The sequence below is a fragment of the Thioalkalivibrio sp. ALE17 genome, from assembly GCF_000425605.1.
Taxonomy (GTDB): Bacteria; Pseudomonadota; Gammaproteobacteria; order Ectothiorhodospirales; family Ectothiorhodospiraceae; genus Thioalkalivibrio.
The window spans coordinates 1-113,976 of record NZ_AUDT01000009.1 but is presented as its reverse complement, the minus strand read 5'-3'; the positions used below and the strand labels follow the sequence as shown (position 1 = coordinate 113,976).

Genomic DNA, 113,976 nt, shown 5'->3' with positions numbered 1-113,976 from the left:
CGGGGTGAAGACCGACGCCCGCGGCTTCGTGAAGCGCCGCCCCACGCTGCAGACCGATGTCGACACTATCTACGCCATCGGCGATGTCGCGAGCGAGTGGCAGACCGCGAACCACGCCCTGGCGGACGCCACCATCGCGGTGGAGAACATTCAGAACGGCAACACTCGGGAGCAGGACGAGCGCTTCGTGCCGATCGCGATCTACTCCGCGGTGGAAATGGCGCGCCTTGGCATGGACGAGGACGACGCCGAGGACGAGGAACTGGAACCGGCGGTCGGCTTCGCCGCCTTCGAGACCTCGCCGCGCGCGCTGGGCCAGGACGAGCCGGAGGGCTTCGTCCGCCTGATTGGCGACATGGACACCGGCGCCCTGCTGGGCGGCGAGGTCATCGGCAGTGATGCCGGCGAGCTGATCCACATCCTGTCCCTGGCCCCCGACCGCGCCACCGCGCTCGCCTGGATCGCCCAGGGCCAGTGGAACCACCCGACCCGCGCCGAGGAGTTCCTCAACGCCACCGAGACCCTCGCCTCCAAGTGGAACCTCAAGTCCGAGATCTTCGGCCTCTGACCGGACCTATTCGTCCTCGCACGCAGTGGGTTGCGAGGGCGGTTCGCCTCGCATTCCCGCTTCGGAGAAGCTAGCTTCTTGGGTTCACATCAAGACAAGGACGCCACATGGTCGCGAAACCCGACTACGTCGAGGGCGGCGAAACTGCTCGCCTGATCCCGGTCGCCGCAGACTCCAATCGCGAGGTACGCGCTGCATCTGTCGTTCTTGCCGCAATGCGTGGCGTCTTCGAATTCAGACAGACAATGCTCCACTCGCTCAATGTGCGGGTGGGCAATCGCGCCGATCTGGGCGCCTGGACCGAAGTAACATTCAAGGAGGAACGCAAGGGAAAGCAACGGAGAAGCAAAAATGATCGGCCCGATGGGCTGATCGTGCTGGACACTGGGCGCAAGAAATGGACTGCCCTGATAGAGGCGAAGATCGGCAACGCCGAAATCGGCGAAGAGCAATTAACCGCCTATCTCGAACAGGCCAGGGCACATAAGATCGATGCGGTAATCACCATAACCAATCAGTTTGTGGCCGAGCCTTCCCATCACCCCGTCAAACTCCCGAAGACCCAGACACGCAACATCGAGCTCTACCACTGGTCGTGGATGTACCTGTTGACCCAAGCCACACTTCTACTGGAGGGCAACGAGGTCGGGTCGTCCGACCAGCACTTCCTGCTTGAGGAAGTGGTCCGCTACCTCGGGCATGAGTCCAGCGGCATCAGCCGCTTCGACAGCATGAACCGTGAGTGGAAGGAGGTCGTCTCCAAAGTCAAAAGTGGTGCCACACTCAATAAGAACAGCGAAGAGGTCGAGAACACCGTCTCCAGCTGGCATCAGGAACAGCGCGACCTGAGCCTGGTAATGAGTCGGAAACTTTCACAACCGGTTCGGCTGCGTCTTTCCCGCGCGCATCGCACCGACCCAAAGAAACGTCTCAAAGACGATTCAGAGATACTTGCCAGCAAGCACATCCTGGAGTGCGAACTCGAAATCCCGAACGCAGCGGCAGAACTGCGTGTCACGGCCGACTTGGCCAAACGTGTGATTGTCTGTTGCATGAAAGTCGGGGCCCCGCAAGACAAGAAACGCACCAGTGCGCGCGTCAACTGGCTCCGCCGTCAGCTCACTGGTATCGATACCACGGGACTATTCGTGAAGGCCATCCGGCCCGGCCGCGCCGAATCCACTCAAGCGCCTTTGGCCGACGTCCTGGAAGACGCCGATGCGCTGGAACCAGGCAACACGGATGTCGTACCGACTGCCTTTGAAATCTTCTACATGTCCGACCTGGCGTCACGATTCTCTGGCAGCAAAGTCTTCATCGAAGAATTGGAGCGAGCCGTCCCCCACTTCTACGAACAGGCTGGGCAACGTCTCCGCGCCTGGGTTCCTCCACCACCAAAAATCAAAAGAGGGGACCCAGCGTCTGCTCTGTCTTCTGAAGAAAGCGCACCAGAAAACGACGAAGGGCATGACAACGCAGCATCTTAAGAACCCAATCCCCGGGTCGTAACCAACCACAGTCGCGAGGTGAGTGGCTTTACTCCGCCTTGCGGGCGCGCTTGGCCGCGAGGACCTCGGCGTCGGCGCGTTGTACGAGCATCTCGAGCTGCGTATCGGCGGCCTCGAAACCGGCGCCCCCCAGGCTCAGGGCCACGCCCGCGTCCTCCTGCACCTGAGTACGCAGGCGCTCGCCCATCTGGCGCGCGGCCGCGAGGGGCGTATCGGGGAGGAGCAGCACGAACTCATCCCCGCCATAGCGGGCAAACAGGTCATTCGCGCGCAGGGTCGTCTGCACGCTCGCCGCTACCTTTCTCAACACGGCGTCGCCCGCCGCGTGACCGTCCTGGTCGTTGATGCTCTTGAAGCCGTCGAGGTCGAACATGAGCAGGGACAAGGCGCCACCATGCCGTCGCGCGCGTTCCATCTCGCGCTCGGCCCCCGCCTGGAAATGCCGGCGGTTGCCCACCCCCGTAAGGGTATCGCTCGAGGCGAGCGCCTCCAGTTGCCGGTTCGCCTCCTGGAGCTGCTGGTTCACCGCGTTCAGGGCCCGTGTGCGCTCGTCGACCACGGCCTCGAGGTCGCGGTTGTAGCGCTCCAGGCTTGCGCGCGCCAGCCGCAGCTCGGTGACATTCTGGGAGACCCCGAACAGGTGCGTGATGGTCCCGTTCGGGTCGTGTACGGGCACCAGCAGGGTCAGCCAGTGCCCCTCGCGTTCCTGGCCACGGGCATCGTGAAAGGTTGCGTGTTCCTCGTAGCGCAGAGGGGCATCCTGGCGCAGACACTCGCGGTAGTGCGCCACCACCTCCTCCGCGACCGACCAGGGCAGGAAGTCGTGCAGGCGCTTGCCGCTGCAGTCCTGCCCAAACAGTTCCGTCATCTTCGGGTTGGCCGCCTCGACCAGGAAGTCCGGCCCCTCGACCCGGATCAGGAACATGTTCTCCGGGAAGTGCTCCCAGATCTCCACCAGCAGGCCCGCCTGCTCGATGGCTTCCAGAAATCCCGGTTGCTGGCGGTCCGTCATGCGTTCGATCCCTCTGGGTCCGGGTTGCGTGCCCGGCAGCCCCGGGCTCAGCGCATGTAACCGTAGCCGTCCTGTTGCTGCAAGCGCACGATCTCGGCATCGGCCATCGGGACCACGCTGGCGAAGCCGTGGAAGTCCTCCGGTCCATAGCCACGGCGGGCGGCGCCGGCCTGGCAGATTCGGTACTCGATGACGCCATTCAGCGTGAGCCCGCGGGCGCGGGTCATCAGGGTTTCATGTTCGGCAAAGTGTTCACGCGCGAACAGGTCCAGTGCGTCCCCGTGGATGACCAGCACGATGTGACTGTCGAACGGATCGTCACCCGTCATGCGGCTCAGGTAGGCAGCGTGATCCAGCACGTCCTCCAGGGCCTCCGGGGTACCGGCCGTCACATCATAGACGGCCTTCAGGCCCGCATAGTCCTGCTCCACCGGCGCGGCGCTTCCCCAGGGTGCCGGGGTCTCCTCCGCGTACACCAGGGCGCCCGGAACGGTCAGGAGCCCAATCCACAATCCGGCGAGCACCAGTGCCCGCCACCTGCCCTGCCGTATCCGGATCATTCTCGCTCTCCCCTGGTGTCAGTCGGCCCGTGACCGGCGGCGTCGGTTGCGGCCGCAACCAGCGCCTCGAAATCGGCCACCGGCATCGCGTGGTGGTACAGATAGCCCTGGAAACGATGGCAGCCGTGGCGCACCAGGAAGTCCCGCTGGGCCTCGTTCTCGACCCCCTCCGCGATCAGGCTGAGCCCCATGTTGTGGGCAATGGCGGCGATGGTCGCGACGATATTGGCATCATCCGCATCGTGCTCGATGTCCTGCACGAACGAGCGGTCGATCTTCAGGACGTCCAGCGGCAGTCGCTTGAGGTAGCCGAGGGACGAATAGCCGGTCCCGAAGTCGTCCAGTGCCAGGGCGACGCCCCGGGCCCGCAAGGCCTCCAGGTTGGCAATCAGGGGCTGCGAGGCATCCGCCATCACGCTCTCGGTAACCTCGATATGCAGCCGCTGCGCGGCGGCCCCGGTCTCGTCCAGGATGGCGGTCACCTCCTCCATGAGGCGGGGCTGGCGCAAATGATGCGGGGACAGGTTCACCGAGATCGGCAGCCTGTCCAGGACCGGGCGCCCCTGCCAGGCCCGCAGGGTGTGGCAGGCCTGCTGCAGCGCCAGGCGCCCGACCTCGAGGATCTGGCCGGTGTGTTCGGCCACGGGGATGAATTCACCGGGCGAGATCCAGCTGCCATCGGGCTGCGGCCAGCGCATCAGGGCCTCCGCCCCGAGGATCCGCCCCTCCGGGTCGACCTGGGGCTGCAGGTGGATCACCAGTTCCTCGCCCTGCAGGGCCCGGCGCAGCTTGCGCTCGAGTTCCGCCTCGCGCAGCAGCGTGCGCTGCATGGCGGGATCATAGAAGCGCACCCCGTTGCGCCCATGCTGCTTGGCCTGGTACATCGCGAAATCGGCCTGCTTGAGCAGCTCCTCCGGGGTGTCAAAGCCACGCGGGAACAGCGTGATACCGATGCTCCCGGACATCACGTGCTCGATATCGTCGATGCGCACCGGCTCGCGCATGGCCTTCAGCAACTCGCCCGCGATGCGCTGGGCGTCCGCGCCGGCCTGCGAGCGATCCGGGCTCAGCTCCTCCAGCAGAGCCACGAATTCGTCCCCGCCCAGGCGGGCCACGATATCCTGATCGCGCAGGCGCGCGGTAAACCGCTGCGCGAGGGCCTGCAGCAGGCGGTCGCCGGCGGAATGGCCGCAGGTGTCGTTGAGCGTCTTGAAGTTGTCCAGGTCGATCAGCAGCAGTGCCGCGTGGCGCCGGGTGCGATTGACCGTGTGGATGGCGTGCTCCAGGTGCTCCAGCAGCAGCCGCCGGTTCGGCAGGTCGGTGAGGGCATCACGAAAGGCCAGCCGGGCATTCTCTTCCTCGATCTCCACGATATGCCCCAGGCGGCCGGCCATGGTCCGGGTCACCTCCTGCAGGCGGGCGATCTCGGCCACGCGCGAGTCGGCTTGCAGATCGGTCTGGAAGTCCCCGTGCCCGATCCGGTCCAGCGTATCCATGGCCCGCCGCATCGGGCGCAGGGTGCGCCCCAGCCACAGGTACAGCCCGCCGGCAATCAGCACGAGCATCCCGAAGGCGGCGACGTAGGTCGTGGCATTGATCAGGTTCTGGGTCGCCACCGATTCGGTCAGATCCCGCGCCAGGACCACCGTGGCCGTCGCCTCTTCGCCACCAAACGGGACCAGCGGCAGGTAGACCAGCTGGGAATGCCGGCCATCTGCGTCAACGCGGCTGGCCGCCGCCTGCTGGTGCAGTCGCTCGCCCGGCGCGAGCGCCATCAGGAACGGCGCGGTCAGCGCCAGCGGCCCGCGCTCGTCCAGCAGCGCGGCGCGTCCCCCGCTGGCTTCGGCCATGGACTCGAGCGCGGAGGTCGACAGGTCGCGCAACTGCACGACTGCACCGATCGGATTGCCCCCCCGATACACCGGGATCGCCAGCCCGGCATAGACCCGCTCCCCGGGTACATGATGCAGCCCCTCGTGGAAGCGCCCGTCCTCCAGCGCCGCGCGCGCCAGCGGGACGCGTTCGCCGTGGTTGTCCGCGGAGTCGTAGCGCACGCCCCCCTGGGCATCGACGACCACGATCCGGTCCGCGATACCCCCGGCGCGCAGCCGGTTGTACAGGGGGTCGGCATAGGTCCGGATGCCGGCATCGTCGCGCAGCGCGCCGATCAGCGCCTCGTTGCGGGTCACGGCCGTCGCCTCGGCGCGCATCCACTGCCATTCGTTCGCCAGCGTCTGGCGCCAGGCGGCCGACTGGCCCTCCACGCCCAGCCGGTCCAGGCGCTGCTCGGCCTGACCCACGGCGAGATGAGTGCCGGTGGCCAGCGTCACGCCCAGCACCAGGAGCCCGGCGAACATGACCCCGGCCAGGATCGTCTGGAGCCGGATTCGCCGCCCGGTGGGTGCGCCTGCAGACACCACGCGATTATTCAAACGGATAGCCCGAACGGATCCACTCCGGGAAGCCGCCGGGGAAGTAGTAGAGGTTCGTAAAGCCCCATTCCAGGGCGCGGCGGGTGGCCGCCTCGGTACGCCAGCAGTCCCGCTCGTTGCAGTACATCACCACCGGTGCGTCGACATCGCCGATGAAGTCCAGCAGGTTCTCGCGGGTAAAGCGATTCCGCTCGTCGTCCCGGTCCCGCATGATGGTCAGATTGCGCGCCTCGGGCACCCGCCCCGCCTCGTAGTCCGCACGCAACCGGGTGTCGACAAACGGCACCCCCGCGCGGAACAGCGCCCAGGCCTCGGCGGCCTCGATGGTCTGACTGCCCGGGATCATCTCCGGCGCGCGGTAGGGCCCCTGGGCCGCCGCCTGCTGCGCGAATAACAGCAGGCACAGGACCACCAGCCCCACCCGGACGAGCGATCCGCGGCGGGGCCGGAAAAGGGCCTGGTGAAATACAGCATTCATGCGCGAACGGTAGCACGGTCCGCGTCCCGAACCACGCGAAAATGCGGCCGTTTCGGGGCAGATCCGTGCAGGCACGGCCCGCATCAGCCCTCCCCCGCGCACCCGGCCCCACACGAAAAAGCCCCGCACAAGGCGGGGCTCTTCAACAACCTGGCGCTTGCGCGCCGGGGTTGTCTTACTGCGCTTCGACGTTCGCGGCAGCCGGACCCTTCTGGCCCTGCTCGACGTCGAACGAGACGCTCTGGCCTTCGGCCAGGGACTTGAAGCCACTACCCTGGATGGCGCTGTGATGGACGAACACGTCCTTGGAGCCATCGGTCGGGGTAATAAAGCCAAAGCCTTTTTCGTCGGAGAACCACTTCACTGTACCTGTAGCCATTTCGGTTACCTCTGTTTTGTACGTACTGGATTGGGATTTCGAGGGGGGAGAGACTGGAGGGCAACCGAACGACGGTGAAGATTGATCGTGATTCTCTGCGGCCCCAACCGGGACCGGAACTGCGAATCTGAACGCCCCTTGCGGGGTGTCGCCTGGTGCTGCATGGAGCCTGTTACCGTTACCTCGCGGCCATTGTCCGCCCAAACCGCGGTGCATTGATAGTGTTTTTTCGGGTTTTCTCGGGCGCCGACCCGAAACCCCTTTGGGATCCGTGACTTGCCAGCGAATTTATTTTTCGGTTCGCACACGGGCCAGACCGTCCCCGCGGCAACCGAGCGCAAAACCCGCGATTCTGCCGGCATCGCGTTCAGACGCCGCCCTCGCCGGTCGGCTGGGATCCAGCCCAATCGTCCACGGCCAGCGGCAACGGGACATGCAGCGCGGCCGCCATCACCCGCATCAGTTCGACCTCGGCGGTCACCACCTGCCCGCCATGGCTCGCGGTGGTAACCATGGCCTGGATCAGCTGGTCCTTGTCGCGCATGCGCAGGCCATCCAGTTGCTCCAGCACACGGTCCAGCACACTGGCCCAGGCGCGGGCCCCGGAGGGACCGGTCAGGGCCTCTGGAAGCTCGACTGTCAGCGGCAGGGCGCCGGTCAGGACACCCACGCCGGCCGTCAGCGCCGCGCGCGCCGCGGCCGGATCCGCCGCGTGACCGTGATGGGCAAGCACCGCCAGCAGGAAATGCGCGCCCTCCTGGTGGTCCTCCAGGGCAGCGTGGCGCGGCCGGGACGCGGCGGCCGGGTCCTGAATGTCCCCGAGCTGCCGGTCAAGAAGACGCCCCAGCGCGTATTCGAAGACCGCCACTCGCCCGTCGGCATGGATCAGGCGATCGACCAGGGACCGCAGGCGTGCCCTGTCGTCCGCGTCCAGGCGCCGCAGGGCCGGGAATCCGAGCTCCAGCAAGGGCAGGCGCAGATCGTCCCGCAGCTCGGGTTCCGCTGTCTGCAGGCGACGCACGGCCTCCTGGAGGTCACCACCCAGCGCCTCGCCGATCACCGCCAGCTGCCGTTCGCGTACCTCCGGGTCCGGGTTCAGGAGCAGATACAGCACCACCTCGATCGCCCGCGCCTCCGAGCGCGCGGCCCAGGCCAGCGGCCCCGGGATGGCGGCCAGCAGCATCCCCGCCCCCAGGATGTGGGTCAGGGCCGGATGGCCACCCAGGGCGTCCTCCACGGCCTCCGCCCCGGGCAGACGCCCCTCGCGCTCGCGCTGCATGCCATCCACCGCGCGCTCGCGCGCCCGTTCGCGCACGCGGGCATTGAGCCGCTCGCGCAGGCCCTTGAGCTCCTCCGGATCGAATTGCGGCTGCAGGATGCGTACGCGCTCCAGCAGCGGCGGATGGGTCTCGAAGAGCTGCCCGATCGCGTCGCTGGCAAACAGCATATGGGTGATCTCCTCGGTATTGCCGTTGAGACCGGCATAGCGCGCCGCCACCTTCTTCAGGGCGCCGGCCAGGCCGTCCGGCTCGCGGGTAAACTGCACCGCGTGGGCATCCGCCAGGTATTCGCGCTGGCGCGAGATGCCCGCGCGGATCCAGCGCGCCAGCGCCAACCCCGCATAGCCGACCACGATCAGCGTGACACTGAGCACCCCGACCCCGGTATCCGCGACATCCCCCTTGTGGCGGCGGCGCCGGCGTGCCAGCCCGCCCTGGCCCAGCAGCGCCAGGACCTCGATGCCGTAGAGGATGCCGATCAGGCGCATGTTGAGGCGCATGTCGCCATTGAGGATATGTCCGAACTCGTGCGCGACCACCCCCTTCAGCTCGGCCCGCTCCAGGCTGTCCAGGGCGCCGCGGGTGACCGCGATCACCGCGTCATTCGGGGCAAACCCGGCCGCGAAGGCGTTGATGCCCAGGTCCTGTTCCAGCACGTAGACCTCGGGCACCGGCATCCCGGAGGCAATCGCCATCTCCTCGACCACGTTGCGCAGCCGCTGCCACTGGGGGTCGGCGGGGTTGCCCGCGATGCGCACGCCGCCCATCTCCTGCGCGATCAGGCCGCCACCCCCGGCCCGCAGCTGCCAGGCCCGGTACAGGCTCGCGAGCACGATCAGCCCCGCCGTGATCCCCATGGTCCAGGCGATCGCCGCACCGCTGCCGCCCAGGAGCCAGACCGCAATGCCCAGCACTCCGACAACCGCCAGCACCGCCAGGGCGAACAGAACCAGCAACCAGCGGGTCCTGCGCTGCACCTGGTCCTGCTGTTCGAAAAAGTTCATGGCTGTCCCTCGCCCGCGCAAGGCCGCCGCCTCGAGGGATCGGGCGGTCACGGCCATGCAGCCACACGACGAGCGTAGCAGCGTGGAGGGTACCGGGGAATGCGCCGCGCACGCCCACTGCCGGGCGCGCGCCGCGAGGGCGGCTCAGTCGCCGGCGACGGTCATCGACTCGATCAGGATGGAGCCGGTGTGGATGTTGCCGCGGCGGTCGACATCGGTGCCCACGGCCGCCATGCGCCGGAACATGTCCTTCAGGTTACCGGCGATGGTGATCTCCTCCACCGGGTACTGCAGCTCGCCGTTCTCGACCCAGAACCCGGCAGCCCCGCGGGAGTAGTCGCCGGTCACCATGTTCACGCCCTGCCCGATCAGCTCGGTCACCAGGAAGCCGGTACCCATCTCGGACAGCAGGGCGTCAAAGTCCTTGTCCCCCGGGGCCACGGTCACATTGCGCGCGCCACCGGCGTTGCCGGTGGTCTCCAGCCCCAGCCGACGCGCAGCGTAACTGTCCAGGGTATAGCTCTGCAGGACGCCATCGGCGATCAGCGGCCGGTTGCGGGTGCGCACCCCCTCGCCGTCGAAGGGTGCGCTGCCCAGCGCGCGCGGGGTCAGCGGGCGTTCCTCGATCTGCATCCAGGCGGGGAACACGGTCTCGCCCACGGCATTCAACAGGAACGAACTTTCGCGGTACTGGGCCGGCCCGGAGATCGCGCGGGTGAAGCTGCCGATCAGGGTGCGCGCCATCTCTGGCGCGAACAGCACCGGGCAGGTGCGGGTGGAGAGCTTGCGCCCGCCCAGCCGGCGCACGGTGCGCTCGGCCGCCTCGCGCCCGATCGCCTCGGCGGCGGTCAGGTCGCCCGCGTGGCGGGCCACGGTGTAGGCATAGTCGCGCTGCATGCCGGCCGCGTCGCGCGCCACCAGGGCGCAGGACAGCGAGTGCCGGGTGCTGCGATATCCCCCCATGAAGCCCTGGCTGTCGCCGAGAAAGGCCATGGCGCGCCGCGTACTGACGCTGGCGCCCTCGGAGTTCTCGATCCGGTCGTCGGCCGCGAAGCCCGCGGCCTCGATCGCGCGGGCCAGTTCGGTCGCCTCAGTGGCGCTGCAGCCCCAGGGGTGGTCAAGGTCGAGGTCCTCCCAGTCGCTCGCCTTGAACGCGGGGTCCGGCATCCCGGCATACGGATCCGGCTCGGTGTAGCGGGCGATGCGGCAGGCGGCCTCGACGGTGTCGATCAGGGCCTGGTCGCTGAAGTCCGTGGTGGAGGCCGCCCCCTTGGACTGGCCGAAGTAGACGATCAGCGACAGGCTCTGGTCGCGCTCGTGCTCCAGGCTCTCGATCTCCCCCTTGCGCACACCCAGCTCCAGCCCGACGCTGTGGCTGACCACCGCCTGGGCGTCCGAGGCCCCGCGCTCGCGCGCCGCCTCCAGCGTGCGCTGGACCCGTGCCTGGAGGGATTCCGGCGAATGGGACAGGGCCTGGACCTCGCCGTCCTGGGACAGGGATTCCGGGCTCACGCGTTCGGGAGATGTACTCATGCAGGGTTCCGCTATAAAGGGACGAGTCGGGGATATCCGTCAGGGATACAGAAACAGGGAAGCGGCCCCGGGCCATTCAGCCCGGAACCGCATGCGGTGCCGGGCGATCTAGTCGACCCGGGCGCCGTGCTTGTGGACCGCGCCGGCGTTGCCCCAGCGCTCAAGGTCGTCGACATGCACGCCGACCCAGTACAGCATGCCGACGCTGTCCCGGGTCCAGCCGCCGACCAGGTCCTGGCCCTCGCCCAGCTCGACGTGGTGGGCAAACTGCTCGGCCTTGTCGCGCGCGCGGAACACATGCCACTGCACGATCTGGTCGTGGCCATGCCCTTCCGGCAGGGAACGTTCCTGTTCGAGGAAATCGAGATTCATCTGTTGCCTCCTTGTCCTTGTCGCCGTTTCGACGCCGATTCTCCGGTCCCGCAGCGCTCACGCCGCCTGGGTACCGCCCACGGTCATGCCATCGATCCGCAGCGTGGGCTGACCCACGCCAACCGGCACGCCCTGGCCCTCCTTGCCGCAGGTCCCGATACCGGAATCGAGCTTCATGTCGTTGCCGATCATCGATACCCGCGTCAGCACATCCGGGCCATTCCCGATCAGGGTCGCACCCTTGACCGGGTACGTCACCTTGCCCTTCTCCACCCGATAGGCCTCGGAGGCGGAGAACACGAACTTGCCGGAGGTGATGTCCACCTGGCCGCCGCCGAAATTGACTGCGTACAGGCCGTCGTCCACCGAGGCCAGGATCTCCTCCGGGTCGGCGTCGCCGCCGAGCATGTAGGTATTGGTCATGCGCGGCATCGGCAGCCGGGCATAGGACTCGCGGCGGCCGTTGCCGGTGGAGCGCGTGCCCATCAGGCGGGCGTTCATCTCGTCCTGCATGTAGCCGCGCAGTACGCCGTCTTCGATGAGCACGGTCTGCTGGGTGGGGTTGCCCTCGTCGTCGACGTTCAGCGAGCCGCGCCGCCCCTCCAGGGTGCCGTCATCGACGATGGTGATGCCCTTCGCCGCGACCTGCTCGCCGACGCGTCCGGAGAACGCCGAGGTGCCCTTGCGGTTGAAGTCGCCCTCCAGCCCGTGGCCGATCGCCTCGTGCAGCAGCACGCCCGGCCAGCCGGGGCCGAGCACCACCTTCATGGTCCCGGCCGGGGCCTCGCGCGCCTCCAGGTTGACCAGCGCCTGGCGCACGGCCTCGCGGGCATAGCCGGCGGCCCGGTCCGACTCGCGGAAGTACTGGTAGCCGAAACGTCCGCCGCCGCCCGAGGTCCCGGATTCGCGACGCCCTCCCTGTTCGACGATGACCTGCACGTTCAGGCGCACCAGCGGGCGCACGTCGGTCGTCAGCTCGCCGCGGGCGTTGAGCACCAGCACGACCTCGTGCACCCCGGCCAGGGAACACATCACCTGGGTGACGCGCGAATCCTCGGCGCGGGCCACGGCATCCACCTCCTTCAGGAGGTCGATCTTGGTCTGTTCGTCCAGCGAATCCAGCGGGTTGTCGGGGGCGTACAGCGCCGGGCGCGACGGCGACCGCGAGGCCACAGCGATGCGCCCGCTCTGACCGGCGCTCGCGATGCTGCGCGCGGTCTTCGCGGCCTCCAGCATGGCCGGCATCGCGATGTCGTCAGAGTAGGCAAACCCGGTCTGCTCGCCACGCACCACGCGGATGCCGACCCCGCGCTCGATATTGAAGCTGGCGGACTTCACGATGCCATCCTCCAGCGACCACCCCTCCTGGCTGGCGAACTGGAAGTAGCAGTCGCCCCCATCGATGCCGTGACCGAAGGTGGTACCCAGAAGGGTGCTCAGCTCGCTGTCGCCGAGACCGGCGGGGTCGAGCAGGGTCTGTTGCGCAAGACGGTCGATCATGCAGTCCTCTCGGGTTCGGAGATCGGCTGCCCCGCCGCACTTGCAGGCGGGGCAGCACTTGTCGGTTCAGTATGGAGCTTGGGGCACCGCCCGCGCTTTCAAGCGCGCCGGCGTTGCGGGTTTATGTCGCCGGATCAGGTGGTCCCGGGGCACGGCAGGCGGCGATGCTCCACGGCCGGGAAGCTGTTGCGGATGCGCGCGGCCTGGGCCCGGTCCAGATCGGCCAGCAGCACGCCCGGGTTGCGCTGGAGCTGGCCGACGATCCGGCCCCACGGATCCACCAGGGCGCTGTGGCCATAGGTTTCGCGGCCGTTCACATGGAACCCGCCCTGGGCCGCCGACAGCATGTAGCACTGGTTCTCGATGGCGCGCGCCCGCAGCAGCACGTCCCAGTGCGCCTGCCCTGTCTGCGCCGTGAAGGCCGCCGGCAGGGCGACCCATTCCGCCCCCTGATCCAGCAGGGCCCGGAACAGCTCGGGGAAGCGCAGGTCGTAGCAGATCGCCAGGCCCATGCGGCCGGCCGGCGTATCCACGACCACCACCTGGTCGCCGCGCTCGAAGACCTTCGATTCGGTATAGGCCTCGCTGCTGTCCGGCAGGCGCACGTCGAACAGGTGGATCTTGTCGTAGCGCGCCACCTGCTGCCCCTGATCGTCGAACACCAGGCAGGCGGACCGCACCCGGTCGCCGCCCGCGGTCTGCAGCGGGATGGTCCCGCCGACGATCCAAAGCCCGAGGCGCCGAGCCTGCTCGGCGAGAAAGGCCTGCAGCGGACCGGCACCGTCGGCGACCTCGGCGATGCCGAGCACATCGGTCTCCTGCATGCCCATGAAGGCGAAGTTCTCCGGCAACACCGCCAGGCGCGCGCCCTTGTCGGCCGCCTCCTGCAGCAGTCGCTTGGCCTCCAGGAGGTTCGCCTGGGGCTGGGGTCCGGAGGCCATCTGGATGGCCGCTACCTGAGTCATGTTGCTCCGCTTGTCCGTTGCGAGACCGGTCGGGGCGCCACTGCCCGCGCCGGTATCAGTCGTTGTCGGCCCCGTCGGTCTCCGCTGCCGGCTCCACCAGCACGCGTACCTGCGGGTCGTCCCAGGGGCCCGTCACCGCGTACTCGACGCGGGCCGCCTCTTCTATCTGATCCCCGATCCCCAGCACGCGTTCCGCAAGAAGCACCACAACCCCGGTCACGGGGCCGCCCACCAGGGCCCCGACGATCGGAAGCGCGGTGCGCAGGCTCGGCACGACCACGATTTCGTGATCATAGTCACGTGCCACCAGCCCGGTGCGACCGCTCAGACGCACCCTGGCCGAGGGTCCCTCCAGGCGCAGGTCGGGCACATGCAGGTCCCCGTCGCGCAGCACGGCGTCCGCGGTCAGCTCGCTGAAGGTCAGACCCTCGGTGAACACGTCGCGGAAGTCCAGCCGCAACCGCCGCGGCAGTACGTCCAGGCTGACCAGCCCCAGCAGGCGACCCGCCCCCGGCTCGACATCCGCCAGGCGCCCGTCGGACAGCGACAGCTCCACGGACCCTGTCAGCTGCGCCAGGCTCGGGGCGTACAGCGGCCCCGGCCAGACGAGCGACAGCGACCCGTCGCCGGCGCCCCCGACCAGGGCCCGCGACAGCCCCGCCGACCGCAGGGCCGCGCCCCAGTCGTCACCGGACAGGGTCGCATCCAGGCGTGTCTCCGGCAGTCCCTCCGCGGACACCCGCCAGACGCCGACCGCATCGGCATGGAGATCGCCCTCCGGGGCACGGACCTCGAGGTCCCGGATCACCAGACCGCTGGCCTGCGGCTCCAGGCCCAGCTCGATATCCGCGAAACGGTAATCGCCCAGCGCCAGGCTGTCGAGCGTCAGGTCCACTGCCGGCCAGGCCCGCGGATCCTCGAAACTACCGGCTGTGACGGGCTGCACCTCCGCTTCGGCCTCTTCGCCAGCGCCGGTCCACTCGAGACCGTCCAGAATCAGGTGGCGCAGATGCGCCTCCCAGCGATCGCGCCCACCGGCGGCCATCGGGCGCCAGCGGGCCTCGCCAGCCAGCCAGTCGGACGCCACCTCCAGATCCCATCCCGCGTCCCCGCGCCGGCCGAGGAAGCGCAGCCCGGGCAGGTCCCGCTCGCCCCAGCGGATACGGTCGCGGATATCCAGTTCCAGGCGCGTCAGCGCCACGGCCTGCTCCGCCTCCTCGGCATCGTCGCCGGCCGCGCCCAGATCCACCGCACCGCCCCAGGGGGCCTCGCCCAGGGCCTCGAGCCACGGGTCCACCTCCAGCCGTGGCAGGCGGGCCCGCACCGAGACGCCCGCCCCCGGCAGGGTCAGGGCGCTGGCCCGGGGCGCGCCGATCTCCAGGGCCAGGGCCTGCAGGGCCACCCCGCGCGCTGCCGTTCGGGGCTCGGCGCCGCGCACGGCCGGGTCCTCGGGGGCGGCGGTCGGGGAAAGACGCAGGTGGGCCCGCAGGACCGATCCCAGTGTCAGGTGGCCAATGCCCGCGCCGTCATGGCCCAAGGGCAGCGTCAGTTCCAGCGCGCGGGCCTCCTCCGCCGGCTTGCCGATCGGCTCCGGCCAGTCGATCGCCACACCGACCAGATCCGAGTTCAGATCCAGACGCACGCCATCCACCGCCTGGCCAAGGCGCAGTCGCGCCTCCCACTGCGCCGAACCCTCCAGGTAGGGGGCCAGCTCCGGAAAATCCTCCAGCCAGGGCCCCAGGGGTTGTCTCCCGCGCGCCGTGAGCCGCGCGGTCTCGCCATCCAGGGTCCAGTCCGCCCCCAGGATGACGGTCTCGTCATGGACACGCGCGGTCACATCCTCCGCCGCGATGCGATCGGCGGTATCGAACCGGACCTGGCCCTCGACGGCCTCCAGCACCGCGGGCCAGCCCGGGACCTCGGCGCGCGTGCCCTGGAGATCCAGCGTGCCGGCGACCCGCGTCTGGTCCATGCGCCCCTCCTGCAACGGCAGGGTCAGGGAGAGCCCCAGCCGGGTCGGGCCCGTCAGGCGCGCCTGATCGCGCAGTTCCGCCGCCTCCTCCAGCAGGTCGGCCTGACGCAGATAAGTCAGCAGATCAGCGGCATCACCATCGGCCGTGCCCTCCAGTTCGAGGACCGCGTTCTCCATATCCTCGATCCCGATCCGGGTGGCATCCACCTCGGTGTCGAGGATGCGGCCCCGCGCGTCCTCGGTGCGGAAGCCCGCGTTGTGGAACAGCAGCCGCCCGCTGACGTCCTCGGCCCTGGGCCAGCCCTCCTGGTAGTCGAGGATGCCCGCCTCGACATCCGCCCACAGGTCGAACACCCCCTCGCCGTCGGCAAACGGGAAGTCCTCTCCGCGTCCGCGGTAGGCCATGCCGCCCCCCGTGGAGACCCCAGTCACGATGCTATCCACCAGCCACTGATAGGTGTTCTCCGGCAGGTGATACAGCGGCAGGTAGCGCGCGGTACGGTCGCCGTTGGCGCGCAGGATATCCATGGCGATATCGACCCGCGGTCCGGCCGCGTGCCCGTCCAGCCGCATCCGCATGCGCCCGCGTACCGCGGCGTCGGCATTCGCGGCATTCAGGCCCTCGCCCGCCAGGTGCCAGTGCCCGGAGTCGTCACGCTCGGCGCGCAGGCGGCCACGGGCGGTGTCCAGCACCACCGGCTCGGCCAGTACCCGCGGCAGATCGATCTCCAGGTCGCGGCTGTCCAGAAGCAGCTCCACGCCGCCGCGACGCCACTGCAGGTAGCCCGCCGCCCCCTGCACCCCGAGCCCATGCCCGGCGGCACGCCAGCCAAGATCCCGCACATCGGCCTCGGCCCAGACCGGCTGCAGCCGGTCCGACTCGCGGCGCGCCTCGAACCGGGCCAGGTCCAGTGTTCCGCGCGGATGGAGGTCGGCGATACGCTCGGCCAGCTCGGGCGCCGCCTGGCGCAGCAGGGTGAGCAGGGGCGCGTAGGGCTCGACGTCGACATCGCGGGCCGCCAGCTCCACCGCATCCACCACCAGCTCGCGGGGCTCGCCCTCCAGGCGGTAGGCCAGGCGCAGGTCCCCGGAACCCGGCCGCGTCCCGCTCCAGGACGACCGGTGCCGACCGTCCCGGACCCGCCAGTCGAATCGATGGCCGATGGCCGGACCGTCCGGTTCCCCGGCCAGGCCAAGAGTCGTCTCGTGATCCCCGCGCAGCCAGGCCATGCGGCCATCGTCGAGCGCACCCCACAGGCGCAGCGTCGCGGTGCCCTCGGGCGCGGGCCAGCCCAGGTAGGCCAGCCACGGCTGCCAGGCGGTCAGGTCCACCGCATCCGCTTCGAGGAAGAAACGCGCATCGCGCAGATCGGCCGCCGGCGCCTGCAACCCGAGCACGAAATGCCCGCCCGCATCCGGCGCATCCAGGGCCCCGTCGAGAAACAGCCGCAGCGAGCCATCGTGCGCCGTGCGCAGGGCCGCCCGGTCCAGCCGCGCGGCGGACTCCAGGCCCGCGCCGCGGTCCTCCCAGATCAGCCGGATCGCCTCCGCCTCGACATCGGGCCACTGCGCCACCGGGATGGTGAGCAAGCGCCCCTCACCCATGCCGATCTCGCGCCCGTGGAGGGAAAACCGGCCATCGGCATGGCGCACCAGGCGCAGGTCCACCCCCTCGACCCGCACCGCCAGCGCCGGATGCCGGCTGCGCAGGCTGGCCCCGGCACTCAGCGATATCCCGAGGCGCTCGATGGCAACCGGCTCGCCCTCGGGCATCGCCACCCGGACCTCCCGCGCCACCAGCGCCGGGGACCAGCCGGCCCAGCCCAGTTCGATGCCCGCGGCGGAGACCTCGTGCTCCAGCTGCTCGCTGGCGGTCGCCTCCACCCAGGCGTGCAGGCCGTCCCAGTGCGGCAACGCCAGGCGCAATGCCAGGATGGCGATCACCAGCGCCAGCACCAGGGCCAGCAGGATCCCCAGGGCCACCCGTACACTTTGTGAACGGATGCTCATTTTTCACCCACCCGATCAAAACGCGGCCTGCCCGGCCGACCGGGACCCCGATCCATGCTGGGTCCGCACGCGTGCTTCACCTTGGTGTCTCTCCCTCCCCGCTGGCGACAATCGCCCGAATCCGGGCCATGTCTGAATTAGGTATAGCTCAGACGAAGACCACGTCGAACTGTTCCTGGGTGTAGAGCGTCTCCACCTGGAAGCGGATGGGGATGCCGACAAAGCTCTGCAGCTCCGCCAGCGCGGCGGATTCCTCGTCCAGCAGCAGGTCGATCACGTTCTGCGACGCCAGGACCCGCAGCTCGCGCGCGTCGTACTGGCGCACCTCGCGCAGGATCTCGCGGAACAGTTCGTAGCAGACGGTCTCCGCCGATTTGAGGTAGCCGCGCCCGCCACAGACCTGGCAGGGCTCGCACATCTGGTGCTCCAGGCTCTCGCGGGTGCGCTTGCGGGTCATCTCCACCAGCCCCAGCGGCGAGACATCGCAGATCTGCGTCTTCACGTGATCCCGTTCCAGCGCCTTTTCCAGCGCGCGGATCACCTGGCGCTTGTGCTCGTCGTCCTGCATGTCGATGAAATCGATGATGATGATCCCGCCGAGATTGCGCAGGCGCAGCTGGCGCCCGATGGCCTGGGCCGCCTCCAGGTTGGTCTTGAAGATCGTCTCCTCGAGCTTGCGATGGCCGACAAAGCCGCCGGTGTTGATGTCGACCGTGGTCATCGCCTCGGTCTGGTCGAAGATCAGGTAGCCACCGGACTTCAGCTCCACCTTGCGCTCCAGGGCGCGGTGGATCTCCTCCTCGACGTTGAACAGGTCGAAGATCGGGCGCTCGCCGGGGTAATGCTCGATGTGCCCGATCAGTTCCGGAAGGTAGCGCTCGACGAAGCTGCAGACCTTCTGATAGGTCTCGCGCGAGTCGATACGGATGCGCTCGATGTCCACCCCCACCATGTCGCGCAGGATGCGCTCGACCAGCGGCAGGTCGGCGTAGACCTCGGTCCCCGGCGGCGCGCTGGCCGCCTGTTCCTGCAGGCTGTCCCAGACCTTCTTCAGGAAGGCGGTATCGTTGTACAGGGCCTCGTAATCCGCCAGCTCCGCGGCGGTGCGCACGATGAAGCCGTGCTGCGGGGCCAGCTCGTCACGCAGCTGCTCGATGGACTCGCGCAGCCGCGCGCGCACGCCCTCGTCCTCGATGCGCGTGCTCACCCCGACATTCGACTGGTTCGGCATCAGCACCAGGTTGCGCGACGGCAGCGTGATGTAGGTGGTCAGGCGCGCGCCCTTGGACCCCAGCGGATCCTTGACCGCCTGAACCAGGATGTCCTGCCCCTCGCGCAGCAGTTCGCGGATGCCCTCGCGCGCCGGCGCCGCGCCGCCATTGGCGGTCCCGTTGCCCGCGGCGGTTGCCGGGGCATCCCCGCCCGACAGCGCATTGCCATTGAGCTCCTCGCGCTCCACCGGCGCCACGTCGGAGGCGTGCAGGAAGGCCGTACGCTCCAGGCCGATGTCGACAAAGGCTGCGTCCATGCCCGGCAGCACGCGCACCACCCGGCCCTTGTAGATGTTGCCCACGATCCCGCGGCGACGGGTGCGTTCCAGGTGCAGCTCGGTCAGGACGCCGTTTTCCACCAGGGCCACACGGCTCTCCTGGGGCGTCACATTCATCAGGATCTCGGTTCCGGTCATGCGTTCTTCTTGTTATCGAATGGGGACCAACCAGCCGCCGGGCCCGCGGGCGGGCGCGGCGGAGGTCCGGGATTTCGGGCTACTTGGTGACGGCTTCGGCCGAACCGGCCTCGCCGTCCGTCGGGGTTTCGGGCGGCGGGTGCTGGGCTCGCGGCCAGGACTTGATCACCGCATGCACCAGGGTCGCCAGCGGGATGGCGAAGAACACCCCCCAGAGCCCCCAGATGCCGCCGAACACGAACACCGCGGCGATAATCGCCACCGGGTGCAGGTTGACCACCTCCGAGAACAGCAGCGGCACCAGCACGTTGCCGTCGAGGAACTGGATCACCCCGTAGGCGATCAGCACCCAGGCGAACTCGGAACTCAGGCCGAACTGGAAATAGGCGACCGCGGCCACCGGGATGGTCACCACCGCCGCCCCGATGTACGGGATGATCACCGAGATGCCCACCATGAACGACAGCAGCACCGCGTATTCCAGCCCGAACCAGTTGAAGGTCAGGAAGGTGACCGCCCAGACGATCACGATCTCGATGAACTTGCCGCGCACGTAGCTGGCGATCTTCAGGTTCACCTCGCGCCACACCTGGCTGGCCAGGTGGGTATCCCGGGGCATGAACCCGCGCACCCAGCCGAGGATCAGGTCACGGTCCTTCAGCATGAAGAACACCATCAGCGGGACCACGATCAGGTAGATCACCACGTCCACGATGTGCCGCGCCGAGGACAGCGAGAAGGACACCACGCGCTGCCCCAGCAGGGTCGCCTCGGCGCGGATCGCCCCCATCAGCTCGAGGACCTGTTCGTCGGTAATCAGCTGCGGGTAGCGCTCGGGGAGCTGCAGCAGCAGCTTCTGGCCCTCCGAGATCATGCCCGGCAGCTCGCGCACCAGCTGGGTGACCTGGGCCGACATCAGCGGCACCACACTGAACAGCGCCGCAACGGTGAGTGCCAGAAAGGCCAGCAGCACGCAGGTGACCGCGAGGATACGCGGGATGTGCCAGAGGACCAGCCTCCGCACCGCCCCCTCCAGCAGGTAGGCAATGATCAGCGAGGCCAGCAGCGGCGCCAGGATGCGCCCGGCAAAGATGATGACCAGGAATCCCGCGAGCAGCAGAAACGCCAGGATCACCACCTGCGGATCGGTGAAATGACGCTGGTACCACTGACGCAGGATGTCGATCATCGCGACGGCCCTCCCGCCTCCGGGTCATCCCCGTCCGCGGAACGAGTCGGGTCCTGGGCCACCGCCTTCTCGTAATGGGTACGGAAGACGACCTCCAGCTCGTCGATCACCTCCACCGCCGGACGCCCCTGCATCACGTGCTGCCCCATCAGGGCCGAGGTCTCGTTCAGCAGCTTGGAGCGATCCAGCATGTGGTAGGTGGCGGACAGGCGGCGCATGGCCTTGATCACCGACTCGTTCTCCGGCCGCGGAATGGGCTCCGGCTCGGGCACCGGCTCCGGTGCGGGGGCCGGCGATTCCTGCTCCAGAAAGCGGGCAAACTTCAGCAGGCTGGCCTGGTCCTCGGGCGACAGCCGCACGGCGATCTCGGCGATCGCCCGCGCCGGGTCCTCGCGGCCCTTCTTGCGCGCGCCCCCCAGCACCGAGCCGAGATCGCCTCCCGACAGACCGCCATCGCTGCCCATGCCCAGTGGAGGGATCATCCCTCGTCCTCGATCTTCAGGCTGAATACCGGCATCTTGCGGCGTTCCTGCATCAGGCCCAGCGCCTTCACCAGCGCCACGATCACGTCCTCGGTCACCTTCTGCATCTCGCCCCATTCCATGCGCGCCTCGCCCAGGAGTTCGCCCATGTTCGGCGGCGGGTTGTGACGCGCCTCCATGATGATGTCCTCGAGCATCCCGGGCTTCATCTCGGGTCGAAACAGCATGCCATAGGTCAGTTCATCCGGCCGGATCGCCAGCCAGTCGCCGTCGTCGTCCACCAGTACTGGCTGCACGCCGTCCGGCAGGTCGACCCGGCCATTGACCAGTTGCAGCACCCGCCGGCCATCCAGGGCCTCGGCGAGTTCGTCGCCCTCGCCCGCCGCGGTCTTGTGCGCGGTCACGAAGCGCGCGCGATACATCGGGTCCTCGTGGGCGGTGCCACCGGCCTGCTCGGCCACCAGCAAACCGCCCATGCCGATCCCGACCACAGGGCGCTTCGAACGGCGAAAGATGTCGATCAGCGACAGCTCGTCCGGGACCTGCGGGTTCTCCTCGTGATCCGCGGTCGGCCAGGCGCCGCCCAGCAGCCACAGCCCGTCGAACTGGGCCGCGGAACCGGGCAGATCCTGCCCCACGAACGGCCGATAGTAGGAAAAGCCGATATCGCGTTTTTCCAGCTGTGACTCGATCAGTCCGAGAAACTCGGAATAGGTATGCTGCACTACGCAGTAGTTCTTCATGTCGCGTCAATCCTGATTTTGTATTCGGGTCCGAGCGAGGGAAACACGGATCGGGGCCGGGTCGCGGCGGCGTCACGCCGACCGGCGAACCCCGGCGCATGACGGCGGTGCCGTTGCCCGGCACCGCGTACCTCAATCCCGGTTTTCCTCTGCCGTGCAGTATCCGCGCAGGAACTGCATCAACACCTCCAGCGTGGGCACGCGGAACTTCTGCCGCGCGTGCACCAGGGAGATCGGCCGTTCCAGCGGCGGTGACAGTGGCAGTGCCACCAGTTCGCCCAGTTCCAGCTCCTTGGCCACCACCGCCTCGGACAGCACCGAGAGCCCCATACGGGCCACTACCGCACCCTTGATCGCCTCCGAACTGCCCAGTTCCATGCAGCCCCGCAGGCTGCTGCGGTCGTACCCGGCGCGCCCAAGGTACTCCATGATGACCTCGCGGGTCCCGGAACCCTCCTCGCGGCATATGAATGGACGCTCGATGAAGTCCGCGACGCGGACGCTCTCGCGCGTGGCCAGTTCGTGATCCGGCGGCACGATCAGGCGCAACTGATCGACCAGGCAGGGCTGCACCTGCAGGCTGCGGTGGGTCACCGGGGCCTCGACAATGCCGAGATCCACGCTGCCCTCCTCGACCATGAGCACCACGCTCTCGGTATTGCCCACCCGCAGGCGGATGCCGATATCCGGATGCTCGCGGCGAAAGGCCCCCAGCAGGGCCGGCAGCATGTACTCCGCCACCGTGGTACTGGCCCCGATCACCAGCGCCCCGCCATTCGCGCCCTTCAGCTCGCGCAGGGCGGCCTCCAGCTCGCCGTAGGTGTCGAAGATGCGTTCGGCATAGCGCTGCACGAGCCGCCCGGCATCGGTCAGTGTGACCCGATTGTGATTGCGATCGAACAACCGGGTATCCAGCTGTTCCTCCAGCTGCCGCACCTGGAAGGTCACCGCCGGCTGCGTCATGTGCAGCACCTCGGCGGCGCGGGTGAAGGACAACAGGCGCGCCACCGTTAGAAAGACCTGCAACCGCCGATCAGCCATGCCGCCCCGTCCTGGAGAATAAAGTCCGTACCATCCCCGGATGCTACCAAGCCCCCGCGACGGGCAACAGCGACCCGCCTCCCGGACGCATCGGCCCGGATCCTTGCCCCGCCCGCGCGAGAAACGTCTATAAGGGGATCACGACATCATGGCGCAAGCCGAAGGAACCGGAATGGGGGCATCCCCGTACCACGCCTGGTCGCATGGGCGCTCGCAAGGCATCCACAAGCGCTGGAGGATCGCCGGGGCGGCCGCCGCCGCGCTCCTGATGGCACTGGTCACCCTGCTGGTCTATCAGACCGGCGGCACCTCCACGGCCTATCTCAACTTCATCCTGATCCCGGTGCTGCTGGGGGCGGCCCTGTTCGGCCTGTGGGGCGGGTTGGCCTTCGGGCTGCTGGCCGGCCTGCTCCTAGGGCCCTTCATGCCCCTGGACACCACCACCGGGGCGGCCCAGCCCGCCCTGAACTGGCTCACGCGCACGGGCATCTACGTGGTGCTGGGCGGCTTCTCCGGCTGGCTCTTCGACACCCTGCGGCGGCATTCCGGCCGTCTGCTGGAGCAGGCCTACACCAACCCGGTAACCAACCTGCCCAACCGCGAGTCGCTGGAACAGTACGTCCAGCAGCTGATGCGCCAGGCGGAGGCCCCGCAGGCCGCCGCCACACGGGTGTTCGTGATCAGCCTGCAAATGGACAACTACCAGGACAGCATCAGCGCCCTGGGCCTGGCCGCCGAGCGTCCCCTGCTGCGCGGCATCGCCGACCGCATGCAGGGCGTGGCCGGTCCTGCCGGGGCCGACGTGTTTCATATCCACGACGACCACTTCGCCCTGATCCTGCCGCACCGCGGGCGCAAGGAGGCCCTGGCGGTAACCCAGGCGGTGATCGACGCCCTGCAGGCCCCCTTCGAGGTCTACGACATCCCGGTTTATCTCGGGGCCCACGCGGGGATCTCGTCCTTCCCCTTCCACGAGCAGGACGAGCCGACCCGGCTGCTGACCAAGGCCTGGATGGCCATGCACCAGGCGAGCCACTCGGGCCGGCGCTACCGCAGCTATGACCGGCGCAGCGACGACCACAGCCTGCATACGGTCGAGCTCCTCGGCGAGCTCCAGGGCGCCCTGGACGACGGCCAGCTGCACCTGCACTACCAGCCCAAGGTGGACCTGGAGACCCGGCAACTGATCGGGCTGGAAGCCCTGCTGCGCTGGGAACACCCCACGCGCGGACGCATCTCCCCGGGCGAGTTCATCCCGCAGGCGGAGCGCACCGGGCTGATCCACGAGCTGACGCGCCGCGTCCTGCGCCTGGCCCTCGCGGACCTCGCCACCCTGCGCGAGCACGGCCTGACCATGCCGGTCAGCATCAACATCTCCGCACGCAATTTCCTCGACCCGGCATTCGCCGATCATCTGCTGGAACAGGTACACGCCTCCGGCCTGCCCCCCTGCGCCCTGGAGCTCGAGTTCACCGAGACCGCCCTGATGGCCGATCCGGACGAGGTGATCACCGCCCTCAACCGCCTGACCGCCGCCGGGCTGGCGCTCGCCATCGACGACTTCGGCACCGGCTACTCCTCGCTGGCCTATCTCAAGCGGATGCCGGTCACCACCCTCAAGATCGACCAGGCGTTCGTGCGCCAGATGCTGGAACACGCGGTGGATGCCCAGATTACCCGCGCCAGCATCAGTCTCGCCCGCGACCTCGGGCTGAAGGTGGTGGCCGAAGGGGCGGAGGACGCCGCCACCCTGGACACCCTGAAACAATGGGGCTGCGACGCGGCCCAGGGCTTCGGCATCGCCCGTCCGATGCCGCTGGACGCAACGCTTGCCTGGGCCCGCGAATGCGGCGTGACGCCCCGGGTACGAACCCACTGCGCCCCCGGGGCCAACTGAGCGCGGCGCGCCAGACCCGTTTCTCCCTTGCACCGGCCCCGGGGCTGCGCTATAGTCCGCCGTCTTTCTGGTAGACCCAAATTCCGGAGTCCCCCGATGGCCCGAGTATGTCAGGTGACCGGCAAGCGCCCGGCGACCGGTAACAACGTTTCGCACGCCCACCGCAAGACGCGGCGGCGCTTCCTGCCCAATCTGCACTCCCACCGTTTCTGGGTGGAGAGCGAGAACCGTTTCGTACGCCTGCGCGTCAGCAGCAAGGGCATGCGCATTATCGACAAGCGCGGCATCGACGCGGTCCTGGCGGACTGCCGTGCCCGCGGTGAAAAGGTCTAAGGAGGCTTCACGATGGCTGCCAAGTCCGCACGCGACAAGATCCGCCTGGTGTCCTCCGCCGGCACCGGCCACTTCTACACCACGTCGAAGAACAAGCGGAACATGCCCGAGAAGATGGAGATCAAGAAGTTCGATCCCGTCGTCCGCAAGCATGTGATGTACAAGGAAGCCAAGATCAAGTAATCGCGCCCCCCGGCACGATTGCCTGATCCCGGGCAAAAAAGGGCCCGGCCCGCTCACGCGGTGCCGGGCCCTTTTTGTGTCTGCGTGGCCGGAAGCAGCCCCGGATGCACCGCAACGCGCACCCCGGTGCTTATCCTCAAACCGGGTCCGGCTGACCACCCTTCCCGGATGACGCGCTGCCCTCCGCAGCGGTCTCCGCCCAGCGCGTCATCACGCGCCCCCAACGATGCGCGGTCGCCGGGTCCAGTTCGATCTTGGTATAACGTTCGCCATCGCGGATAATAACCCGCAGCAACGGAACCCCCGAGTCGTGCAGGATCTGGCGCAACTCCACGACTTCGCCAAATGGCGCATCAATCGAATCCATGGTGCGTGTGTTCCTCCCGAGCCGGCCTGCCGCACTTCGTCGTGGCCGCCCATCCGTGATTGATCGTGTTCACCTGACGCAAGCATGCAACCAATTTTTGTCGGCCGGCAACCCATCTTCGACGATCAGGAGAACCTGGTCGGCTTCGAGCTCCTCTTTCGCGCGGGGCATATGGATACCGCCTCGGTCACCGACGGCGACCTGGCCACCTCCGATCTCCTGCGCAGCGCCTTTATCGACATCGGGCTGGAGCATCTCGTCGGCGAGCACCTGGCGTTCGTCAATTTGACCCGCGGCTTCCTCGAGCACGACGTCATCACCAGCCTGCCACCGGAGCAGGTGGTGCTGGAGATCCTCGAGGATGTCGAGATCGACGCCGAAGTGGTCGCCGCCGTGCGCCGCCTGAAGGCCCGGGGCTTTCGCATTGCGCTCGACGACTACCAGTTCCAGGAGAGCCACGCGGAACTGGTCGAGCTGGCCGACCTCGTCAAGCTCGACGTGCTGACCCTGGGCCGCGAACGCCTGGCGCAGGAAGTCGACACCCTGCGGGGCTTCGGAGTGGAACTGCTGGCCGAGAAGGTCGAGACCGCCGAGGACTATGCGCGCTGCCGCCACCTCGGGTTCAGCCTGTTCCAGGGCTTTCACCTGTCCTTTCCCCACGTGATCGAGGGGCAGCGCCTGGAGAGCCTGGAGCTCGCCCTGCTGCGCCTGCTCAAGGCCCTGCAGGCCCCCGATCCCACGCCAGCCGAACTGGAGCGCCTGATCGCCGCCGAACCGGGGCTGGCGATCCAGTTGCTGCGCCTCGCCAACAGCCCGGCCTACCGGGGCCGGCGGCCCACGGACTCCCTGTACGATGCGATCCTGCGGCTGGGCCAGGGGCGGATCAAGCGCCTGGCGATGCTGATGGTCCTGCGCGGCGCCGACGGCCAGAGCCACGGTCTCGAACAGGTCATGATCCGCGCCCGCATGGGCATGCTGATGGCCCGCGCCCTGGGCCTGCCCCCGGAGGAATGCGAGCGCTATTTCACGCTCGGCATGCTGTCCGGCCTGGACCGGGTGCTGGGTGTGCCGCTGCGGCGCATCCTCGGCGAACTCCACCTGTCCACGGAGATGGAACAGGCATTGCTGGAGGGGAGCGGCCCGCTGGCGCCGCTGCTGGCGACCATTGCCGCCTTCGAGGGCCCCGCGCTGCCGCCCGACAGCGCGAATGCCCCCGTCCCCGCGCCGGTCTCCAGCCGCCTCTACCTGGAAGCCGTACGCTGGACCGAGGACCTTCTCGCATCCCTGGCGGAGCCCTAGACGATGCCCCTCACCCTGCGCAGCCAGCTGATGCCGGAAGCCGCGGCTGGCCCCGACACGGGGTTGCGGATCCGGCTGCGCGAGCCCGCAGGGATCGAGGCCGCGCGCGGCACCCTCGAGATCCATCCGGGCCTGAGCCCCCTGGCACCGGATGACTATGTCGAATACTGGACCGCCCCCGGCACACCGCGCTCATCCCGCGAGGGCCCCGTGCACCTGCTGGAACACGACGATGTGCTGTTTGCGAGCTGGACCGGCCCGGACCACGGACTGCGGGAGCAGACCGAACAGGCCTATCAGTCGCTGCTGGCCGCCTGCCGCACGCGCGGCTACGAACACCTGGCGCGCATCTGGAACTTCTTCGGCGATATCCACGGCGAAGAGGACGGACTGGAACGCTACCAGGCGTTCTGTGTCGGGCGCGCCGCCGCCCTGGAGGCCCTGCAAGTCCCGCTGGCCAGCATGCCGGCCGCCACCGCGATCGGTGGCGACCGGCGCCAGCTGGTGATCTACCTGATCGCCACCCGGACACCGGCGAAACCGCTGGAGAACCCGCGCCAGGTCAGCGCCTACCACTACCCGGCGCGCTACAGCCCGAAGAGCCCGACCTTTGCCCGCGCCACACAACTGGATACGGCCGACGGCCCGCTGATCCTGCTCTCCGGCACCGCCAGCATCGTCGGCCACGAGAGCCGGCACCCGGACGACGTGGTGGCCCAGGCGCGCGAGACCCTCGCCAACCTCCAGGCCCTGCACAATACCGCCGGGCGCAAGCTGCCCCGGCCGTCCTGGTTGCGTGTCTACCTGCGCCGCCCGGAGGACCGCCCCCGGGTCGCGGCCGTGCTGGCGGAACACTACAACGCGGCCCACCCGGGTCCGATCGTGCAGTGGGTGCGCGGCGACATCTGCCGCCGCGAGCTGCTGCTGGAGATCGAGGGCGTGCATGCCTGAACTGCCCGAGGTCGAGACCACCCGGCGCGGGCTGGAACCCCTGCTGGCCGGGCGCCGCATCACCGCCTTCGAGGTCCGCGAGCCACGCCTGCGCTGGCCCGTCCCCGAAGACCTGACCACGCGGCTGGCCGACGCGCAGGTCCACCGACTGGCCCGCCGGGCCAAGTATCTCCTGCTGGAGACGGATCGCGCCGGCGTGCTGCTGCACCTGGGGATGTCCGGCAGCCTGCGCCACTGCCCGCCGGAGACACCACTGCGGCGCCACGACCACCTGATCGTTCACCTCGACAACGGCTATCAGGTCCGACTGCATGACCCGCGCCGCTTCGGCTGCTGTCTGCCGCTACCAGACGACGGCACCCCGCATCCGCTCCTGGCTGAGCTCGGCCCGGAACCCCTGGACCCCGCATTCGATGGCGACACCCTCTTCCTGCGCAGCCGCGGCCGCCGTGGCCCGGTGAAGGCCTTCATCATGGACCAGGCCATCGTGGTCGGGGTCGGCAACATCTACGCCACCGAGGCCCTGTTCCTCGCCGGCATCCGGCCCGGTCGCGCGGCCGGCCGCGTCACCCGCGCGGAATACCAGCGCCTGGCCGCACACATCAAGGCCGTACTGGCCGAGGCCATCGAGCAGGGCGGGACCACCCTGCGCGACTTCCTCCGCGAGGACGGTACCCACGGCTACTTCCGCCAGTCCCTGCACGTCTACGGCCGCGCCGGGGAACCCTGCCACGTCTGCGCCGGTATGCTGCGCACCCGCCGCATCGGCCAGCGCGCCAGCAGCTACTGCCCCACCTGCCAGAGATAGACACCGCTCTGACCAAATGGCCGCGCACGGCGGTTCACCACGAAGGCCACGAAGAACACGAAGAAATAATCGCTCGCGGTCCTGGGTACGCCTCTGACTCAGCGAACCCTGCGGTGTGGTATCCCATCATCCCTCCCGGAGCATTCGACCTCGTCATCCCTGCCGAAGCGCAGGGAAAAGCCGGGACCTGTTGAGGCTCACGCCTACCGTTGCCCATCCCGAAAGATCCCGGATAACCGCTGCGCGGTTTCCCATATGGCGCCGGTCAGTCCTGTTTTCAGAATAATAAATGGGCCTTCAGATACTTACCGAGCAAGGCACACAGGAGCCGGAACCCGGGCCTTCTCCGTGCCCTCTGTGCCCTCAGTGGTGAAAACGCCCTTGACCTCGCCCTTCTTCGTGTCTTCGTGCGCTTCGTGGTGAATCAAAACGACCGCACCAAAGCACATTGCCGCCGGCTCGCCCGGTTCAGAGGTAGCGCGAGACGCGGGGCACGGCGTCCAGCAGGTGGCGGGTGTACTCGGCCTTCGGGCTGGCCAGCACCTCCGCGGTGGCGCCGATCTCTTCCATGCGCCCGTCGTGCATCACCAGCATGCGATCGGAGAAGTATTCGACCACGCCCATGTCGTGGGTGATGAAGATCATCGCCAGACGCCGCTCGGCCCGCAGCCGGGCAAGGATCTGCAGCACCTCTGCCTGCACCGACACGTCCAGCGCACTGGTGACCTCGTCGCAGATGATCACGTCCGGATCCAGCACCAGGGCGCGCGCGATTGCGATGCGCTGGCGCTGACCGCCGGAGAACTCGTGCGGATAGCGCCACAGGGTATCTTCCGGCAGCGCCACCTGCTGCAGGACCTGCCCGGCCAGGGCGATGCGTTCGTCCACGTCCGCCCCGATGCCGTGCACTGCCATCGGCTCGGTCAGCAGCGTCAGCACGTTCAGGCGCGGATTCAGGGACGAGGCCGGGTCCTGGAACACCACCTGCAGGTGGCGCCGCAGTCGGCGCAGGGGCTTGCGCGGCATGCGGGTCAGCGACTCGCCGCGGTAGCGGACCTCGCCACCGGTCGGTTCCACCAGGCGCAGGATGGCCCGGCCCAGGGTGGTCTTGCCACAGCCGGATTCGCCGACCACCGCCAGCACCTCGCCGTTCTCCAGCTCGAAACTGACATCGTCCACCGCGCGCACCACGTCGACCTGGCGGCGCATCAGCCCCTTGAGCACCGGGAAGTGCACCTGCAGCCCGGAGACCTGCAGCAGCGCATTGCGTCCGGCGCCCGGCACCGGCGGCAGCGGGGGCAGATTCTCCGGCAGGGCCTGGATCAGCTTGCGCGTATAAGCATCCTGCGGGTCGCGCAACAACGGCAGGCACTCGCCCTGCTCCACCAGCCGCCCCTCGCGCATCACCGCCACCCGGTCGGCCACCGAGGCCACCACCCCGAAGTCGTGGGTGATCAGCAGCACCGCCATGCCGTTCTTCTCGCGCAGGCGGTCGATCAGCTTCAGGATCTCGGCCTGGATGGTCACGTCCAGCGCGGTAGTCGGCTCGTCCGCGATCAGCAGGTCCGGCTCCGCCACCAGCGCCATCGCGATCATTACCCGCTGGCGCTGCCCGCCGGAGAGCTTGTGCGGATACTCGTCGCGGCGCTGTTCGGGGTTCGGCAGCTGCACCTCGCGCAGCACCTCCAGCGTGCGCGCGGCGCGCTGCTCCGGGCTCATCTGGGGGCGGTGCAGACGCAGCACCTCCTCGATCTGATCGCCCACGGTCAGCACCGGATTCAGCGAAGTCATCGGCTCCTGGAAGATCATCCCCACTCGGTCGCCGCGTACCTGCTGCATCGCCGGGGCTGGCAGCCCCAGCAGTTCCTGGCGTCCCTCGCGCCCGGCCAGCCAGACCTCGCCCGTGGGGCGCTCGAAGCCCTCGTCCAGCAGGCGCATGATCGCCAGCGCGGTGATCGACTTGCCGGAACCCGACTCCCCGACCAGCGCGAACAGTTCGCCACCGCGGATGGCGAAGCTCGCCTCCGCAACCAGCGGTGCCTCGCTGTCACGGTGACGGATCTGCAGGTTGCGCACCTCCAGCATGTTCAGCGCACCCCGCCGCTGGTCGCGCTGGTGGCACCGGCCGCCGGACGCGCGCCGGCATCGCGATTGGCACTGCGCGCGGCCGAGCGCGCGTGCGGGTCCACGGCGTCGCGCAGGGCCTCGCCGATCAGGTTGTAGGCGAACACCGTCAGGAAGATCGCCCCGCCGGGGAAGGCCGCCATCCACCAGTTGAAGGTGGAACTCTGTACCGCCTGGTTCAGCATCTGCCCCCAGGAGGGATCATCCACCAGACCCAGGCCGAGGAACGATAGCGTCGCCTCGGCGAGGATGGCCGAGGCGACCCCGAAACTGGCCGCCACCAGGATCGGCGCGATCCCGTTCGGCAGCATGTGCCGGAACAGGATCGACGGCAGCGACAGCCCCGACGCGATCGCCCCCTGCACGAAGTCCTGCTGGCGCAGGCGCAGGAACTCCGCGCGCACATAGCGCGCGTAGCCGGACCAGGAGGTCAGGCCGATGATCAGCATCATCAGGTACAGCGAGCGACCGAAGAAGGCGACGAAGGTCAGCAGCAGGAACAGCGTCGGGATCGCCTCGAAGATCTCCACCAGGCGCATGCCGATGATGTCCACGATCCCCGAGAAGTAGCCCATCAGCCCGCCCAGGATCACCCCGATCCCCAGCGCGATCCCGGTGGCGATGAAGCCGATGGACAGCGCGATGCGCGAGGCGTGGATCATGCGCGAGAGGACATCCGCACCGGTGTCGTCAGTGCCGAACCAGTGCACCCGATCCGGCGCCTCGCGCGGGGCCTCCAGGCCGGTATCGGCATAGTCGCGCAGGTAGTCGCGCGGCGAATACGGGATCGGGGCGCGAATCACCGTCTGGTATTCGCCCATGCGCTCGGCCTCGCGGTACTGATCGTGGATCACCAGCGACGGCGGCGAGACCGTCTGCCAGGCCACCGCGGCCAGCACCGCGCCCAGCGCGGCCCACAGCCCGAAGCGTCGCCAGGGCCGCCCGGGCAGGCGCCAGAAGACCAGCGCCAGCACCAGCAGACCGAACAGCGTCACGTCGGCTGCCGTCAGATAGCGCAGGAAGGGCATCGCCCACTCGCCGTCGGTGGTCTGCACCAGCAGCGGATGGGAGGTCGCCAGCACCGGCGCGAGGATCGCCACCAGAGTCAACAGCGCGATCCAGCCAATCCCGAGGCGCGCGCCCCAGCGCAGCAGGACCTCGCCCACCACGCGCCGCGCCCAGGAGCGGCTGCGGCGACCCCCGGTTTCCGGATGGCGGCTCGGCTCAGTCATAGTTCACCCGCGGATCGACGATGGCGTAGGCGAGGTCCGCCAGCAGGTAGCCGACCAGGGTCAGCACCCCGGAGATCAGGGTGATCGACAGCACCAGTTCGCGGTCGCGCGTCTGCACGGCCTCCACCGCCAGCTTGCCCATGCCGTCAATGGAGAAGATGGCCTCCACGATCACCGACCCGGCCAGCAGCGAGGGCAGCAGGGTGGCGGACACGGTGATCAGCGGCAGCAGGGAGTTGCGGAACACGTGGCGCCACAGCACGTCGTGCTCGGCGACCCCCTTGGCCCGCGCGGTGCGCGCATAGTCCGAGGTCAGGTTCTCCAGCACCGCCGAGCGCGACAGCTTGGCCAGGAACGCCAGCCCGCCGTAGGACAGACACAGCACCGGCAGCACCAGGTGCCAGGCCCGATCCAGCAGGAAGCCGGGCACCATGCTGCCCGGCGCCAGTCCGAGGGCCAGCGCAAGCCCCGCGCCCAGCCCCAGCGTCCCCAGATAGAAGCCGCGCAGCACCCCCCAGTCGCTGTGCGCCATCAGCCAGCCGACCGCGGCGCCGACCCCCATGGCGACCCCGGTACTGACCATCCCGGCAACGGCCAGGTCGCGGAACATCAGCCAGCCACACAGGGCCCCGAGTACGGCCCCGACCCCACCACGGATCCGCGCCGGCAGGGTTCGCGCCAGGTAGATCCCCAGGGCCGCGCCCAGAAACGGCAGGATCAGCAGCAGCGGCAGGGCCCACACCACCTCCACCGTCGGCAGGAAGGTCATATCCAGTGCCGCGCGCTGGCTGATGCCCCCGGTGGGAAACCACTGCCAGAACTGGTCGGAGGCGAAGAAGCCGATCAGCAGCACGCCCGCCAGCATGGTCGGCACCGACCACAGCGCCAGCAACACCACGCCGGATTGCGAATCGAAGGCCTGGCCGTGCTGGGTGGCCGCGCGCACCCCCACCGCCACCGCGACGATGTAGATCAGCGGGATCGACAGCACGTTCAGCAGCAGCGTGATCGGCAACCGCTCCGCGATCAGGTCGACCACCGGGCGGCCGTAGCGAAAACTGGTCCCCAGGTTGGGCGCCTTGAAGTGCGGCCATCCGGTCAGCGAACCGTCCGCGTCCTGGGCGAAACCGATCGGCGAGATGTTGTTGAGCCAGCGCCCGAACTGCACCGGCGCCGGTTGATCCAGGCCGTAGAGGCGGTTGTAGTACTCCTCCATCGCCTTCTGCGCCTGCGGCTCCAGGCCCTGCCCCTCCACCAGAGTCAGGGCGCTGATGCCCCCGGGCGCCGCCGCCATCACCGCGAACACGACCACGGTGATGCCGAACAGGGTCGGCACCATCAGGATCATGCGGCGCAGGATATAGGTCAGCATCCCGCGCGCCGCCTGCCGATCGATTCCACTGCGTGGCCCATGGGCGACTACTGTCCGTAGCGCTGGAGTTCGAAGGGCACGTAGATCTCCAGCGGCACCGCCCCGAGGTTAAGCCCCAGCGCGGTCTGTTCCAGGTTCTGGATGCGCCGGTCGATGAAGGCCAGCGTCTGGCGCCGCATCAGGAAGGTGTAGGGCTGGTCCTCGTGCAGGATGCGTTCGGCCTCGCGCCACAGCTCCATGCGCGCCGGCTCGTCCACCTCGCCGCGCGCCGCCTCGATGATCGCGTCCAGCTCGGGGTTCTGGTAGTGGATAAAGTTGTCGCCCCCGGAGACGGTCTGGCTGGAGTGGAACATCTGGTAGATATCGACCTCGACGCCACTGGTCCAGCCCAGCGTGATGGCGTCGAAGTCCTGACGACTGAGCTTTTCCAGCATCACCGACCACTCGGTCGGCTGGGGTCGCATCTCCACTCCGGCACGCGCATAGAGATCGCGCAGGAACAGAGCGATGCGGCGGGTGTCCTCATTGTCCTGGAAATACGCCAGCTCGAAGGAGAACGGCTCGCCGTCCTCGTTCACCAGCACGCCATCCCGGTTACGCTCGCGGTAGCCGGCCTCGGCGAGCAGCTCCAGGGCCCGCTCGACATCAAAGGGGATCGGTTCGAGATCCGGATTGTGCTGATCGCTGCGCGGCGAGAACGGCGAGATCGCCCGCTCGGCATACCCCAGCATGACCTCCTCGATCAGCCGGTCCACGTCGGTCAGGTAGCTCATCGCCTTGCGCACCCGCGGATCGGCGAAGCGCGTTGGCTCGCCGTTGCGCTGCTGATTCCAGGCGATATAGGAATAGCCCGCCGTCGGACTCATGTACTCGTGAGTGTCCGCGCGTTCGCGCAGCGCCTCATCGTCACGTAGCCGGGCGTATTCACGCGGCCGCGCGCCGTAGACATCGATATCCCGGTTGCGGAAGGTGGTCAGGCGCGCGCTGTCGTTCTGGATTACGCGCCAGACCAGGCGATCCAATGGCGGCTCGATCGGACCCCAGTAGCGCGGGTTGCGCTCCAGCTCGATGCGCCCGGCGTCCGGCGTCCAGCCGGTCGGGTCCTCCAGCCGGTAGGGGCCGGAACCGAGCAGGATGCCGCGCGACTCGTTGAAGGTCTCGGGGTCCTCCAGGTAGCGCTCGTAGAAATGCTTCGGCAGCACATCGAGCCCCCCGGCCACCCGCATCGCATCGAAGAACGGTTCCTCGAACACGAACCGTACCGTGCGTTCGTCCACGGCCTCCACGGCCTCGACCTTCTCCAGGAACGCGCGCGACCGCGGCACCGCGATGGCATCGGTCATCAGGAAATCGAAGGTGAACTCGACGTCCTCCGCGGTCAGTGGCTCGCCATCGGAAAACTGCGGCCCCGAACGCAGGCGGAAGGTCAGCTCCGTCCCGCTGTCGTCGAATTCCCAGGACTCGGCCAGCAGACCCTGCCATTCCAGGGTGTCCGGATCGCGAACCACCAGCGACTCAAGCACATAGTTCTGCACCTCGGAGGCATAGGCATCCGAGGACACATACGGCGTAATGGTCGCGAGCCCCGTGCCAAAGGCCTGCACCAGCCAGTCACCCTCGGCGTAGTCCTCCTGCTCCGCGGCCCGTGCCGCGCGGCGGAAGGCCGACGGGACCGCGTCCGCCCGCGGGACCTGCTCGGCCTCCATGCCGGCGAAACGTCCCGAGGCCAGGTCCGACTCCAGCCCCTGCAGGCTGCGCCGCAGCGCCCGCAGGTCCCGAGCCTGCTCGCTCATGGTGTTCTGCATGGAGGCCATGCGCTGCCACTGGCGGTCGATCTGGACCATCACCAGCAGCAACAGGATGCCCAGCACGATCAGGGTCACGATCCAACCGAAATGACGACTCACAAGACCTCCGGGTTGTTGCGCTGGCCGCCCGCCACACTGTTTTCGGCATGACGGGCGAGCGGTCGCGGGGACCGCGGGTGCTGGCACTATAGCAAGCCACCTGCTTCGGCTCATCGGGTGCTGGCCGCACTAGCACCACATCGGTATGATCCCGGAGACAGTCGCGCCCGTCCCCGGTTCCGCAGCCGGGCGGGCGCCGTCGAGACGGCCCGCCCGGGTACGTCCGCACGGATCCGAACCAAGGAGTGTCACATGGGTTTTCTGAAGGGCAAGCGCGCACTGATCGTCGGCGTTGCCAGCAACCGTTCCATCGCCTACGGCATTGCCGCGGCCATGCATCGCGAGGGCGCCGAGCTCGCCTTCACCTACCAGAACGAACGCCTGCGCGATCGCGTCGAGAAACTGGTCGCGGACTTCGACTCCGACATCCTGGTGCCCTGCAACGTCGAGGATGACCGCGAGATCGAACAGGTCTTCGAGCACCTGGACAATTACTGGGACGGCGTCGACATCCTGGTGCACTCGGTGGCCTTCGCACCCAAGGAGCAACTGGAAGGCGACTTCCTCGACAACATGACCCGCGACGGCTTCCGCATCGCGCACGACGTCAGCTCCTACAGCCTCGCGGCCTTTGCCAAGGCCGGCCGCGCGATGATGAAGGATCGAGACGCCTCCATCCTTACCCTCAGCTATCTGGGCGCCGAACGCTCGATGCCCAACTACAACGTGATGGGTCTGGCCAAGGCGAGCCTGGAGGCGAACGTCCGTTACCTGGCCTATACGCTGGGACCGGAGAGCACCCGGGTGAACGCGATCTCCGCCGGCCCGATCCGCACCCTCGCGGCCTCCGGGATCGGCGAGTTCAAGCGCATCCTCGACCACGTCGAGGCCAATGCCCCGCTGCGGCGCAACGTGACCACCGAACAGGTCGGAAACGCCGGCGCCTTCCTCTGCTCCGATCTCGCCTCCGGCATCACCGGCGAGATCATGTATGTCGACTCCGGCTACAACACGGTGGGCCTGGGCGCGGCCGAGATCGGCCTCGACAACAAGTAGCTCGAGGGCTTCGGCCCCGATGCCGCCTCTTCCCGTGGCAGACATGGAAAAGCCCGGCCCGCATGAGCGGAGCCGGGCTTTCTTGTTTTCGGGCTGCAACCGGTCTCGGCCAATCAAACCCGCTCGCATTAGCGGCCATAAGGCAAGGGCGTTGAACCACAGAGTGCACAGAGGACACGGAGAATTCGCAGGGACTGCTTAGCGCGAAGGTATTCCGAGAGACAGGACAAACGCATCGCTCCCCGCGCCCCGTCCAGTCAGTCACAAACGACGTTCTTCGTGGGCTCCGTGTCCTCCGTGGTGTTACGTCCCTTGGCCTTTCCATACAACGACTCAGGCTAGTCGAGCGCGTCGGGGAAGCGCTTGATGTCGGCCTGCTCTTCCAGCCAGGCGAGGTAGGCCCGGAATTCGGCGCTGCCATAGGCATTACCGATCTGGTCACGCTCCTGCTGGCGTGCAGCGGCATCGGCGGCGTCCTCGCCCATACGCACCTCTTCCAGCACGGTCACGGCAAAGTCGCCGTCGCCGATCCGGGCACCGGCGATCTCCACCGCGCCCTCGCCCGGGGCCGGCAGGCGGAACAGGTGGTCCTGCAAGCCGGTGGGCAGTTCCGCGGCGCGCTCGCGGGTGACCTCGACCGAGCGACTCCAGGCCCCGTTCTCGTCCGCCTCTGAGGCCCAGTCCTCCGCCGCGGTCAGGCGCTCGATCAGGGCCTCGCCGGCTTCACGGGCAGCATCGGCCGCCGCCTGACGCTGCAGGCGCTCGCGAATCGTGTCTTCCACCTCCGCCAGCGGGCGCAGCTCGGACGGCTGGTGTTCGTCGATCCGCAGGATCACGGTGGAGCCGTCCTGCAGGTCGATCGCCTCGCTGTTGTGGCCGTCTTCCAGCACCCGCGGATCAAACGCCGCGTTGCGAATGGAGCGGTGCCGCGCAATGCCGTCCCCGGAGCCCCGCGAGAACCAGTCGCTGGTCTGGATCTCCAGCCCGGTCGCATCGGCCGCCGGCTCCAGGCTGTCGGGGAACTCGATCCCCAGCGCCATCATGTCGTCCAGGGCGTCGATCTGCATCTGCTCCGCCGTGCGATCGCGCAGATCCTGCTCGACCTCGTCGCGGACCTCTTCGAACGGCTGCGGCTGGGCCTCCTGGATCGCGGTCACCTCCAGGATGAACCAGCCTCGCTCGGTGCGCACCGGCTGGCTGATCAGATCCTTCGGCAGGGTGAAGATCACGGTCTCCAGCGTCGAGCCCAGGTCCCCCCGGGCGATCTCGCCCATTCGCCCGCCACGGTCGGCGGTCAGGCTGTCCTCCGAGTATTCCTCGGCCAGCTCGGCAAAGTCCTCGCCGGCCTCCAGCCGCTCGCGCAGCTCGCGGATGCGGGCCTCGCCCTCCTCGCCCGTGTCCTGAATACGGATCTGGCGCACCTCGCGCAGCTCCGGCTGCTCGTAGCGGCTGCGGTTCACCCGGTAGTGCTCGCGCACCTGGTCCTCGGTGACCTCGACCCCGGCCTCCAGGCCCTCCGGATCCAGCCGGAGATAACTCACCCGTACGCGCTCGGTGGTGGTGAACTCATCGGGATTGGCTTCGTAGTACGCCTGGATGGCGTCCTCGTCCACCACGTCCGGACGGTCGAACTCGTCCGCGGAGAAGACCCGCCAGCTGGCCACGCGGGTCTGGTTGCGCAGACGACTGTAGTCTTCCACCAGGCTTTCCGGTACCACGCCGGTCGCCTGGATCCCCCGCTGGATCTGCGACAGCACAATGCTGCGCGCGATGTCCTGTTCGAAGTCCGCGGGACTGATGCGCTGGGCGTTCAGCAGCTGGCTGTAGCGTTCGCGGCTGAAGCGGCCCTCTTCCTGAAACACCGGCATGCCGCGGATCTCGCGCAGCACGCTGTCTCCGGCGGCCTTGAAGCCCGCGGAATCCGCCGCCTGGCGCAACAGCTCTTGCCGGATCAGCGTCTCCAGGGCCTGCAGGCGGATACCCTGCTCGTCGAGCACGTCCTCGGGGATCTCGCCGCCGAACATGCGCGCCATCTCGTCGCGCTGGGCGCGCGCCTCCTGATGCACGTCGCGCACCACGATATCCGTGCCGTTCACCTCGGCCGCCACCAGCGGGCCGGCCCCGCCGAAGTATTCGCCCAGGCCCCACAGGGCAAAGGGGATGGTGATCAGGCCGATGATCACATAGGCGAGCCAGCCGCTCGCCCGGTCACGAATCGCTTGCAACATGATGGTCTCTGCTCACTCCGCCGTGGAGAGGAAATCGGGAATCAACCGCCGATGGTAGCAGGCGCGCCCGCGCACGTCTGCGCCTAGGTTATCCACCACGAAGCGCACGAAGGCACGAAGAAGGGCAAGGTCAAAGGCGTTTGCACCACAGAGGACACGGAGGGCACGGAGAAAGTCGATAGCGATCCGCGGGAAGGACAGAGCATCGTAGGATTGGAAGGATGAAGTTGTGTCAGGGGGGGGCAAGCCGCGTGTTGCCGCGGCCCCGAATTCCTTGCCCTTCTCCGCGTCCTTCGTGTTCTCTGTGGTGCAAACGCCCTTGACCTTCTTTGCTCCTGGATCGCAATAGCCAAGAAAAGAAAAAGGCGCCACAAGGGCGCCTTTCTCGGAGATGGCGGAGCGGACGGGACTCGAACCCGCGACCCCCGGCGTGACAGGCCGGTATTCTAACCAGCTGAACTACCGCTCCGTATTCTTGCAGTGCAACCAGGGTCAGGGTTGCACTTGGTGGGTGCTGACGGGTTCGAACCGCCGACATTCGCCTTGTAAGGGCGACGCTCTACCAACTGAGCTAAGCACCCGATAAAGCGCGCTAGTTTACTCGATCCTTGAGCGCTTTACCAGCCTTGAACGAAGGCGTTTTCGAAGCGGCGATCTGGATGGTCTGACCGGTACGCGGGTTACGACCGGTGCGGGCCTCACGCTCGCGCACCAGGAAGGTACCGAAGCCGACAAGGGAGACCTGGTCACCCTTGGCGAGGGTGTCGCCAACAACACTTACCATGGCATCCACGATCCGGCCGGCCTGGGCCTTGGGGACATCGGCTTCCGCCGCGATCGCGTCGATCAGTTCGGATTTATTCATGAAGCGCTTCCTTATCTCAGTGGTGACTCAGGCTTTCTGCCGGACTGGGCCTAGCTTACACCAGCCGGAGGCCTTTTCTCCATGGCCCCGCAACTGCCCTCGGCGAGAAATCAGGTGATGCGGATGGGGTTATAGCAAGCCCCCGGAAAACGAGTCAAACGCGATCTCCTGACCGCCCCCGCACGGGTGTGATCCCGTGCACAAAAAAACCGCGGGGCCCGGTCTGCGGGTCCCCGCGGTTTCCGTCCGTTTACAGACGGTTAGTGATGCCGAACCCGGCGGCGGCCGGATTCCTTGGCCGGCTTGACGACTTCCTCGACCTTTTCCGGGGTCTCGCCCGCCTTGCCGTCCGGCATGTGCGTCAGCGCCACCTCCAGGACCTCGTCGATCCAGCGCACCGGGCGAATATCGAGCTTCTGCTTGATGTTCTTCGGGATGTCGACCAGATCCTTCTCGTTTTCTTCGGGGATCAGGACCGTGCGGATCCCGCCGCGATGGGCGGCCAGCAGCTTCTCCTTCAGCCCGCCGATCGGGAGGACCTGACCGCGCAGGGTGATCTCCCCGGTCATCGCCACATCCGCTCGCACCGGGATCCCGGTCAGTGCCGAGACGATCGCGGTGCACATGCCGATACCGGCAGATGGTCCGTCCTTGGGCGTCGCACCCTCCGGCACGTGGATATGCAGGTCCTTCTTCTCGTGGAAGTTTTCCTCCAGCCCCAGGGCCTCGGCACGCGAGCGCACCACGGTCAGCGCCGCGTGGATGGATTCCTGCATCACGTCGCCAAGCTTGCCGGTCTGCTGGGTCTTGCCCTTGCCCGGGACCACGCTGGCCTCGATAGTCAGCAGCTCGCCCCCGACCTCGGTCCAGGCCAGACCGGTCACCTGACCGATCTGATCGTTCTCCTCGGCCAGGCCGAAGCGGAAACGGCGCACGCCCAGGTACTTCTCCAGCGTCTTCGGTGTCACCGACGTGGTCCGCGCACGCTCCTTCTCGCTGGCCAGCAGGCGCTGCTTGGCCACCTTGCGGCAGACCTTGGCGATCTCGCGCTCCAGCGAGCGCACACCGGCCTCCCGGGTGTAATAGCGCACGATGTCGCGCACCGCCGCATCGGAGATCTGGATCTCGGCCGGCTTCAGGCCATTGGCCTTGATCTGCTTGTCGAGCAGGTAGTTGTGGGCGATGTTGACCTTCTCGTCCTCGGTGTAGCCGGACAGCCGGATGACCTCCATGCGATCCAGCAGCGGCCCGGGGATGTGCATGCTGTTGGCCGTGGCCACGAACATCACGTCGGACAGGTCAAAATCGACCTCCAGGTAGTGGTCGCTGAAGGTGTGGTTCTGCTCCGGATCCAGCACCTCGAGCATGGCCGAGGCGGGGTCGCCGCGGAAATCCATCGCCATCTTGTCGATCTCGTCGAGCAGGAACAGCGGGTTGCGCACCCCGACCTTGGCCAGGTTCTGGATGATCTTGCCCGGCAGCGAGCCGATGTAGGTGCGACGGTGGCCGCGGATCTCGGCCTCGTCACGCACCCCGCCCAGCGCCATGCGCATGAACTTGCGGTTGGTCGCACGGGCGATGGACTGGCCCAGCGAGGTCTTGCCGACGCCGGGCGGGCCCACCAGGCACAGGATCGGGCCCTTCAGCTTGCGCACTCGCGACTGCACGGCGAGGTACTCGAGGATGCGTTCCTTGACCTCTTCCAGGCCGTAGTGGTCCTCGTTGAGGATCTTCTCGGCACGCGCCAGATCCTTGCTGACCCGGGTCTTCTTCTTCCACGGGACATTGACCAGCCAGTCGATGTAGCTGCGCACGACGGTGGCCTCGGCCGACATCGGCGACATCATCTTCAGCTTGTTCAGCTCGGCGGTGGCCTTCTTCTTGGCCTCCTCCGGCATCCCGGCCTTCTCGATCTTCTCGGCCAGGTCTTCCTGTTCGTTCGGCGCGTCCTCGAGGTCGCCCAGCTCCTTCTGAATGGCCTTCATCTGCTCATTCAGGTAGTACTCGCGCTGGGACTTCTCCATCTGCTGCTTCACGCGGCCGCGGATCTTCTTCTCGATCTGCAGCACGTCCATCTCGCCCTCGATCTTGGCGACCAGGTGCTCCAGGCGTTCGCGCACATTGGCGATCTCGAGGACCTGCTGCTTCTCCTCGAGCTTCAGGGACATGTGCGCGGCGATGGTATCGGCCAGGCGCGAGGTGTCGTCGATCCCGGCCAGCGAAGTCAGGATCTCCGGCGGGACCTTCTTGTTCAGCTTGATGTACTGCTCGAACTGGTTCAGCGCGGAGCGGCCGAGGACCTCGAGTTCCTTGTCCTCGGTGTCGTATTCCTCGTCGATCAGGCGAATGTCGGAGACGAAGTAGTCCTCCTCCTTCTCCGCATCGCCGGTGGTGGAAACATCCATCACGCGGGCGCGCTGGGCCCCCTCCACCAGCACCTTGATGGTGCCGTCGGGCAGGCGCAGCAGTTGCAGGATGTTGCCCAGGGTACCGATATCGTGCAGATCGCCGGCTTCGGGTTCGTCGACCTCGGCGCTCTTCTGGGCGACCAGCAGGACCTGCTTGTTCTCGGCCATGGCCGAATCCAGCGCGCGGATCGACTTCTCGCGACCCACGAACAGCGGGATGACCATGTGCGGATAGACCACGACATCGCGCAGCGGCAGCACCGCGACGCGCTTGACGGGGGAGTCCACCTCGTTCTGGGAGGAGTGGGTATCGGTCATGTTGCCCCCTCAGGGCTGGACGAATGTACAGGAGGAAGTGGGGGCGGCGGCGCCCATTTCAAGGGCGCCGCAACACTTCCGCTCAGGAATCCGCGGCCGCCTGCTTCTTGGCGAACGAGTCGTTCTCGTACACCAGATACGGTTCGGCATCGCCGCGGATCACCGCCTCGTCGATCACCACCTTGCTGACGCCTTCCATGGAAGGCAGCTCGTACATGGTGTCGAGCAGGATGTTCTCCATGATGGTGCGCAGGCCACGCGCCCCGGTCTTGCGCTCCATCGCCTTGTGGGCGATCGCGGACAGGGCGTCGTCGCGGAACTCCAGCTCCACCCCTTCCATCTCGAACAGACGGGCATACTGCTTGACCAGGGCGTTCTTGGGCTGGGTCAGGATGGTGATCAGCGCGTCCTCGTCCAGCTCGTCCAGGGTCGCCTGCACCGGCAGGCGCCCCACGAACTCGGGGATCAGGCCATAGCGCACCAGGTCGTCGGCCTCCAGCTGCTTGAGCCACTGGCCACCGGACTTGGCCGCCTCGGTGGTACGCAGCTCGGCGCCAAAGCCGATGCCGCCCTTCTCGGCGCGCTGCTGGATGACCTTCTCCAGCCCGGAGAAGGCCCCGCCGCAGATGAACAGGATGTTGCTGGTATCGACCTGCAGAAACTCCTGCTGCGGGTGCTTGCGCCCGCCCTGCGGCGGGACCGAGGCGGTGGTGCCCTCGATCAGCTTCAGCAACGCCTGCTGCACACCCTCGCCCGAGACGTCACGGGTGATGGAGGGGTTGTCCGACTTGCGCGAGACCTTGTCGATCTCGTCGATGTAGACGATGCCGTTCTCGGCCTTCTCCACATCGTAGTCGCACTTCTGCAGCAGCTTCTGGATGATGTTCTCGACATCCTCGCCCACGTAACCGGCCTCGGTCAGCGTGGTCGCGTCGGCGATGGTAAACGGGACGTTCAGTACTCGCGCCAGCGTCTCGGCCAGCAGCGTCTTGCCGGAGCCGGTCGGGCCGATCAGCATGATGTTCGACTTGGACAGCTCGACATCGTCCTTGCCGGCCTTGGCCTGCAGACGCTTGTAGTGGTTGTACACCGCGACCGAGAGGATCTTCTTCGCGGAGTTCTGGCCGATCACGTAGTCGTCCAGGATCGCGCGGATCTCGTGCGGGGTCGGGAGGGAATCCCGCTCGGTGTGGCCGGCCTCCTGCATCTCCTCGCGGATGATGTCATTGCACAGCTCGACGCACTCGTCGCAGATGAATACGGATGGCCCGGCGATCAGCTTGCGCACCTCGTGCTGACTCTTTCCGCAGAAAGAACAGTACAGGAGCTTGCCGTCGGCGGAGGGGGTGGTTTCGTCGCTCATCCGTTTGCCTCGGTTGCGATTTCAGTGTTCTTCAAAACATGCCCCGTTTGCCTGTGAGTTGCAAACGGGCCAAGCAGAAGTCCGGTATTGAGGCCCCGCCCCGGAGCCGGTCTCCGGGGCGCGGTTGCGATCGGCGCGGACGAGGGGATCAGTCGTCCGCGGAGTTGCGGTGGGTCAGGACGTGGTCGACCAGGCCGTATTCCTTGGCGTCGGTCGCGGTCATGAAGCGGTCGCGATCGGTGTCCTGCTCGATCTTCTCGATCGGCTGGCCGGTGTGGTGGGCCAGTACGCGGTTCAGCTCGTCGCGGATCTTCAGGATCTCGCGGGCATGGATATCGATATCCGACGCCTGACCCTGAAAGCCGCCCAGCGGCTGGTGGATCATCACCCGCGAGTGCGGCAGCGTATGGCGCTTGCCGGGGGCCCCGCCCGCCAGCAGAACAGCGCCCATGCTCGCGGCCTGGCCCACGCACAGCGTGCTGACCTCGGGCTTGATGAACTGCATGGTGTCGTAGATCGCCATGCCAGCGGTGACCGCGCCCCCCGGGGAGTTGATGTACAGGCTGATCTCCTTGTCCGGGTTCTCCGACTCGAGGAACAGCAGCTGAGCCACGATCACGTTGGCCATGTAGTCCTCGACCGGACCCACACAGAAGATGACCCGGTCCTTCAGCAGACGGGAATAGATGTCGTAGGCGCGCTCGCCGCGGGCGGTCTGTTCGACCACCATCGGGACCAGGTTCAGGCCCTGGGCATGCTGCGCACCCTGGTCGGCCATGTCGTGGCTCATTCAGTCGACTCCTTGTTCGGATTCATGACGTCCTGGAAGCTGGTTTCCTTCTCGGTGACCTTGGCCTGCTCGACCACCCAGTCGACCACCTGGTCTTCCAGCACCAGCGACTCCAGGTTGCTCTTGGCCTGGGGATTGGAGCGGTAGTAGTTCTTCACCTCTTCCGGGTCCTCGTAGGTCGCGGCCATCTCCTCGAGATCGCGCTCGACGCGCTCGGCGTCCACCTCGAACCCCTTCTGGTCGATGATCGCACGCAGGGCCAGCCCCAGGCGGACGCGGCGCTTCGCCTCGTCCTCGAACAGGCTGTCCGGCAGCGGCTGGGTCTGCTCGGCACCCCCGAAACGCTTCTCGGCTTCCTCGCGCAGACGGTTGATCTCCGACTTCACCAGGGCGTCCGGCAGGTCGAAGTCGTGCTTGTCGACCACGGCCTCCAGGACCTGCTGCTTTACCCGGCCCTTCAGGGCCTGACGCAGTTCCCGCTCCATATTGGACCGCACATCAGCGCGAAGTTTCTCCACCGAGCCGTCCTCGATGCCGAATTTCTTCGCGAACTCTTCGTCGACCTCCGGCAGCTTGGGCCCCTCGACCTGCTTGATGGTCAGGGCGAACTGCGCGGTCTGGCCCTTCAGGTTCTCCGCCGGGTAATCCTCGGGGAAGGTGACGTCGATGGTCGGCTCCTCGCCGGCCTTCACGCCCTTGAGCTGCTTCTCGAAGCTCTCGATCAGGCGCCCGGCGCCGACCTCGACCTGGAAGTCCTCGGCCTTGCCGCCCTCGAACTCCTCGCCGTTCAGGGTGCCGACGAAGTCCAGGGTGACACGGTCGCCCTTCTTCGCCTTGCGCTTGACCTCGGCCCACTCCTTGTTCTGCTCGCGCAGCGAGTCAATCACGCGGTCGATGTCCTCGTCCGCCACCTCGGCCTTCGGCCGCTCGATCTCGACGTCGGCGAAGTCGGCCACCTGCACCTCCGGGAACACCTGGAAGCTGGCGGTGAACTCGATGGCGTCGCCGCCCTCCAGGCTGGTCGGCTCGATGCTCGGGTTACCGGCCGGTTCCAGGCCCTCCTGCTGCACCGCCTCGCGGTAGCTCTCCTGCAGGACCTCGCTCAGCACCTCCTGGTAGACGCCGGTGCCATAGCGCTGGCGCACCACCTTCAGCGGGACCTTGCCCGGGCGAAACCCGTCCAGCTTGACCCGCTTGGCCAGGGACTTCAGGCGGTTGTCGACCTCGGTGTCGACCCGCTCGGAGGGGACCTGGATGGTCATCTTGCGTTCCAGGTTGCCGGTGGCTTCAACAGAAACTTGCATGGAGGGCCTCGTCATAGTTCGGATATCGGTCATCCCTGCCGATCGCAGTGGTAACCTTCATGGCGTTGGGAAATGCGGACTGTGGTGCGAAAGGAGAGACTCGAACTCTCACGGGTTTTACCCCACTGGGACCTAAACCCAGCGCGTCTACCAGTTCCGCCACTTTCGCGATCTTGCAGAAAACTCTTGTTGTGTTCGCGCGTTAGCCGCGCATTCTAGCGTGTTCCCCGCCCACAAACACAAAAGGCCCGTATGAACGGGCCCTTGTGCCGGCGCGGGGACCGGAGAAAATGGTGGGTCGTGTAGGATTCGAACCTACGACCAATTGGTTAAAAGCCAACTGCTCTACCAACTGAGCTAACGACCCTTTTCGGTTTGGCCGGCGGCGACCCCGCGGGTCGCCCTGGCCGAGCTGCAAAACCGAAGGCCCGGGATCACCGGGCCTCCAGTGCCGCGTAGTTTACGGCGCGGCGGGGAAAACGCAAGGCGCCCCCGCCGCTACGCCATCAGATGGCTTCCAGCTTGCGCATGCCACCCGGCAGCAGCTTCATGTCCACCAGCGAGGTGATCAGCGCCTTGCCGAAGGAGGCCTCGTCTTCGTAGACCATCTTGTAGTACTGGATCTTCATGGTCAGCGCGGCCCCGAAGACGATCATAATGAAGGTCAGGAAGCCGCCCAGCGCGAGCGTGGAGATCCCGGTGATGCCCTGACCGATGGTGCAGCCCATCGCCAGCACGCCACCGAAGCCCATCAGGATCGCGCCGATGAAGTGGTTCACGAAGTCGCGCACCGAGGCGAACCACTCGAAGCGGAACGCACGGGTAACCAGGGCCCAGAAGAAGGAGCCGAGGATCACGCCGGCCAGCGCCATCACGCCGAAGTACAGCACGGTGTTGTCAAACCCGCTCGACACGTAACGCAGGCTCTGGCCCATCGGATTGATGAAGGTGAACGACTGGTTGGCCCACGGGGCACTCTCGGACGGGCGCTCACCCGCGTCTGCATCGGCCACGAAGTCCCAATCGGCCACGTAGGCCTGCGGGGTATAGGTGTCCATGCCATCGTCGATCTGGATGTTGCTGGTCAGCCACCAGGCGCCGAGCACCATCAGGCCGATCACCAGACCGCCCAGGATGTTGTCAAAGCTCTTGCGGAAGTCCGCGGCCTTGAAGATCAGGGCCAGCAGCAGCACGCCGATCACCGCGCCCAGCACCAGGCGGGCGGTCAGGCCGTTCTCTTCGCCGGCCACCAGGGTACCCAGGTCCTGGCCCGCCGGGGTGGAGATGGCCAGCGCGGTGGTCCAGTCCATGAACAGCAGGGAATAGAGGGTATCGGAAGTACCCGGCAGCGGGCGCACCATGTAGTAGGCGATGATCGCGATCACGATCAGCACCATCAGCGACTTGATGTTGCCGCCACCGACGCGCACCAGGGTCTTGTTCCCGCAGCCGGAGGCGTAGGTCATGCCGATCCCGAACAGGAAGCCGCCCAGGGCATGCTCGACCCACTGGAACTCGCTCATGCGGTAGTTCGGGAAGGAACCGTCGGCGCTCAGCACCCCGAAGAACTCGAGGATGGCCACGCCCAGCATGGCCACGGCGATCGCTAGCAGCCAGGAGCGCATACGCCCGGTATCACCCATGTTCACCCAGTCGGAGACGGCGCCCATGGTGCAGAAGTTGGTCTTGTTCGCCACGGCCCCCATGATGAAGGCGAGGATGAACGCCCCACCGAGGAACGCCATCGCGGCAGTTGAAAAACTGGAGAATTCCATCACGTATCCTCTCGACGAAAGATTTCAGGGCAGGCCTGCACCCACGGGGTGCGCAGCATACATCGGACGCTAGACGAGATCGAGCCCGTTTTCATTCCTGCGGGAACGAACATGCAGCCGGCGGGCTGCCGGCGGGCATCACGCGGGGATATAGCGGGTCGGGTCCGGCACGCCGGCCGCAGCAAAGCCCTCGCGCCGGATGCGGCAACTGTCGCAGCGGCCGCAGGCGCGCCCCTCGGCATCGGCCTGATAGCAGCTGACCGTGTGGCGGTAGTCCACCCCGAGCTCGCTGCCCGCCCGGATGATCTCGGCCTTGGACAGGTGCATCAGCGGCGCCCGCACCTCCCAGGGCGTGCACTCGACCCCGCTGCGGGTGGCCACCCGGGCCAGGTCGCGGAACGCGTCGATGAAGGCCGGACGGCAATCCGGATAACCGGAATAGTCCACCGCATTGGCGCCGACGTAGAGCAGCCGCGCGTCCAGGGTCTCGGCCAGCCCCAGGGCCAGGGCCAGAAACACCGTGTTGCGCGCCGGCACGTAGGTCACCGGGATGCCCTCGGTCGGCGCGGTCGGTACGTCGATCGCCGTGTCTGTCAGCGCCGAGCCGCCGATGGCGCTCAGGTCCACCGCCACCACGCGGTGGTCGGTCACGCCCTGGTCCGCGGCGACCCGCCGCGCAGCCTCCAGCTCGGTCCGGTGGCGCTGTCCATAGTCAATGGACAGGGCATGGCACTCCAGGCCTTCGGCGCGCGCCATGGCCAGGCAGGTCGCCGAGTCGAGCCCGCCCGAGAGCAGCACCACGGCCTGTTCCGCGCGTTCGTTCATATCAGCGGCCCGGCTGATCGCCCCAGAGGAGCTTGTGCAGCTGCACCTGAAAGCGTACCGGCACACGTTCGGCCACGATCCAGTCAGCCAGGGTCCGCGGCTCCAGTTCGCCGAACACGGGCGAGAACAGGACCTCGACCTCCGGGTCCAGCCCCAGGCGCTCGAGCTCGGCCCGGGCCCAGTCAAAGTCTGCGCGCCCGGCCAGCACGAACTTCAGCTGGTCCCCGGCCTTCAGCCGCGGAATGTTATCGGGGAGGTTGCGTTCGGCCTCCTTCGAGCCCGGTGCCTTCCAGTCCATCACGATGGCGACCCGGGGGTCGACACCGGCGATGTCCATCGCCCCGCTGGTCTCCAGCGACACCGTGAACCCGGCGTCGCATAGTGCCTCCAGCAGCGGCAGGCAGCCCGGCTGGGCCAGGGGTTCACCACCGGTCACGCAGACATGCCGCACCCCGGTGCGCCCGACCCAGTCGAGGACCGTCGGCAACATCAGCGCCTCGCCGCCCTCGAAGGCGTATTCGCTGTCGCACCAGCGGCAGCGCAGCGGGCAACCGGTCAGGCGCACGAAGGCCGTGGGCCAGCCGACCTGCGCCGCCTCGCCCTGCAGCGAGACAAACATCTCGCTGATCCGCAGCCGCACCGACGCCGGGTCGACGACCCCCGAGCCACGGGCGTCACGCAACGGGGCGGTGGTCATTGGGCGCGATCGATCCGCTGCAGGCGTTCGCGGGCCAGGCGGTCCAGTGTCGTACCGCCATAGTCGGCACGCACTGCCTCCAGGGCCTCGCGGGCCGCATCGAAGTCCTCCAGCTCGTAGTGGGAGTACCCGATCTTCAGCAGTGCATCCCCACTCTTGTCGCTTTCGGGGAAATCCTCGCGCAGGCGCTGGAAGTCCTCGAGCGCCGCCTCGAATTCGCCGCTGGCGTACTTCGCCTCCGCCAGCCAGTACCACGCATTCGCGGTAAAGCTCCCCTCGGGGTAATCCTCGATGAAACGCTCCAGCTTGCGCATGGCGGTGGCGTAATCACCGGCCATCAGGTCGTCAAAGGCCTCCTGATAGGCGGCCTGCTCGTCGGCCTCCGGCAGATCCAGCTCGACCACCTCCTCGCGCGGGGTTGCGTCCGGCACCGGGGCCCCGCCCTCGACGGCGGCCACGCGCTCGTCCAGGTGGCGGAACTGGTCGCGCTGACGGGTACTGAGGCGGTTCACCTCGTGGCGCAGGGTCTCCACCTCCCCGCGCAGTTCGCGCAGGTCCCGGTTCAGCGACTCGGAGACCTGCAGCAGCTCGTTCATCGCGCTGGAGTCCAGCACGCGTTCGATACGGTCCAGGCGCCGATCCAGCTGGCGGATCTGCGACTGGGTCGCGAACACGGTGTCGTCCTGCGCCCCGGCGGTCCCCGGCATCAGAGCCAGCGGGGTCAGGACAAAGGCCGCGGCCAGCATGGCCGCCAGGAACGGCCCCGGGCGCGCCGGGTTCCGAAACAGAAATGCCCCCGAGGGGGCATCTCCGCAAGACGTACTGAACATCGATCGCATCTGGCTTCCCGGGTTTACCTACCCTGACTCAGCGCCGGGATTCGTAGACGAGCTCGACCCGGCGGTTCTTGGCCCAGGCCTCCTCGTTCTGCTGGAAGGCCACCGGCATCTCCTCACCATAACTGATGACCTCGAGCTGGTCATCCGAGGCGCCGTTCAGATTCAGCACCCGCCGCACGGACTGCGCACGGCGTTCGCCCAGGGCCAGGTTGTATTCGCGGGTGCCGCGCTCATCCGTATGCCCCTCCAGGCGCATGCGCGCGCCGGGGTTCTCCGCCAGGTAGGCCGCGTGGGCCTCCAGCATCGGCATGAATTCGGACTTCACCTCGTCACGGTCGAAGTCGAAGTAGACCAGGCGCTCGGCCAGCGGACTGTCCGGGTCGTCCAGGGCGGCGGCATCGAACTCCCGGTCGCGACCGATACCACGGGCCTCGGCGGCCTCGCGTTCGGCCCGCTCCTGCTCGGCGGCACGTTCGCGCTCGGCGGCACGCTCGGCATCCTCGGCATCGCGGGTCGGAGTGGCACAAGCCGACAGGGCCGCGATCACCACGGCGGCAAGGGTCAGACGAAACGCGTTGTTCATGGTGTTGGTTCCTCGAAAGAAGGTGACAGTCAAAGGGTCCGAAAATCAGTTCAGGGGTGACCAGGCCGGCTCGCGCACCTCGCCTTCGCGGGCGGCCAGACGCTGGTGCACTTGGCCGTCGCGGCTGACGGAACCGAGCACGCCCCGCCCCCCGTCGGTCATGGCATACAGGATCATGCTGCCATTGGGGGCAAAGCTTGGCGACTCTGCATCGCGTCCGTCCGTGAGGCGCGTCACACGGCGGTCATCCAGATCGAGGCGGGCCAGCTGAAATCCGCCGTCACCCCCATGGACATACACCAGCGACCGCCCGTCCGGCGAGATGGTGGCGGCGGCCGCGTAGCCGCTCTCGAAGGTCAGACGCCGCGCATTCCCGCCGCCGGCTGGCTGGGCGTAGATCTGCGGGGCCCCCGCGCGGTCGGAGGTGAAATAGATCGTCTCGCCGTCCGGCGACCAGACCGGCTCGGTCTCGATCGCGCTGGAACGCGTCAGCTGCCGCAGCTCCCCGGAGGCCAGGTCCATCACATAGATATTCGGCGAGCCGTCGCGCGACAGGCTCAGCGCCAGTTGGCGACCGTCCGGGGACCAGGCCGGGGCACTGTTGATCCCGGTGAAGCTGGCGATGCGCGAACGCTCGCCGGTCTCCACATTCTGGCGAAAGACCTCGGAACGGCGGTTCTCGAACGAGACGTAGACCAGCTCGCGGCCATCCGGGGACCAGTCGGGCGACATGATCGGATCCTCGGAGCGGAACAGGGTGCGCGGATTGGCCCCGTCGGAATCGGCCACCTCCAGTCGGAACTCGCGCGAGTCGTTCTGGCGCTCGACACTGACGAACGCGATACGCGCGCTGAAGGCGCCCGGGTCGCCGGTGATCTGTTCGTAGACGATGTCCGATACGCGGTGGGCGCCCCTCCGGAGCATGTCCGCCGGCACCGGGATGCGCCAGCCACCCAGGCGCTCCTCCGCCAGCACGTCGAACACGTGGAACTCCACGATCACGTTGTCCCCGTCCGGGCGCTTGGAGCCCACCACCAGGTACTCCATGCCGGCGTCGGCCCAGGGCTGCGCGATGAAGTCGGCCGGGCCCGAGGGGGCCCGCGGCAGCCCCTCGCGCTCGACCTCGAACAGACCGCTACGGGTCAGATTCGCGGCCAGGATTCGCCCCACATCCTCGTCCGGGCGGCCCTCGCCCTCCCAGGTGAACGGTGCGACCGCGACCGGAATGGCCCCGGTCACACCCTCGGTCACGGTCACTTCCAGCACCGCGTGAGCCTGCGCCGACCACAGCAGCGCCAGCCCCAGCAGCATCGCGTGAATCATTCGTTGCATGGTGTTCCTCGTGGCCCGGTTGGGAGCGGGCCGGTCAGTCGGGCTCGAAACGGATGCGCACCCCGCCGCGCACGGCATCCGCGTCGGGCGGACGCGGCAGCGAGGACAAACGGTCCATGGTCTGGCGGACCGATTCGCAGAAGGCGGACCCGCCCGAGCAGCTCTCGATATCGAAATTGATGATACGCCCGGTCTCGTTGACACGCACGAGAACAATGGCACGGTCCGACGCATCCAGACCCGAGGGCTGGCGCCAGCGCCGCTGCACCACCGACTGCACCTGGGCACGCCATTCGTTCAGCTCCTGGTCCAGCTGCGCCTGGCGCTCGGCAGCCTCGCGTTGCGCCTGTGCCTCGGCCAGACGTTCGCGCTCGCGCTCCATCGCCTCGCGCCGGCGCTGCTCTTCCAGTTCACGCTCCTGCTCGGCGCGACGCTCGGCCTCCTCCCGCTCGCGGCGTTCGGCCTCCTCGCGTTCGCGCCGCTCCGCCTCTTCCCGCGCCTGGCGCTCCGCCTCCTCGCGCTCCCGCCGCTCCTGTTCGATCCGTTCCCGCTCGGCCTCGGCCTCGCGCCGCGCCTGCTCTGCGGCCTCGCGTTCCTGGCGAATGCGCTCGCGCTCGGCCTCGGCCTCCTCGCGTGCGCGGCGCCGCTCTTCCTCCGCCTCCCGGCGCGCCTGCTCGGCCTCCTCCAGCGCCTGCTGGCGCGCGCGCTCGGCTTCCTCGCGGCGGCGCTGTTCCTCGGCCTGGCGACGTTCCTCCTCGCGCCGGGCCTGCTCCTCGGCACGGCGGCGCTCCTCTTCCGCGCGCAGCTCCTCCGCGATTCGTTCCTGTTCCGCCACCTCGCGCTGGTGCTCGACGCGGTCGAAGGTCTCGGCATCCACCGCGACCGCGTCGATCACCTCGATATCTTCCTGCACCGCGATCTCCACCGCCGCCCGGGTCGAGGTCGGCGACACCAGGCTCACGTTCAGCAGCAACGCCGCGAACAGCACCCCGTGCAGGATCAGGACGAGGAGCAGGCTGAGGGGGTGACGGCGCAGGAGCTCGAACACGGCGTGTGGCTCAGTCCTGGTTGTTACGTGGCGGTTCGGTGATCAAGCCGACACGACCGCCCCCGGCGCGCTGGAGGGCGACCATTGCATCGATCACCCGGCCGTAGTCCACGTTGCGGTCCCCGCGCACGAAGGTCTGGGTGCCCGGATTCTCGGCGAGGAACTCGCGCACGATCTCGGTCATCTCCTGCGGCGCCAGCGGCTCGTTCACGTACGGGCCCTGGTTCAGGCTCATGGCCCCGGAAGCATCCACGGTGACCACCAGTGGCTCGGCCGCGGATGGATCCTCGTCCAGGGCCTCGGCATCGGCCTCCGGCAGATCGACCTCCACCCCCTGCTGCAGCATGGGGGCGGTGATCATGAAGATGATCAGCAGGACCAGCATCACGTCGATGAACGGCACGACGTTGATCTGCGACATGGGCCGCCGCAGGCGGCGGCTGTTGCGACGCGACTCGGCCATGGTTCAGGCCGGCGCCCCGGCGGCGCCCTCGGCCGGCTTACCCGCGCCCTGGCGGTTCAGCAGGGCCACGAACTCGTCGCTGAAGTTCTCCAGGCGCGAGGCCACGCGATCGACGTCCCCGGCAAAGCGGTTGTAGGCGATGACCGCCGGGATGGCCGCGAACAGGCCCAGCGCGGTCGCGATCAGCGCCTCGGCGATCCCCGGGGCGACCATGGCGAGTGTGGCCTGCTGCACCCCGGAGAGCCCGAGAAATGCATGCATGATGCCCCACACGGTCCCGAACAGGCCGATGTACGGGCTGGTGGAGCCAACCGTGGCCAGGAATTGCAGGTAGCGCTCCATCTCGTCGGTCTCGCGGGCGATGGCCACGCGCATCGCGCGATGGGCCGGCTCGCCGGCCACCATGCCGTGCTGGCGGGCACGCAGGAATTCCTTGAAGCCGGAGGAGAACACGTGCTCCATGCCGGACATCTCGGACTTGCGGCGTACGCCCTCGTACAGGTGCGAGAGGTCCGCGCCCGACCAGAACCGTTCCTCGAACTCGTCGCTGGCCCGCTGGGCCGCGTTCAGCGAGCGCGCCTTGATGATGATCACCAGCCAGGAGAGTACCGAGGCGATCACCAGGATCACCATGACCAGCTGCACGATCAGACTGGCGTCCATGATCAGCTGGTACATCGAAAAGTCCACTGTCACTTGTCCATCTCCCGTTATGCCGTTGTTCCGTCCGCCGCCCGCATCGCGCGCGCCACTTCATCGGGGATCGCCACCGGCGCCTGCCGGGCCATATCGACACAGGCAATGGCGACCTCGCCGGTTGCCAGCGCCGTCGCCTCGCGCTGCACGACCTGCGCGAACTCCACGCTGGCGCGACGCATGCGCGTGACCCGGCAGGTGACCGTCAGGGCCTCGTTGAAATGCGCGGGACGCTGCATCTCCACAGCCAGACGCCGCACGGCGAACACAATTCCATACTCGGACCGCAGCCGGTCCTGCTCGAAGCCGAGGGCACGCAGCCATTCGGTACGCGCGCGCTCCATGAATTTCAGGTAATTGGCGTGATAGACCACGCCGCCGGCGTCGGTATCCTCGTAGTACACCCGCACCGGCCACTCGAATGCTGCGGTCATGGCTGGCGCGGGCCCTCCGCCGCGGGCGTCAGCAGATCGCCCTCGTCCATCCGGGTCAGGCCGAACATCGCCAGGGTACGCCGGGTCGCCTGGCGCCCGCGCGGAGTGCGCTGCAGGTAGCCCTGCTGAATCAGGAAGGGCTCGACCACATCCTCCAGCGTGCCACGGTCCTCGTTCATCGCCGTGGCCAGGCTCTCGACCCCGACCGGGCCACCGTCGAACTTCTCCACCAGCACCTCCAGCAGGCGACGGTCCTGGGCATCCAGCCCGGAGGCATCGATCGCCAGCAGGTCGAGCGCCTGCGCCGCCACGTTGTGGGTCACCACGCCATCGGCCCGGACCTGGGCGAAATCCCGTACCCGCCGCAGCAGGCGGTTGGCCAGCCGCGGCGTGCCGCGGCCCCGGCGGGCGATCTCCGCGGCCCCCTCGGCCTCGATCCCCACGCCCAGCAAACCGGCCGCGCGATCCACAATATGCGCGAGATCGGTGACAGTGTAATGATCGAGACGCTGCACGATACCGAACCGGTCACGTAACGGGGCCGAAAGCAGCCCCGCGCGGGTGGTCGCGCCCACCAGCGTGAACGGCGGCAGGTCCACCTTGATCGAGCGCGCCGCCGGGCCCTCGCCGATCACGATGTCCAGCTGGCCGTCCTCCAGGGCCGGATACAGCACCTCTTCCACCACCGTCGGCAGGCGGTGGATCTCGTCGACGAACAGGACATCGCGCGGCTCCAGGGCCGTCAGGATGGCGGCCAGGTCACCGGCGCGTTCCAGTACCGGACCAGAGGTCTGGCGCAGGCCTACGCCGAGTTCGTTGGCGACGATGTGCGCCAGCGTGGTCTTGCCCAGCCCGGGCGGGCCGGCGACCAGGGTGTGATCCAGGGCCTCGTCGCGCCGGCGGGCGGCCTCGATGAACAGCCCCAGCTGCTCGACTACGCGGGGCTGGCCGGTGTAGTCCGCGAGCCGCTTCGGGCGCAGGCTGACCTCGGCCCGCTCTTCCTCGGACCGACTCTGCATATCCACCAGACGTGATTCCATAGCCCCGCAGTATGCATCGCCACCGGTGCCGTTTACAGGGCCGTCCGGCGGGTTTTCGGATTCGCGTGCGTTCGAGCGTTCCCGCCCGTAGCGCCGTCAGGCGCCGGGGAGATCGCGGGCGTAGACCAGGAACACCCCGTGCCCGCCCGCCTCGAACTCCAGCCAGATCAGCGGCAGGTCCGGGAAGGCCGCCTCCACCGCGGCCTGACTGTTGCCGACCTCGACGATCAGCACGCCGTCTTCCGTCAGGTGTTCGCGGGCCCCGTCCAGGATGCGGCGCACGATATCCAGTCCGTCGCCGCCGGCGGCCAGCCCCAGCGCGGGTTCGTGACGGTATTCGTCCGGCAGGGCCGCCATGTCCTCGGCATCCACGTATGGGGGGTTGGACACAATCAGCTCGTAGCGATCCCCGGGTTCCAGCCCGTCGAACACGTCGGACTGCACAGCGCGCACCTGATCGCCCACCCGGTGGCGCTCGATGTTGATCCCCGCCACCGCCAGCGCATCCGTCGACACATCCGCCAGATCCACCCGCGCCTGCGGCAGCGCCAGGGCCATTGCAATCCCGATACACCCGCCCCCGGTGCACAGATCCAGCGCGCGGGTCACGCCATCGGGGTCGACCCAGGGCTCGAAGCCTGCGGCAATCAGCTCGGCCAGCGGCGAGCGCGGCACCAGCACGCGCTCGTCGACATAGAACGGCAATCCGGCGAACCAGGCCTCGCGGGTCAGATAGGCCGCGGGCTTGCGCGTGGCGACCCGCTCGCGCAGCACCGCGACCACCCGCGTGCGCTCGACCTCGCTCAGGCGGGCATCCCACCAGGACTCGGGCAGATCCAGCGGCAGATGCAGGGTGTGCAGTACCAGCCAGGCGGCCTCGTCGAAGGCGTTGTCGGTGCCATGCCCGAAGCTCAGGCCGGCGCCGCGAAACTGACTGGCGCCGAAGCGAATGAAGTCGCGCAGGCTGCGCAATCCGGTGGTCGAATCCATGCCCGGTCTTTCCGTTACGTGCGAGGGCGGTCATCATACCGTCTCGCTACCGCCCTGTACGTAACCCACCCACGGACTCCGCATGAGCAAGATCGACCCCTGGCTGGCGCGTCTGTCGCACCTGCTGCCCCAGCACGCCCTTTCGCGCGGCGTGCACTGGCTGGCGCGCATCGAGTCGCCGCGCCTGCAGCCCCTGCTGCGCGCCTTCGTGCGCCGCTTCGGCCTGAACCTGGACGAGGCCGCCGAGCCGGACCTCGCGGCCTATGCCAGTTTCAACGCACTGTTCACCCGCGCCCTGCGCGAGGATGCGCGGCCGCTGGAGGGGGACGCCAACACGGTGGTCAGCCCGGCCGATTCGCGCGTCAGCGCGGCCGGGCGCATCGAGGCCGGCCAGATCTTCCAGGCCAAGGGCCATCACTACACCGTGCGCGAGCTGCTGGGTGGCGAGGACGATCTGGCGGAGGCCTTCCGCCACGGACACTTCGTCACCCTGTATCTGTCACCGCGCCACTACCACCGGCTGCACATGCCGCTGACCGGCACCCTGACCCACATGATCCATGTGCCCGGGCGGCTGTTCTCGGTGGCCCCGCGCATCGTGCGCCACGTACCCCGGCTGTACGCCCGCAACGAGCGGGTCGTGGCCTGCTTCGACACGCCTGTTGGCTCGATGGCCATGGCCCTGATCGGTGCCCAGAACGTCGGTTCCATCGAGACCGTCTGGGCCGGCGAGGTCACCCCGCCGCGGGGGCGCGAGATCAGCGTAAGCGAGTATCCGGACCGCGATATCACCCTGGAACGCGGGGCCGAGATGGGCCGCTTCAACCTCGGGTCCTCGGTGGTGCTGCTCCTGCCGGACCACCCGCTGAAGCTCGCCGACCACCTGACGCCCGAGACCGAGGTCCAGGTCCGCTCCGCACTCGGCCAGTTCTACTGACTTTTTTCACCACGAAGCACACGAAGGCACGAAGAAGGGCCAGGTCAAGGGCGGTTAACAGGAAGATGGGAAGACTAGAAGTAAAAACGATCGGTTAGATGGACTCGGGGGGCGGCCGGCCATCGAGGGCTATTAACTGCATCGCCCGGATCAGCCGTATCTTGCCTATCTTCCGATCTTCTCGCCTTCCTGTCCGCTCCAAGCCCTTGACCTTCTTCGTGCCTTCGTGCGCTTCGTGGTGAATAAAAACGTTCAGGCGTGGGCGCGGGCTGCGGTCTGGTTGAAGTAGGCGGCCTTCCAGCTCTCGTAGTCGGCGACGAGTTGCTCGACGTCGGCGGCATCGAACGGGCGCAGGCCGCTCAGCACCAGGTGCTTGCTGCCGTCGGCGACTACGGACTGATCGATCACCAGCTCGTAGTCCAGGCGGATCTCGCCGCGCTTGCCGTTGACGGTCATCACCGCATCCTTCAGGCGCGGCTCCGGCACCCCGGCGCTGGCGGCCAGCGGCTCCGGCAGGCGGAAGCCCATGCGCTCGTACATCACCAGCGGGCGCTTCGGGTTCACCATCACGCCGTGCTCCTCCATCAGCGGCACCAGCACATGCGGGAAGTTCTGCCCGGAGAAGCTCACATAACTGCGGATCAGGGATTCAATCGCGTTGGACTCGTCGATCACCGTGCCGGAGCGCTCGACCTCGATCACGCTCTTGCCATTGTCGTCGGTAATCGCAAAGGCCTCGCCCGGGGCCTCCGGGAAGATCAGCGGCACGTTGCCCCCCACCATGCCGGTAAAGCGGAAGTGCATGTTCGCGCTGGCGCCGTAGGTATCCAGCACCAGCGCGAACAGCAGATCGCCCGGCACGCAGAAGCGCCGGTTGTCGGCATCGTGGATCGGATTGAAATCGCCGGCGAGCGTCTTGGCAAAGTCACTGCCCTGCTCCGGGGTCACGACCAGTTGACCGTCGCGATGGCGGTAGAAATCCTCAAGGAAGCTTTTGTCGGTCACGCGGTCTCCCCGAAATCGTATTGCGGCGTGGTTTTTCGCACCACTATAGCCCGAAATGCCCCTCGATGGCCTTGATGAAGGCATCGCCATAGCGCTCCAGCTTGTGCTGGCCGACCCCGGAGATCCCGGCCATCTCGTCACGGCTGCGCGGGGCGGCCGCGACCATCTCCAGCAGCGTGGCATCACTGAAGATCACGTAGGGCGGCACCCCCTGGTCGCGCGCGAGGTCGGTGCGCAATGCGCGCAGGGCCTCCCACAGCGCGCGGTCCTCGCTGTCCATCGCCGCCACACTGCGGGCGGTGTCGCGGCGGGCCGGGCGGGCCGTGCGCGCCTCGCGTTCCGGGCGGGCCAACTCTTCGCGCAGGTGGATCGACTCCTCGCCGCGCAGCACCGGGCGACAGGCCGGGTCCAGCTTCAGCCCGCCGTAGCCCTCCTCGTCCAGGCGCAACAGGCCGCGGGCGAGCAGCTGACGCACCACGCCGCGCCACTGTGCCTTGTCCAGTTCCTTGCCGATCCCGAAGGTGCTCAGGCGGTCGTGACCGAGGCGGCTCAGGCGTTCGCTCGCGGAGCCGCGCAGCACGTCGATCACGTGCCCCGCGCCGAAGCGCTCGCCGGTGCGGTAGATGCAGGACAGGAGCTTCTGCACCGGGACACTGGCATCCCAGGTGGCCGGCGGCTGCATGCAGTTGTCGCAGGTCCCGCAGGGCTCGGGCATGCGCTCGTCGAAGTAGGCAAGCAGGGCCTGGCGCCGGCAACTGGTGATCTCGCAGAACCCGAGCATCGCCTCCAGCTTTTGCTGCTCGATGCGCTGGCGCTCGGCGCCGGCCTGCGAGCCCTCCAGCATCTGGCGCAGGGTCACGACATCCTGCAGGCCATAGACCATCCAGGCATTCGCGGGCAGGCCGTCGCGCCCGGCGCGGCCGGTCTCCTGATAGTAGCCCTCCAGGCTCTTGGGCAGGTTCAGGTGAGCCACGAAACGTACGTTCGGCTTGTCGATCCCCATGCCGAAGGCGATGGTCGCCGCCATCACCACGCCCTCCTCGCGCAGGAACCGGGTCTGGTTCTCCGCGCGGGTCGCCGCCGGCAGACCCGCGTGATAGGGCAGCGCGGTAATGCCCTGTTCCGCCAGCCACTCGGCCACCGCCTCGACCTTCTTGCGCGACAGGCAATAGACGATACCGGCCTCGCCCGCGTGTTCCTCGCGGATGAAGCGCAGCAGCCGATCGCGTGCGGAACCGCCGCGCCCCCCGTCGGCCTGGGCGATGCGGTAGCGGATGTTGGGGCGATCGAAGGAGCTGACAAAAGCACGGGCCTGCTCCAGGCGCAGCCGCTCGCGGATCTCCTGGCGGGTGGGGCCGTCCGCCGTCGCGGTCAGGGCGAGGCGCGGCACCTGCGGGAAACGTTCGGCCAGCACCGCCAGCTGACTGTACTCCGGGCGAAAGTCATGCCCCCATTGCGAGACGCAGTGGGCCTCGTCGATGGCGAACAGCGCCAGCTCGATGCCCTCCAGACGCTCCAGCATGCCCGCGGCGAACAGGCGCTCCGGCGACATGTACAGCAGATCCAGTTCGCCCGCGTGCAGCGCGGCCAGCACGGAGCGGGCCTCGTCCGCCTTCTGGCCGGAATCCAGACTGGCCGCCGCCACGCCGTTCTGGCGCAGGGCCGCCACCTGATCCTGCATCAGCGCGATCAGCGGCGAGATCACGATGCCGCACCCGGGCCGCGCCAGCGCGGGGATCTGGTAGCACAGCGACTTGCCGCCGCCGGTGGGCATCAGCACCACGGCGTCGCCACCCGCGGTCACATGCTCGACGATGGCCTGTTGCTGACCGCGAAATTCCGTGTAGCCGAAGGTCTCGCGCAGGATCTCCAGTGGCGCCGCCGCCGGAGCGCTTCCCTGCGCTTCTCCAGCTGCAAGACCCGAGGGTTCCAATGGACGTACTCCAGACGGGAAGACAAGCCACGAAGACTGCCGAATGCCCGCCACCGCTGCAAGCCACCAGCGCCACAACCGCCCCGGGCCGGCCGCAATCCCTCCCGGTGCGCAGTCGCCCGCCGTGACCCGCCGCGATAAACTCCCCACCTGAATACCAAAATCCAGGACGCCCGATGCCGACAACCGCCCGCCTCCTGCCCGCCGCCTTGCTGGCCCTGTTCGCGTTGACCGCCTGTTCCGACGCCCCGGAACCGGACACCGCCGCCGAGCCGCCTGCGCAGGCATCCAGCGAAGACTCGAGCGCGGCCTCCGGCTCGACCGCGCAGCTCGACTACAGCCTGCCGCCAGAGGACTTCGCCGCCGACCCCGAGGCCGGGCGCTCGCTGTTCCGCGCCAACTGCATGCAGTGCCACGGCGAGGACGCCCGCGGCACCGACCAGGGCCCGCCGCTGATCCACCGCATCTACGAGCCTTCGCACCACCCGGACATCACCTTCCATCGCGCCGTGGCCCTGGGCGTGCACGCGCACCACTGGGACTTTGGCGACATGCCGCCGGTGGCCGGGGTCACCGGTGAGGAGACCGCCCACATCATCGCCTGGATCCGCCAGGAACAGCGCGCCGTCGGCATCGACTGAACACAACCCGTACATGACAGATCCACGCACGGAGGCGATCCGCGGCACGGTTCACGCCTACCTGGACGCCTGGCTGCGCCAGCGCGATCTCGCGGCCCTGCTGCGCCTTCACACCCCTGGGGTCAGCGGCTTTGGCACCGGTGCCGACGAGGCCGCCTTCAACCCCGAAGAGGTCGAACGCATCGCCGGGCGCGACATCGAACAGGTACCGGAGCCCTTCGACTTCGCGATCCACCGCGAGGAGATCCGACTGCTGACGGATGACGTGGCGCTGATCATGCTGATCTTCGACATGATCCTGGATACCCGCGGGCAGCGGGTCCGACTGAACGGCCTGCGTGCCAGTCTGGTGCTGCACGCGACCGCCGACGGCTGGCGCCTGGAGCACCTGCATGGCTCCTTCCCCGCGAGCGTCCATGGAGACGACGAACCCTACCCGGTGAAGGAGCTGGAGGAGCGCGCACAGGTGCTCGAACGCCTGGTACGGGAACGCACGCACTCCCTGGAGGCCGCCCAGCAACACCTGGAACACCTCGCCACCACCGACCCGCTGACCGGATTGAACAACCGCATGAAGGCCAGCGAGGCCCTGGCCGAAGAGATCCTGAGGGCCGAGCGTCACGCGAGCCCGCTCAGCGTAATCCTGCTGGACCTTGATCACTTCAAGCCGATCAACGACACCCTGGGACACGGCCGCGGCGACGCGGTACTGACCGCGGTCGGGCAGCTGATCACGGGCCGCATCCGCGCCACCGATCGGGCCGCGCGCTGGGGTGGCGAGGAGTTCCTCATTCTCTGCCCGCAAGACGATAGCGCCGCAACGAGCCGACTGGCCGAGGACCTGCGCCACTGCCTGGAGACCCACGACTTCCAGACCGGACAGCCGCTGACCGCCAGCTTCGGTGTGGCCCAGCTGGAGCCCGGCGAGAGCGCGGAATCCCTGGTAGACCGGGCCGACCGCGCCCTGTACGCGGCCAAGCACGCCGGGCGCAACCGGGTACAGGGCGCGTGAAATCAATCCGGCCCCGGGGCGCCCCGTCCATGAACCACAGGAACGCATTCACCCCGATCGGCAAAAGGAGCCTTGCCATGTGCACGAAGAGACTGACCCTCGCCACCCTCCTGGGCCTTCTGGCCCTGCCCGCCCAAGCAGACCCGGTCGACATCCTGGAGGCCCAGCTGCATGCCAGCGGCCCGAACCAGTGGCGGGTCGCCGTCACCGTGGAGCATCCCGATACCGGCTGGGATCACTATGCCGATGCCTGGCGTGTGCTGGACGCCGATGGGAACGTCCTCGGTGAACGCATCCTGCACCACCCGCATGTCAACGAGCAGCCGTTTACCCGCAGCCTGCGCCGGCTGTCGATCCCCGATGGCACACGCTTCCTGCAGATCGAGGCCCGCTGCTCGCAGGACGGCTGGAGTCACCAGCGCCTGCGGATCGACCTGGAACAGGACCGGGGCGACGGCTACCGCATCCACCGGTGAGGCGCGCGACCGGGCCACACCGGGCCGGGGAGCCGCCACGGAACGCGCGCCCATGTGCGTACCCGGCGGGGACCTCCTAAAGTAGGCAGCCTACCCAGCCCCGGATTCCTCCATGCGCGGTCACTCCAGCGTGCACGATGCGCCCGACGATGCGATCAACTGGCGCATCGTTCGCTCCCTGTTCCCCTATCTCGCGGAGTTCCGCGGCCGGCTGTTCCTGGCCCTGGGCCTGATGGGCCTGGCCAAGCTGGCAACCGTGCTGGTCCCGCTGGCGCTGAAGTACATCGTCGACCACTTCGAGGACGGCGGCACCGAGGCGCTGGTCGCAGTCCCGGTGGCCCTGGTGATCGCCTACGGCCTGCTGCGCTTCGGCAGCACCCTGTTCGGCGAGCTGCGCGACGCGGTCTTTGTGCGCGTGGCCGAACGGGCCATGCGGCGCGCGGCCCTGCGGGTATTCGAGCACCTCCACCGGCTCGAGCTGAGCTTCCACCTGGCGCGCGAGACCGGTGGCCTGGCACGCGACATCGAGCGCGGCACCAGCGGCATCAGCTTCCTGCTGCGCTTCATGGTGTTCAACATCCTGCCGACCATCATCGAGATCGCGCTGGTCGCGGTGATCCTGCTGGTGGCGGTCGGTCCGGTCTTCACCGTCACCGTGATCCTCGCGGTGGCCGCCTACATCGCCTGGTCGGTATGGATTACCGAGTGGCGTACCCGCTTCGTGCGCGAGGCCAACCAGCGCGACAACGAGTCCAACACCCGCGCGATCGACTCGCTGCTGAACTACGAAACGGTGAAGTACTTCGGCAACGAGGGCTTCGAGGCCCGGCGCTACGACGAGGGCCTGGCCACCTGGGAACAGGCGCGCACCAAGAACGTACTGTCGCTGGTGCTGCTGAACTCCGGCCAGGCCCTGATCATCGCCGCCGCGATCACCGTGATGATGCTGCTGGCCGCCAGCCGGGTGGCCTCGGGGCAGATGTCGCTGGGCGATCTGGTGATGGTCAATGCCTACATGATCCAGCTGTTCATGCCGCTGAACTTCCTCGGCTTCGTCTACCGCGAGATCCGCCAGTCGCTGGCGAACATCGAGCGCCTGTTTGGCCTGCTGGAAAAACCGGTACAGGTCGAGGACCGGCCAGGCGCGCCGGATCTCGACGTCGCGGACGGGCATGTGCGCTTCGAGCAGGTCGCCTTCCACTACCAGCCGGAACGCCCGATCCTCGAGGACGTATCACTGGAAATCCCGGCCGGGCACAAGCTGGCGGTCGTCGGGCCCAGCGGGGCCGGCAAGTCCACGCTCGCACGCCTGCTGTTCCGGTTCTTCGACGTGACGGACGGGCGCATCACTATCGACGGCCAGGATATCCGCGAGGTGACCCAGCAAAGCCTGCGCCGAGCGATCGGCGTGGTCCCGCAGGATACCGTGCTGTTCAACGCGAGCATTCGCTACAACATCGCCTACGGTGATCCGGAGGCCTCCGAGGAGGCCATCCGGCGCGCGGTGCGTCTGGCGCACCTGGACGATTTCATCCAGCGCCTGCCCGACGGCCTGGATACGGTCGTCGGCGAACGCGGCCTCAAGGTCTCCGGCGGCGAGAAGCAACGCATTGCCATCGCCCGCATGCTGCTGAAGGACCCGCCGATCCTGGTCTTCGACGAGGCCACCTCGTCGCTGGACTCGGGCTCGGAGAAGGCGATCCTGCAGGCGCTGAACGAGGTCTCGGCGCGGCGCACCACGCTGGTCATCGCGCATCGCCTGTCGACCGTGAAGGATGCCGAGCAGATCGTGGTCCTCGATCAGGGACGCGTGGTCGAACGCGGCACCCACCGCGAACTCCTCGCGGCGGGCGGCGCCTACGCCCGCCTGTGGCAACACCAGCAGGAACACGAACCCGCCCCTGCCGACCCGAACCCGAATGCCGGGGCCTGAACCCTTTTATTCGCCACGAAGCACACGAAGGCACGAAGGAATTCAAGGGCGGTTAACAGGAAGGTACGAAGACGGGAAGATGAATAGGGTGCGTCTCCCAGAGCCCCTGATGCCCGGGCGCGCGGATGTGGCCAGCCGGTGCCCGGCGCCCCAACCAGAAATCCTTCCGACCTTCCCGTCTTCCTGTCCGCTTTTATGCCATTGACCTGACCCTTCTTCGTGCCTTCGTGTGCTTCGTGGTGAACAAAAAGCTCTTGGCAGTTAGTCGGGGGCGACGCGGCCGCGCAGGGCCTTCTTGCGGCCGCGGTGGGTCTTGCCCTCCAGGCGGCGCAGCTTGGAGGCGCGCGTGGGGCGCGTCGGCTTGCGCGCCTTGATCGGGCGACCCACCTCGCGCAGCAGCTCCGCCAGGCGCTCCAGCGCATCCTCGCGGTTGGCCTCCTGGGTGCGGTACTGCTGCGCCTTGAGCACGATCACGCCATCCTTGGTGATGCGCTGGTCCCGGCGGCGCAGCAGGCGTTCCTTGTAGACGTCGGGCAGGCTGGAGGCGCGGATATCGAAGCGCAGATGAATGGCCGAGGCCACCTTGTTCACGTTCTGCCCGCCGGCCCCCTGGGCACGGATCGCGGTCAGCTCGATCTCGTGCTCGGGGACGCTCACGCTGTTGGAAATGCGCAGCATCGGGGAATCAGCGGAAATCGCCGCCATGGATGCGGCCATCCGCGTCCAGTTCGGCGAAGAAGCGGCTGTTATCCGTGCGGTATTCCTGGGTCACGATGTCGCCGGGCAGCACCAGCATCACGTCGGGGTAGACGCGCTCGAACTCCCCGGGCGTCGGCCGACTCTCGAGGAAGTGCAGGAACGGGTTCATCTGCTCGACCGTACCCGGTCGCGGCTCGGGTCCATCGCCCCGGGTCTCGGTCTTGTGCACCGCACAGCCGCCAACCATCAGCGCCACGACCACGCCAATCACAGACAAGAATCGAAACGCCATATTCTCCTCCTGCACCACACAACTGCACCGTCATTGCGAGGCGTCGCAGACACCGTGGCAATCGCCTCAAGCTGGCATGAAGCCCGGGGCCGCTGATTTCGGATGGAGTTCGCCACGTCGCTTCGCTCCTCCCGATGGCGGTTCCAGTGCACCCCGGAGCGGCGATCTACTCCGTCGGCTGGCCGTGCTCGCGGGTCGCCTCGAAGCGGATCTCCGGCCATTTTTCCATCGCCATCTGCAGGTTCACCCGAGTCGGGGCGATATAGACCAGATCGCCACCGTGATCGATCGCCAGGTTCGCCGCGGCCTTCTCCCTGAACTCCTCGAGTTTCTTCGGGTCGTCGCATTCGACCCAGCGCGCGGTCTGGACGTTCACGTTCTCGAACTGCGCCTCGACCTTGTACTCGGTACGCAGGCGCTCGGCGACCACGTCGAACTGCAGCACGCCGACCGCGCCCAGGATCAGGTCGTTGTTGGTCAGCGGGCGGTAGAGCTGGGTCGCACCCTCCTCGCACAACTCCTGCAGGCCCTTGGCGAGCTGCTTCATCTTCAGCGGGTCCTTCAGCTGCGCGCGCCGGAACAGCTCCGGGGCGAAGTTGGGCACGCCGGTGAAGGTCAGGTCCTCGCCCTGGGTGAAGGTATCCCCGATGCGGATGGTGCCGTGGTTGTGAATGCCGATGATGTCGCCCGGATACGCGGTCTCGACATGTTCGCGGTCGGAGGCCAGGAAGGTCAGCGCATCCGGGATCTTCACGTCGCGCCCGATCCGCACGTGACGCAGCTTCGCGCCCTTGTCGAAGGTGCCGGAACAGATGCGCATGAAGGCGATGCGGTCACGGTGATTCGGATCCATGTTCGCCTGGATCTTGAACACGAAGCCGGTGAACTTCTCCTCGGTCGGCTCGACCTTGCGCGAGTGCGTCGGGCGCGGCAGCGGGCCCGGGGCGTACTCGACGAAATCGTCCAGCAACTCCTCGATGCCGAAGTTGTTGATCGCGGAGCCGAAGAACACCGGGGTCTGCTCGCCGCGCAGGTAGGCGTCCGCGTCGAACGCGTGCGAGGCGCCCTGCACCAGCTCGAGCTCCTCGCGCAGCTCCTGCGCCTGATCGCCCAGCACCTCGTCCAGGCGCGGATTGTCCAGGCCCTCGATGATCTCGCCGGTGGACTTCTTCCCGCCCTGCTCGGGATCGTACAGGTGCACCGCATCGCGACGGATATGGTAGACGCCACGGAAGCGCTTGCCGGAGCCGATCGGCCAGGTGACCGGGGCGCACTCGATCTTCAGTACCTCCTCGACCTCGTCGAGCAGCTCGATCGGGTCGCGGCCCTCGCGGTCCATCTTGTTGACGAAGGTCATGATCGGCGTGTCGCGCAGCCGGCAGACCTCCATCAGCTTGATGGTGCGTTCTTCCACGCCCTTGGCCGCGTCGATCACCATCAACGCGGAGTCCACCGCGGTCAGCGTGCGGTAGGTGTCCTCGGAGAAGTCCGCGTGCCCGGGGGTGTCCAGCAGGTTCACCATGCGCCCCTTGTACGGGTACTGCATCACGGACGAGGTGACCGAGATCCCGCGCGACTTCTCCATCTCCATCCAGTCGGAGGTGGCATGGCGCGACGACTTGCGCCCCTTGACCGTACCGGCGAGCTGGATCGCACCGCCGTACAGCAGGAGCTTTTCGGTCATGGTGGTCTTGCCGGCGTCCGGGTGCGAGATGATCGCGAAGGTCCGGCGTCGGCGGGTTTCCTCGATAAAGGACATGCATTCGGGCCGCTGGGAACAGCCCGCAAGTTTAACGCGAAATCGGGGCTCCGGTTCAGCCGGATGCCCCCGAAACGCAAACGGCCCCGGAAGCCGGGGCCGTTGTGCAACACCAGACTGGCGACTTCAGGCTCAGCGTGCGGCGGCCGCCTGGATCGCCGCGTTCTGCTCCTCCAGACGCCCGCGCGCGGTCACCAGGTCGCGGTTGTTCATGCGGGCCTCGAGCGTAGCAATGCGCTCTTCGTCCTGGGCCAGGCTGTACCAGACATGCGCCTGCACCAGGTCACGCTCGACCCCGCGGCCGTTCTGGTGCAGCCGGCCCAGCCCGATCTGGGCATGCCGGTAGCCCTGTTCCGCCGCGGCGGTGTACCAGCGGGCGGCGGCGGCCGCATCGCGCGTGGTGCCCTGGCCGTTCTCGTGCAGCAACCCGACGTAGTACTGGGCGGCGGGCAGCCCCTGATCCGCGGCCCGGGTCAGCCATTCGAGACCGGCGGCCGGGTCCTGTTCGCCATTGGCCAGGTGGCTCCCTAGCCAGTACTGGGCATCGGCATGTCCCAGTTCGGCGGCGCGGGTGTAGTGCTCGCGGCTGCGCTCGGGGTCCGCCGGGGCGCCCTTGCCGGCCGCCAGGAGATAGCCCAGGTAGTAGTGGGCCCCGGCGTGGTCGGCATCCGCTGCGCGGGCGAACCAGCGCACGGCCTGGTCGTGGTCCACTGGCGTACCCCGCCCGGAGTAGTTGGCCATACCCACGTCGAACATCGCCGCGGTATTGCCCTTCTGCGCGTTGCTTTCGCGGATCTCGTACCAGACCTCCAGCAGTTCCTGCTGGCGCTCGGCCTCGTCATAACCAAAGGACTGCTGGGCCTGAACGGCCCCGGCGGACAGCGCCAGTGGCAGGGCCAGAGGGAGCGAAACGAACAGTGCGCGCAGGGATCGGGACATGGGTTACCTCATCCGGTGTCGGGGCGAATACCGGTTTTGATCATAGTCCGGGGGGCGGGCCGTCACAACGCGGGGGTGGCAGGACGAGAACCGATGACGGCAAAACGGGCGCACATCACGCAAAGGTCACCCGGGACTGTGACCGGTTTCACGCCGCCAGCGGAACCCGTCAGGCCCCGGCCGGGGCGTTGCAGCGACGTGTCAGAACCCAGGCATCCTCACGGCCGCTGGGTAGCGGGTAGTAGCGCGGGCGGGTGCCGACATGCTCGAAGCCCTCCGAACGGTAGAGCTGGACCGCGGCCACGTTCGACGGACGGACCTCCAGAAAGAGCGCCTCGGCCTCCTGCTCACAGGCATAGTCGAACAAGCGCCGCACCATGAACCGGCCCAGCCCGTTGCCCTGCCAGCGCGGGTCCACCGTCAGGTTCAGCAGGTGGGCCTCGCCCGCGGCCACGCTCAGCACGGTGTGGCCCACCTGGCGGCCATCCACCTCGAGCACCCAGCAGTCATAGCCCACACGGATGCAGTCCTCGAAGATGCGGGCGGTCCACGGGTAGTCATAGGCCTCGCGTTCCACGCGCATCACCCCCTCCACATCCGCCGTCTGCATACGGCGCAACTCGGGCTGGACGCGGGGTTCGGCACTCATGTCGCAGCTTCCTCCTGAACGGGGTGAACGAAGGGGATACGGGGCGCTTCCGGGAGTTCCGAGCCCGGGAATGCTGCCCGGGTTCCCATCTCCACAACGGGAATCGGGTTACTCCAGGAAGGCCCGGGCGCGCTGCAGGTCCTGCCAGGCCTTGCCCTTGTCTCCCGGCTTTCGCAGCAGGTAGGCCGGGTGATAGGTCACCACCAGCGGCACGCCCTGATAGCGGTGCTGCGCCCCGCGCAGGCGTCCCAGGGGCTCCTCCGATGCCAGCAGGCTCTGGGCCGCGATCCGTCCCAGGGCGACAATGACCTGGGGCTGGATCAGGGCGATCTGGCGATCGAGGTAGGCGCGGCAGGCCGCCGATTCCTCCGGTTTCGGGTCGCGGTTTCCGGGGGGCCGGCACTTCAGCACGTTGGCAATGAAGACATCGTGGCCCCGCTCCAGCCCCAGCGCCCGCAGCATGTTGTCCAGCAGCTGTCCGGCACGGCCGACGAAGGGTTCCCCCCGCCGGTCCTCCTCCGCGCCGGGGGCCTCGCCAATGAACAGCCAGCGGGCGCGCGGATCGCCCACCCCGAACACGGTCTGCGTACGTTCGCGCGCCAGCTCGGCACAGGCCTGGCAGTCACGCACGCGTGTCTGGAGGGCCTCCCAGTCCAGGGTCGCGACGGCGGCGTCCTGCCCCCCGCCACCCGCATCCGCCGCCCCGGACGGCACCTCGGCGGCCGGGGCCAGCGGTTCGCCCGGCGGCGCTTCGATCGCCGGGGCGGCCGCGACCCGCGACCGCCACACCGGGATACCCATATCCGCGAGGATGCGGCGCTGGCGCACCGACAGCGACACGCGACTACTCCCCCGAGGGCGCCCGGCGACGATGCCGGCGCCAGCGCTCCAGGGTCAGCAGCGGACCGGACAGGGCATAGATCACGAAGCCCGCGAGGAGGACCTTGGGCGGATCCAGGGCCAGCAGCATCAGCGCGACCACCACGCCGACGATCGCCAGGAAGGGCACCCGGTGCTTGAAGTCCATGTCCTTGAAGCTGAAGTAGGTCAGGTTACTGACCATTGCCGCCCCGGACAGCACGGTAACCACCAGGATGCCGACCACGTACGGATCGGCCAGCTCGGCGGGGATGCCCCAATCCTCCAGCACCCAGACCATACCGACCAGGATCGCGGCACTGGCGGGGCTTGGCAGGCCCTGGAAGAAGCGCTTGTCGCTGACCGCGAGGCGGCTGTTGAAGCGCGCCAGGCGCAGCGCGGCGGCGGTGGTAAAGAAGAACGCCGCCACCCAGCCGAAGTTGCCCAGGTCATGCAGTTGCCACAGGTAGACGATCAGCGCCGGCGCAACACCGAACGAGACGAGATCCGACAGCGAATCGTACTGCGCGCCGAACTCGCTCTGGGTGTCGGTCATGCGCGCGACGCGCCCGTCCAGGGTGTCCAGCACCATGGCCACGAAGACCGCGATGGCAGCGGTGATGTATTCGCCGTTGATCGCCGAGACGATGGCGAAGAAGCCGGAGAAGAGCACCCCCGTGGTGAACAGGTTGGGCAGCAGGAACACGCCGCGCCGGCGCCGACGATGCGGGGGCTGGTCGTCGGCGATGGTGTCCTCGCCCTCGATGTAGTCGGGTTCCGCGCGCCGGTCGCCTTCGTCGCCTGTACTCATTGCAGCATCTCCACGGCCCCCTCGGCGTCCCCGGTCGATTCGGACTCCGGCAGCCCGCCCAGCAGGGCGGAACCAGCCAGCACCCGCTGCCCCGGCTCGACCATCACCTGCGACCCGGCCGGCAGCCACACCTCGAAGGTACCACCAAAGCCGGCGAACCCCATGCGCTTGCCGCGCCCCAGACGATTGCCCGGAACGTTGTTCTGCATGCGGATCATCCGCGGCCAGTGATCGACACTGAGGGCCAGGGTCAGCCGCGTGCCCTCGTCGGTCTCCAGCGCGTAGGCCAGGCGGCCCTCCAGTTGCGCATCCGGGGCTTCGTCGGTCTCCTTGCCCGGCCAGACCCGTTCGCGGATCTCGGCCTCCTGCGGGGCATGCACGTTGTACTCGCCCAGCCGCCGCTGGCGCAGGCGGATACAGACCGCCGGCTTGTTCGTGAACGGGTCGCGGGCCTCGGCGACCGATTCGATGGTGCCATCGGCCGGGGCGATCACGCCCAGGGCCGGCGCCGGGGCCTTGCGCCGCAGGTCACGGAACACCGCCATCAGGAACACGGTGAGGATCACCATGAACAGGCCCAGCTCCGCCTCCCCGACCAGCAACGTGATAACCGCCATCCACGCGGCGATGATCACGAACAGGCGGCCTTCAGGGGCTAGCGGAAACAGCATCGGGCGCTCGGCAGGAAAGAAGGACCGCGGCGGGCCGGAATGCCCGCCGCGGGGAGCCGCATCAGTTGCGGGACTTGTCGACCAGCTGGTTGGCCTTGATCCACGGCATCATCGCACGCAGGCGTTCGCCCACCTGCTCGATCTCGTGGGCGGCGTTCAGGCGGCGGTTGGCGGTCATCGACGGGTAGTTCATCGCGCCTTCCAGGATGAACTGCTTGGCGTACTCGCCGTTCTGGATGTTCTTCAGCGCCTCGCGCATGGCCCAGCGCGACTCCTCGTTGATCACCTGCGGGCCGGTCACGTACTCGCCGTACTCGGCATTGTTGGAGATCGAGTAGTTCATGTTGGCGATGCCGCCTTCGTACATCAGGTCGACGATCAGCTTCAGCTCGTGCAGGCACTCGAAGTAGGCCATCTCCGGGGCGTAACCCGCCTCGGTCAGGGTCTCGAAGCCGGCCTTGACCAGCTCCACCGCACCGCCGCACAGCACGGCCTGTTCGCCGAACAGGTCGGTCTCGGTCTCGTCCTTGAAGGTGGTCTCGATGATGCCGGTGCGACCGCCGCCGATCGCGGAGGCATAGGACATCGCGATGTCACGGGCCTTGCCGGAGGCGTCCTGCTGGATGGCGATCAGGTCGGGGATACCGCCGCCACGCACGAACTCGGAGCGCACGGTGTGACCCGGGGCCTTGGGCGCGATCATGATCACGTCCAGGTCCTTGCGCGGCTCGATCTGGTTGTAGTGGATCGCGAAGCCGTGGGCGAAGGCCAGGGTCGCGCCCTGCTTCAGGTTCGGTTCCAGCACGTCGCGATACAGCGCGGCCTGGTACTCGTCCGGGGCCAGCACCATGATCAGGTCGGCGCCGGCGGTCGCGGCGTCGACGTCGGCGACCTTCAGGCCGGCCTCTTCGGCCTTGGCGCGGGAACCGGAGCCCTCGCGCAGGCCCACGGTCACGTCCACGCCGGAGTCCTTCAGGTTGTTCGCATGGGCGTGGCCCTGCGAACCGTAGCCGATGATGGCCACCTTCATGCCCTGGATGATGGAGAGATCGGCGTCTTTGTCGTAGTAGAGATTCATCACAATTTCCTTGATATCAACCCCGTACGGGGCCCATGGCAAACAAACGGGTCCGGCACCGCAAGCAGCGCCGGACCCGGGGATTCAGATCTGCAGGCTGACGTCGCCGCGGGCGATACCCATGACGCCGGAGCGCACGACCTCCAGCACCGGGAACGGCTGGAGCGCCTCGAGGAAAGCATCCAGCTTGGAGCCCTCGCCGGTGATCTCGACGACATAGGTGTCGTGGGTCACGTCGATGATGCGGCCGCGGAAGATATCCGCCAGGCGCTTTGCCTCCTCGCGGTCGGCGGCCTCCGGCACGCGGACCTTGACCAGCGCCATCTCGCGCTCGATGTGCGGATAGGCGGTCATGTCCAGCAGCTTGATCACGTCGATCAGCTTGTTCAGCTGCTTGGTGATCTGCTCGACGATCTCGTCGGAACCACTGGTGACGATGGTCATGCGCGACAGCGACGGGTCGTCGGTCGGCGCGACGGTCAGCGACTCGATGTTGTAGCCACGCGCGGAGAACAGCCCGGCCACCCGCGAGAGGGCACCGGCTTCGTTTTCCAGCAGGACACTGATGATATGACGCATACGGCTCTTCCCTGTACCCGGCTCAGACCAGGATCATCTCGTTCTGGCCGGCACCGGCCGGGATCATTGGATACACGTTCTCGGACTGGTCGGTGATGAAGTCCAGGAACACCAGGCGCTCCTTCTGCGCCAGGGCCTCCTTGATCGCACCCTCGACGTCCCCGGGCTGGGTGACCTGGATGCCGACATGGCCATAGGCCTCGGCCAGCTTCACGAAGTCCGGCAGGGCATCCATGTAGGACATCGCGTAGCGGCCCTGGTAGAAGAACTCCTGCCACTGCCGGACCATGCCCAGGTAGCGGTTGTTCAGGTTCAGGATCTTCAGCGGCAGCTGGTACTGGAAGCAGGTGGACAGCTCCTGGATGCACATCTGGATGCTGGCCTCGCCGGTGATGCAGCCCACCGTCGCGTCCGGGTGCGCGAACTGCACGCCCATCGCGAACGGCAGGCCCACGCCCATCGTGCCCAGGCCGCCGGAGTTGATCCAGCGGTTCGGCTTGTCGAAGCGGTAGAACTGCGCGGCCCACATCTGGTGCTGGCCGACATCCGAGGTCACGAAGGCTTCGCCCTGGGTGAGCTCCCAGAACTTCTGCACCACGTACTGCGGCTTGATCAGCTCGGAATTCTGGTCGTACTTCAGGCAGTCCTGCGCCTGCCATTCCTCGATCTGCTTCCACCAGGTGGCCAGAGCCTCGGCATCCGGCTTGCCACCGTTCTCGTCCAGGCCCTTGATCAGCTCGCGCAGCACCGGCTCCACCTCGCCCACGATCGGCACGTCCACCTTCACGTTCTTGGAGATGGAGGACGGGTCGACATCGACGTGCACGATCTTCGCATGCGGGCAGAACTTCTCGATGTTGCCGGTCACACGGTCGTCGAAGCGCGCACCGATCGCGATCAGCACGTCCGCGTGATGCATGGCCATGTTGGCCTCGTAGGTCCCGTGCATGCCGAGCATGCCGAGGTACTGCTTGTCCGACGCCGGGTAGCCGCCCAGCCCCATCAGGGTGTTGGTGATCGGATAGCCCAGCTTGCGGGTGAACTCCGTCAGCGCCTCGGAACCCTTGCCCAGGATCACGCCACCGCCGGTGTAGATCATCGGCTGTTTCGCCGACAGAATCAGTTCGACCGCCTTGCGGATCTGCCCGGTGTGCCCCTTCGAGACCGGGTTGTAGGAGCGCATGTGGATGCTCTCCGGATACTCGAACTCGCAGCTGTCGGCGGTTACGTCCTTCGGGATATCCACCACCACCGGGCCCGGACGACCGGTGGTCGCCACGTAAAAGGCCTTCTTGATGGTGGTGGCCAGGTCCTTCACGTCCTTGACCAGGAAGTTGTGCTTCACGCAGGGACGCGTGATCCCCACGGTGTCGACCTCCTGAAAGGCATCATTGCCGATCAGGCTGGTCGGCACCTGGCCGGTGAACACCACCAGCGGCACAGAATCCATGTACGCATCGGCGATCCCGGTGATCGCGTTGGTCGCGCCGGGGCCGGAGGTGACCAGCGCCACGCCGGGCTTGTCGGAGGACTTGGCATAGCCCTCGGCCGCATGTACCGCGCCCTGCTCGTGGCGCACCAGTACGTGGGAGACCTTGTCCTGCCGGTACAGCGCATCGTAGATGTGCAGTACCGCGCCACCGGGATAGCCGAATACGACCTCGACGCCCTCGGCCTGCAGGCTGCGGCAGAAGATTTCGGCGCCGGTGATGGCGGTGGAGGAACTTGCGGTCTCGGACATGATGGTCGACTTCCTTACCGGGGGCTTGTGCACGATCGTCGAGCGATCATGCACCACAAATCAAAATAGCCCACCATCCTAATATGAAATCGCCCCCATTTCACGCCATGACGCGCGGAATCGGTGCAATTCATGCAACGCCGAGGAGCCTGCCGCAACCCGCGTTGGGGTTGTGCCCAGAGATGGCCACGGCCCCGGCGGGGCCTCGCCATGACCGGCACAAAAAATAATCGTCATCGCGACGCGCGCAGCGCCGCGGCGATCTCCAGGGAGCACCTCGGATCAAGGCTCAGCTGTGCTCGGCCCCAGCCTGCGCGGTGGGCAGCTCGGCGAAGTGCTCGCGGGCGCGGGCCACCAGCTGCGGCGGCAGGCCGTTCTTCTCCGCGATGGTCAGACCGAAGGAGACGCCGGGCTCGCCAATCAGCAACCGGTAGGTGGGCGACAGGGTCTCCGCGTCGAACTGCATCGAGGCGTTGACGATGCCCGCATGCTGTGCGGCGTAGTCCTTCAGCGGCGCCAGGTGGGTGTTCACGATCCCGCGCGTGCCCCGCGCGCGCAGTTCGTCCAGCATCGCCATCGCCAGGGCCGCGCCCTCGTCCGGGTCGGTGCCCGTGCCCAGCTCGTCCAGCAGGATCAGGCTCTCGGGGCCGGCGTTTTCGAGGATGCGTTTCAGGACCTCCACGTGCCCGGCGAAGGTCGACAGGTGGTGGAACAGGCTCTGGTTGTCACCAACATCCACCATCACCTGATCGAAACGCCCGATGCGGCAGTCCTGTTCGGCCGGGATATGCAGCCCGCACCACGCCATGGTGACCAGCAGGCCCAAGGTCTTCAGCGCGACCGTCTTGCCACCGGTGTTCGGCCCGGTGATCAGCAACAGCGGCTGCTCGCCATCCAGCCGGATCGACAGCGGCACCGGCTGCGGGCCGTTGCCCTCGGCAAACTGCAACAGCAGCAGCGGATGGTAGGCCTCGACCAGCTCCACGCCCGCCTCGGCCTCCAGCCGCGGGGCGTGGGCATTCATCTGGGCCGAGAGCTGCGCCGCGGCCGAGGCGAGATCGATCCAGGTCAGCGCGGTCAGCATCAGCTCCAGCGGCTCGCCGTACTGGCGCACCACATCGGTCAGCTCGCGTAGCAGGCGCTGCTGCTCGGTGTTGATCTGACCGTTGACCGTATCCAGCTGGTTGTTCAGCGGCACCGCCTCGATCGGCTCCACGATCTGGTCGCGCCCGCCCATGGCCGTGCCTCGGCGCACGCCCTTTACCGCGCTGGCGGCATCCCCGCGCAGCACCATCACGGCGCGCTCCTGGTGCCACTGAACCTTCAGCGCGTCCTCGCCCTTCTGCGCGACATCGGAGGCTGCCAGACGCTTCTTTACCACCGCCTCGACCTCGCCGCGCAGGCGGTTGCGCTCGCCAAAGGCCTCGACCAGTGATGCACTGGCGTCCTCGCGCAGCGAACCCCCAGGATTCAGGCACGCGGACAGACGCTCTTCCAGTGCCTCGGGCGGATACAGTTTGTTCAGGTCGGCCGGGTAGATCTCCGGCGTATCGGCGAGCTGGTCCGCCAGCTCGCGGGCATGACGCATGATGGTCTGCAGGTTGTGCAGCGCCTGCACCGGGAGGGCCGCGCCGGGATTGGCCGCCTGGCGCAGCGCCGCGCGCACGTCGGGAAGCTGGCCCAGCCGCGGCAGGGTGCCGGCGTCCAGGCGCTGGCGCGCGACGGTTACCGCCTTTTGCAGGGCCCGGGCGGCATCCAGGTTCGGCGCCGGCTCCAGGCCGCGCGCGGCATCGGCACCGTAGGGGGTGGCAGTCAGGCGCTCCAGCAGGCGCTGGATCGCGGGAAATTCGAGGGCCTTCAGATCAACCTGCATGGCATACCCTTGTGCATGAATTCGCGATTGCAGCCGGGGCCCGGGACCCTGTGGGAGCGTGCTTGCACGCGAAGCCCCTGCCAAAGCCGGATGCAGGCAGGGGCTTCGCCGGCAAGCCGGCTCCCACCAGGGAAAGACCCGGCTCCGGCTTACTCCTCGGCCTTCTTGAACATGCCAAGGTAGGCCTTCTTGTCCATCATCGGCTCGCGCATCACCGCCAGCATGTCGTCCAGGTGCGCCGGCGTACTCATGCCGACCAGCGAGGTGCCCAGCCCCGGCGTGGAACGGTTGAACTGCATCGCGCGCTGGGCCGGATTAGGCAGGCTGGCCAGCTGCTGCTCGACCACCTCCACCGACTGCTGCGCCAGATGGCCCTTGAGCATGGAGTGCGAGGCAATCATGTACACCTCGAGCTGGTGGGCGGCCTGCAGCGGGCTCGCCACGTTGCCCTGCCCGGTGGCGGTGTTGAAGCGGGTGAACCCCTCCAGCATCACCTGGTTGAAGGGGAGCATCGCGATCTTGAAGTGATGCCGGGCATGGTCGTCGCCGGTGACGGTCTGCGCGGCGCGCTCGGCCAGCCCCTGCATCGAGGTCAGCGACTGGAACACCGCGGCATCGGTCTCCTCGCGGAAGCCCTCGAAGGTGGAGATGCCGTAGGCGCGGATCTTCTTCTCGCGCGCGGCCCGCTCCAGCACCTCGAACACCGGCTCCAGCTTGCGGTTGGTCGCTTCCTTGCCGATCTCGTGGATGTGCACCTCGGGCTGGTCGATGATGAAGGCATCCAGCGTCTCCACCCCCATCAGCGAGCGCGACAGCTCCATCTGGTAGTGGATGTATTCCGGCGTCAGCAGGTGCGCGCCCTTGGCCAGGTCGTCCTTCGTCCCCATGCCCTGGGACTCGATCTCGCGCTGGAACCAGGCCTCCATGTCCTCCGGCGGCCCGCCGCGCAGCGTCAGGAAGCCGCCCTTGGAGATCAGGAACATCGCCTCGCGCGGGACGCCCGCCTCCAGCGCGGTGCGCACACCCGCCCCGACGGCCGCCAGCGAACGCCCGTACCGGTAGTGCGCGCCGGTATCCACCACGTTGACGCCCTCGGTCAGCCCGCGCGCGACGATCGCGGAGATCTGCGCGTCCACCTCGGCGGTGGCCGCGCCGCCGAAGGTGCCGATGCCGAGGCTCGACAGGCGCATCTTCGCGCGCGAGAACTCGCTGTAATGCCCCTCGGCGGCCTTGCCCTCGGCCACGAACTGCTCCGCGTAGCGGCGCGTTGCCTTGGCGTTGGCGTATCCGGGTATCAGTTTCTGCTCGGACTCCATGCGTCTCCTCGCTCGATCAGACGTCGTACCGACCGGGTGCCCCCAGCCTGCAAGCTGTGGAATCCTACGTCAGCCGACGGGATTTGCGAAAACCCGCAGGTGGGCCGGGCTACTCCCACCCCGCCTCACTCCGCCGCAGTCAGCCTTGCGCGAACAAAGGATGCGTGGCTAAAAGGTGCTCCAGGCGGGCGTTGAGTTCAGGACGGACCGGGCCCGAGCGGTCGGCGTCGAGGCGGGAGACGAACAGGTTCTCGTACCAGTCCTCCTCCTCGTCCATGTCCCAGTCGACCTCGCGCAGCAGGTTCTGGCCGGCCTCCGGGATCGCGGCGGGGAGCTCGCGGCCAGTCAGCAGGGCCCAGACCCCGGTCCAGCAGCGCGCCAGCGCCAGCGGGTGATAACCGCCGCCTCCGAGCACCAGGAGCCTCGGCGTGCCGTCGGCGTGGCGCGGGCTGGTCTCGATTACGTCGTCGATGCACTGGAGAAAGCACTGGGTGGAGATGCCGAACTTGCCGAGCGGGTCCGGCAGCAGCGCATCGGTCCCGGCCTGGACCACGACCGCATCCGGCTGCCAGCGGGTGCGCACGGCCTCCCAGACGGCCGTGAAGGCGGCGCGGAACTCCGTGTCGTTGGTCTCCTTGGGCAGCGGCAGGTTCACGGCGTTGCCCAGCGGTCCGGTGTCCTCGATGCGCCCGCCCTCGAAGGGGTAGCCGTATTCGGTGTCCATGTGCAGGGAGACGGTGAGCACGTCCGGGTCGTCGGTGAACGCGGCCTCGACCCCGTCGCCGTGGTGGGCGTCGATATCCAGATACAGCACGCGCTGCCCGGCCTGGCGCAGGCGCAGGATGGCCAGCGCCGGGTCGTTGAAGTAGCAAAAGCCGCGCGCCTGGTCGGGGGCGGCGTGATGCATGCCACCGGCCGGGTTGAAGGCCATGCGCCCGCCCAGCACCACCTCGGCCCCCTGGATGGAGCCCCAGGTGGCAGTCGCCGGAGTAGCGAAGAAACCGGCGAAGAACGGGTTCTCGAAGTTGCCGATGTTGTGGCGGTCGCGGTAGCGCTGGAAGACCTTGCCCAGCGCCTCGGCGCGCTGCATCGCGGCGACGTACTCGCGGGTGTGAAACCATTCGAGCTCGGCCGGCTGTGCCTTGCGCGATACGGCCATCTCCTGCGGCGTGATCGCGTCATAGGCCTCGATCAGGTCGATGGTCAGCGAGACGCGCGGGATCCCGAGCGGGTGGTTGTCGCCGTAGCTGTGCCCGCGATAGCGCGGGGCATGCAGCAACGTGGCATGACGACGGGCCGGCTCCGAGTGCCGGGCCGCGGCCCCGGTGGATGCATCGATGGATTCGGGGGTGGCACTCACTGGCGCAGCCTCAGGTAGATCTCGGGCAGACGGCGCGGCAGCTCGTCCACGTGGTCGATGATGGTGTAGTGGCCGGGACCGAAGATCGCCGGCAGGTATTCCGAACCGGACGGGTCCAGGGTGATGCAGAAGGGGTGGACGCCGGCGTCCACCGCCTCCTTCATCGCCATGCGCGTGTCCTCGTGCAGGTAGCGCTGATCGCCGCCGTCGTCGTAGTCGGCCGGGCGGCCGTCGGACAGGATCAGCAGCAGTCGGCGCTGGGCCGAGCTGCGCCGGAATGCCTCCAGCGAGTGCCGAATGCCCGCGCCCATACGCGAGGCCAGACGCCCGGAAACCCCGGCGATGCGGGCGCGGACGGTGTCGTTCAGGTCCTCGTTGAAGTCCTTCAGCCAGTAGTAGTTGACCTGGTCGCGCTGCTTGGAGGCGAAGCCGGAAATCGCGTAGGGGTCGCCGACCTTCTCGATCGCCTCGGCGAACAGCATCATCCCCTCGCGCACGCGGTCGACGATCTTGCCCTGCCCGCCCGGGTGGCGCGCCATGATCGAGGTGGACATGTCCGCCAGCATCAGCACGGCGGTATCGCGGTGCTGCACCGCACGGCGGCGGTAGATGAAGGCCTTGGGCGACAGCCCCGCCTTCTTGTCGGCGATGTAGTCGATCACCGCCTCGGTATCCAGTTCGTCACCGTCGAGCTGTTTCCTCAGCGGCGCCAGGCGCATCGGGCGCTGCATCTCCAGGCCGCGGGTCAGGCGCTTCAGGGTATCGGCGTTCTCCGACAGGATCGTGGCCGCCCGCTCCGGGTCCTCGTCGTCCAGAACCCGCTCGTAGAGGTTCACCCAGTCGGAGATGTAGCGCTGCTCGCGGTAGTCCCACTCCGGATACGGGATGCCGTCCTTCTTCGGGGTGTAGGGCGCGGCGCGCTTGGCCACCTGCGCCGGCTGCGGGATGCCCGTGCCGATGCGCCCGCCGGTGCCGGAAGTCTCCTGCTGCGGGGTCTGGATGTCGGCGTCCGGGTCCTTCTGCGCCTGCTCCGGGGCCTGCTGCGGCTGCTCTTCCTGTTTCTGGTGCTCGAACTTGTGCTCGTCGTGCGCCTCGTGGTCGCGGAAGTCGGCCAGGCTGCCGTCGCGTTTGCGCTGCGGATACACCGGCAGCGACTGGTTCAGCGACAGCCCGGGCAGATAGGCCTCGGCGCGATCCTCGATGGTGATCTCGGGGAAGGCCTCGTCGGCGAACAGCTCCTCGCCGACCGCCCAGGCGGTTACGACGTCCGCGTCCGGCTCCAGCACACGCGCCAGACGCGGGTCCTGCGGCTCGTCGCGCAGCAGGGCCTGGTGGGCCTTCAGTGCGAAGTCGAAATAGACGCCGGCCACGCCCTCCGGGCGACCGTGGACCTCGGCCAGCGCCACCAGGCGTGGCAGGAAGTTCGGTATGCGCGGGGCCAGGCGCGCGTTTACGCGCAGGTCTTCGGCCAGGTCGAACAGCACCTGGAAGCGGAACATGCGCGCCTCGAAGGGCGCGAACAGCGGGCGCCAGGTGATGCGCGACTTGTCGTCCAGCGGTGGATGCTCGGCACCCGCGCGTGCGAACAGCCGCTCCACCTCGCTGTGCGCATAGGTATCGAAGGCGAGATGCGCGGCCGCATGCTGGGTGGCGACGATCGCCTCCTCGCGCGAGTCCATTACCGCCGGCATGAACAGGCGCCGGCCATCGGTCTCGAGCATCGGACGGCCCTCGCCCGGCTTCCAGCTGGAATCGGCCAGCGGGATGTCGGCGTCCAGCCAGGCCATCAGCACCAGGCGCAGGAAGCGCCCGTGCATGCGCGGGCGAAAGCCCGGCAACGCCTCCAGCAGCAGCTTCAGGCTCTCGTCGCTCTCCAGGCGAAAGTACGCCTCGCCGCGCGAGCGCCCGGCCTTCAGCAGGTCCGCGCCGCGTCGCGCCCAGGACAGCAGGCCCTGGTCGCCGACCAGGTTGCGGGCGATCGGCGCACCCTCGAGGTAGGCATCCAGGGTCAGGCCGCGCTCGTCGAACAGGGTCTCGGCCGGCTCGATCAGGGCGCGCAGGCCGTCGATGCCACGCCCGCCGGCGAGCTTCTCGAAGTCGGTCTCGAAATAGGCCCGGGCATCCGGGAGACTGCGCGCGCACCAGCGCAGGCCGATCTCGGCCCACTCGCGCTCGCCGGCCTCGCCCCAGGCGTCATACACGCGATCGGCCTGGGTCATGAAGCCTTCCAGGGCATAGTTCGAGTTGACCCACTCCTTGAAGCGGGCCGCCTGCTCCAGCCACAGCTCCACCGTCTGCATGTGCTCGGCGAGTCGCGCCGAGTGGCGCATGAAGCTCTTGCCCGACTCCCGGTCATGGAAGAACAGGTCGCGGGCCGTCTCGATCCAGCGCCGCGCAATGGTGGCGCCGAACGGGCGGATAGCCGGCAGGGCTTCCTTCGTGTCGCGGTGGGCGACGAAGCTGATGTCCTCCAGGTGTTGGAGGATTTCCTCGATCTCGACGAGTTCTTCCGCCTCCGGTTTCGCGCCGCCGTTGGTCGCGGTATCGCTCACGCGGCTTCGGACTCGGGGAAGTGGGCGTCGAAGATCTCTTCCAGCGCCTGGATCAGCTCGGGGTCGTCGGTGATCGGGGCGATCATCGCGGCACGGCAGGCCACACGCGGGCTCAGACCGGCCTGCATCAGTTCGCCGGCATAGGCGAGTGCTCGGGTGGAGGTCGCCTCTTCCAGCCCATGGTCCTTCAGGGCCCGGGCCTTGCGCCCGGCCGCCACGAGTTTTTCCACGCGGTCGGCATCCAGGCCGCCGGATTCCTTGGCCACGATCTCGCGCTCGACATCCTCGGCCGGGTAGTCAAAGTGGATGCCGACAAAGCGCTGCTTGGTCGAGGGCTTCAGATCCTTCAGCACGGTCTGATATCCCGGGTTGTAGGAGATCACCAGCATGAAGTCCTCGTGCGCGTCGATGATCTGGGACTTCTTGTCCAGCGGGAGCTGGCGGCGGTGGTCGGTCAGCGGGTGAATGACCACGGTGGTGTCGGTACGTGCCTCGACGATCTCGTCGAGGTAGCAGATCGCGCCCTCCTTGACCGAACGGGTCAGCGGGCCGTCCTGCCAGACGGTCTCCTCGCCTTCCAGCAGGAAGCGGCCGACCAGATCGGAGCTGGTCAGGTCCTCGTGGCAGGAGACGGTCACCAGCGGCTGGCCGAGGGTGTGCGCGACATGTTCCAGGAAGCGGGTCTTGCCGCAGCCGGTCGGGCCCTTGAGCATCACCGGCAGGCGCTTCGAGTACGCCGCCTGAAAGATCTCGATCTCGTCACCCTGGGGCTTGTAGAAGGGGGCACCGCCCGCGTCCCCCGGCTTCTCGATGACATCGCGTTCCACACCGCGGATGCGGTTGATCAGGTTCTTCATGGGATCTCCGGCAGGGACTGGTGTATGCGCGTGCGCAGCGTTACCCTCCAGCGCGCTGGGCGGGCGGCCAATCGTGTTCGCGCAGGCTTTGTTGTATCATTTGCTGTTTATATTCTATCGAACCTGCGCACTTGCATGAACCAAACGCCCCACGGCTGCGGGGTTGGGCGTGCAAAGGCGCCCGTCACTCGGATTCAGCGCTTCAACAGAGGACCCGGTATGAAACTTGTCAAACTCGTCAAGCTGAACAACCTGCAGTACAACCCGAACCGCGACCCGAACGTGTACCGCCGTCCGATCAACGAGGAATTCCGGGTCCAGGCCATGCTGAACGGCTCCGGCAGCGCCAGCTGCAAGTTCTCGGTGGAAGGCGAAACCCTGTGCGAGGGCAGCGTGTCCCTGCCGGGTACCTTCGATTGCAAGTTCAGCTTTGATACCGCCGGCACCCGCATTGGCGACCTGGTGATCGAGGGCAATGGCGAGACCTTCCACGAGAAGATCCGCATCGACGTGCTGGAGCACGCCTGGATCGGCTGATCCCGGATCGCCCCACCCCGCGGCTCGTCCCGGGGCGCGTCACTCAAAGGCCCCGCGGCGACCCGCCCGGGGCCTTTCGCGTTTCTGGACCAGCCACAGTAGCGGCCCGCTCAAAGCACCCGCCCCCGCCATCCCGGACGCCCGCCAATCTTCATCGTGACCGGAGAATGCCGACAACGTGTTCCATTCGCCCCGTCGTCCGCCCCTGAACCGAACTTCTCCGTGCTGTTCGTGCCCTCCGCCCCCTCCGTGCTGCAATAGCCCTTGCCCTTCTTCGTGCCTTCGTGCGCTTCGTGGTGAAACAAAATGCAGTGGCCTGAACAAAGAAAGCCCCGCCGGGGCGGGGCTTTCGGGTGCTGCGGGTAGTCCGTGCTGATCAGTCGATCACGCCGGTCACCCAGTACTGCACGTACTCCGGGTGGTCCTCGATGAAGCGGTCCACGGCCTCAGCGTAGGAGTTCTCCTGGGCGTAGAACATCGCTTCTTCCAGCACGTCCAGGTTCAGGTGCATGCGCGAGATCATCATCGCGACATCGTGATACTCCTCGGCGAAGCCCTCGCGGGCCAGGGCATGGATACGCTCGAAGCCGCCCAGGGCCTCTTCCGGGTCTTCCAGGTAGCGCAGGTCGTAGGCGCCGAACTTCCAGTGCGGGCTCCAGCCGGTGACGACGATCCATTCATCACGACGGATCGCCCGGTCCAGCGCGGAGGTCATGCCCGCCCCGGAGGAGATCTGCAGGCTGTAGCCGTCCAGGCCGTAGGTCTCGAGGGCCTCTTCCGAGAGCCGGGTCAGGCCCGCACCGGGATCGATCCCGGTAATGCGGCCGTCCAGACGATCACGGACCGAGTCCTTCTTCAGGTCCTCGATGGAGCCGAGTTCATCCTCGGGCACGTAGTCCGGCACCACCCAGCCCAGGCGGGCATTGCCGTACAGCGGGCCGAGGTTCACCACGTCCTGCCCGACACGTTCCATATAGTCGGCATGGGTCCCCGGCAGCCAGGCCATCAGCATCATGTCGATATCGCCGGAGGCCAGGCCCTGATACTGCGGGGCGATGTCGGTCTGGATCAGTTCGACCGAATAACCCATCTCGTCCTCGATGACGCGTTCGGCCAGCTTGGTCACGAACTCGGCGTCGGACCATGCGGTCCAGCCGATCTGGATATCGTCGGCCTGCGCGGTGGACAGGCCCATGGAGGCGGCCAGCACGCCGCCCAGCAGGGTTGAAGTCAGTGTCTTGTTCATCTTGCTACTCCTTCCTTCGAGTGAAACGGATGGCGCCGCGCACGAGCCCGAATCAGCCGCTCGCCTTGCGCCGCAGCCCTACGCTCTGGGTGATCCGGTCGAGCAGGATGGCGAGGATCACGACGCCCAGGCCGCCCTCGAACCCCAGCCCGACATCGAGCCGCTGGATACCGGTCAGCACGGTATTGCCGAGCCCGCCGGCACCGATCATCGACGCGATCACCACCATGGAGAGTGCCAGCATGATGGTCTGGTTGATGCCGGCCATGATGGACGGCATCGCCAGAGGTAACTGAATCTTGGTCAGAAGCTGGCGCCGATTGCAACCAAACGCCAGCCCCGCCTCGATCTGCTCGCGGTTGACCTGGCGAATACCAAGGTTGGTCAGGCGCACCACCGGCGGCATGCAGAACACCACCGTGGCGATCGCACCCGGCACGGTGCCCAGGCCGAAGAAGATCGCCGCCGGGATCAGATAGACGAAGGGCGGCATGGTCTGCATCAGGTCCAGCACCGGACGGATCGACGCCTCGACCCAGTCGCTGCGCGCCATCGCCACACCCACCGGCATGCCGATCGCCAGCGCGACGGCGGTCGCCGCGAGCACCAGCGACAGCGTCTTGATCGTAGGCTCCCACAGGTCCATCCCCAGGATCAGCCCCAGCGCCACGATGGCGAAGATGCCGAAGCGCCAGCTAACCCGCCACCAGCTGAGCCCGACCAGGATCAGCACCAGCAGCCACGCCGGGATCGCCAGCAGCGCCCCCTCGAAGGAGTTGGTCAGCAGCCCCAGGAACCAGGCGATGCCGTCCAGCGCGGGCTCCAGGTTATCGAGGATCCAGTCGACCGCGGTCTCGATCCAGTCCCCCACGGGGATGTTGATGCGTCCTTCCATGTCAGTGATCTCCGTTCGCGGCGGCCGCGTTCCGGCTGCGATCCAGGGCCTCGACCAGGCGCTGCAGGGTCACCAGCCCCCGGAACTGTCCTTCCGCATCCACTACCGGGATGGACACCGACGCCTGCGCCGCCCGGCCCGGGAGATTCGCGAGAGGCGTGTCCTCGCCCACCGGCTCGACCTCCACGGCCACCTCGCTCGCGGGGCGGTCCACGGTCAGCTCGCCCAGGCGCTTGGCCTGAACCACGGACTGGAAACGCCCCGCGGCATCGACGATCACGGCCTCGTTGCCGGGCACGCGCGCAATGCGGCTACGGGCCTCGCCGGCCGTGGTATCCGCCGCGAGGACGGGGATGGTCTCGCTGTCCATGATGTCGCGCGCCTGGAACACCTGGGTGATGTCCACCCCGTGAAAGAACGAACGCACGTATTCGTTGGCTGGATCGAGGATGATCTCCTTGGGCGTGCCAACCTGCACCACCTCGCCGCCCTGCATGATGGCGATGCGATCGCCGATGCGGATGGCCTCGTCCAGGTCGTGGGAGATGAACACCACGGTACGCCGGTGCTCGCGCTGCAGATCCAGCAGCCGGTCCTGCATCTCGGTACGGATGAGGGGGTCCAGCGCGGAGAAGGCCTCGTCCATCAGCATGATGGAGGGGTCGGTCGCCAGCGCCCGCGCCAGTCCCACGCGCTGCTGCATGCCGCCGGAAAGCTCGTCGGGATAACTGCGGGCATGGGCCTTCAGACCGACCTGGTCGAGCGCCTCCAGCGCACGCTCGCGGCGCCGGGCGCGGCCCACGCCGGCGATCTCCAGCCCCAGCGCAGCGTTGTCGATCACGGTCTTGTGCGGCATCAGCGCGAAGGACTGGAACACCATCGCCAGATCCTCGCTGCGCAGCCGGATCAGCTCGCGCTGACTCATGCGCGTGACATCGCGCCCGCGGACCTCGACCGTTCCCGCGGTCGGCTCGATCAGGCGGTTCAGCAGCCGCACCAGGGTGGACTTGCCGGACCCGGACAGCCCCATCACCACGAAGATCTCGCCTTCGGCGATATCCAGGTTGCAGTCCTTCACGCCCACCGTGTTGCCGGTACGCTCAAAGATGGTGTCCTTGTCGAGCCCGTCCTCGATCAGCCGCAGACCCTCCTGCGGGTTCGGGCCAAAGACCTTGTACAACTCGCGCACCCGGATGATGGGGTCCATTCGACGATCTCCCTGCAACAAACCTCGCGGCGCCAGGCCCCGCGCGGGCCGATGGCTACCAGTCGTACTGGCGGACGAATTCGGGCAACTTGTCGATCATCTCATCGCGCCCGAAGAAGCGATCGGCGCGGGCCAGGCGCATTTCATCCTGGATGTCCTGATCGCCACCAAAGCAGAATACCGGAAGGTTGATCTGGTATTCCATGCGCAGCATCCGGATCACGTCGAGCGGATCAAAGGCCTCGATCTCGTCCAGGTCCAGCAACAGGAACCGGTACAGCAGGATCTCGTTCCACGGCCCGAGTTCATCCAGGTCGGTGACCTGGTGCAACTGCCACTCCGGCGGCAGCTGGGCCTGCAGGCGCTCGGCCATCGCGCCGTCCTGGGTCATCAGGATCAGGCGTTTCTCCAGGCGGCGTTCGATCGTCGGTTCGGACATGCGGCTTCTCCGGCGTTCGTGGGGAGGGGGCTCGGGACCGGGGCCTGTCAGGCCGCTGCGATTCCGCGATAAAGCCCGTCGATGCGGGCACTGATCTCATCCACCATGCGGGCATCGAGCTGGCCGTTCAGGCGCGAGCGCACGCGCAGGCGTTCCGGCGATTCACCGACCAGGCGCTCCTCCAGGATGGCGGTGGTGGCCGCATCCTCGCACCAGATCCGCGCGATATGCGATCCCTCCACGTGCAGGCGCAGGCGCCCGCAGGCCCCGCGGGTCTCGAACACGTGATTGTCGCGGTTCACGCGGATGCCATCGCGCACCGACGGCGATCCCTGCCCGTCGGCGAGGTCCGTCAGTTCCTCGCGTCCCAGCGCCAGCCACTGATCGAGGGTCGCCCGGTCCGGCTCGATCCGGCGTGCCGGAATGCCGAAACGGCGTTCCAGGACACCCTGGAGGGCCGCCTCGACCTGCGCGGGCGCGGGGACCTGCGGACACTGGCGGGCGCAGTCGGTCATGCCCGTCTCCAGCGCCGGGCGCAACCAGTCACGGTAGCCCTCGCTGGGGGCATACACGCAGGCGAGGAAGCGCTCGACCGGGAAATGTCGCAGGAAACTGGCGCCGAACACACAGCCCTCGTCGAGCGTTGCGGCCCCGGTCCCCATGATCTTGCGCCCCTGGACCCAGACATCCTGGCCCCGGGCCTCCACGCCCTCCAGACCGAGCGCGCGCAGCACATCCATGGCGATGCCCAGTCCCACGGCGAAGAGGTGGCGATGCCCACGGGCCAGCACCTGGCGCGGCTGGATCAGGAAGAAACAGGCCTGGTCGGCGTCCACCCAGACCGAGCCACCGCCCAGTGGACGCCGCACGACCGGCACACCCTGTTCGGCGCAGGCGGCCAGATCCAGGTCGGATTCCGCGTCCTGGCTGGCCCCGATCGAGATATGCGGCTCGTGCGCGTGCACCCACAGGATACGCGGGGGCGCATCCGGCGCGGTGGAGGCCGCAAGACCGGTATACAGCGCGTGGAGTTCTTCGGCGGATCGGGCCCCGGCGTCGATCCACTCCGGGGTTACCGTGGATGCGACCAAGTGTCAGCCCTCGGGCTTGTCCTGTCCGGCACTGGAGTCGTCTGCCTTGTCCTCCTGGCCGGGCTGGTAGAAATAGCGGAAATAGAAGTCACTGCGGGAGAGATCCTCGTACAGCTTGGCGCGCTCCTCGACCCCGCTGCGCATGATCTCGACCATGGCCATCGCCTGCTCGCCATCGATGATGTGGATGCCGCCGGTCAGTTCCTGGTCGGTATCGAGGAAATGCGCGGCCAGCTCTTCCGGCTCCTGGATATATACCAGGAAGGACTTGCAGTCCGGGTCTTCCAGATCGAGCGGCTGCATCACGATCTTGCCCAGCCAGGCCAGGCGCGCCACCTGGTTGAACTGGTGGATATCGAGCTTCTTGCCCTTCTTGTACTTGTTGAGTTCGTTGCGGATCTCGCCAATGTTGGCGATCTTCATCGATTTCATGGATGTGCGTCCTGCCGCGAATGTTGCGGGAGCATAAAACAAGTGCATGTCCGGATCGTAAAAAAACCCCGGCGGACCGGGGTTCTTGAGTGGGCTACGCGGGAATTCCGCGCACCCTTGCGCCGTTCCATGGCGCAGGCGGTCTCCAGCGGTCTTACCACTCGAAGCCGGTATCCTCTTCTTCGTAACCCGCGACTTCCTTCAGGGTCTCTTCCAGCGCACCGGGCGAGCTGCGCAGCCGCATGAAGCTGTTGTCACCCAGCATGCGCAGATCCGGGAAGTGCAGGGCCTTGCGGAAACGCATGTGCAGGGCCTCGACCTCGCCGCCGCGGACCAGGATCTCGATCGGCACCGTCGCGGTATGGCGGAACTCGCCCACGTCCACGATGCCCAGCTGGTGCAGATCGGCCGAGTCCTGGGCCGCCCCGTCGGACTCGCGCACGGCCACACCGATCACGGTCACGTCCTGGCCCGGGATATCCACCCGGTAGATCTCGCTGACCCCCGCGACCCGGTTGCCCAGGTTGCTGTCCAGCTCGCTCAACGCGCTCCTCCGGTTGCCATGGCTGGCCAGCTCGTAGGGCGCATCGAAGCGCTCCATGCCGAAGGTGTAGCGATAGCGATTCAGGTCGCGCTCGCTCATGCCGTCCTCGGACCCGAAGTCGCGCTCCGCTCCGAGAGTACTGGCCAGCCGGTCACTGACGCCGGATACGGGTGCGTCCAGGCGGTAGGCATGACGGAAATACTCCAGGTTGTTGTAACTCACCTGCAGTTCGCCATCGACGGCCGTCACGGCCACACGGATCGGGGCGATGTAGCCGCCGCGTTCCTCGGAGCCGGCCACCGCCAGCAGATCATCGTGGGTCACCACGACCACATGGCGGTCGTCACTGACCGGATATTCGCCCAGGAACCGGAAGTCGGCCCCCTCCAGGCGTTCCCGCACACTGGCGGCCTCGGCGGAGACATCCGTCCCCGATTCGGTGTAGGCCAGCACGAACGGACGGTAGTTGTCCGCCGCCACGGTCTGGCTCGCCGCGAACAGCGCAACCGCCGCGACCATGCCGACGGCGCGGACACTCCCGCGCAAGGCGTGGATTGCTCGCATGGCATCCTCCTTTGAATTCTCAGGTAAATCCGAGCGGAATGCTCGACAGAAAGAAGGGCCCGGGACGCACCCCCCGGTGCGTCCCGGACTTCAGAATCACCCGCCCTCCCTGGCGGATCCGACCTTCCCCTCAAGGCCGGCGCGCCCCTCCCGGACGCGCAATACCAAAGCCCGCGGCGGTCAGGCGACCGCCCCGGACCTCCCGATCAGAACCGGTACGCGTACCCGATCTCGAGCTCGTACTGACGCATCTCGATGGTCGCCTCAGCCTGACCACCCTGGATGGGTCCACGAACGCTCTGCCTCGGCGCATACATCGCCGCAAAATTGAGCTCATGCTGATTGCCAAAGCCCTTGGTGAACCCAAAGGTGAAGTGATCTTCCATCACGGCCGGGGCCAGGATGTTGAATTCCACTTCGCTAGACGGAATCGGGTTTTCCCCCCGGTTGTAGCCCACTCGCCAGGTCCAGTCATTTCCGGCTTCATACTGAGCGCCAAACTTGAAGATATCGATATCTTGCCAGCCAAAGCCGGCACCGTTCGGCGCCCCCAGAGGCCCAGAATCGCCTGGGTTCGAGATCGCAGCGACATCGGTGTAGTTGATGCGCTGGTAATCGGCGGAAAGAGTGACGCTCGGGCTTACGTCCACCGAGAAACCTAAACCGTAGGTGGACGGGACATCAAAACTCCCGCCATCGGCGAAGAGACCGCTGTAGTCGTCGAAGTCCCCATTCCGGATCTTGGATCGGTAGCTCGCCCCAACCCGGGCACCTTCAGCCAGCTCGGCCTGGAACCCAATCTGCGCGCCATAGCCCCAAGTCGTATCGGTGCCGTTATCGCTAACCGTACCTTGCCCCGCTTCGGCACTCATGCCCTCAAACGCGGCGATCCCCTTAGCGCTAAATCGCTGATAACTAATGATGGGGCTAAACCCAACACTCACTCGACCATCGGCAAACTTTTGCGCATAAGTCGGAATGATCGCGAGTTGCTCCAAATCGACCCCTGCGGAGCCGCCACAGAAGACGCCGGTCCCTGCATTAGGTTGTGGCTGCTGCGCGCAACCTGGGTTCTGGAATGCCGGATAATCCGTGTTGAGCCCCCCGTTCCCCAGCAGTGCAATACCCCAGGATCGATTTTCGTCGATCTGCTGGACATACCCGATCGAAGGGATGAAGAAGTCTTCACTACCGGAGTCAATCGTCATATCGCCCATATCGTTGAACGTCACAGAACGTTCGGGGCGGAAGTAGGCGAGGGAGCCGTCGATGCGGGTTTCCATGCCGGCGATGCCGGCGGGGTTGATGCCCGGGGCGTAGGAATCCTGGGAGATCGCCATCCCGACGCCCCCCATGCCCTTGGCCTTGGTGCCGTAGCCGTGGGCGAAGTAGCCGTTGGTGGCGTGCGCGACGCCGGCGGAGCCCATGGCCAGGCCGACCGCGATCGTCACCAGGCTGCGGCGAATGATGCGTGCTTCCATTTTGTATCTCCTTTGGTGGTCTTCTTGTTGTGTTGTGCGAACACCCCGGTTACGCGCGGCCCCCTTGTAATGCCGCCGGTCCGGTCTTGATGGTGTTCCCACGGCTCGCGCCATGGTGACCGACCGTGGCGCGAGTTTTTCGGCAGGTGTGTTCAAGGGCACTCTTCGGAATGGCCTTGATAACCCTGCTCGAAACCTGAATATTCAAAAAGTCTTATTGATCCCCTGACGTGCGAAAGCCCCGGGGATGCCGGGGCTTTCGCTGGATACTACCACTATCGTTTTCAGGCTGTCTTCTCGTCTTCCGCCTCGTCGGCGTCGAAGTCGAAGGTGCCGACGTCCTCCCCGGCCATCTGCCGCTTGACGAACCCGACGTCGGTCGAATTAAGGGCGAACGGGAAGGAGAGGATGTCGGTCGGGCTGGAATCGCCGTAGGGGCGGTTACAGGCCGAGACTTCCTCGTCCGACTTGCCGGGGCAGCCGGAGGTCTGGAACGGCTTGCCGGAGGCGATCAGTTCCTCGACCTCGGACTGCGGCAGACCGAAGTCCACCACCTGGCCGTCGGCGTTGAACTTCATGTCGTCGATGCGGCCACCGGCGTAGTCGATGACGAAGCGGCCCAGCTGCACGCGGCGCCACTGGTCACGCGGGACCGGGTTCCAGTCTTCCATCAGCGAGCCCTCTTCGGGGAAGAAGGCAAACATGTGGTTATGACCGCCCAGGTCGCGGATGCGCTGGCAGACCTGCAGGATCTCTTCCTCGGTCTCGCCCATGCCGCAGATCAGGTGCGCGCCGAACTTCTCCGGGCCGAAGATCTCGGCGGCCCACTCGATGGACTGCCAGTACTTGTCCCAGGTATGCGGGCTCTCCACCGACTTGCCACGGGTGCGCTCGAAGATCTCCGGGGTCACCGCGTCCAGCGCGACCGTGAAGATGTCCGCGCCCTTGTCGCGCAGGAGCTGGAGGTCTTCATAGCTCATGGTGGTCGGGTTCGACAGGATCGACACCGGGATATGGTTGACCTCGGCGACCCAGCGCTCCAGCAGCTCGACGGTATCGGCATCGGAGTTCGGGTGCGTGATCATGGAGATGCACATGCGCTCGAACTGGCCGGCGTCGGCATGATTCTTGACGCGCTCGATCACCTCGTCGTACTTGGCGGTCGGCCAGTCGACGCGGATGAAGTTGCGATCGGCGTAGTCCCGCGATTCCTCGCGGTGGCGGGCCAGGCCGCAGTAGGAGCAGTTGGCGCGGCAGCCTTCCGGATAGGTCACCAGGAGGTTAAGGCAGTGCGTGCAGGACGTGCGATGCATGGTGCCCGGCACCAGGCCCAGCGTGATCGCGGCCGCGGTGGACATCTGCACGTACTCCGGCGAACGCATGTCCGGGGTCTTGATGTGATAGTCGGGCCGGTAAAAGTTGATCGGCGCGACCATCTCCTCTGCACTTGCACTCATGGGGTTCCTCCAGCGTTGTCTCGGGGATGCCAGGCATCCGTCGACCGGGTCCGATTACGCGGCCCGGTCACCATCGTTGAAATACTCGGAAAATGCAATCCATCCGCGGCGCTGGGTGGCGTCTTCCTGCGCCCGCGGGGTTCGCCAGTGTTCGTTGAGGAAGGCACGCCGTTCGCAGGCCCGCTCCAGCGCCGGCCCGTACTGGTCGCGCATCTCCTCGTCGTAGTCGGCAAAGGCCTCGGCATCGCCTTCCAGGTGGCCGATCGCGGCCTCGCCGGCGGCCTCGCCCGACACCACGGCGGCGGCGATGCCGGCGCCGGTGATGGGGTGGGTCAGCCCGGCGGCATCGCCGACGAACAGGACATCCCCCGCCACCAGCGACTCCCGCAGGCCGCCGACCGGGATCGCCCCGCCGGTGCGATAGCGGATCTCTTCGCCCAGCAGGCCCTGCTCCACAAGCTGGGCGTGCAGGGACTCCAGCGGGGCCTTAAGGTCACCGGCGATCCGCTTGTCGGCGCCCAGACCAAGGTTGGCCCATTCCCCCTTGGGGAACAGCCACGCGTAGCCACCCGGATAATCGTCGGAGAGCCAGACATCGGTTGCGGTATAGGCCTTTTTCAGCGGCACGGTGTACTGGCGCGTCTGCACCGTGGGCAGAGACTCCAGGCCGAGCGATTCGGCGACCGGAGAATGCGGACCGTCGGCGGCAATCAGTACGCGATAGCCGACCTCCTGCTCCGCGCCCTGATGTTTCACCCGGGCGACGTGACGCTCGGCATCCACCGCCATCAGCGGCGTGGAGGTGACCAGCTGCGCCCCATTCGCCTCGGCCGCTCGGATGATGGCGCGGTCGAACTCGCCGCGATCCACCATCAGGCCGGGGAAGTCGGAATGCTCGACGGTGCCGGAGGGCAGGAAGCTCTGCATGGAATCGATGCGCTGCAGCAGCACGCCCTCGGGCTTGGCGTAGGCACCCATCGGGTTGGGGATAAACTCGGCGCACTGCACCGGCTCGCCAAACGCCTTGTTGCGCTCGACCGCCAGCACCGACAGCCCCGCCGCGGCACATACGCGCGCGGCGGAGGCCCCGCCGGGCCCCAGCCCCACCACCAGGACATCGACCCTGGACGGCAGCATCAGCGAAGGCTCCCGGCGCGGCTCACTGCGCGGCCGCCGAGTCGACCTCGGCCTGCGCCAGAGCCGACTGGATGGCGGCGATGAAGTCGTCGGCCGTCAGCTGCAGCATCTCCACGTCGCGTTCCGCGAAGAAGGCGCGCACGCGATCCTCCATCTCCGCCTGCGGCGTATCGCGCAGGGCGGCTTCCAGGTCCGCGATGGTCCGCGCCGGCTTGACGAAGATATCGCCGGTAATCCAGAGCTGCTTGAGGCGCTTGCGCTCGGGATCGAGCGCCGCACCCACGCGCATCAGGCCACCGTCGGACTTGAAGATGCTCTCGAACATCGGGGCATCGGTCGCCGGACGGTTGCGCTGGTACACCCACTCCTCGGTATCGATCTCGGCCAGGGCCGCGTCGAAGGCGCGACGCTCTTCCGGCAGCAGATCGGCGGCCTCGGTGCGCACACCGAACTCCTCGGCGAAGGCACGCGCGATGGCGTCCTTCACCACATCCAGGGCCGGCATCTCCTCCAGCAGCGTCGCCAGGTTCACGACCCGGTCCCGGGCGGACTCGATCGCCTTGTTCGAGAGCTTCTCGGCCGGAATGCGCAGGATGCGCAGCATGTCCTCGACATCGAATTCGATCAGCAGCGTGCCCTGATACATGATCGACTCGCCATCGAAGGCGCCGCCGGTACCGGAGATCTTGCGGCCATCGACCTCGATGTCGTTACGCGGGCGGAACTGCGCGTCCACGCCCAGCGAGCGCATGCCCGCGGCCGCCGCGTTGCAGATGCGGGCGGCGATCTGGCCCATGTCCGCCGTGCCGAGGAAGCGCTTGTCCAGGTACAGCTCCCAGCCGAGCTGCGTGGCATCGAAATAGATCGCACCGCCGCCGGTAATGCGCCGCTGGATCGCGATCCCGTGCTCCTTGCAGTACTCGGTGTTGATCTCCTGGTCGACGTTCTGGTGAAAGCCCACCAGCGCGCAGGGCTCGAACTGCAGGAAGCGCAGGGTATGCGGGGAAACGCCTTCCTGGTGACACTCCAGCAACGAGCGGTTGAAGGCCATGTTCTCGGCCGCCGGGCGCAGCCCGGTGTCCAGGACGCGCAGGGTCGTCTGATCGCGTTCAGGCATGACAGCCACCCCCGGATGCCACTTCGCCGCCTTCGGTCACGATGCGGATGCCGCCCAGGCCCTGGCGCGCCTTGCGCTCCTGTTCCCGACGGCGGGTCTCCTCCGCCACGATGGTGTCGAGGTCCAGCTCAACGCCGCTGCCGACGCCGGCGTCCTCGGCCATCACCTCGTCGCCGACCGCGATGGAACAGCAGGCCGGCGTGACCCGGACCTTCTTGCCCAGGCGCGCAGCGAGTTCCACCACACCCTCGGCCGGGTGCGCGATGCCGGACAGTCCCGCCATCACCGCGTAGCTGTCGATCTGGCTCTTGGCCTCGCCCGGCGGCCGGGCACACCCCAGCAGCAGCGACGTATCGCCCAGGCGCTCGCGCGCATCGTGGAAGAAGCGACCGACCGCGTGCACGTCCGGGGTCTCGAACGGACGGCTGGCCGGGGCGTAGAACGGCATGACCACCACCAGCACCACCGCGTCGGGCAGATGGCGCGCCAGCATCTCCAGCGCGTTCCACTCGCCCAGCAGCTTGCCGTAGTGCAGGCCGATCACGATATGGGGGACCACCTTCATGTTGGTGTTCACCAGGCTCTCGAGCGTCTGCTCGAAGTCATCCACGCTACGGCGCAGGTGATAGACCTGGGTGATCGTGTCCTGGGCACCGATCACGTCCATCATAGCCGCGTCGATGCCGGCCTGCTCCATGGACAACGCGATGTCGTCATCCACCAGCGCCGTGTGCATGGCAATTCGGAACTCGGGGAACTCGTCCTTGATCCGGCGGATGGTGGAGTAGTACGGGTCGTACTCCACCTCGTTGCGATGGTTGGAGCCTCCGGTCAGCAGCATGCCCTGGGCCCCCGACTCGATCACACCATTCACCTGGCGCCAGAGATCCTCCGGGGTGCGGACGGGGATCATCGGCTCCAGGATCTTCGCCTTGCAGTGATCGCAGGCAAGCTTGCAGTCACCGCCGGTGATGGACATGGCCGGCCAGGCACTCTTGCCGCAATCGGCCAGTTCCGTCGACTGATAGGACTTGAACGTAGGGGTGTAGAAGTGCACCGAACCCGGGTCACCGCTGTGTCGCAGGCTGTGCTGGAGGTCATCAACCAGCGACGGATCGACAGGGACGTCCTCGAGGGGCTCGACCCGCTGGATTACATCGTTCCAGCTCGTCATGGGCGTTCTCCGGGTTCGGCGAATTTCTTGAAGGTTTTACTCGGGTATTACCGAAAAAAAGGGGCCGCCGACCTCGAGGGAACGGCGGCCCGGACCGGAACCGGGATCAGCAGCCGCCGAAACCGTCCGCTTCCATCTTGGCTTCGAAGGCCGCCAGGGCATCGGAGCCGGTCTTCAGATCACCGACTTCGCCGTCCCAGTCTTCCGGCTTCAGCTTGATCAGCCAGCCTTCGCCGTAGGGATCTTCGTTGATCAGCCCCGGATTGGCAGCAACCTTGTCATTGGTCTCGGTGACTTCACCGGTGACCGGGGTCTTCGCCGGACCTACCCACTTGCCGGATTCGACGGTGGTGCAGGACTTGTCCTTCTTGACCGTCTTGCCAACCTTCTTCGGGGTGTAGGACACGATCGTGCCCGCCAGCGAACAGGCGTAGGAAGTCAGGCCGACCGTCGCGGTACCGTCGCTTTCCTTGCGCACCCAAACGTTGTTTTCAACGTTGTACATCAGATCTTCCGGAATATCACAACCCCGAACTGCACCCATGTCTTCCTCCAGGAATATTCAAATAAAGCGGGAAAATTAAAACGTTATCGTTTTATCACTGCGTAGTATCAGGTCGGCTAGTTCGCTCGCCCGATTCACTTCATCGACTTCGTCGATGAGATCCGAAGACGCGTCGATTCTATACCCCGGCAGCGCGGGCTGGCAAACGTGCAGCCGCACTCCGGCGCGCTTCGCGTCCTGAATAAAATCCTTGATCAATTTGCCGTCTTCCATGGCCCGAAGGTCGTCCGCGACCCCCTTCTCCATCAGGCGCACGCCTTCCATAGTGAAGAAGATATAGACATCCACGTCCATGGACGCCATCACGGAACCGAGATAGAACGGGGTGGCACAGCGCCCCGGCGTCGACGGGCCCGAGGTCATGATGATCACGACCGTCTGCTCGTCGTTGTCCAGGTAGTAGTCGTCGTCGAGATTCGCCATGGTTTCGCTCACCGCAGCTTGCGCTGGCACTGGATGTCGTCATCCTTGGCCCGCTTGCAATAGCCTTCCTCGGCCTTGTCCCCGGTGAGGAACTCCTCCAGCGCCGCCTCGACCCCATTGGTCGGCTCGACCCGGGCGATCCAGGCATTGTACGGATCGGAGTTCAGCAGCACCGGATTCTCCAGCACCTCGTCATTGCCCTCGACGATCTTGCAGTCGATGAAGTTCGGAATCGGGCCTGCCCACTTGCCACTCTCGATGGTCGCCACCGGCTTGCCCGGGGGGCGTCGCGTGCCGGGGCGCCGAACGCGCACGTGGATGATCTTCCCCGCGATCGTCTGCGACAGGTCGGTCATCCCCACGGTCAGGGTGTCGTCGTCCTCGCGGCGCAGCCAGATCTGGAACTCGTCGTCGTAGAACAGTTCAGGGTGAAACTCGCAGCCGTTGCAATCCATGTTACGCCTCGTTCCCGGGACCGAGCGGACCCGTGCCTCCACAAAAAACGGGCGCCAGGCGCCCGTCTTCTGAACTCGTCAATGGGCCATGCTGGGCATGGATCGGGGGATCAGATGACCCCCTTCTCCTTCAGCAGAGCAATCGAGTCACTCACGTTTTCGTGAATGCCCAGCTTGCGCGGGGACAGGCCCATGGCCAGACCCAGCAGCTGGGTGAAGTACAGCACCTTCACGTCGGTCTTGATCCCGAACTCGGTCTCGGCGCGCACCTGATGCATCTCCAGGCCGGAGTGGCAGGTCGGGCACTCGGTCGCGATCACTTCCGCGCCGGAGTCCTCAGCCGACTGCAGCAGGTTCAGCACCAGCTGGGTCGAGGTGTCGGAATCCGACAGCGTATGCGCCCCGCCGCAGCAGGACGTCTTCAGCGGATACTCCACGTTCACCGCACCGGCGGCACCCAGCAGGTCGTCCATGAAGTGCGGCTGGTAGCTGGAGTCGGAACCCGGGCCGTTGTCCTTCTCGGGGAAGATCTGGCGCGGCCGGGTATACATGCAGCCGTAGTAGTTGGCGACCTTGATGCCGTTCAGGCTCTTGGTCATCTTCTGCTTGATCCCCTCGGGACCCAGCTCTTCCATCAGCCACTCGAGCAAGTGCAGCGTGCGCACGTCGCCGCTGTAGACCGGGTCGTCCGACTTGCGCGCCAGATCCTGGACGGTATTCATCGCGTCCTCGGAGGTGGCGGTCTCATACTCGGCCTTCTTCAGGTTGTGGTAGCAGCCGTTGCACGGCGCCATCACGGTGTCCATGCCCATCTGCTCGGAGGCGATCGCCATGTTCCGCGCGGACAGGTAGGTCTGCAGCATGGGATGGACGTTCTTCACCTCCATCGCGCCACAGCAGTTCCAGTCCCGCAGGTTCTCCATCTCGAGACCCAGCGCCTTGACCAGCACGCGGGTGGAGCGGTCGTACGGCCCACCGGAGCCCTCGAGCGCGCAACCCGGATAGTAAGCAACCTTAGCCATGAGCGGCCTCCTTCTGTTCGCGCACGTAATTCTTCAGCACGTCCCCGGTCTTGCCCCAGGACTTCGTGCGCGGCGTATGAATCGTGTTGAAGCCCATCGCCATCAGATGCTTCACCGGCAGGTGCTTCATCATGCGGAAGATGAACACCTTCAGCCATTCCTGCACCAGCGGCTGGCCGGTCTTCTTGAAGAAGTTCTGCATGACCTTGCCGTCTTCGATGCGGCCGGTCTTGTAGATCTGGTCGGCGAACTCTTCGTCGAAGTGCGTGGACGGGGCCTTCTCGGTGATCCCTTCCTCTTCCATCCAGTGCGCCAGGGCCTTCATCACACCTTCAGGCTTCACGTCCTTCGGGCAGATGTTCGTGCACTTGTTGCACGAGACGCACTGCCAGATGATGTCCTTGTCCTTGACCAGCTCTTCCTTCATGCCCAGGCGGGTCAGGTAGATCCAGTAGCGCGGATTGAACTGCACGTTCTGCGCGTACATCGTGCAGGAGTTCGTGCACGAACCGCACTGCCAGCAGCGGTGGACGTTTTCGCCACCCGCGAAGCTCTGGATCTTCGATTCGAAATCGTCGTCGTAATCGCGCACCGTGCGCGGGGCGATCATGGTGTTCCAGTGGCCGGACACATCCACCCCGTCGACCACCAGCTCATCGTGCTGCTGGAGGCGCTCGTCCTCGATCAGTGCCTTTTCATGTATTGCCATGACGTCTCTCCGAAAACCTGTGTAGCCAGGCTCAAGTTCGTTCCGTTATTCAATGCAGCGACGCATCGGTTCCTTTCAGGCGACCTTCCGGGGAGTCGATCCCCAGCATCTTGACAGCCAGTTCCAGCGGGTCCTGCTTGGTACCGAACTGGTTGTCGATCATCCCCAGACTCATCGACAGCGACCGGGCATAGTCCGAATAGGCCTGCACCCAGACCAGGTCCGTCACGAACGGCAGGTCCCGATAGAAGCCCTCCTCGGCCAGCGCATCGAAAAACCAGCGCCGCGCCCCCTCGATCGCCCCGACCGAATCCCCGATGGGGATCGAGCGGAGGGTGTCATTGCCGCGGATAAACTCCCGCAGCGCACCCGTCGTGGTCGACGAATCCCAGACCCAGCGACACGCCAGCGGCATGGCCTCGGGGTCCGCGAAGTGCAGGATCTCGGCACCGAAGTCCCAGATCGCTCGCCGCAGCTTCTTGTCGTCGGCCGCCAGGTCCGCGAACCCGGCGAGGCGCTCGTTGACCTCGACATCCGGCCGCACCAGCGCCCGAACCCCGTCGACCAGCGCACCCTGTCGTTCGGCCATCAACGCGCCCAGCTTACGCCGGACCGAGAACACCAGACCGCCAAGGGTCCGGACATCTTCGGCATCGATCTCGTCGCCCTTGGCCACGATCGCGGCAAACACCTCGTGCTTCGACCGCAGGGCCTCGATGAAGGTCTCCAGTCCGTCGACCCCGCCGGCCTCGGCGATGGCCTCGTTCAGACTGTTCAGCTTCGTCGCAAGGATCTCCTTGTCGAAGCTGACCTCCAGCGGCTCCGGGGCAAGCCCGGAAGCCGCCGCGTCGCTAACGACCTCAGCCGGCTTTCTGAACCAGCGCATGCAGATCCGCAACCGCGCGACCACCAGCGGCGGCACCCTGGGCGATCGAGTCATCGATCGTCTCGGGACCGTAGGCCGCACCGCAGGAATAGACGCCCTTGCGGGTGGTGCCACAGGTGTTGGTGTACTGCTCGGCGCGCTCCAGGAAGCCGTGCTTCTCGAGCCCGACACCGAAGACCTGCGAGATCTCGGGATTGTCGGCGTTCGGGTCCATGCCGATCGCGTGCACCACGATGTCGAACGGGATGACGATCGGACGCTTGACCAGGGTGTCTTCGCCCTTGACCAGCAGGCGGCCATCACCAGAGGCCGTCACTTCGGCGATACGCGCCTTGACGAACTTGGTTTTGAACTCTTCCTGAGACTTCCAGTAGAACTTGTCTTCGTACAGGCCGAAGGTCCGGATGTCCATGTAGTAGATGAACACGTCGGTTTCCGGCGAGATCTCCTTGATCTCCATCGCCAGGTTGGCGGACACGGTGCAGCAGATCTTGGAGCACCACTCGCGGCCGATCTGGCGGTCACGGGAACCCACGCACAGCAGGATGCAGACCCGCTCGGGCACACGGCCGTCGGACGGGCAGGCGATCTTGCCGCTGGCGACCATCTGCTCCATCTGGGTGGTGGTCAGGACGTCTTCGTACGTCCCGAAACCCCACTCCGGCTTGTTGATGGAGTCGAAATGGGTAAAGCCGGTGGCGAGCACCACGGCGCCGGCCTGGACCGATTCGCCATTGGTCAGGGTCGCGGTGAAGTTGCCGGCTTCGCCGTCCAGCTTCTCGACCTTGGCACCCTTGTGCACGGTGGCGTTCGAGTCATCCTCGACACGCTTGACCATGCGGCCGATGGCGTCCTTCGCCCACTCGCCGGAGGGCACCAGCTTGGCGTAGCCCGAGAGGATCGGGGCGCCCCCCAGGACGTCTTCCTTCTCGACCATCACGGCCTTGAAGCCAGCCGAGGTGACATTCGCGGCGGCGGCCAGACCGGCCGGGCCACCACCCACTACTAGAACGGTATCTTGCTGCATCAGACCTTGCCCCCGTAAGCGAGTTCAGGATTGTAGAGGTATTCGATATTGCCGGCCTCGACCTCCTTCAGGTACTCCTGGAAGGTCTTCTTGGCCTCGGACCAGGACATGCCCATCTTCTCGACCAGGTCCTCGCAGGGCGACGCATGCCACTGCAGCTGGACGATCTTGAACGGATCCGCACCGCAGGCCAGGGCCGCGAACTGGACTTCCGCCATGATCGGGATCTGGAAGTTCTGGTTGTGGGCCTTACCGATCCACTGGTTCTTGTCCATGGTGGTGACGCAGCCGGTGTCGTTGGCCAGCATCACGTCGGCGTTGGCTTCCTCGCGGGCCACGCGGATCTTGCGATCCATCGTGAACGAGCGGGTGAACTCGCGCTCGGAGATGATGTGGCGGAAGCCGAAGCCGCAGCAGTCGTACCAGGTCGAGTAGTCGATCACCTGCGCACCCAGGGCCTGGGCGGTGGAGGTGATGATCGCGGTACGGTTGCCACCCAGCACGGACGGATCGTACACCGCGTCCTCGTGCACCATCTTGTAGTAATGGCAGGCCACGTGGGCGGTCGTGCGGATATTGGAGACGTCGATGGTCTGCAGCTCGGAGGCAATGCGGTTGCGCATCACGTGCACCCACTCGGAGTAGTGGATGATCTCTTCCGGGATGACCAGCTTGCCGTCGACCAGGCGCCCCAGCTTTCCAAGGATCTTGGTGACCTTTTCGCGCAGCTCGGCGGACTCCACCAGATACTTGCGGATCTCCTTGTAGTTACCAAAGGAGGTGCCGCAATGGACCAGCGGGTAGAAGTGACCCAGCTCATGGCCGTGCTGCTTGCCGGAGACGTAGGCCTGGTGGAAGTTGCGCAGGAACACCGCCGCCAGCGACTCGACGTTCCCGATACCGGAACCGTGGTAGTTCCACGCGGTGCAGGAGGTCTGGTCGGTCTCGTCGAGGTAGTCCTTGCCCGGCTCGAAGCCGAACTTGTTCATGAACCACAGCAGCGAGGTCGGGTAGCCCGGGATGTTGCCGCACTGGCCGCAGGACTTGTGGTGCCACAGCTGCTTGGTCGGGACCTTCTTCTCCCAGCCGAACAGGGTGTTCACCGACATCGGCTCGTGCTGATCCTCGATGCGATGGATGATGATCTGGCCGTCCTTCTCGAGCTCGTACATATGCTCGCGGACGTCATCCATGCGATCACCAAGATCGATGGTGCGGCGGTCGACGTGCTTGCGGACCCAGTCGGTGGCCTTGACCGCGTCTTCCTTCGACAGATCGGTCGACTGGAAGAACGAACCGTGACCGGCAATGCCCTGGCCGTCGGTGTTGTGGTAGCCCGGCTTCATGGTGCCGGCGCCAGCGCCTTCACCATTCTGGTTGTGATTGCCTGGGGTCTGTTCACTCATAACGCTTCTCCTGATGTCTTGGATGCGGGATTCGGCGAGCGACTTATTCGTCGTCTTCCTCTTCCTGCTCCTCGAGCCAGTCTTCGTAGTCCTCGCGCTTCTCGTCGATGAAGTCTTCGATCACGTCGAAGAGGTTCTCGTCCATCAGCTCGAGGGACTTCAGGACCCCGGTCATTTCCCAGATGGTGTACATCTCGACCGAGGTCTTCAGGGACACTTCCCAGGCGGTCTCGACCGTCTGCAGCGTCTTCACCGGAATCGCCTTGCGCAGGATGCGCAGATCGCCTTCCACCTTCTGGATGTTGGGGCCCCAGTCAGGGAAGTGATCGGGCTGGATCATGTCGGGGGACAGCTGGTTACCCGTGGTGATCAGCTTGAGCATCACGCGGCCGAACGGACGGAGTACGTCCTTCGCGGACTGCATCTCGTGCTTGATGGCCACTTCGCGCATGATCGCGACCAGGCCACCGGGAGAGTTCTTGAACGGGCAGCGCGCCGCACAGGTCATGCACTGGGCGCAGGCCCAGATCTTCTCCTGCATCGCGTCGTAGATCTGCTCGACGTTCTCGGTCCAGAGCAGCTGGACGATCTCGCGTGGCGAGTAATCGTAGAACTGAGCGGACGGGCACGTGGCCGTGCAGATCCCACAGTTCAGGCAGCCGTTGAGCTCGTGGTCGTAGCGAAAATCCCCGCGGATATCGTCGAAGATTTGCTGCATCTCAGCGTATGTCGCCATATCTCACACCTCTTCGCTTTAGGCGATGCAGGTTTCTTTGTGAACCTTGCGCAGCCAGCCTAGACCTCGTCCAGGCACCAATCCAGTTACCGCATGGCAACCGTCGTTATTCAGGATTCGGGGCGGTCAACCCTTGCGGATTGCCGCCCCGAATCAAGCGTTTGAAACGCTTCAGGCCTTCTTTACGAGGAAGTAGAACTTGCCGCCTTCTTCCTTGTGTTCCATCAGCTCGTTGCCGGTCTGCTTGGCGAAGGCCTGGAAGTCCTTCACGGCGCCCGGATCGGTGGCGATGATATGCAGAACCTGGCCGGCGTCCATCGCGGCGAGCGCCTTCTTGGCGCGCAGAATGGGCAGCGGGCAGTTCAGGCCGGAAGCATCGAGTTCTTGGTCAAAGTTGGCCATCGTTTCTCTCCTTTGAGTGCGTTTTATCAGTCGGGTACTGCAGTCCGAATCGGGCCCTGAACGCGACAGCCACGACCGAACGGTTACCTACCGAATTCCCCCTTATAGGCGAAACGGCATCGGAATACAACCGAATTCTAATCCGGGCTTACCACCGGCTTGCCCGTCTGTGCCCAGCCGACGATGCCGCCCCGCAGGCTGCTGGCGCAGTCGACACCCTGCTGGGCGAGAAAGGCACAGGCCTGCGCGGATCGGGCGCCACTCTGGCAGTAGATCACCAGCGGCGTGTCGTCGCCGGTGAACTCGTCCTTGCGCATTGGCAGGGTTGCCAGCGGGATCAGCTCGGCGCCCGGAATGACCCCACGCCCGGTCTCGCCCGGCGAGCGCACGTCGAGCAGGCGAAAGGTCTTGCCTTCGCTGCGCCACTGCTCCAGTTCGTCCGGGGTGATCTCGCTGAATCCGTACACGCTGTGCTCCGGGTCGTCTCGTCGTGGAATGCGAACTCTCGCGACTCCCGCCGGCATGCCTTTGGCGCTGACAGCGCAAGAGTGGGCGCGGAGCATAGCGAAACCGGCCGCAAATGCAAACAAGTCCGACGGCGGGCAGGTGGATGGTCGCCCGTCGCGAAAAGTTCTGCTATGGTCGCTCCCGCTTCAGGAAACGCTGATGCATACTGATCAGCTTCATTGCTTCGCGGAGGATATCCCGGTGGACAAGAGCGAATTCCAGGTGGACGGCCATTACGCCGTCACGCTGAAAGACGAAAACGGCAAGCTGCGCCCCGCCAACATCTATGTGCACGACATGCAGGACGACTACATGATCGCGCGCCGCACCTCCGGTGGCGACGTCGGCCTGCTGTTCAAGATGGGCTACGACGACATCGTTAAGAAGGTCCGGACTCACAAGGTACTGGATCGCAAGAAGTTCATGGTGCCCGAGGCGATGCTCAAGCCGAAGCTGTGGGAAACCCGTGACAGCATGCGCACCTATTCGTCGGCCCCGGGGCTTGGCAAGTAACTACGCCTCCCGGCATTGCCGCAATGCAGGGCCGGCGCCCGCCGGCCCTCGCGGCCTGCTGTTTATTGCTCATTTCCTGCTCGCCGCGCTGCTGGCGCTGGCACTACTGGCGGCCCCGCCCGCCCACTCCGGCGGGGTCTCCCTCCCTGATCTCGGCGAGGCCTCCGGCGGCGTCCTGACCCCCGCCGAAGAACGCGAGCTCGGTCGCTCGCTGCTGCGCGAGATCCGCCGCACCGCCCCGCTGGTCACCGACCCCGAGGTCGTGTTCTACGTGGACTCGCTCGGGCGCCAGCTCCTGGCTAACGCCCCCAGCGCCGACGGCCCCTTCTACTTCCTGACCGTAGACAACGGCCAGGTCAACGCCTTTGCGATGCCCGGGGGCATCATCGGCATTCACGCCGGACTGATCCTCGAGGTCCGCGATGAAGCCGAACTGGCGGCGGTTATGGCACACGAGATCGCCCATGTGACCCAGCGTCACCTGGCGCGCATGTTCGCGCGCGGGCGCGACATCAACTTCACCACCGGCCTGGCGATCCTGGCGGGCATCCTCGCCTCCGCGGTCGACCCGACGCTGGGCTCGGCGGTCATCACCGGCGGCGTGGCCGGCGGCATCCAGCAGCAGATCAACTTCACCCGCGCGAACGAGGCCGAGGCCGACCGCGCCGGCATGCAGATCCTGCAAGGCACCGGGTTCGACCCGCACGCGATGGCGGATTTCTTCGAGCGGTTGCAGGAACTGTCGCGCGGGGTCGGCGACCAGGTACCGGAATACCTGCGCACCCACCCGGTAACCCTCGACCGCATCACCGATGCCCGCAACCGGGCCAGCCAGATGGCCGCGACCGAAACCCGCGCCCGCGGGCCCGAATTCGAATGGATGCAGGCCCGCGTGCAGGCCCTGAAAGACCCGCGCCGCACCCTGGAGCGCTTTCGCGCGACGGACGCCCCATCCCCCGCGCGGCGCTATGGCGCAGCCGTCGCCTATCTCGAGCGTGGCGAGGCCACCCGCGCGCGCGAACAACTGGAACGGCTCGATGCCGCCGATGCCCCCGGGCTGACCCTCGAGCTGGCGTTCACCGCCCTGCTGCGCGAGGAGGGCGAACATGAACAGGCCCTCGAGCGGCTCCAGGACCTGGACGCGGTGTACCCCGGCCACCCGGTGATCCGGGAACGCCTCGCCCGCGTACACCGGGATCTTGGCCAGCCCGATCGCGCGATCCGCATCCTGTCGGACATGATCCGCCAGGAGGCCGCCCCCAACCCGGAGCTGCTGCGCCTGCAGGCCGACATCGCGGACGGCGCGGGCTATGTTGCAATCAGCCGCGAAGCCATGGCCGAATACTTCTTCCACCGCGCTCAGTATGAAGAAGCGGTCCGCCAGTTCGAGGCCGCCATGGACGCCTCGGATGCCAGCGATCGGGACCGCCAGCGTATCGAGGACAAGCGTGACTCCGCCCGCGAGACCGCGCGCGAGGCCCGCGAGGGGCGGCGCTAGGGAATGCACGCCGGCAACGGATCGTCTACCTCGCGTCGCAAAATGTCTTTACTGCCATTCACCACCAACCCGGAATAGAGAGGTAGATTCCTCATGCACATCTCACGCCGAGAATTCATGCAGTTGCTGGCCGCCGCCAGCGCCGCCGGTTTCCCCCTGGGCACCGCTGCCTGCAGCAACAACAAGGGCGGCACCGCGGGTGATCCCTACGATGCGCTGGATCGCTTCGGCAACGTGCACCTGCTGCACTACACCGACTGCCACGCCCAGCTGAAGCCGATCTACTTCCGCGAACCGAACATGAACCTCGGCGTGGCCGACATGCGCAATCGCCCGCCGCATATCGTGGGCGAGCACTTCCTCAAGCACTACGACATCGAGCGCGACAGCATCTACGCGCACGCCTACACCAATCTCGACTTCATGGAAGCGGCCGAGAAATACGGTCGTGTGGGCGGCTTCGCGCACCTCAAGACCCTGGTCGACAAGCTGCGTGACTCCCGCCCGAACGCCCTCCTGCTGGATGGCGGCGATACCTGGGGCGGCGGCTCCGGCTCCGCGCTGTGGACCAACGCGCAGGACATGGTGGATGCACAGAAGCTGCTGGGCATCGACATCATGACCGGCCACTGGGAATTCACCTACGGCGCCGACCGCGTCGAAGAGGTCGTGAACGGCGACTTCGCCGACGCCGGCATCGACTTCGTGGCCCAGAACGTGCGTGACGTGGACTGGGGTGACCGCATCTTCAAGCCGTACGTGATCCGCGAGATGAACGGCGTGAACGTGGCGGTCGTGGGTCAGGCCTTCCCCTACACCCCGATCGCCAACCCGCGCTGGATGATCGAACAATGGTCCTTCGGCATCCGCCCGGACGACATGCAGGAGCAGGTCAACGCGGCCCGCGCGGAGGGCGCCGAGATCGTCGTCGCCCTGTCGCACAACGGCATGGACGTGGACATCAAGATGGCCGGCATGGTCGAGGGCCTGGACGCCATCATGGGCGGCCACACCCATGACGCCGTGCCGCAGCCCCTGCCCGTGGACCGTCCCGACGGCGGCACCTGTCTGGTCACCAACGCCGGCTCCAACGCCAAGTTCGTCGGCGTACTGGACTTCGACTTCCGCGACGGCGCCATCCAGGACTGGGAATACCGCCTGGTGCCGGTGTTCGCCGAGATGCTGCCGGAACACCCGGGGATGGCCTCGTTCATCCACAACATGCGCAACAGCGAGGTCACCTGGAAGGGCGAAACCTTCAACATGGAGGACAAGCTGTCCGAAGAACTGGCGGTCACCGACGACCTGCTTTACCGCCGCGGCAATTTCAACGGCACCTTCGACCAGCTGATCTGCGACGGCCTGATCGAATACAACGACGCCCAGATCTCCTTCTCCCCGGGCTTCCGCTGGGGCACCACGGTGCTGCCGGGCATGCCCATCACCTTCGAGCACGTGATGGACCAGACCGGCCTGACCTATCCGGAGATGACCCGCAACACCTTCACCGGGGCCCAGATCAAGGACATCCTGGAAGACGTCGCGGACAACCTCTACAACGCCGACCCCTTCTACCAACAGGGCGGCGACATGGTGCGCGTCGGCGGCCTGAAGTACGCCATCGATCCGACCGCCGAGATCGGCAACCGGATCTCCGAGATGGAACTGGACGGCCGCAAGCTGGATGCCGACAAGGAATACGTCGTCGCCGGCTGGGCCAGCGTGCAGCAGAATGTTCCGGGCGGTGTCGGGGTCGACATCTGGGATGGTGTCGCCGAATACCTGCGCAGCTTGGACGGCAACGTACGCATCAGCGACCTCAACGAACCCAAGGTCAAGGGTATCGGCGAGGACAACCTCGGTTTCGTTCCGACCACCGAGGACATGTACCGCCGCTCCTGATCGGTTGCCGGCACCCGTCCGGGCCTTGCCTGGAACGAGAAAGCCCCGCTCATGCGGGGCTTTTTTGTGGCTGCGCGGCTCTCGACAGCCGTGCTTGACCGGTTACCACCGGAACCCAAGACTGAGCGATCACGCCTGGACGTCAGACGTTCACCCAGCGCCCGCTGGCATCGCGGCAGGCCGTGCCCGTGATGGTCTCCGGATATCCGTCCATCGTTGCCTGCACCTGATACTCGCGGCAGTCCTGCCCCGAGGAACGGTAGGTGCGGGTGGGCGTGGCCTGATACTGATGCCCGGTGTTCGGATTGCGCCAGGTCGAGCTCTGCCGGTCCGGGACCGTCTCCAGCGTGCGCGACACCCGCATCCGGTCGACATCGTCCATGCTGCGCCCCACCGAACCGCCGATCGCCGCACCCGCCAGGGTGCCGGCAATAATCGCGGCGGTACGCCCGCGCCCGCCGCCGATCTGACTGCCGATCGCGCCCCCGGCGGCCCCGCCGATCAGGGCCCCGGTCTGCTGCTTGCTGATCGTCTGACATCCGGTCAGAAAGGCCACCGAACCAACCAATGCCATAATCAAAAACAATCGCCCTGCCATTTTCCACCTCCCGCCGTTTCCAACCGCCTTGATCGGACATCACGCGGTTAGCTTACGCCCGCGCATCTGAACGACAGGTGAAGGAATGGCGGACAGGAGGTGTACCCAGCAAGACACAGAAAGACGCCCGCAGCAGCCGCCAGGCACCCTGTAGGGAATAACGAAAAGGAAATGGTGGGCCGTGTAGGAATCGAACCTACAACCAATGGATTAAGAGTCCACTGCTCTACCAATTGAGCTAACGGCCCCCGGAACAAAAGGGGATGGGGTGACCGATGGGACTCGAACCCACGACAACCGGAGTCACAATCCGGGACTCTACCAACTGAGCTACGGTCACCACCGTGTCACTGTACAGCTACTTTCGCGAAGGCGGCCCTGGCGCGCCCGGCAGGACTCGAACCTGCAACCGTCGGCTTAGAAGGCCGATGCTCTATCCGGTTGAGCTACGAGCGCGTTACCGCCGAGCATTGGGGCCATGGCGCCTGATTCGAACCTGCCTGCAAGCCTTGGCCGGGAGCCATGGTCGGGGTAGAGGGATTCGAACCCCCGACATCCTGCTCCCAAAGCAGGCGCGCTACCAGACTGCGCTATACCCCGTCGAGCCGTCCCCGCAAAAAGGGCCTACACAGCGAGCGCAGGATGGTAGCGCCGGAAGAGGGGACCGGTCAAGGAAAAAGGGGGAAATTTCGACCTGGCTCGCCCCCGGCAGCCGCCTGTCGTGGTAACGTCAAACCGAATCGTACGCAAGGCCGCGTCGCAGGGAGAAACGGATGCTCGACTGGGTAGCCAGTACGGCCATTGTGCTGGGGGCGGCAGGCCTTCTGTACGCCCAGTGGAAGCTCGCCCAGCTCCTGCGCCAACTGCCGCAAAGCCGCGTGCGTACGGGCTGGAAGATGATGGCCTTCCTGGTCCCGGTGTTCACCCTGGGCTATTTCGGCTACATCCCGTTGAACTGGGGCCTCTACCAGGGCCTGCCGGACCTGCTGGTCCCGGTGATCTTCCTGCTGGGCGGCTGTTTCGTCTGCACCGTGGTCGGCCTGACCTACAGCTCGGTGGAAAAGATCCGCCGCGTCACGCGGCTGGAGCATGAATCCATCACCGACCCGCTGACCGGTCTGTTCAACCGGCGGCACATGGATCGCCGGCTGGAAGAGGAGGTCTCCCGCGCGCGGCGCTACGGCCAGCCTCTCTCCCTGGTGATGCTGGACATCGACCAGTTCAAGCCGATCAACGACCGCCTCGGCCACCTGATCGGCGACTACATCCTGACCACCCTCGCCGAACGCATGCGACTGGTACTGCGGCGCTCCGACCTGGCCGCGCGTTTCGGCGGGGAGGAATTCGTCGTGATCGCCCCGCATACCGACCTCGAGGCGGCCATGGCCCTGGGTGACAAGCTGCGCAACGCAATCGCCGGTACCCCGATCACCCTGACTGGGCACCAGGCGGCCCCGCCCTGCGCCCCGGACGAACTGACCGTCACCGTCAGCGTCGGCATCGCCAGCCTCGCCAGCGACCCACAAGCCAGCGAGACCGCCGAGACCCTGATCGCCCGTGCCGACGACGCGCTCTATCGCGCCAAGCAGGACGGACGCAACCGTTGCGAGGCCAGCCCCGCCACAACCAGCCTCTCCGCGGCGCTGTAACGGATTCTTCCGGCGTCCGCCGACAACACGGATTCCCGCCCGCGTCGGCTTGAGCGCCCGCCCCCGCCATGGGAAGATCGCGGGCATTCCTTCCAAGGCGAGACCCCATGACGGCCCAGCTCATCGACGGACGCGCGATCGGACAAAGCCACCGCGCACGGATCGCGACCGAGATCGAATCCATGACCGCCCGCGACCTGCGTCCGCCGGGTCTCGCCGTGGTCCTGGTCGGGACCAACCCGGCCTCCGAGGTGTACGTGCGCAACAAGCGCAAGGCCTGCGAACAGGTCGGCGTCGTCTCGCACTCCTACGACCTGCCGGCCGGCACCCCGCAAACCGACCTGCTGGCGCTGATCGACCAGCTTAACGCCGACCGCACCATCGACGGCATCCTGGTCCAGCTGCCCCTGCCCGACCACATCGACCCGGAAACGGTGATCGAGCGCATCTCTCCGGCCAAGGACGTGGACGGCTTCCACCCGTATAACGTCGGCCGCCTGGTGGCGCGCGTGCCGCGCCTGCGCCCGTGTACGCCCTGGGGCGTCATCCAGTTGCTGCGCCACATCGAGGAGCCGTTCAAGGGTCGCACCGCCTGCGTGATCGGTGCCTCCAACATCGTCGGGCGCCCGATGGCCCTGGAGCTGCTGCTGGCCGGCGCCACCCCGACCATCTGCCACCGCTTCACGCCGGACACCGCCGCCATCGCCCGCCAGTCCGACATCGTCGTCGCGGCCGTGGGCAAACCCGGCCTGGTCAAGGGCGACTGGATCAAGCCGGGGGCCACGGTCATCGATATCGGCATCAACCGCCGCGACGACGGGACGCTGACCGGGGACGTGGAATTCGATGCCGCCGCCGAGAAGGCCGCCTGGATCACGCCCGTGCCGGGCGGCGTCGGCCCGATGACCGTCGCGATGCTGCTGGACAACACCCTGCGCGCCCGCGCCTTCGGGACCCACGAAGCGGGCTGAGGACGCGCCCGGGCCCGCCCGGGACCCCGCTCAACCGGCCGCGGCAATCTCCTGCGCGGCCCGCAGCCGCGCCCGCACCCGCTCGCGCCCCAGATACTCCCAGATCCGCGGCAGCTCCGGGCCAAAGGTCTGCCCGGAGAGGGCTGCGCGCAGCGGCATGAACAGCTTGCGGCCCTTGGCACCCGTCGCGGCCCCCACGGCCTTGGCCAGCGCCGGGAAGTCCTCGGCCTCATCCAGCGCCGCCAGCGCGGCGCCATAGAACGCCGCCCCGGCCCCCGCCAGCTCCTCGCGGGCGCTGTCGCTGTACGGCATCGGGTCGTCCGCGAACGCCGCCACCCACACCGGGGCCTCGGCCGCCCGGCTGATGTTGTCCCGCAGCAGGCGCGCCAGGGCCGGTCGCTCTTCGGCGGCGACCCCCTCGAGCACACCGGCCGCTTCCAGATAGGCCTGCAGTGACTCGTCCGACAGCCCGCGCAGGGCCTCCGACTGCCAGTGTTCCAGCTGCTGCGGGTCGTGCCGGGCCGCGCTGTGCCCGATCCGCTCGCGGCTGAAGCCGGCCGCCAGCGCCTCGGCCGAGAGCAACTCGTCCGACTCGAAGCGATGCCCGAGCCGCGCCAGGTGGTTCAGGATCGCCAGCGGCAGATAGCCATCGGCGCGCAGCTCCTCGACGCTGGCGGAGCCGTTGCGCTTGGACAACGGCGCCCCGTCCTGCCCCATCACCAGCGGCAGGTGGTGATAGGCCGGCGCCACCAGCCCCAGCGCCTCCAGCAGCAGCATCTGGCGCGGGGTGTTGGCGATATGGTCCTCGCCGCGCACCACGTCGGTCACGCCCATCAGGGCATCGTCGATCGCATTGGAGAAGAAGAAGGCGGGCGTGCCGTCGGAGCGCCGGATCACGAAGTCGCCGATCTCGTCGGTCCGAAAGCTCACCGGCCCGCGTACCCCGTCCTCGAAACGGACCGTCCGGCCCAGCGGCACGCGAAAGCGCAGGGTCGGCTTCTGCCCCTCGGCCGCGCGCCGCTCGGCCTCCTCCGCGCTCAGGTGGGCGCAGGTCCCGGGATAGCGCGGCGGCTTGCCCTGGGCGCGCATGCGCTTGCGCCCGCGGTCCAGCTCGGCGGCCGAGCAGAAGCACGGATAGGCCAGCCCCTGATCGATCAACTGCCGGTAATAACCCGCGTAGAGTTCGCCGCGCTCGGATTGCGCGTAGGGACCGGCGTCACCCCCTGCGCCGAAGCCCTCGTCCCAGTCCAGGCCCAGCCAGCGGAGATCACGCTGCAGGGCCTCGACAAACTCCGGCCGCGAGCGCTCGGCATCGGTGTCCTCGATCCGCAGCAGGAAACGGCCGCCGCGCGACCGCGCCAGCAGCGCGCTGAACAGCGCGGTGCGGACGTTGCCCAGATGCAGCAGGCCGGTGGGACTGGGGGCGAAACGGGTTCGGGTCATGGTGTTCGTCATCGCGCGCATGGTAGCGGAGCGCCCGCGGCCTCACCAGCGCCGCGTCCACACATCCAACCGGCGTGCTGGCAGGCCCCGCCGGTGGCGGGTACCATGCCCCCCTCGAATTCCCCGGAGGTCAGAACCATGCAGCGCATCCGCACCCGGCTTGCCATTGTGCTGGCCACCGCCCTTCTTGCCCTACTGCTTTCAGGAGCCCCCATGGCCGATACCAATCCGCAGGTCGCGATCGAAACCAACCATGGCCGCATCGTGCTGGAACTCAACGCCGAAGCCGCCCCGGAGACGGTCGCCAACTTCATGTCCTACGTGGATGACGGCTTCTACGACGGTACGATCTTTCACCGCGTGATCCCGGGATTCATGGTCCAGGGCGGCGGCTTCGACAAGAACATGAGCCAGAAGTCCGCTGGCGAGCCGATCCGCAACGAGGCGGACAACGGCCTGAAGAACGAGGTGGGCGCGATCTCCATGGCCCGTACCCAGGATCCGCACTCGGCCACCGCGCAGTTCTTCATCAACGTGAACGACAACGACTTCCTCAACCACACGGCCCCGAATGCGCAGGGCTGGGGTTATGCGGTCTTCGGCAAGGTGACCGAGGGCATGGACGTCGTGCGTCAGATCGAGTCCGTGCCCACCGGGCGTTCCGGCATGCACCAGGATGTGCCGCAGGAGCCGGTCGTGATGGAAAGCGTGAAACGCGTCGAGGACTGAGCCACCCCGTGGCTTCGAGCGCGCCGGCCCTGGTCATCTCCGACCTGCACCTGGATCGCGAGCCCGGCCCCCTGCTGGAGGCCGTACTTGCCTTCCTGAAGGGGCCGGCGCGCAGCGCCTCGGCGCTGTACATCCTCGGCGACCTGTTCGAATACTGGGTCGGCGATGACGCCGGCTTCCCGGCGGCCGAACAGCTCGCCGAGGCCCTGCAGACACTCGAGATCCCGGTCGCCTTCATCCACGGCAACCGGGATTTTCTCGTGGGCCCGGACTACGCCAAACGGGCGGGGATGCAGCTGGCGCCCGAGCCATTGCATGCGGCCCTGCCCTGCGGGCCCGCCGTGCTGCTGCATGGCGATTCCCTGTGCACCGACGACACCGAGCACATGGCCTTTCGCCAGCAGGTGCGCGGCGGCGAATGGCAGCGGGCCTTTCTGGCCCATCCGCTGGAGGAACGCATCCGCCAGGCCGAGGCCATGCGCGCCACCAGCCGCGACAACAGCCGGATGAAGGCCGACGCCATCATGGACGTGAATGCGAACGCCGTGGCCGATACCTTCCGCGACGCCGATGTCCCGCTGATGATTCATGGCCATACCCACCGCCCCGCGATCCACGACCTGGCGGTCGATGGTCAGCCGCGCCAGCGCTGCGTGCTCCCGGCCTGGGACGAGCACCCGGGCTACCTGGAAGTCGCGGCGACCGGCCCCGTCCTGCGCGAACTGGACGGCTCGCCCTACCCGGCGCACCTGCTGCACGCCTGAACCGCACTCTTCGCGCCGTTGCACAGCTGGCCCTGGTTCGTCGTTGGTGTTTATGACGGCACCACCGCCTACCTTGTTGTGGCTGGGCCTGGTTCTGCATCCGGTGTTTACGGTGCCTTCGGTCCACATACTGCCGAGCGCTGACTCGCCAGCGCGCCCCGAGGTCCTTTCTTGCTTGCCCAAGAAAGGACCCAAAGAAGGGCACCCGGATTTCGCCCGGGAACCTTGCTCCAGGGC

Annotated in this window: 104 protein-coding genes and 8 tRNA genes (1 of these 112 only partly in view); 22 read left to right on the top strand and 90 right to left on the bottom strand. The window is 67.0% G+C overall.

The annotated features are described in order from the left end of the window. Both H609_RS0108345 and H609_RS0108340 read left to right on the top strand, forming a co-directional pair. Positions 1-568: the 3' end of an NAD(P)/FAD-dependent oxidoreductase gene (locus tag H609_RS0108345; RefSeq protein ID WP_028484724.1), read on the top strand. The gene continues 839 nt to the left of window position 1, outside the view; 568 of the gene's 1,407 nt are visible here — the last part of the coding sequence; its start codon lies beyond the left edge, outside the window; its stop codon occupies positions 566-568. 107 nt (positions 569-675) lie between these two features. Further along, positions 676-2,055: a hypothetical protein gene (locus tag H609_RS0108340; protein ID WP_018881342.1), complete on the top strand. Its 1,380-nt coding sequence runs from the start codon at positions 676-678 to the stop codon at positions 2,053-2,055. A gap of 49 nt (positions 2,056-2,104) precedes the next feature. Here H609_RS0108340 and H609_RS0108335 read toward each other — a convergent pair whose 3' ends face one another. The 16 genes from H609_RS0108335 to H609_RS0108260 form a co-directional block, all read right to left on the bottom strand. Next, a complete protein-coding gene (locus H609_RS0108335) occupies positions 2,105-3,088 on the bottom strand; it encodes a GGDEF domain-containing protein (RefSeq protein ID WP_018881810.1) in 984 nt (327 codons plus the stop codon). A 47-nt stretch (positions 3,089-3,135) separates the two neighbouring features. Beyond that, positions 3,136-3,600, bottom strand: coding sequence for a DsrE family protein (locus tag H609_RS0108330; protein ID WP_028484723.1), 465 nt, complete (start codon positions 3,598-3,600; stop codon positions 3,136-3,138). Positions 3,601-3,644: 44 nt separating this feature from the next. Next, positions 3,645-6,005 carry a bifunctional diguanylate cyclase/phosphodiesterase gene (locus tag H609_RS0108325; protein ID WP_196800897.1) on the bottom strand — a complete coding sequence of 787 codons (2,361 nt, stop codon included), beginning with the start codon at positions 6,003-6,005 and terminating at the stop codon, positions 3,645-3,647. Between the two features lie 67 nt (positions 6,006-6,072). Continuing rightward, positions 6,073-6,501, bottom strand: coding sequence for a rhodanese-like domain-containing protein (locus H609_RS0108320; protein WP_018867471.1), 429 nt, complete (start codon positions 6,499-6,501; stop codon positions 6,073-6,075). Between the two features lie 232 nt (positions 6,502-6,733). Next, positions 6,734-6,937 (bottom strand): cold-shock protein, encoded by a 204-nt coding sequence (locus tag H609_RS0108315; protein ID WP_018140642.1) that lies wholly within the window; start codon positions 6,935-6,937, stop codon positions 6,734-6,736. Between the two features lie 367 nt (positions 6,938-7,304). Further along, the gene (locus H609_RS0108310; protein ID WP_018867472.1) at positions 7,305-9,221 is read right to left on the bottom strand and encodes a M48 family metalloprotease; all 1,917 of its coding nucleotides are present in this window, start codon (positions 9,219-9,221) and stop codon (positions 7,305-7,307) included. Between the two features lie 144 nt (positions 9,222-9,365). Further along, positions 9,366-10,754 (bottom strand): metalloprotease PmbA, encoded by a 1,389-nt coding sequence (gene pmbA, locus H609_RS0108305; protein WP_026280355.1) that lies wholly within the window; start codon positions 10,752-10,754, stop codon positions 9,366-9,368. Between the two features lie 108 nt (positions 10,755-10,862). Next, the gene (locus tag H609_RS0108300) at positions 10,863-11,126 is read right to left on the bottom strand and encodes a hypothetical protein (protein WP_018867474.1); all 264 of its coding nucleotides are present in this window, start codon (positions 11,124-11,126) and stop codon (positions 10,863-10,865) included. Positions 11,127-11,183: 57 nt separating this feature from the next. Next, positions 11,184-12,626: a metalloprotease TldD gene (gene tldD / locus H609_RS0108295; RefSeq protein ID WP_018867475.1), complete on the bottom strand. Its 1,443-nt coding sequence runs from the start codon at positions 12,624-12,626 to the stop codon at positions 11,184-11,186. Between the two features lie 134 nt (positions 12,627-12,760). Beyond that, positions 12,761-13,591 carry a carbon-nitrogen hydrolase family protein gene (locus tag H609_RS0108290; RefSeq protein ID WP_018867476.1) on the bottom strand — a complete coding sequence of 277 codons (831 nt, stop codon included), beginning with the start codon at positions 13,589-13,591 and terminating at the stop codon, positions 12,761-12,763. Between the two features lie 55 nt (positions 13,592-13,646). Further along, complete coding sequence (locus H609_RS0108285) at positions 13,647-17,573, bottom strand: YhdP family protein (protein WP_038036190.1); 3,927 nt, start codon at positions 17,571-17,573, stop codon at positions 13,647-13,649. 148 nt (positions 17,574-17,721) lie between these two features. Next, positions 17,722-19,260, bottom strand: coding sequence for a ribonuclease G (gene rng, locus H609_RS0108280; protein WP_019583980.1), 1,539 nt, complete (start codon positions 19,258-19,260; stop codon positions 17,722-17,724). 79 nt (positions 19,261-19,339) lie between these two features. Continuing rightward, complete coding sequence (locus H609_RS0108275; protein ID WP_019583981.1) at positions 19,340-20,449, bottom strand: AI-2E family transporter; 1,110 nt, start codon at positions 20,447-20,449, stop codon at positions 19,340-19,342. Continuing rightward, entirely contained in the window at positions 20,446-20,931 is a 486-nt protein-coding gene (locus tag H609_RS0108270) for a hypothetical protein (RefSeq protein WP_026280373.1), read from the bottom strand. Before H609_RS0108270 ends, H609_RS0108275 begins: the two co-directional genes overlap by 4 nt. Further along, positions 20,928-21,674, bottom strand: coding sequence for a type 1 glutamine amidotransferase (locus H609_RS0108265; protein WP_018877133.1), 747 nt, complete (start codon positions 21,672-21,674; stop codon positions 20,928-20,930). Before H609_RS0108265 ends, H609_RS0108270 begins: the two co-directional genes overlap by 4 nt. Before the next feature lie 132 nt (positions 21,675-21,806). Then, positions 21,807-22,715, bottom strand: a complete 909-nt coding sequence (locus H609_RS0108260) for a LysR family transcriptional regulator (RefSeq protein ID WP_018867482.1) — start codon at positions 22,713-22,715, stop codon at positions 21,807-21,809. Between the two features lie 172 nt (positions 22,716-22,887). Here H609_RS0108260 and H609_RS0108255 point away from each other — a divergent pair, with 172 nt between their 5' ends. The 3 genes from H609_RS0108255 to rpmG all read left to right on the top strand — a co-directional run bounded on the left by H609_RS0108255 (position 22,888) and on the right by rpmG (position 25,128). Then, entirely contained in the window at positions 22,888-24,612 is a 1,725-nt protein-coding gene (locus H609_RS0108255; protein WP_028484720.1) for a bifunctional diguanylate cyclase/phosphodiesterase, read from the top strand. A 96-nt stretch (positions 24,613-24,708) separates the two neighbouring features. Then, positions 24,709-24,945 (top strand): 50S ribosomal protein L28, encoded by a 237-nt coding sequence (gene rpmB, locus H609_RS0108250; protein ID WP_017941409.1) that lies wholly within the window; start codon positions 24,709-24,711, stop codon positions 24,943-24,945. A 12-nt stretch (positions 24,946-24,957) separates the two neighbouring features. Next, positions 24,958-25,128: a 50S ribosomal protein L33 gene (gene rpmG, locus H609_RS0108245; RefSeq protein WP_017941410.1), complete on the top strand. Its 171-nt coding sequence runs from the start codon at positions 24,958-24,960 to the stop codon at positions 25,126-25,128. Positions 25,129-25,264: 136 nt separating this feature from the next. Here the strand turns inward: rpmG and H609_RS0108240 are convergent, their stop codons facing one another. Beyond that, positions 25,265-25,495 (bottom strand): hypothetical protein, encoded by a 231-nt coding sequence (locus H609_RS0108240; RefSeq protein WP_028484719.1) that lies wholly within the window; start codon positions 25,493-25,495, stop codon positions 25,265-25,267. Between the two features lie 84 nt (positions 25,496-25,579). On the opposite strand from H609_RS0108240, the gene H609_RS0108235 reads away from it, so the two are divergent. Genes H609_RS0108235 through mutM form a run of 3 tightly spaced genes read left to right on the top strand, consistent with a single transcriptional unit; the run spans position 25,580 to position 28,553 of the window. Continuing rightward, entirely contained in the window at positions 25,580-26,794 is a 1,215-nt protein-coding gene (locus H609_RS0108235) for an EAL and HDOD domain-containing protein (protein WP_019583984.1), read from the top strand. Between the two features lie 3 nt (positions 26,795-26,797). Further along, the gene (locus tag H609_RS0108230) at positions 26,798-27,745 is read left to right on the top strand and encodes a hypothetical protein (protein WP_028484718.1); all 948 of its coding nucleotides are present in this window, start codon (positions 26,798-26,800) and stop codon (positions 27,743-27,745) included. Then, positions 27,738-28,553, top strand: a complete 816-nt coding sequence (gene mutM / locus H609_RS0108225) for a bifunctional DNA-formamidopyrimidine glycosylase/DNA-(apurinic or apyrimidinic site) lyase (protein WP_028484717.1) — start codon at positions 27,738-27,740, stop codon at positions 28,551-28,553. The genes H609_RS0108230 and mutM overlap by 8 nt, the downstream gene beginning before the upstream one ends. 468 nt (positions 28,554-29,021) lie before the next feature. Here mutM and H609_RS0108215 read toward each other — a convergent pair whose 3' ends face one another. From H609_RS0108215 to H609_RS0108200, 4 genes are read right to left on the bottom strand one after another with little or no spacing between them, the layout of a single operon-like run. Next, complete coding sequence (locus H609_RS0108215) at positions 29,022-30,638, bottom strand: ABC transporter ATP-binding protein (RefSeq protein WP_018881354.1); 1,617 nt, start codon at positions 30,636-30,638, stop codon at positions 29,022-29,024. A 2-nt stretch (positions 30,639-30,640) separates the two neighbouring features. Next, positions 30,641-31,909 carry an ABC transporter permease gene (locus H609_RS0108210; RefSeq protein ID WP_018867490.1) on the bottom strand — a complete coding sequence of 423 codons (1,269 nt, stop codon included), beginning with the start codon at positions 31,907-31,909 and terminating at the stop codon, positions 30,641-30,643. After that, entirely contained in the window at positions 31,902-33,281 is a 1,380-nt protein-coding gene (locus H609_RS0108205; protein WP_018878515.1) for an ABC transporter permease, read from the bottom strand. Before H609_RS0108205 ends, H609_RS0108210 begins: the two co-directional genes overlap by 8 nt. Before the next feature lie 47 nt (positions 33,282-33,328). Beyond that, entirely contained in the window at positions 33,329-35,188 is a 1,860-nt protein-coding gene (locus H609_RS0108200) for a peptide-binding protein (RefSeq protein WP_028484716.1), read from the bottom strand. 252 nt (positions 35,189-35,440) lie between these two features. Between H609_RS0108200 and H609_RS0108195 the strand changes: the two genes are divergently transcribed. Further along, positions 35,441-36,244, top strand: a complete 804-nt coding sequence (locus tag H609_RS0108195; protein WP_018867493.1) for an enoyl-ACP reductase — start codon at positions 35,441-35,443, stop codon at positions 36,242-36,244. Positions 36,245-36,582: 338 nt separating this feature from the next. Here H609_RS0108195 and H609_RS0108190 read toward each other — a convergent pair whose 3' ends face one another. The 22 genes from H609_RS0108190 to prmB form a co-directional block, all read right to left on the bottom strand. Then, a complete protein-coding gene (locus H609_RS0108190) occupies positions 36,583-38,472 on the bottom strand; it encodes a SurA N-terminal domain-containing protein (protein ID WP_028484715.1) in 1,890 nt (629 codons plus the stop codon). Between the two features lie 392 nt (positions 38,473-38,864). After that, positions 38,865-38,941: transfer RNA gene (locus tag H609_RS0108180), tRNA-Asp, on the bottom strand. 36 nt (positions 38,942-38,977) lie between these two features. After that, a tRNA-Val gene (locus H609_RS0108175) sits at positions 38,978-39,053 on the bottom strand. An 11-nt stretch (positions 39,054-39,064) separates the two neighbouring features. Beyond that, a complete protein-coding gene (locus H609_RS0108170; RefSeq protein ID WP_017940837.1) occupies positions 39,065-39,337 on the bottom strand; it encodes an HU family DNA-binding protein in 273 nt (90 codons plus the stop codon). Between the two features lie 260 nt (positions 39,338-39,597). Continuing rightward, positions 39,598-42,063 (bottom strand): endopeptidase La, encoded by a 2,466-nt coding sequence (lon, locus tag H609_RS0108165; protein WP_018876937.1) that lies wholly within the window; start codon positions 42,061-42,063, stop codon positions 39,598-39,600. A gap of 82 nt (positions 42,064-42,145) precedes the next feature. Next, entirely contained in the window at positions 42,146-43,426 is a 1,281-nt protein-coding gene (gene clpX, locus H609_RS0108160) for an ATP-dependent Clp protease ATP-binding subunit ClpX (RefSeq protein ID WP_018867496.1), read from the bottom strand. Positions 43,427-43,574: 148 nt separating this feature from the next. Further along, on the bottom strand, positions 43,575-44,216 hold the full coding sequence (clpP, locus tag H609_RS0108155) for an ATP-dependent Clp endopeptidase proteolytic subunit ClpP (RefSeq protein ID WP_018867497.1): 642 nt from the start codon (positions 44,214-44,216) through the stop codon (positions 43,575-43,577). After that, the gene (tig, locus tag H609_RS0108150) at positions 44,213-45,520 is read right to left on the bottom strand and encodes a trigger factor (RefSeq protein WP_026279296.1); all 1,308 of its coding nucleotides are present in this window, start codon (positions 45,518-45,520) and stop codon (positions 44,213-44,215) included. Before tig ends, clpP begins: the two co-directional genes overlap by 4 nt. 82 nt (positions 45,521-45,602) lie before the next feature. Next, a tRNA-Leu gene (locus H609_RS0108145) sits at positions 45,603-45,689 on the bottom strand. Positions 45,690-45,811: 122 nt separating this feature from the next. After that, positions 45,812-45,887: transfer RNA gene (locus tag H609_RS0108140), tRNA-Lys, on the bottom strand. Between the two features lie 139 nt (positions 45,888-46,026). After that, positions 46,027-47,295, bottom strand: a complete 1,269-nt coding sequence (locus H609_RS0108135) for a YeeE/YedE family protein (protein WP_028484713.1) — start codon at positions 47,293-47,295, stop codon at positions 46,027-46,029. 138 nt (positions 47,296-47,433) lie between these two features. After that, positions 47,434-48,120 (bottom strand): 7-cyano-7-deazaguanine synthase QueC, encoded by a 687-nt coding sequence (gene queC / locus H609_RS0108130; protein WP_028484712.1) that lies wholly within the window; start codon positions 48,118-48,120, stop codon positions 47,434-47,436. Position 48,121: 1 nt separating this feature from the next. Then, positions 48,122-48,817 (bottom strand): 7-carboxy-7-deazaguanine synthase QueE, encoded by a 696-nt coding sequence (queE, locus tag H609_RS0108125; RefSeq protein ID WP_018867501.1) that lies wholly within the window; start codon positions 48,815-48,817, stop codon positions 48,122-48,124. Continuing rightward, on the bottom strand, positions 48,814-49,563 hold the full coding sequence (ybgF, locus tag H609_RS0108120; protein ID WP_018867502.1) for a tol-pal system protein YbgF: 750 nt from the start codon (positions 49,561-49,563) through the stop codon (positions 48,814-48,816). Before ybgF ends, queE begins: the two co-directional genes overlap by 4 nt. A gap of 121 nt (positions 49,564-49,684) precedes the next feature. Beyond that, positions 49,685-50,239, bottom strand: a complete 555-nt coding sequence (gene pal / locus H609_RS0108115; protein ID WP_018867503.1) for a peptidoglycan-associated lipoprotein Pal — start codon at positions 50,237-50,239, stop codon at positions 49,685-49,687. 45 nt (positions 50,240-50,284) lie between these two features. Further along, positions 50,285-51,571 (bottom strand): Tol-Pal system beta propeller repeat protein TolB, encoded by a 1,287-nt coding sequence (gene tolB, locus H609_RS0108110; RefSeq protein WP_028484711.1) that lies wholly within the window; start codon positions 51,569-51,571, stop codon positions 50,285-50,287. Between the two features lie 34 nt (positions 51,572-51,605). Beyond that, entirely contained in the window at positions 51,606-52,619 is a 1,014-nt protein-coding gene (tolA, locus tag H609_RS0108105) for a cell envelope integrity protein TolA (RefSeq protein WP_028484710.1), read from the bottom strand. Between the two features lie 10 nt (positions 52,620-52,629). Next, positions 52,630-53,082, bottom strand: coding sequence for a protein TolR (gene tolR / locus H609_RS0108100; protein ID WP_018867506.1), 453 nt, complete (start codon positions 53,080-53,082; stop codon positions 52,630-52,632). Positions 53,083-53,085: 3 nt separating this feature from the next. Beyond that, the gene (gene tolQ, locus H609_RS0108095; RefSeq protein ID WP_018867507.1) at positions 53,086-53,760 is read right to left on the bottom strand and encodes a protein TolQ; all 675 of its coding nucleotides are present in this window, start codon (positions 53,758-53,760) and stop codon (positions 53,086-53,088) included. 32 nt (positions 53,761-53,792) lie between these two features. Beyond that, complete coding sequence (ybgC, locus tag H609_RS0108090; protein WP_018878520.1) at positions 53,793-54,212, bottom strand: tol-pal system-associated acyl-CoA thioesterase; 420 nt, start codon at positions 54,210-54,212, stop codon at positions 53,793-53,795. Beyond that, on the bottom strand, positions 54,209-55,252 hold the full coding sequence (ruvB, locus tag H609_RS0108085; RefSeq protein ID WP_018867509.1) for a Holliday junction branch migration DNA helicase RuvB: 1,044 nt from the start codon (positions 55,250-55,252) through the stop codon (positions 54,209-54,211). The genes ybgC and ruvB overlap by 4 nt, the downstream gene beginning before the upstream one ends. 96 nt (positions 55,253-55,348) lie before the next feature. After that, positions 55,349-56,242 carry a 50S ribosomal protein L3 N(5)-glutamine methyltransferase gene (gene prmB / locus H609_RS0108080; RefSeq protein WP_018878522.1) on the bottom strand — a complete coding sequence of 298 codons (894 nt, stop codon included), beginning with the start codon at positions 56,240-56,242 and terminating at the stop codon, positions 55,349-55,351. An 82-nt stretch (positions 56,243-56,324) separates the two neighbouring features. Here prmB and asd point away from each other — a divergent pair, with 82 nt between their 5' ends. Continuing rightward, a complete protein-coding gene (gene asd, locus H609_RS0108075) occupies positions 56,325-57,179 on the top strand; it encodes an archaetidylserine decarboxylase (protein ID WP_028484709.1) in 855 nt (284 codons plus the stop codon). Positions 57,180-57,431: 252 nt separating this feature from the next. Here the strand turns inward: asd and H609_RS0108070 are convergent, their stop codons facing one another. Continuing rightward, positions 57,432-58,184 carry a DUF3581 family protein gene (locus H609_RS0108070; protein ID WP_028484708.1) on the bottom strand — a complete coding sequence of 251 codons (753 nt, stop codon included), beginning with the start codon at positions 58,182-58,184 and terminating at the stop codon, positions 57,432-57,434. A gap of 43 nt (positions 58,185-58,227) precedes the next feature. Next, the gene (gene recQ / locus H609_RS0108065) at positions 58,228-60,117 is read right to left on the bottom strand and encodes a DNA helicase RecQ (protein WP_018867513.1); all 1,890 of its coding nucleotides are present in this window, start codon (positions 60,115-60,117) and stop codon (positions 58,228-58,230) included. A gap of 176 nt (positions 60,118-60,293) precedes the next feature. Here recQ and H609_RS0108060 point away from each other — a divergent pair, with 176 nt between their 5' ends. The 4 genes from H609_RS0108060 (at position 60,294) to H609_RS0108045 (ending at position 64,179) form a co-directional block, all read left to right on the top strand. Then, positions 60,294-60,758 carry a c-type cytochrome gene (locus tag H609_RS0108060; protein WP_017940857.1) on the top strand — a complete coding sequence of 155 codons (465 nt, stop codon included), beginning with the start codon at positions 60,294-60,296 and terminating at the stop codon, positions 60,756-60,758. Between the two features lie 13 nt (positions 60,759-60,771). After that, complete coding sequence (locus tag H609_RS0108055) at positions 60,772-61,770, top strand: diguanylate cyclase (RefSeq protein ID WP_028484707.1); 999 nt, start codon at positions 60,772-60,774, stop codon at positions 61,768-61,770. 77 nt (positions 61,771-61,847) lie between these two features. Next, positions 61,848-62,246 carry a hypothetical protein gene (locus H609_RS0108050; protein WP_028484706.1) on the top strand — a complete coding sequence of 133 codons (399 nt, stop codon included), beginning with the start codon at positions 61,848-61,850 and terminating at the stop codon, positions 62,244-62,246. Between the two features lie 112 nt (positions 62,247-62,358). Continuing rightward, the gene (locus tag H609_RS0108045) at positions 62,359-64,179 is read left to right on the top strand and encodes an ABC transporter ATP-binding protein/permease (RefSeq protein ID WP_028484705.1); all 1,821 of its coding nucleotides are present in this window, start codon (positions 62,359-62,361) and stop codon (positions 64,177-64,179) included. Positions 64,180-64,440: 261 nt separating this feature from the next. On the opposite strand, the gene arfB is transcribed toward H609_RS0108045, so the two are convergent. From arfB to H609_RS0107965, 16 genes are all read right to left on the bottom strand, one after another. Next, positions 64,441-64,857, bottom strand: coding sequence for an alternative ribosome rescue aminoacyl-tRNA hydrolase ArfB (gene arfB, locus H609_RS0108040; RefSeq protein ID WP_018877041.1), 417 nt, complete (start codon positions 64,855-64,857; stop codon positions 64,441-64,443). 7 nt (positions 64,858-64,864) lie between these two features. Further along, the gene (locus H609_RS0108035) at positions 64,865-65,170 is read right to left on the bottom strand and encodes a hypothetical protein (protein ID WP_018877042.1); all 306 of its coding nucleotides are present in this window, start codon (positions 65,168-65,170) and stop codon (positions 64,865-64,867) included. A gap of 166 nt (positions 65,171-65,336) precedes the next feature. Continuing rightward, positions 65,337-66,929 (bottom strand): peptide chain release factor 3, encoded by a 1,593-nt coding sequence (locus H609_RS0108030; RefSeq protein ID WP_018867520.1) that lies wholly within the window; start codon positions 66,927-66,929, stop codon positions 65,337-65,339. A 132-nt stretch (positions 66,930-67,061) separates the two neighbouring features. Beyond that, a complete protein-coding gene (locus H609_RS0108025; protein WP_018867521.1) occupies positions 67,062-67,868 on the bottom strand; it encodes a tetratricopeptide repeat protein in 807 nt (268 codons plus the stop codon). Between the two features lie 169 nt (positions 67,869-68,037). Further along, positions 68,038-68,517, bottom strand: coding sequence for a ribosomal protein S18-alanine N-acetyltransferase (gene rimI / locus H609_RS0108020; protein WP_018878531.1), 480 nt, complete (start codon positions 68,515-68,517; stop codon positions 68,038-68,040). A gap of 108 nt (positions 68,518-68,625) precedes the next feature. After that, the gene (locus tag H609_RS0108015) at positions 68,626-69,357 is read right to left on the bottom strand and encodes a uracil-DNA glycosylase family protein (protein WP_018867523.1); all 732 of its coding nucleotides are present in this window, start codon (positions 69,355-69,357) and stop codon (positions 68,626-68,628) included. 4 nt (positions 69,358-69,361) lie between these two features. Then, entirely contained in the window at positions 69,362-70,186 is an 825-nt protein-coding gene (gene pssA / locus H609_RS0108010; RefSeq protein ID WP_018867524.1) for a CDP-diacylglycerol--serine O-phosphatidyltransferase, read from the bottom strand. Continuing rightward, complete coding sequence (locus H609_RS0108005) at positions 70,183-70,857, bottom strand: phosphatidylserine decarboxylase (protein ID WP_028484704.1); 675 nt, start codon at positions 70,855-70,857, stop codon at positions 70,183-70,185. Before H609_RS0108005 ends, pssA begins: the two co-directional genes overlap by 4 nt. 61 nt (positions 70,858-70,918) lie before the next feature. After that, positions 70,919-71,935 (bottom strand): ketol-acid reductoisomerase, encoded by a 1,017-nt coding sequence (ilvC, locus tag H609_RS0108000; protein ID WP_018862774.1) that lies wholly within the window; start codon positions 71,933-71,935, stop codon positions 70,919-70,921. 84 nt (positions 71,936-72,019) lie between these two features. Further along, positions 72,020-72,514 carry an acetolactate synthase small subunit gene (ilvN, locus tag H609_RS0107995; protein WP_018867526.1) on the bottom strand — a complete coding sequence of 165 codons (495 nt, stop codon included), beginning with the start codon at positions 72,512-72,514 and terminating at the stop codon, positions 72,020-72,022. A 22-nt stretch (positions 72,515-72,536) separates the two neighbouring features. Further along, positions 72,537-74,255 (bottom strand): biosynthetic-type acetolactate synthase large subunit, encoded by a 1,719-nt coding sequence (gene ilvB / locus H609_RS0107990; RefSeq protein ID WP_018877045.1) that lies wholly within the window; start codon positions 74,253-74,255, stop codon positions 72,537-72,539. Positions 74,256-74,544: 289 nt separating this feature from the next. Then, entirely contained in the window at positions 74,545-76,128 is a 1,584-nt protein-coding gene (locus H609_RS0107985) for a DNA mismatch repair protein MutS (protein WP_018877046.1), read from the bottom strand. Between the two features lie 149 nt (positions 76,129-76,277). Continuing rightward, a complete protein-coding gene (locus H609_RS0107980; protein WP_018867529.1) occupies positions 76,278-77,444 on the bottom strand; it encodes an aldo/keto reductase in 1,167 nt (388 codons plus the stop codon). A gap of 139 nt (positions 77,445-77,583) precedes the next feature. Beyond that, entirely contained in the window at positions 77,584-78,804 is a 1,221-nt protein-coding gene (locus H609_RS0107975) for an acetoin utilization protein AcuC (RefSeq protein ID WP_018877047.1), read from the bottom strand. Beyond that, positions 78,801-81,356 (bottom strand): nitric oxide reductase activation protein NorD, encoded by a 2,556-nt coding sequence (locus tag H609_RS0107970; RefSeq protein WP_028484703.1) that lies wholly within the window; start codon positions 81,354-81,356, stop codon positions 78,801-78,803. The genes H609_RS0107975 and H609_RS0107970 overlap by 4 nt, the downstream gene beginning before the upstream one ends. Beyond that, positions 81,353-82,213, bottom strand: coding sequence for a CbbQ/NirQ/NorQ/GpvN family protein (locus H609_RS0107965; RefSeq protein WP_018867533.1), 861 nt, complete (start codon positions 82,211-82,213; stop codon positions 81,353-81,355). Before H609_RS0107965 ends, H609_RS0107970 begins: the two co-directional genes overlap by 4 nt. 219 nt (positions 82,214-82,432) lie before the next feature. Here H609_RS0107965 and H609_RS0107960 point away from each other — a divergent pair, with 219 nt between their 5' ends. Continuing rightward, positions 82,433-82,750, top strand: a complete 318-nt coding sequence (locus H609_RS0107960) for a hypothetical protein (protein WP_018877049.1) — start codon at positions 82,433-82,435, stop codon at positions 82,748-82,750. A gap of 376 nt (positions 82,751-83,126) precedes the next feature. Here H609_RS0107960 and H609_RS0107955 read toward each other — a convergent pair whose 3' ends face one another. From H609_RS0107955 to H609_RS0107845, 23 genes are all read right to left on the bottom strand, one after another. Further along, positions 83,127-83,996 carry a glycine betaine ABC transporter substrate-binding protein gene (locus H609_RS0107955; protein ID WP_018879886.1) on the bottom strand — a complete coding sequence of 290 codons (870 nt, stop codon included), beginning with the start codon at positions 83,994-83,996 and terminating at the stop codon, positions 83,127-83,129. Positions 83,997-84,048: 52 nt separating this feature from the next. Then, positions 84,049-84,891, bottom strand: coding sequence for a proline/glycine betaine ABC transporter permease (locus H609_RS0107950; RefSeq protein ID WP_018877051.1), 843 nt, complete (start codon positions 84,889-84,891; stop codon positions 84,049-84,051). Between the two features lies 1 nt (position 84,892). Beyond that, complete coding sequence (proV, locus tag H609_RS0107945) at positions 84,893-86,098, bottom strand: glycine betaine/L-proline ABC transporter ATP-binding protein ProV (RefSeq protein WP_028484702.1); 1,206 nt, start codon at positions 86,096-86,098, stop codon at positions 84,893-84,895. 55 nt (positions 86,099-86,153) lie between these two features. Continuing rightward, positions 86,154-86,537: a hypothetical protein gene (locus H609_RS0107940; protein ID WP_018877052.1), complete on the bottom strand. Its 384-nt coding sequence runs from the start codon at positions 86,535-86,537 to the stop codon at positions 86,154-86,156. A gap of 47 nt (positions 86,538-86,584) precedes the next feature. Continuing rightward, the gene (locus H609_RS0107935; RefSeq protein ID WP_018867539.1) at positions 86,585-87,628 is read right to left on the bottom strand and encodes a lipoate--protein ligase family protein; all 1,044 of its coding nucleotides are present in this window, start codon (positions 87,626-87,628) and stop codon (positions 86,585-86,587) included. A gap of 3 nt (positions 87,629-87,631) precedes the next feature. Beyond that, entirely contained in the window at positions 87,632-88,060 is a 429-nt protein-coding gene (locus tag H609_RS0107930; RefSeq protein ID WP_018867540.1) for a hypothetical protein, read from the bottom strand. Between the two features lie 154 nt (positions 88,061-88,214). Further along, entirely contained in the window at positions 88,215-89,168 is a 954-nt protein-coding gene (locus tag H609_RS0107925; protein WP_028484701.1) for a hypothetical protein, read from the bottom strand. A gap of 206 nt (positions 89,169-89,374) precedes the next feature. After that, entirely contained in the window at positions 89,375-90,649 is a 1,275-nt protein-coding gene (locus H609_RS0107920; protein ID WP_028484700.1) for an OmpP1/FadL family transporter, read from the bottom strand. 284 nt (positions 90,650-90,933) lie between these two features. Continuing rightward, positions 90,934-92,106, bottom strand: a complete 1,173-nt coding sequence (locus tag H609_RS0107915; RefSeq protein ID WP_028484699.1) for a radical SAM protein — start codon at positions 92,104-92,106, stop codon at positions 90,934-90,936. A 54-nt stretch (positions 92,107-92,160) separates the two neighbouring features. Then, positions 92,161-93,243 (bottom strand): NAD(P)/FAD-dependent oxidoreductase, encoded by a 1,083-nt coding sequence (locus H609_RS0107910; RefSeq protein ID WP_018877056.1) that lies wholly within the window; start codon positions 93,241-93,243, stop codon positions 92,161-92,163. Positions 93,244-93,265: 22 nt separating this feature from the next. Further along, positions 93,266-94,360, bottom strand: coding sequence for a biotin/lipoate A/B protein ligase family protein (locus tag H609_RS0107905; protein WP_018877057.1), 1,095 nt, complete (start codon positions 94,358-94,360; stop codon positions 93,266-93,268). Then, positions 94,353-95,534: a radical SAM protein gene (locus tag H609_RS0107900; protein WP_018877058.1), complete on the bottom strand. Its 1,182-nt coding sequence runs from the start codon at positions 95,532-95,534 to the stop codon at positions 94,353-94,355. The genes H609_RS0107905 and H609_RS0107900 overlap by 8 nt, the downstream gene beginning before the upstream one ends. Positions 95,535-95,640: 106 nt before the next feature. Then, positions 95,641-96,078 (bottom strand): glycine cleavage system protein H, encoded by a 438-nt coding sequence (locus H609_RS0107895; protein ID WP_012982053.1) that lies wholly within the window; start codon positions 96,076-96,078, stop codon positions 95,641-95,643. A 36-nt stretch (positions 96,079-96,114) separates the two neighbouring features. After that, entirely contained in the window at positions 96,115-96,522 is a 408-nt protein-coding gene (locus tag H609_RS0107890) for a DsrE family protein (RefSeq protein ID WP_026279299.1), read from the bottom strand. Positions 96,523-96,530: 8 nt separating this feature from the next. After that, entirely contained in the window at positions 96,531-96,977 is a 447-nt protein-coding gene (locus H609_RS0107885; RefSeq protein ID WP_018867548.1) for a glycine cleavage system protein H, read from the bottom strand. 110 nt (positions 96,978-97,087) lie between these two features. Beyond that, complete coding sequence (locus tag H609_RS0107880) at positions 97,088-97,999, bottom strand: CoB--CoM heterodisulfide reductase iron-sulfur subunit B family protein (protein WP_028484698.1); 912 nt, start codon at positions 97,997-97,999, stop codon at positions 97,088-97,090. After that, the gene (locus tag H609_RS0107875; RefSeq protein WP_018867550.1) at positions 97,992-98,708 is read right to left on the bottom strand and encodes a 4Fe-4S dicluster domain-containing protein; all 717 of its coding nucleotides are present in this window, start codon (positions 98,706-98,708) and stop codon (positions 97,992-97,994) included. Before H609_RS0107875 ends, H609_RS0107880 begins: the two co-directional genes overlap by 8 nt. A gap of 49 nt (positions 98,709-98,757) precedes the next feature. After that, entirely contained in the window at positions 98,758-99,630 is an 873-nt protein-coding gene (locus H609_RS0107870; RefSeq protein ID WP_028484697.1) for a hypothetical protein, read from the bottom strand. Then, a complete protein-coding gene (locus H609_RS0107865) occupies positions 99,569-100,597 on the bottom strand; it encodes an FAD-dependent oxidoreductase (protein ID WP_018877060.1) in 1,029 nt (342 codons plus the stop codon). Before H609_RS0107865 ends, H609_RS0107870 begins: the two co-directional genes overlap by 62 nt. A 23-nt stretch (positions 100,598-100,620) precedes the next feature. Continuing rightward, positions 100,621-102,027 (bottom strand): heterodisulfide reductase-related iron-sulfur binding cluster, encoded by a 1,407-nt coding sequence (locus tag H609_RS0107860; RefSeq protein ID WP_018867553.1) that lies wholly within the window; start codon positions 102,025-102,027, stop codon positions 100,621-100,623. Positions 102,028-102,070: 43 nt separating this feature from the next. Continuing rightward, the gene (locus H609_RS0107855; protein WP_017941141.1) at positions 102,071-102,745 is read right to left on the bottom strand and encodes a 4Fe-4S dicluster domain-containing protein; all 675 of its coding nucleotides are present in this window, start codon (positions 102,743-102,745) and stop codon (positions 102,071-102,073) included. Positions 102,746-102,934: 189 nt separating this feature from the next. After that, positions 102,935-103,165: a sulfurtransferase TusA family protein gene (locus H609_RS0107850; protein ID WP_017941140.1), complete on the bottom strand. Its 231-nt coding sequence runs from the start codon at positions 103,163-103,165 to the stop codon at positions 102,935-102,937. 137 nt (positions 103,166-103,302) lie between these two features. Beyond that, complete coding sequence (locus H609_RS0107845) at positions 103,303-103,632, bottom strand: rhodanese-like domain-containing protein (protein WP_018867554.1); 330 nt, start codon at positions 103,630-103,632, stop codon at positions 103,303-103,305. A 199-nt stretch (positions 103,633-103,831) separates the two neighbouring features. Here H609_RS0107845 and H609_RS0107840 point away from each other — a divergent pair, with 199 nt between their 5' ends. The 3 genes from H609_RS0107840 to soxB all read left to right on the top strand — a co-directional run bounded on the left by H609_RS0107840 (position 103,832) and on the right by soxB (position 107,585). Further along, positions 103,832-104,185, top strand: coding sequence for a hypothetical protein (locus H609_RS0107840; RefSeq protein WP_018867555.1), 354 nt, complete (start codon positions 103,832-103,834; stop codon positions 104,183-104,185). Positions 104,186-104,261: 76 nt separating this feature from the next. Further along, positions 104,262-105,683 carry a M48 family metalloprotease gene (locus H609_RS0107835; protein WP_028484696.1) on the top strand — a complete coding sequence of 474 codons (1,422 nt, stop codon included), beginning with the start codon at positions 104,262-104,264 and terminating at the stop codon, positions 105,681-105,683. 93 nt (positions 105,684-105,776) lie between these two features. Further along, positions 105,777-107,585 (top strand): thiosulfohydrolase SoxB, encoded by a 1,809-nt coding sequence (gene soxB / locus H609_RS0107830; RefSeq protein ID WP_028484695.1) that lies wholly within the window; start codon positions 105,777-105,779, stop codon positions 107,583-107,585. Between the two features lie 142 nt (positions 107,586-107,727). On the opposite strand, the gene H609_RS0107825 is transcribed toward soxB, so the two are convergent. From H609_RS0107825 to H609_RS0107805, 5 genes are all read right to left on the bottom strand, one after another. Next, positions 107,728-108,159, bottom strand: coding sequence for an RT0821/Lpp0805 family surface protein (locus H609_RS0107825; protein WP_018877063.1), 432 nt, complete (start codon positions 108,157-108,159; stop codon positions 107,728-107,730). A 196-nt stretch (positions 108,160-108,355) separates the two neighbouring features. Next, positions 108,356-108,431, bottom strand: a tRNA-Lys gene (locus H609_RS0107820). 16 nt (positions 108,432-108,447) lie between these two features. Beyond that, positions 108,448-108,523 (bottom strand) — tRNA-His (locus tag H609_RS0107815). 39 nt (positions 108,524-108,562) lie between these two features. Then, positions 108,563-108,639: transfer RNA gene (locus H609_RS0107810), tRNA-Arg, on the bottom strand. A 67-nt stretch (positions 108,640-108,706) separates the two neighbouring features. Continuing rightward, positions 108,707-108,783, bottom strand: a tRNA-Pro gene (locus H609_RS0107805). 173 nt (positions 108,784-108,956) lie between these two features. On the opposite strand from H609_RS0107805, the gene H609_RS0107800 reads away from it, so the two are divergent. Next, positions 108,957-109,832: a GGDEF domain-containing protein gene (locus H609_RS0107800; RefSeq protein WP_018867252.1), complete on the top strand. Its 876-nt coding sequence runs from the start codon at positions 108,957-108,959 to the stop codon at positions 109,830-109,832. Positions 109,833-109,939: 107 nt separating this feature from the next. Beyond that, positions 109,940-110,803 (top strand): bifunctional methylenetetrahydrofolate dehydrogenase/methenyltetrahydrofolate cyclohydrolase FolD, encoded by an 864-nt coding sequence (gene folD / locus H609_RS0107795; RefSeq protein ID WP_018867251.1) that lies wholly within the window; start codon positions 109,940-109,942, stop codon positions 110,801-110,803. 30 nt (positions 110,804-110,833) lie between these two features. Here the strand turns inward: folD and gltX are convergent, their stop codons facing one another. After that, positions 110,834-112,267 carry a glutamate--tRNA ligase gene (gltX, locus tag H609_RS0107790; RefSeq protein ID WP_018867250.1) on the bottom strand — a complete coding sequence of 478 codons (1,434 nt, stop codon included), beginning with the start codon at positions 112,265-112,267 and terminating at the stop codon, positions 110,834-110,836. A gap of 192 nt (positions 112,268-112,459) precedes the next feature. Between gltX and H609_RS0107785 the strand changes: the two genes are divergently transcribed. Together H609_RS0107785 and H609_RS0107780 are read left to right on the top strand one after the other, a co-directional pair. Further along, entirely contained in the window at positions 112,460-112,975 is a 516-nt protein-coding gene (locus H609_RS0107785; RefSeq protein WP_018137548.1) for a peptidylprolyl isomerase, read from the top strand. A gap of 8 nt (positions 112,976-112,983) precedes the next feature. Next, on the top strand, positions 112,984-113,739 hold the full coding sequence (locus H609_RS0107780; RefSeq protein WP_018867249.1) for a UDP-2,3-diacylglucosamine diphosphatase: 756 nt from the start codon (positions 112,984-112,986) through the stop codon (positions 113,737-113,739). The last annotated feature ends 237 nt before the right edge of the window (positions 113,740-113,976 follow it).

Excerpts from the sequence above, each read along its gene's own strand:
- H609_RS0108340 (WP_018881342.1), top strand. The coding sequence starts at position 676 with ATGGTCGCGAAACCCGACTACGTCGAGGGCGGCGAAACTGCTCGCCTG.
- H609_RS0108335 (WP_018881810.1), bottom strand. The coding sequence starts at position 3,088 with ATGACGGACCGCCAGCAACCGGGATTTCTGGAAGCCATCGAGCAGGCG.
- H609_RS0108325 (WP_196800897.1), bottom strand. The coding sequence starts at position 6,005 with ATGTTCGCCGGGCTCCTGGTGCTGGGCGTGACGCTGGCCACCGGCACT.
- H609_RS0108315 (WP_018140642.1), bottom strand. The coding sequence starts at position 6,937 with ATGGCTACAGGTACAGTGAAGTGGTTCTCCGACGAAAAAGGCTTTGGC.
- H609_RS0108310 (WP_018867472.1), bottom strand. The coding sequence starts at position 9,221 with ATGAACTTTTTCGAACAGCAGGACCAGGTGCAGCGCAGGACCCGCTGG.
- pmbA (WP_026280355.1), bottom strand. The coding sequence starts at position 10,754 with ATGAGTACATCTCCCGAACGCGTGAGCCCGGAATCCCTGTCCCAGGAC.
- H609_RS0108300 (WP_018867474.1), bottom strand. The coding sequence starts at position 11,126 with ATGAATCTCGATTTCCTCGAACAGGAACGTTCCCTGCCGGAAGGGCAT.
- tldD (WP_018867475.1), bottom strand. The coding sequence starts at position 12,626 with ATGATCGACCGTCTTGCGCAACAGACCCTGCTCGACCCCGCCGGTCTC.
- H609_RS0108290 (WP_018867476.1), bottom strand. The coding sequence starts at position 13,591 with ATGACTCAGGTAGCGGCCATCCAGATGGCCTCCGGACCCCAGCCCCAG.
- H609_RS0108285 (WP_038036190.1), bottom strand. The coding sequence starts at position 17,573 with ATGAGCATCCGTTCACAAAGTGTACGGGTGGCCCTGGGGATCCTGCTG.
- rng (WP_019583980.1), bottom strand. The coding sequence starts at position 19,260 with ATGACCGGAACCGAGATCCTGATGAATGTGACGCCCCAGGAGAGCCGT.
- H609_RS0108275 (WP_019583981.1), bottom strand. The coding sequence starts at position 20,449 with ATGATCGACATCCTGCGTCAGTGGTACCAGCGTCATTTCACCGATCCG.
- H609_RS0108270 (WP_026280373.1), bottom strand. The coding sequence starts at position 20,931 with ATGATCCCTCCACTGGGCATGGGCAGCGATGGCGGTCTGTCGGGAGGC.
- H609_RS0108265 (WP_018877133.1), bottom strand. The coding sequence starts at position 21,674 with ATGAAGAACTACTGCGTAGTGCAGCATACCTATTCCGAGTTTCTCGGA.
- H609_RS0108260 (WP_018867482.1), bottom strand. The coding sequence starts at position 22,715 with ATGGCTGATCGGCGGTTGCAGGTCTTTCTAACGGTGGCGCGCCTGTTG.
- H609_RS0108255 (WP_028484720.1), top strand. The coding sequence starts at position 22,888 with ATGGGGGCATCCCCGTACCACGCCTGGTCGCATGGGCGCTCGCAAGGC.
- rpmB (WP_017941409.1), top strand. The coding sequence starts at position 24,709 with ATGGCCCGAGTATGTCAGGTGACCGGCAAGCGCCCGGCGACCGGTAAC.
- rpmG (WP_017941410.1), top strand. The coding sequence starts at position 24,958 with ATGGCTGCCAAGTCCGCACGCGACAAGATCCGCCTGGTGTCCTCCGCC.
- H609_RS0108240 (WP_028484719.1), bottom strand. The coding sequence starts at position 25,495 with ATGGATTCGATTGATGCGCCATTTGGCGAAGTCGTGGAGTTGCGCCAG.
- H609_RS0108235 (WP_019583984.1), top strand. The coding sequence starts at position 25,580 with ATGCAACCAATTTTTGTCGGCCGGCAACCCATCTTCGACGATCAGGAG.
- H609_RS0108230 (WP_028484718.1), top strand. The coding sequence starts at position 26,798 with ATGCCCCTCACCCTGCGCAGCCAGCTGATGCCGGAAGCCGCGGCTGGC.
- mutM (WP_028484717.1), top strand. The coding sequence starts at position 27,738 with ATGCCTGAACTGCCCGAGGTCGAGACCACCCGGCGCGGGCTGGAACCC.
- H609_RS0108215 (WP_018881354.1), bottom strand. The coding sequence starts at position 30,638 with ATGCTGGAGGTGCGCAACCTGCAGATCCGTCACCGTGACAGCGAGGCA.
- H609_RS0108210 (WP_018867490.1), bottom strand. The coding sequence starts at position 31,909 with ATGACTGAGCCGAGCCGCCATCCGGAAACCGGGGGTCGCCGCAGCCGC.
- H609_RS0108205 (WP_018878515.1), bottom strand. The coding sequence starts at position 33,281 with ATGCTGACCTATATCCTGCGCCGCATGATCCTGATGGTGCCGACCCTG.
- H609_RS0108195 (WP_018867493.1), top strand. The coding sequence starts at position 35,441 with ATGGGTTTTCTGAAGGGCAAGCGCGCACTGATCGTCGGCGTTGCCAGC.
- H609_RS0108190 (WP_028484715.1), bottom strand. The coding sequence starts at position 38,472 with ATGTTGCAAGCGATTCGTGACCGGGCGAGCGGCTGGCTCGCCTATGTG.
- H609_RS0108170 (WP_017940837.1), bottom strand. The coding sequence starts at position 39,337 with ATGAATAAATCCGAACTGATCGACGCGATCGCGGCGGAAGCCGATGTC.
- lon (WP_018876937.1), bottom strand. The coding sequence starts at position 42,063 with ATGACCGATACCCACTCCTCCCAGAACGAGGTGGACTCCCCCGTCAAG.
- clpX (WP_018867496.1), bottom strand. The coding sequence starts at position 43,426 with ATGAGCGACGAAACCACCCCCTCCGCCGACGGCAAGCTCCTGTACTGT.
- clpP (WP_018867497.1), bottom strand. The coding sequence starts at position 44,216 with ATGAGCCACGACATGGCCGACCAGGGTGCGCAGCATGCCCAGGGCCTG.
- tig (WP_026279296.1), bottom strand. The coding sequence starts at position 45,520 with ATGCAAGTTTCTGTTGAAGCCACCGGCAACCTGGAACGCAAGATGACC.
- H609_RS0108135 (WP_028484713.1), bottom strand. The coding sequence starts at position 47,295 with ATGGAATTCTCCAGTTTTTCAACTGCCGCGATGGCGTTCCTCGGTGGG.
- queC (WP_028484712.1), bottom strand. The coding sequence starts at position 48,120 with ATGAACGAACGCGCGGAACAGGCCGTGGTGCTGCTCTCGGGCGGGCTC.
- queE (WP_018867501.1), bottom strand. The coding sequence starts at position 48,817 with ATGACCACCGCCCCGTTGCGTGACGCCCGTGGCTCGGGGGTCGTCGAC.
- ybgF (WP_018867502.1), bottom strand. The coding sequence starts at position 49,563 with ATGCTGGCCGCGGCCTTTGTCCTGACCCCGCTGGCTCTGATGCCGGGG.
- pal (WP_018867503.1), bottom strand. The coding sequence starts at position 50,239 with ATGAACAACGCGTTTCGTCTGACCCTTGCCGCCGTGGTGATCGCGGCC.
- tolB (WP_028484711.1), bottom strand. The coding sequence starts at position 51,571 with ATGCAACGAATGATTCACGCGATGCTGCTGGGGCTGGCGCTGCTGTGG.
- tolR (WP_018867506.1), bottom strand. The coding sequence starts at position 53,082 with ATGGCCGAGTCGCGTCGCAACAGCCGCCGCCTGCGGCGGCCCATGTCG.
- tolQ (WP_018867507.1), bottom strand. The coding sequence starts at position 53,760 with ATGTACCAGCTGATCATGGACGCCAGTCTGATCGTGCAGCTGGTCATG.
- ybgC (WP_018878520.1), bottom strand. The coding sequence starts at position 54,212 with ATGACCGCAGCATTCGAGTGGCCGGTGCGGGTGTACTACGAGGATACC.
- ruvB (WP_018867509.1), bottom strand. The coding sequence starts at position 55,252 with ATGGAATCACGTCTGGTGGATATGCAGAGTCGGTCCGAGGAAGAGCGG.
- prmB (WP_018878522.1), bottom strand. The coding sequence starts at position 56,242 with ATGGATTCGACCACCGGATTGCGCAGCCTGCGCGACTTCATTCGCTTC.
- asd (WP_028484709.1), top strand. The coding sequence starts at position 56,325 with ATGAGCAAGATCGACCCCTGGCTGGCGCGTCTGTCGCACCTGCTGCCC.
- H609_RS0108060 (WP_017940857.1), top strand. The coding sequence starts at position 60,294 with ATGCCGACAACCGCCCGCCTCCTGCCCGCCGCCTTGCTGGCCCTGTTC.
- H609_RS0108055 (WP_028484707.1), top strand. The coding sequence starts at position 60,772 with ATGACAGATCCACGCACGGAGGCGATCCGCGGCACGGTTCACGCCTAC.
- H609_RS0108050 (WP_028484706.1), top strand. The coding sequence starts at position 61,848 with ATGTGCACGAAGAGACTGACCCTCGCCACCCTCCTGGGCCTTCTGGCC.
- H609_RS0108045 (WP_028484705.1), top strand. The coding sequence starts at position 62,359 with ATGCGCGGTCACTCCAGCGTGCACGATGCGCCCGACGATGCGATCAAC.
- arfB (WP_018877041.1), bottom strand. The coding sequence starts at position 64,857 with ATGCTGCGCATTTCCAACAGCGTGAGCGTCCCCGAGCACGAGATCGAG.
- H609_RS0108035 (WP_018877042.1), bottom strand. The coding sequence starts at position 65,170 with ATGGCGTTTCGATTCTTGTCTGTGATTGGCGTGGTCGTGGCGCTGATG.
- H609_RS0108030 (WP_018867520.1), bottom strand. The coding sequence starts at position 66,929 with ATGTCCTTTATCGAGGAAACCCGCCGACGCCGGACCTTCGCGATCATC.
- H609_RS0108025 (WP_018867521.1), bottom strand. The coding sequence starts at position 67,868 with ATGTCCCGATCCCTGCGCGCACTGTTCGTTTCGCTCCCTCTGGCCCTG.
- rimI (WP_018878531.1), bottom strand. The coding sequence starts at position 68,517 with ATGAGTGCCGAACCCCGCGTCCAGCCCGAGTTGCGCCGTATGCAGACG.
- pssA (WP_018867524.1), bottom strand. The coding sequence starts at position 70,186 with ATGAGTACAGGCGACGAAGGCGACCGGCGCGCGGAACCCGACTACATC.
- H609_RS0108005 (WP_028484704.1), bottom strand. The coding sequence starts at position 70,857 with ATGCTGTTTCCGCTAGCCCCTGAAGGCCGCCTGTTCGTGATCATCGCC.
- ilvC (WP_018862774.1), bottom strand. The coding sequence starts at position 71,935 with ATGAATCTCTACTACGACAAAGACGCCGATCTCTCCATCATCCAGGGC.
- ilvN (WP_018867526.1), bottom strand. The coding sequence starts at position 72,514 with ATGCGTCATATCATCAGTGTCCTGCTGGAAAACGAAGCCGGTGCCCTC.
- ilvB (WP_018877045.1), bottom strand. The coding sequence starts at position 74,255 with ATGTCCGAGACCGCAAGTTCCTCCACCGCCATCACCGGCGCCGAAATC.
- H609_RS0107985 (WP_018877046.1), bottom strand. The coding sequence starts at position 76,128 with ATGCAGGTTGATCTGAAGGCCCTCGAATTTCCCGCGATCCAGCGCCTG.
- H609_RS0107980 (WP_018867529.1), bottom strand. The coding sequence starts at position 77,444 with ATGGAGTCCGAGCAGAAACTGATACCCGGATACGCCAACGCCAAGGCA.
- H609_RS0107965 (WP_018867533.1), bottom strand. The coding sequence starts at position 82,213 with ATGAAGAACCTGATCAACCGCATCCGCGGTGTGGAACGCGATGTCATC.
- H609_RS0107960 (WP_018877049.1), top strand. The coding sequence starts at position 82,433 with ATGAAACTTGTCAAACTCGTCAAGCTGAACAACCTGCAGTACAACCCG.
- H609_RS0107955 (WP_018879886.1), bottom strand. The coding sequence starts at position 83,996 with ATGAACAAGACACTGACTTCAACCCTGCTGGGCGGCGTGCTGGCCGCC.
- H609_RS0107950 (WP_018877051.1), bottom strand. The coding sequence starts at position 84,891 with ATGGAAGGACGCATCAACATCCCCGTGGGGGACTGGATCGAGACCGCG.
- proV (WP_028484702.1), bottom strand. The coding sequence starts at position 86,098 with ATGGACCCCATCATCCGGGTGCGCGAGTTGTACAAGGTCTTTGGCCCG.
- H609_RS0107940 (WP_018877052.1), bottom strand. The coding sequence starts at position 86,537 with ATGTCCGAACCGACGATCGAACGCCGCCTGGAGAAACGCCTGATCCTG.
- H609_RS0107930 (WP_018867540.1), bottom strand. The coding sequence starts at position 88,060 with ATGAAATCGATGAAGATCGCCAACATTGGCGAGATCCGCAACGAACTC.
- H609_RS0107925 (WP_028484701.1), bottom strand. The coding sequence starts at position 89,168 with ATGCGAGCAATCCACGCCTTGCGCGGGAGTGTCCGCGCCGTCGGCATG.
- H609_RS0107920 (WP_028484700.1), bottom strand. The coding sequence starts at position 90,649 with ATGGAAGCACGCATCATTCGCCGCAGCCTGGTGACGATCGCGGTCGGC.
- H609_RS0107915 (WP_028484699.1), bottom strand. The coding sequence starts at position 92,106 with ATGAGTGCAAGTGCAGAGGAGATGGTCGCGCCGATCAACTTTTACCGG.
- H609_RS0107910 (WP_018877056.1), bottom strand. The coding sequence starts at position 93,243 with ATGCTGCCGTCCAGGGTCGATGTCCTGGTGGTGGGGCTGGGGCCCGGC.
- H609_RS0107905 (WP_018877057.1), bottom strand. The coding sequence starts at position 94,360 with ATGCCTGAACGCGATCAGACGACCCTGCGCGTCCTGGACACCGGGCTG.
- H609_RS0107900 (WP_018877058.1), bottom strand. The coding sequence starts at position 95,534 with ATGACGAGCTGGAACGATGTAATCCAGCGGGTCGAGCCCCTCGAGGAC.
- H609_RS0107895 (WP_012982053.1), bottom strand. The coding sequence starts at position 96,078 with ATGGGTGCAGTTCGGGGTTGTGATATTCCGGAAGATCTGATGTACAAC.
- H609_RS0107890 (WP_026279299.1), bottom strand. The coding sequence starts at position 96,522 with ATGGCGAATCTCGACGACGACTACTACCTGGACAACGACGAGCAGACG.
- H609_RS0107885 (WP_018867548.1), bottom strand. The coding sequence starts at position 96,977 with ATGGATTGCAACGGCTGCGAGTTTCACCCTGAACTGTTCTACGACGAC.
- H609_RS0107880 (WP_028484698.1), bottom strand. The coding sequence starts at position 97,999 with ATGGCTAAGGTTGCTTACTATCCGGGTTGCGCGCTCGAGGGCTCCGGT.
- H609_RS0107875 (WP_018867550.1), bottom strand. The coding sequence starts at position 98,708 with ATGGCAATACATGAAAAGGCACTGATCGAGGACGAGCGCCTCCAGCAG.
- H609_RS0107860 (WP_018867553.1), bottom strand. The coding sequence starts at position 102,027 with ATGAGTGAACAGACCCCAGGCAATCACAACCAGAATGGTGAAGGCGCT.
- H609_RS0107855 (WP_017941141.1), bottom strand. The coding sequence starts at position 102,745 with ATGCAGCAAATCTTCGACGATATCCGCGGGGATTTTCGCTACGACCAC.
- H609_RS0107850 (WP_017941140.1), bottom strand. The coding sequence starts at position 103,165 with ATGGCCAACTTTGACCAAGAACTCGATGCTTCCGGCCTGAACTGCCCG.
- H609_RS0107840 (WP_018867555.1), top strand. The coding sequence starts at position 103,832 with ATGCATACTGATCAGCTTCATTGCTTCGCGGAGGATATCCCGGTGGAC.
- soxB (WP_028484695.1), top strand. The coding sequence starts at position 105,777 with ATGCACATCTCACGCCGAGAATTCATGCAGTTGCTGGCCGCCGCCAGC.
- H609_RS0107825 (WP_018877063.1), bottom strand. The coding sequence starts at position 108,159 with ATGGCATTGGTTGGTTCGGTGGCCTTTCTGACCGGATGTCAGACGATC.
- H609_RS0107800 (WP_018867252.1), top strand. The coding sequence starts at position 108,957 with ATGCTCGACTGGGTAGCCAGTACGGCCATTGTGCTGGGGGCGGCAGGC.
- folD (WP_018867251.1), top strand. The coding sequence starts at position 109,940 with ATGACGGCCCAGCTCATCGACGGACGCGCGATCGGACAAAGCCACCGC.
- gltX (WP_018867250.1), bottom strand. The coding sequence starts at position 112,267 with ATGCGCGCGATGACGAACACCATGACCCGAACCCGTTTCGCCCCCAGT.
- H609_RS0107785 (WP_018137548.1), top strand. The coding sequence starts at position 112,460 with ATGGCCGATACCAATCCGCAGGTCGCGATCGAAACCAACCATGGCCGC.